The sequence below is a fragment of the Caloramator sp. ALD01 genome (assembly GCF_000472625.1).
In the GTDB taxonomy this organism is placed as follows: Bacteria; Bacillota; Clostridia; order Clostridiales; family Caloramatoraceae; genus Thermobrachium; species Thermobrachium proteoclasticum.
The window spans coordinates 1-98802 of the sequence record NZ_AXAA01000008.1; the positions used below are offsets into that span (position 1 = coordinate 1).

At 31.1% G+C, this 98802-nt stretch carries 93 protein-coding genes, 1 tRNA gene, 1 riboswitch and 2 other annotated features; of the genes, 26 read left to right on the forward strand and 68 right to left on the reverse strand.

Annotated elements, in window-relative coordinates; translation table 11 throughout:
* Positions 1 to 471: 471 nt before the first annotated feature.
* From A3M9_RS0105410 to A3M9_RS0105450, 9 genes are all read right to left on the reverse strand, one after another.
* Complete coding sequence (locus A3M9_RS0105410) at positions 472 to 693, reverse strand: hypothetical protein (RefSeq protein ID WP_027308320.1); 222 nt, start codon at positions 691 to 693, stop codon at positions 472 to 474.
* A 4-nt stretch (positions 694 to 697) separates the two neighbouring features.
* Complete coding sequence (locus A3M9_RS14400) at positions 698 to 874, reverse strand: YjfB family protein (protein ID WP_084424645.1); 177 nt, start codon at positions 872 to 874, stop codon at positions 698 to 700.
* A 330-nt stretch (positions 875 to 1204) separates the two neighbouring features.
* Complete coding sequence (locus A3M9_RS0105420) at positions 1205 to 2671, reverse strand: hypothetical protein (RefSeq protein ID WP_027308321.1); 1467 nt, start codon at positions 2669 to 2671, stop codon at positions 1205 to 1207.
* 23 nt (positions 2672 to 2694) lie between these two features.
* Entirely contained in the window at positions 2695 to 4047 is a 1353-nt protein-coding gene (locus A3M9_RS0105425) for a Gfo/Idh/MocA family oxidoreductase (protein WP_027308322.1), read from the reverse strand.
* A complete protein-coding gene (locus A3M9_RS0105430; RefSeq protein ID WP_035165924.1) occupies positions 4044 to 4892 on the reverse strand; it encodes a phosphorylcholine transferase LicD in 849 nt (282 codons plus the stop codon). The genes A3M9_RS0105425 and A3M9_RS0105430 overlap by 4 nt, the downstream gene beginning before the upstream one ends.
* 146 nt (positions 4893 to 5038) lie before the next feature.
* A complete protein-coding gene (locus A3M9_RS0105435) occupies positions 5039 to 5530 on the reverse strand; it encodes a tetratricopeptide repeat protein (protein WP_156897872.1) in 492 nt (163 codons plus the stop codon).
* Between the two features lie 10 nt (positions 5531 to 5540).
* A complete protein-coding gene (locus A3M9_RS0105440) occupies positions 5541 to 6596 on the reverse strand; it encodes a glycosyltransferase (RefSeq protein ID WP_027308325.1) in 1056 nt (351 codons plus the stop codon).
* Positions 6597 to 6608: 12 nt separating this feature from the next.
* The gene (locus tag A3M9_RS13240; RefSeq protein WP_051350610.1) at positions 6609 to 7745 is read right to left on the reverse strand and encodes a glycosyltransferase; all 1137 of its coding nucleotides are present in this window, start codon (positions 7743 to 7745) and stop codon (positions 6609 to 6611) included.
* A 74-nt stretch (positions 7746 to 7819) separates the two neighbouring features.
* Positions 7820 to 8641 (reverse strand): flagellin, encoded by an 822-nt coding sequence (locus A3M9_RS0105450; RefSeq protein WP_027308326.1) that lies wholly within the window; start codon positions 8639 to 8641, stop codon positions 7820 to 7822.
* Between the two features lie 467 nt (positions 8642 to 9108).
* Between A3M9_RS0105450 and A3M9_RS0105455 the strand changes: the two genes are divergently transcribed.
* Positions 9109 to 10278, forward strand: a complete 1170-nt coding sequence (locus A3M9_RS0105455; protein ID WP_027308327.1) for a dicarboxylate/amino acid:cation symporter — start codon at positions 9109 to 9111, stop codon at positions 10276 to 10278.
* 324 nt (positions 10279 to 10602) lie between these two features.
* On the opposite strand, the gene A3M9_RS0105460 is transcribed toward A3M9_RS0105455, so the two are convergent.
* The 3 genes from A3M9_RS0105460 to A3M9_RS0105470 form a co-directional block, all read right to left on the reverse strand.
* Entirely contained in the window at positions 10603 to 10827 is a 225-nt protein-coding gene (locus tag A3M9_RS0105460; protein WP_027308328.1) for a MoaD/ThiS family protein, read from the reverse strand.
* A gap of 12 nt (positions 10828 to 10839) precedes the next feature.
* A complete protein-coding gene (locus tag A3M9_RS0105465) occupies positions 10840 to 12636 on the reverse strand; it encodes an aldehyde ferredoxin oxidoreductase family protein (RefSeq protein ID WP_027308329.1) in 1797 nt (598 codons plus the stop codon).
* A gap of 234 nt (positions 12637 to 12870) precedes the next feature.
* On the reverse strand, positions 12871 to 14733 hold the full coding sequence (locus A3M9_RS0105470; protein ID WP_027308330.1) for a sigma-54-dependent Fis family transcriptional regulator: 1863 nt from the start codon (positions 14731 to 14733) through the stop codon (positions 12871 to 12873).
* A 98-nt stretch (positions 14734 to 14831) separates the two neighbouring features.
* Between A3M9_RS0105470 and A3M9_RS0105475 the strand changes: the two genes are divergently transcribed.
* Positions 14832 to 15275, forward strand: coding sequence for a YaiI/YqxD family protein (locus A3M9_RS0105475; RefSeq protein WP_027308331.1), 444 nt, complete (start codon positions 14832 to 14834; stop codon positions 15273 to 15275).
* Between the two features lie 5 nt (positions 15276 to 15280).
* On the opposite strand, the gene A3M9_RS0105480 is transcribed toward A3M9_RS0105475, so the two are convergent.
* From A3M9_RS0105480 to brnQ, 4 genes are all read right to left on the reverse strand, one after another.
* Positions 15281 to 16525: a competence/damage-inducible protein A gene (locus tag A3M9_RS0105480; RefSeq protein ID WP_027308332.1), complete on the reverse strand. Its 1245-nt coding sequence runs from the start codon at positions 16523 to 16525 to the stop codon at positions 15281 to 15283.
* A gap of 13 nt (positions 16526 to 16538) precedes the next feature.
* On the reverse strand, positions 16539 to 18881 hold the full coding sequence (locus tag A3M9_RS0105485; protein WP_027308333.1) for a hypothetical protein: 2343 nt from the start codon (positions 18879 to 18881) through the stop codon (positions 16539 to 16541).
* 356 nt (positions 18882 to 19237) lie between these two features.
* The gene (locus A3M9_RS0105490; RefSeq protein WP_027308334.1) at positions 19238 to 19477 is read right to left on the reverse strand and encodes a hypothetical protein; all 240 of its coding nucleotides are present in this window, start codon (positions 19475 to 19477) and stop codon (positions 19238 to 19240) included.
* Between the two features lie 23 nt (positions 19478 to 19500).
* Complete coding sequence (gene brnQ / locus A3M9_RS0105495) at positions 19501 to 20784, reverse strand: branched-chain amino acid transport system II carrier protein (RefSeq protein WP_027308335.1); 1284 nt, start codon at positions 20782 to 20784, stop codon at positions 19501 to 19503.
* 213 nt (positions 20785 to 20997) lie between these two features.
* On the opposite strand from brnQ, the gene A3M9_RS14970 reads away from it, so the two are divergent.
* A complete protein-coding gene (locus A3M9_RS14970; RefSeq protein WP_256379675.1) occupies positions 20998 to 21120 on the forward strand; it encodes a hypothetical protein in 123 nt (40 codons plus the stop codon).
* Positions 21121 to 21144: 24 nt separating this feature from the next.
* On the opposite strand, the gene A3M9_RS0105505 is transcribed toward A3M9_RS14970, so the two are convergent.
* Positions 21145 to 21441, reverse strand: coding sequence for a hypothetical protein (locus A3M9_RS0105505; RefSeq protein ID WP_027308336.1), 297 nt, complete (start codon positions 21439 to 21441; stop codon positions 21145 to 21147).
* Between the two features lie 133 nt (positions 21442 to 21574).
* Between A3M9_RS0105505 and A3M9_RS0105510 the strand changes: the two genes are divergently transcribed.
* Positions 21575 to 23500, forward strand: coding sequence for a BMP family ABC transporter substrate-binding protein (locus tag A3M9_RS0105510; protein WP_027308337.1), 1926 nt, complete (start codon positions 21575 to 21577; stop codon positions 23498 to 23500).
* A gap of 204 nt (positions 23501 to 23704) precedes the next feature.
* Here A3M9_RS0105510 and A3M9_RS0105515 read toward each other — a convergent pair whose 3' ends face one another.
* Positions 23705 to 24292, reverse strand: a complete 588-nt coding sequence (locus tag A3M9_RS0105515) for a metallophosphoesterase (RefSeq protein ID WP_027308338.1) — start codon at positions 24290 to 24292, stop codon at positions 23705 to 23707.
* 172 nt (positions 24293 to 24464) lie between these two features.
* Positions 24465 to 24696 (forward strand) — a binding site (T-box leader).
* A gap of 45 nt (positions 24697 to 24741) precedes the next feature.
* On the opposite strand from A3M9_RS0105515, the gene trpS reads away from it, so the two are divergent.
* The 6 genes from trpS (at position 24742) to A3M9_RS0105545 (ending at position 30527) form a co-directional block, all read left to right on the forward strand.
* Complete coding sequence (gene trpS, locus A3M9_RS0105520; RefSeq protein ID WP_027308339.1) at positions 24742 to 25740, forward strand: tryptophan--tRNA ligase; 999 nt, start codon at positions 24742 to 24744, stop codon at positions 25738 to 25740.
* A gap of 539 nt (positions 25741 to 26279) precedes the next feature.
* Complete coding sequence (locus tag A3M9_RS0105525) at positions 26280 to 26819, forward strand: helix-turn-helix domain-containing protein (RefSeq protein WP_027308340.1); 540 nt, start codon at positions 26280 to 26282, stop codon at positions 26817 to 26819.
* A gap of 17 nt (positions 26820 to 26836) precedes the next feature.
* Entirely contained in the window at positions 26837 to 27877 is a 1041-nt protein-coding gene (gene potA / locus A3M9_RS0105530; protein WP_027308341.1) for a spermidine/putrescine ABC transporter ATP-binding protein, read from the forward strand.
* A gap of 1 nt (position 27878) precedes the next feature.
* Positions 27879 to 28703: an ABC transporter permease gene (locus tag A3M9_RS0105535; protein WP_027308342.1), complete on the forward strand. Its 825-nt coding sequence runs from the start codon at positions 27879 to 27881 to the stop codon at positions 28701 to 28703.
* Positions 28697 to 29497 (forward strand): ABC transporter permease, encoded by an 801-nt coding sequence (locus tag A3M9_RS0105540; protein ID WP_027308343.1) that lies wholly within the window; start codon positions 28697 to 28699, stop codon positions 29495 to 29497. The genes A3M9_RS0105535 and A3M9_RS0105540 overlap by 7 nt, the downstream gene beginning before the upstream one ends.
* A complete protein-coding gene (locus A3M9_RS0105545) occupies positions 29481 to 30527 on the forward strand; it encodes a PotD/PotF family extracellular solute-binding protein (protein ID WP_027308344.1) in 1047 nt (348 codons plus the stop codon). The genes A3M9_RS0105540 and A3M9_RS0105545 overlap by 17 nt, the downstream gene beginning before the upstream one ends.
* 28 nt (positions 30528 to 30555) lie before the next feature.
* Here A3M9_RS0105545 and A3M9_RS0105550 read toward each other — a convergent pair whose 3' ends face one another.
* From A3M9_RS0105550 to A3M9_RS0105565, 4 genes are all read right to left on the reverse strand, one after another.
* Positions 30556 to 31356: a YgcG family protein gene (locus tag A3M9_RS0105550; RefSeq protein WP_027308345.1), complete on the reverse strand. Its 801-nt coding sequence runs from the start codon at positions 31354 to 31356 to the stop codon at positions 30556 to 30558.
* A gap of 11 nt (positions 31357 to 31367) precedes the next feature.
* Complete coding sequence (locus tag A3M9_RS0105555) at positions 31368 to 31928, reverse strand: LemA family protein (protein WP_027308346.1); 561 nt, start codon at positions 31926 to 31928, stop codon at positions 31368 to 31370.
* 119 nt (positions 31929 to 32047) lie between these two features.
* Positions 32048 to 32749: a TIGR03943 family protein gene (locus tag A3M9_RS0105560; RefSeq protein WP_027308347.1), complete on the reverse strand. Its 702-nt coding sequence runs from the start codon at positions 32747 to 32749 to the stop codon at positions 32048 to 32050.
* 4 nt (positions 32750 to 32753) lie between these two features.
* Positions 32754 to 33758 (reverse strand): permease, encoded by a 1005-nt coding sequence (locus tag A3M9_RS0105565; protein ID WP_027308348.1) that lies wholly within the window; start codon positions 33756 to 33758, stop codon positions 32754 to 32756.
* A 223-nt stretch (positions 33759 to 33981) separates the two neighbouring features.
* Here A3M9_RS0105565 and A3M9_RS0105570 point away from each other — a divergent pair, with 223 nt between their 5' ends.
* Complete coding sequence (locus tag A3M9_RS0105570) at positions 33982 to 34716, forward strand: polysaccharide deacetylase family protein (RefSeq protein ID WP_027308349.1); 735 nt, start codon at positions 33982 to 33984, stop codon at positions 34714 to 34716.
* Between the two features lie 338 nt (positions 34717 to 35054).
* On the opposite strand, the gene A3M9_RS0105575 is transcribed toward A3M9_RS0105570, so the two are convergent.
* The 16 genes from A3M9_RS0105575 to A3M9_RS14150 form a co-directional block, all read right to left on the reverse strand.
* Positions 35055 to 36413 (reverse strand): RsmF rRNA methyltransferase first C-terminal domain-containing protein, encoded by a 1359-nt coding sequence (locus A3M9_RS0105575; protein WP_027308350.1) that lies wholly within the window; start codon positions 36411 to 36413, stop codon positions 35055 to 35057.
* Positions 36414 to 36683: 270 nt separating this feature from the next.
* On the reverse strand, positions 36684 to 38954 hold the full coding sequence (locus A3M9_RS0105585; protein ID WP_027308351.1) for a vWA domain-containing protein: 2271 nt from the start codon (positions 38952 to 38954) through the stop codon (positions 36684 to 36686).
* Between the two features lie 27 nt (positions 38955 to 38981).
* Entirely contained in the window at positions 38982 to 41345 is a 2364-nt protein-coding gene (locus A3M9_RS0105590) for a pilus assembly PilX N-terminal domain-containing protein (RefSeq protein WP_027308352.1), read from the reverse strand.
* Positions 41346 to 41356: 11 nt separating this feature from the next.
* Positions 41357 to 42226 carry a type II secretion system protein J gene (locus A3M9_RS0105595; protein ID WP_027308353.1) on the reverse strand — a complete coding sequence of 290 codons (870 nt, stop codon included), beginning with the start codon at positions 42224 to 42226 and terminating at the stop codon, positions 41357 to 41359.
* Between the two features lie 4 nt (positions 42227 to 42230).
* Positions 42231 to 43316 carry a hypothetical protein gene (locus tag A3M9_RS0105600; protein WP_156897874.1) on the reverse strand — a complete coding sequence of 362 codons (1086 nt, stop codon included), beginning with the start codon at positions 43314 to 43316 and terminating at the stop codon, positions 42231 to 42233.
* A 5-nt stretch (positions 43317 to 43321) separates the two neighbouring features.
* Positions 43322 to 43873 carry a PilN domain-containing protein gene (locus tag A3M9_RS0105605; protein ID WP_027308355.1) on the reverse strand — a complete coding sequence of 184 codons (552 nt, stop codon included), beginning with the start codon at positions 43871 to 43873 and terminating at the stop codon, positions 43322 to 43324.
* Positions 43874 to 43888: 15 nt separating this feature from the next.
* On the reverse strand, positions 43889 to 44809 hold the full coding sequence (pilM, locus tag A3M9_RS0105610; RefSeq protein ID WP_027308356.1) for a type IV pilus biogenesis protein PilM: 921 nt from the start codon (positions 44807 to 44809) through the stop codon (positions 43889 to 43891).
* Between the two features lie 11 nt (positions 44810 to 44820).
* Positions 44821 to 45387: a type II secretion system protein gene (locus tag A3M9_RS14145; protein WP_027308357.1), complete on the reverse strand. Its 567-nt coding sequence runs from the start codon at positions 45385 to 45387 to the stop codon at positions 44821 to 44823.
* Between the two features lie 9 nt (positions 45388 to 45396).
* Complete coding sequence (locus tag A3M9_RS13250) at positions 45397 to 45915, reverse strand: Tfp pilus assembly protein FimT/FimU (RefSeq protein ID WP_035165929.1); 519 nt, start codon at positions 45913 to 45915, stop codon at positions 45397 to 45399.
* Positions 45916 to 45973: 58 nt separating this feature from the next.
* Positions 45974 to 46360, reverse strand: coding sequence for a type II secretion system protein (locus A3M9_RS13255; RefSeq protein ID WP_035165931.1), 387 nt, complete (start codon positions 46358 to 46360; stop codon positions 45974 to 45976).
* A gap of 19 nt (positions 46361 to 46379) precedes the next feature.
* On the reverse strand, positions 46380 to 47591 hold the full coding sequence (locus tag A3M9_RS0105630; RefSeq protein ID WP_027308358.1) for a type II secretion system F family protein: 1212 nt from the start codon (positions 47589 to 47591) through the stop codon (positions 46380 to 46382).
* 12 nt (positions 47592 to 47603) lie between these two features.
* On the reverse strand, positions 47604 to 49289 hold the full coding sequence (locus tag A3M9_RS0105635; RefSeq protein ID WP_035165932.1) for a GspE/PulE family protein: 1686 nt from the start codon (positions 49287 to 49289) through the stop codon (positions 47604 to 47606).
* 202 nt (positions 49290 to 49491) lie between these two features.
* Positions 49492 to 50892, reverse strand: a complete 1401-nt coding sequence (locus tag A3M9_RS0105640) for a hypothetical protein (protein WP_027308360.1) — start codon at positions 50890 to 50892, stop codon at positions 49492 to 49494.
* Positions 50889 to 52298 carry a HAMP domain-containing sensor histidine kinase gene (locus A3M9_RS0105645; protein WP_242826183.1) on the reverse strand — a complete coding sequence of 470 codons (1410 nt, stop codon included), beginning with the start codon at positions 52296 to 52298 and terminating at the stop codon, positions 50889 to 50891. Before A3M9_RS0105645 ends, A3M9_RS0105640 begins: the two co-directional genes overlap by 4 nt.
* The gene (locus A3M9_RS0105650; protein WP_027308362.1) at positions 52280 to 52972 is read right to left on the reverse strand and encodes a response regulator transcription factor; all 693 of its coding nucleotides are present in this window, start codon (positions 52970 to 52972) and stop codon (positions 52280 to 52282) included. The genes A3M9_RS0105645 and A3M9_RS0105650 overlap by 19 nt, the downstream gene beginning before the upstream one ends.
* 8 nt (positions 52973 to 52980) lie before the next feature.
* Positions 52981 to 53922 (reverse strand): polysaccharide deacetylase family protein, encoded by a 942-nt coding sequence (locus A3M9_RS14150; RefSeq protein WP_051350611.1) that lies wholly within the window; start codon positions 53920 to 53922, stop codon positions 52981 to 52983.
* A 542-nt stretch (positions 53923 to 54464) separates the two neighbouring features.
* On the opposite strand from A3M9_RS14150, the gene A3M9_RS0105660 reads away from it, so the two are divergent.
* Both A3M9_RS0105660 and A3M9_RS0105665 read left to right on the forward strand, forming a co-directional pair.
* Positions 54465 to 56192 (forward strand): DUF4153 domain-containing protein, encoded by a 1728-nt coding sequence (locus tag A3M9_RS0105660; RefSeq protein ID WP_027308363.1) that lies wholly within the window; start codon positions 54465 to 54467, stop codon positions 56190 to 56192.
* Between the two features lie 458 nt (positions 56193 to 56650).
* On the forward strand, positions 56651 to 58378 hold the full coding sequence (locus A3M9_RS0105665) for an O-antigen ligase (protein ID WP_027308364.1): 1728 nt from the start codon (positions 56651 to 56653) through the stop codon (positions 58376 to 58378).
* A 38-nt stretch (positions 58379 to 58416) separates the two neighbouring features.
* Here A3M9_RS0105665 and A3M9_RS0105670 read toward each other — a convergent pair whose 3' ends face one another.
* The 4 genes from A3M9_RS0105670 to A3M9_RS14600 form a co-directional block, all read right to left on the reverse strand.
* Positions 58417 to 59223: a MetQ/NlpA family ABC transporter substrate-binding protein gene (locus tag A3M9_RS0105670; RefSeq protein ID WP_027308365.1), complete on the reverse strand. Its 807-nt coding sequence runs from the start codon at positions 59221 to 59223 to the stop codon at positions 58417 to 58419.
* Between the two features lie 5 nt (positions 59224 to 59228).
* Positions 59229 to 59879 carry a methionine ABC transporter permease gene (locus tag A3M9_RS0105675; protein ID WP_027308366.1) on the reverse strand — a complete coding sequence of 217 codons (651 nt, stop codon included), beginning with the start codon at positions 59877 to 59879 and terminating at the stop codon, positions 59229 to 59231.
* 12 nt (positions 59880 to 59891) lie between these two features.
* Complete coding sequence (locus A3M9_RS13265; protein ID WP_051350612.1) at positions 59892 to 60668, reverse strand: methionine ABC transporter ATP-binding protein; 777 nt, start codon at positions 60666 to 60668, stop codon at positions 59892 to 59894.
* A 110-nt stretch (positions 60669 to 60778) separates the two neighbouring features.
* A riboswitch (SAM riboswitch) is annotated at positions 60779 to 60875 on the reverse strand.
* Positions 60876 to 61035: 160 nt separating this feature from the next.
* The gene (locus tag A3M9_RS14600) at positions 61036 to 62088 is read right to left on the reverse strand and encodes a DUF5667 domain-containing protein (protein WP_027308367.1); all 1053 of its coding nucleotides are present in this window, start codon (positions 62086 to 62088) and stop codon (positions 61036 to 61038) included.
* 135 nt (positions 62089 to 62223) lie between these two features.
* Here A3M9_RS14600 and sigI point away from each other — a divergent pair, with 135 nt between their 5' ends.
* Complete coding sequence (sigI, locus tag A3M9_RS0105690; protein ID WP_027308368.1) at positions 62224 to 62883, forward strand: RNA polymerase sigma-I factor; 660 nt, start codon at positions 62224 to 62226, stop codon at positions 62881 to 62883.
* A complete protein-coding gene (locus A3M9_RS0105695; RefSeq protein WP_027308369.1) occupies positions 62876 to 63754 on the forward strand; it encodes an anti-sigma factor domain-containing protein in 879 nt (292 codons plus the stop codon). The genes sigI and A3M9_RS0105695 overlap by 8 nt, the downstream gene beginning before the upstream one ends.
* Before the next feature lie 216 nt (positions 63755 to 63970).
* Here A3M9_RS0105695 and A3M9_RS0105700 read toward each other — a convergent pair whose 3' ends face one another.
* Positions 63971 to 64723, reverse strand: coding sequence for a patatin-like phospholipase family protein (locus tag A3M9_RS0105700; protein WP_027308370.1), 753 nt, complete (start codon positions 64721 to 64723; stop codon positions 63971 to 63973).
* 203 nt (positions 64724 to 64926) lie between these two features.
* On the opposite strand from A3M9_RS0105700, the gene A3M9_RS0105705 reads away from it, so the two are divergent.
* Positions 64927 to 65181, forward strand: a complete 255-nt coding sequence (locus A3M9_RS0105705; RefSeq protein WP_027308371.1) for a hypothetical protein — start codon at positions 64927 to 64929, stop codon at positions 65179 to 65181.
* Positions 65182 to 65478: 297 nt separating this feature from the next.
* On the opposite strand, the gene A3M9_RS0105710 is transcribed toward A3M9_RS0105705, so the two are convergent.
* Genes A3M9_RS0105710 through A3M9_RS13270 form a run of 3 tightly spaced genes read right to left on the reverse strand, consistent with a single transcriptional unit; the run spans position 65479 to position 69107 of the window.
* A complete protein-coding gene (locus tag A3M9_RS0105710; protein WP_027308372.1) occupies positions 65479 to 66573 on the reverse strand; it encodes a Ger(x)C family spore germination protein in 1095 nt (364 codons plus the stop codon).
* Positions 66563 to 67642 carry a GerAB/ArcD/ProY family transporter gene (locus A3M9_RS0105715; protein ID WP_027308373.1) on the reverse strand — a complete coding sequence of 360 codons (1080 nt, stop codon included), beginning with the start codon at positions 67640 to 67642 and terminating at the stop codon, positions 66563 to 66565. Before A3M9_RS0105715 ends, A3M9_RS0105710 begins: the two co-directional genes overlap by 11 nt.
* Positions 67635 to 69107 carry a spore germination protein gene (locus A3M9_RS13270; RefSeq protein WP_051350613.1) on the reverse strand — a complete coding sequence of 491 codons (1473 nt, stop codon included), beginning with the start codon at positions 69105 to 69107 and terminating at the stop codon, positions 67635 to 67637. The genes A3M9_RS0105715 and A3M9_RS13270 overlap by 8 nt, the downstream gene beginning before the upstream one ends.
* Positions 69108 to 69215: 108 nt before the next feature.
* On the opposite strand from A3M9_RS13270, the gene A3M9_RS0105725 reads away from it, so the two are divergent.
* Entirely contained in the window at positions 69216 to 69860 is a 645-nt protein-coding gene (locus A3M9_RS0105725; protein WP_027308374.1) for a BON domain-containing protein, read from the forward strand.
* Between the two features lie 20 nt (positions 69861 to 69880).
* On the opposite strand, the gene A3M9_RS0105730 is transcribed toward A3M9_RS0105725, so the two are convergent.
* The 9 genes from A3M9_RS0105730 to nth form a co-directional block, all read right to left on the reverse strand.
* Positions 69881 to 71515, reverse strand: coding sequence for a GGDEF domain-containing protein (locus tag A3M9_RS0105730; protein WP_027308375.1), 1635 nt, complete (start codon positions 71513 to 71515; stop codon positions 69881 to 69883).
* 269 nt (positions 71516 to 71784) lie between these two features.
* Complete coding sequence (gene hprK, locus A3M9_RS0105735; RefSeq protein WP_027308376.1) at positions 71785 to 72702, reverse strand: HPr(Ser) kinase/phosphatase; 918 nt, start codon at positions 72700 to 72702, stop codon at positions 71785 to 71787.
* A 10-nt stretch (positions 72703 to 72712) separates the two neighbouring features.
* Positions 72713 to 73366, reverse strand: a complete 654-nt coding sequence (gene trmB, locus A3M9_RS0105740) for a tRNA (guanosine(46)-N7)-methyltransferase TrmB (RefSeq protein ID WP_027308377.1) — start codon at positions 73364 to 73366, stop codon at positions 72713 to 72715.
* A gap of 430 nt (positions 73367 to 73796) precedes the next feature.
* Positions 73797 to 73881: transfer RNA gene (locus A3M9_RS0105745), tRNA-Leu, on the reverse strand.
* Positions 73882 to 73907: 26 nt separating this feature from the next.
* Positions 73908 to 76124 (reverse strand): transglutaminase family protein, encoded by a 2217-nt coding sequence (locus A3M9_RS0105750; RefSeq protein WP_027308378.1) that lies wholly within the window; start codon positions 76122 to 76124, stop codon positions 73908 to 73910.
* Positions 76114 to 77244 carry a DUF58 domain-containing protein gene (locus A3M9_RS14155; RefSeq protein ID WP_027308379.1) on the reverse strand — a complete coding sequence of 377 codons (1131 nt, stop codon included), beginning with the start codon at positions 77242 to 77244 and terminating at the stop codon, positions 76114 to 76116. The genes A3M9_RS0105750 and A3M9_RS14155 overlap by 11 nt, the downstream gene beginning before the upstream one ends.
* Positions 77237 to 78184 carry a MoxR family ATPase gene (locus A3M9_RS0105760; RefSeq protein WP_027308380.1) on the reverse strand — a complete coding sequence of 316 codons (948 nt, stop codon included), beginning with the start codon at positions 78182 to 78184 and terminating at the stop codon, positions 77237 to 77239. Before A3M9_RS0105760 ends, A3M9_RS14155 begins: the two co-directional genes overlap by 8 nt.
* 97 nt (positions 78185 to 78281) lie before the next feature.
* The gene (locus A3M9_RS13280) at positions 78282 to 79712 is read right to left on the reverse strand and encodes a VanW family protein (RefSeq protein WP_051350614.1); all 1431 of its coding nucleotides are present in this window, start codon (positions 79710 to 79712) and stop codon (positions 78282 to 78284) included.
* Positions 79713 to 80369 (reverse strand): endonuclease III, encoded by a 657-nt coding sequence (gene nth / locus A3M9_RS0105770; protein WP_027308381.1) that lies wholly within the window; start codon positions 80367 to 80369, stop codon positions 79713 to 79715.
* 105 nt (positions 80370 to 80474) lie between these two features.
* On the opposite strand from nth, the gene queG reads away from it, so the two are divergent.
* From queG to A3M9_RS0105785, 3 genes are read left to right on the forward strand one after another with little or no spacing between them, the layout of a single operon-like run.
* Positions 80475 to 81476: a tRNA epoxyqueuosine(34) reductase QueG gene (gene queG / locus A3M9_RS0105775; RefSeq protein ID WP_027308382.1), complete on the forward strand. Its 1002-nt coding sequence runs from the start codon at positions 80475 to 80477 to the stop codon at positions 81474 to 81476.
* Positions 81473 to 81817, forward strand: a complete 345-nt coding sequence (locus tag A3M9_RS0105780; protein WP_027308383.1) for a phage holin family protein — start codon at positions 81473 to 81475, stop codon at positions 81815 to 81817. The genes queG and A3M9_RS0105780 overlap by 4 nt, the downstream gene beginning before the upstream one ends.
* A 12-nt stretch (positions 81818 to 81829) precedes the next feature.
* Complete coding sequence (locus A3M9_RS0105785; RefSeq protein WP_027308384.1) at positions 81830 to 82111, forward strand: DUF503 domain-containing protein; 282 nt, start codon at positions 81830 to 81832, stop codon at positions 82109 to 82111.
* A 332-nt stretch (positions 82112 to 82443) separates the two neighbouring features.
* On the opposite strand, the gene epsC is transcribed toward A3M9_RS0105785, so the two are convergent.
* The 4 genes from epsC to A3M9_RS0105805 form a co-directional block, all read right to left on the reverse strand.
* Positions 82444 to 82995: a serine O-acetyltransferase EpsC gene (gene epsC, locus A3M9_RS0105790; protein WP_027308385.1), complete on the reverse strand. Its 552-nt coding sequence runs from the start codon at positions 82993 to 82995 to the stop codon at positions 82444 to 82446.
* A gap of 5 nt (positions 82996 to 83000) precedes the next feature.
* Positions 83001 to 83918 carry a cysteine synthase A gene (gene cysK / locus A3M9_RS0105795; RefSeq protein ID WP_027308386.1) on the reverse strand — a complete coding sequence of 306 codons (918 nt, stop codon included), beginning with the start codon at positions 83916 to 83918 and terminating at the stop codon, positions 83001 to 83003.
* A 90-nt stretch (positions 83919 to 84008) separates the two neighbouring features.
* Positions 84009 to 84248, reverse strand: a binding site (T-box leader).
* Between the two features lie 90 nt (positions 84249 to 84338).
* Positions 84339 to 84974 carry a spore cortex-lytic enzyme gene (gene sleB / locus A3M9_RS0105800; RefSeq protein WP_051350617.1) on the reverse strand — a complete coding sequence of 212 codons (636 nt, stop codon included), beginning with the start codon at positions 84972 to 84974 and terminating at the stop codon, positions 84339 to 84341.
* Between the two features lie 164 nt (positions 84975 to 85138).
* The gene (locus tag A3M9_RS0105805) at positions 85139 to 86176 is read right to left on the reverse strand and encodes a hypothetical protein (RefSeq protein WP_027308388.1); all 1038 of its coding nucleotides are present in this window, start codon (positions 86174 to 86176) and stop codon (positions 85139 to 85141) included.
* Between the two features lie 120 nt (positions 86177 to 86296).
* On the opposite strand from A3M9_RS0105805, the gene A3M9_RS13285 reads away from it, so the two are divergent.
* Positions 86297 to 88111 carry a YgiQ family radical SAM protein gene (locus A3M9_RS13285; protein ID WP_035165936.1) on the forward strand — a complete coding sequence of 605 codons (1815 nt, stop codon included), beginning with the start codon at positions 86297 to 86299 and terminating at the stop codon, positions 88109 to 88111.
* 3 nt (positions 88112 to 88114) lie between these two features.
* Positions 88115 to 88744: a DedA family protein gene (locus tag A3M9_RS0105815; RefSeq protein WP_027308389.1), complete on the forward strand. Its 630-nt coding sequence runs from the start codon at positions 88115 to 88117 to the stop codon at positions 88742 to 88744.
* Between the two features lie 445 nt (positions 88745 to 89189).
* Here A3M9_RS0105815 and A3M9_RS0105820 read toward each other — a convergent pair whose 3' ends face one another.
* The 4 genes from A3M9_RS0105820 to A3M9_RS0105840 all read right to left on the reverse strand — a co-directional run bounded on the left by A3M9_RS0105820 (position 89190) and on the right by A3M9_RS0105840 (position 91942).
* Complete coding sequence (locus A3M9_RS0105820) at positions 89190 to 89822, reverse strand: hypothetical protein (protein WP_027308390.1); 633 nt, start codon at positions 89820 to 89822, stop codon at positions 89190 to 89192.
* Between the two features lie 62 nt (positions 89823 to 89884).
* Positions 89885 to 90757: a YegS/Rv2252/BmrU family lipid kinase gene (locus tag A3M9_RS0105825; protein ID WP_027308391.1), complete on the reverse strand. Its 873-nt coding sequence runs from the start codon at positions 90755 to 90757 to the stop codon at positions 89885 to 89887.
* A gap of 58 nt (positions 90758 to 90815) precedes the next feature.
* Positions 90816 to 91244 (reverse strand): CBS domain-containing protein, encoded by a 429-nt coding sequence (locus A3M9_RS0105830; protein ID WP_027308392.1) that lies wholly within the window; start codon positions 91242 to 91244, stop codon positions 90816 to 90818.
* 215 nt (positions 91245 to 91459) lie between these two features.
* Positions 91460 to 91942, reverse strand: coding sequence for a TVP38/TMEM64 family protein (locus A3M9_RS0105840; protein ID WP_027308393.1), 483 nt, complete (start codon positions 91940 to 91942; stop codon positions 91460 to 91462).
* Between the two features lie 168 nt (positions 91943 to 92110).
* Between A3M9_RS0105840 and pssA the strand changes: the two genes are divergently transcribed.
* The 3 genes from pssA to A3M9_RS0105855 all read left to right on the forward strand — a co-directional run bounded on the left by pssA (position 92111) and on the right by A3M9_RS0105855 (position 93440).
* Positions 92111 to 92617 (forward strand): CDP-diacylglycerol--serine O-phosphatidyltransferase, encoded by a 507-nt coding sequence (pssA, locus tag A3M9_RS0105845; protein ID WP_027308394.1) that lies wholly within the window; start codon positions 92111 to 92113, stop codon positions 92615 to 92617.
* Positions 92618 to 92706: 89 nt separating this feature from the next.
* Positions 92707 to 93246 (forward strand): rubrerythrin, encoded by a 540-nt coding sequence (gene rbr / locus A3M9_RS0105850; protein ID WP_027308395.1) that lies wholly within the window; start codon positions 92707 to 92709, stop codon positions 93244 to 93246.
* A gap of 11 nt (positions 93247 to 93257) precedes the next feature.
* Positions 93258 to 93440, forward strand: a complete 183-nt coding sequence (locus A3M9_RS0105855; RefSeq protein ID WP_027308396.1) for a hypothetical protein — start codon at positions 93258 to 93260, stop codon at positions 93438 to 93440.
* A 30-nt stretch (positions 93441 to 93470) separates the two neighbouring features.
* On the opposite strand, the gene A3M9_RS15050 is transcribed toward A3M9_RS0105855, so the two are convergent.
* The 3 genes from A3M9_RS15050 to sdaAB all read right to left on the reverse strand — a co-directional run bounded on the left by A3M9_RS15050 (position 93471) and on the right by sdaAB (position 95251).
* Entirely contained in the window at positions 93471 to 93581 is a 111-nt protein-coding gene (locus tag A3M9_RS15050; RefSeq protein ID WP_341465373.1) for an RCKP-type rubredoxin-like domain-containing protein, read from the reverse strand.
* A 111-nt stretch (positions 93582 to 93692) separates the two neighbouring features.
* Positions 93693 to 94565 carry an L-serine ammonia-lyase, iron-sulfur-dependent, subunit alpha gene (sdaAA, locus tag A3M9_RS0105865; protein WP_027308397.1) on the reverse strand — a complete coding sequence of 291 codons (873 nt, stop codon included), beginning with the start codon at positions 94563 to 94565 and terminating at the stop codon, positions 93693 to 93695.
* Between the two features lie 14 nt (positions 94566 to 94579).
* Positions 94580 to 95251, reverse strand: a complete 672-nt coding sequence (gene sdaAB / locus A3M9_RS0105870; RefSeq protein WP_027308398.1) for an L-serine ammonia-lyase, iron-sulfur-dependent subunit beta — start codon at positions 95249 to 95251, stop codon at positions 94580 to 94582.
* Positions 95252 to 95444: 193 nt separating this feature from the next.
* Here sdaAB and A3M9_RS0105875 point away from each other — a divergent pair, with 193 nt between their 5' ends.
* On the forward strand, positions 95445 to 95708 hold the full coding sequence (locus A3M9_RS0105875) for a hypothetical protein (RefSeq protein ID WP_027308399.1): 264 nt from the start codon (positions 95445 to 95447) through the stop codon (positions 95706 to 95708).
* Between the two features lie 42 nt (positions 95709 to 95750).
* On the opposite strand, the gene A3M9_RS0105880 is transcribed toward A3M9_RS0105875, so the two are convergent.
* Together A3M9_RS0105880 and A3M9_RS0105885 are read right to left on the reverse strand one after the other, a co-directional pair.
* Entirely contained in the window at positions 95751 to 97097 is a 1347-nt protein-coding gene (locus A3M9_RS0105880; RefSeq protein ID WP_027308400.1) for a TldD/PmbA family protein, read from the reverse strand.
* An 11-nt stretch (positions 97098 to 97108) separates the two neighbouring features.
* Positions 97109 to 98491 (reverse strand): TldD/PmbA family protein, encoded by a 1383-nt coding sequence (locus A3M9_RS0105885; protein ID WP_027308401.1) that lies wholly within the window; start codon positions 98489 to 98491, stop codon positions 97109 to 97111.
* Between the last annotated feature and the right edge of the window lie 311 nt (positions 98492 to 98802).

Genomic DNA, 98802 nt, shown 5'->3' on the forward strand with positions numbered 1-98802 from the left:
TCGTAATTTGTATTAATTATATTAGTATTATTTACATCCATTGCTTTATTTTTATCTTTATTTACTTTAGTTTTAGGCATAGTATCTACCTCCAATTCCTTATTATTATTTTAGCAGGATTTTATATTTTATGCTACTATTTATATAGCTTTAGCATTTTGGCTTAAATGTTAAAAGGGAAGGCTTTTGCTTTTTAGCATTACCTTCCCCTTGTTATTCTGCAGGTTTAACATCTATTTGAAATTTTATTTTTCAGCTTCTTTTTAATCATCTCTTTAACTAGTTGCTTAATTTGAATTATTCAACGAGTTTTGATTGGTGTAATTGTTGATGAAGTATTGGAAATGATGGAATTTTGATTTGTAGTTCATTCTGTCAATTGTTTTTCAGCAAGATTTTTATAAATTTTTCAGAGAGTTGATTTTATATTTTTAATTCACTTTCTAAAGAAAAAAGACCCTTTTAGGTCTTCTACTGCTCATTGGTATTTTCCATTTCAAGTAGCATTATCTCCTGCTGAAGCTTTTGAATCTGCCTTCCTATTTCTTCTCTTTCAGATTTACTTAAGTCATTTTCAAAAGCTTCAACAGCTAATTGCCTCATCATTATTAGTCGTTCCTCTATCATATCAAGAATTTGTATTCTATATTTTACCCATTGAAGCTCTTTTATTAATTCTTCTTTATCATCCATAATTTCAAACACTTACATCTATTATTCTTCCTAAATTTGGATCAACACTCTTTTCTATCATCTTAACAGTTTCATTTGCTGTTTGTTTGCCTGTTTCCATTGCAAGTTTCATCACTACAAGGCTTGTTTCTTGGGCTACTTTTGCCTGGTTTAGGTTAATTGATAGGGCAGCTATGTCCATGGTATCAAATTCCTCCTATTACTAACTATGTATTTTCTTTTAATTTTATCTTAAATATATATTTCAACCTTATCTTTTGAATCCCATATTATTTTTTATTCATCTTCAATCTGTTCTCTCTAATGATATACAGTAATATTTATTAGATCTTATTATATTTTTTTCTCCTCTCTTCATATTAAATTGTAAAATATCTATTTTTAATATTCTATAATATTTTTCTAAAATTAACCATAACAGCAAAAAACATAAATCAAAAACAGATACAACCAACAATTGACAAAGATGCTTAAAAAGTCAACTATCAAATTAAATTTTTTTATCATACCATCATAAGTTAAATATGCAATTTTTAATATAATAATATACTTTTTCTCCACAAGTACCATCAATATTTACATAAAATTTTTCAGCTGCCATTGATCTTTTTTCACTTAAAGGATCATAATTCTGAGATAATTTTTTTACAATTTCACTCCAATGATTATTTTCATCAAAAAAGTAATAAAATATATCATCAGAATTGAAATCATTACTTATTTTAAAGTGTTCTTTAGAAAGAAAAATTATCTTCTTTTTTGTAGCTAAAAATGAACGCAATAAAGAACCATCATATGATATTAAAACATCCGCTACTTTTAATGCTGGTAAATAATCATCTTCATTGTCAATTATAATATTCTTGAAAATTCCGTTGTTTTTAATATACTTATTAACCAGTGTGTCATAATATTCTAATAACTCTGGTCTATATCTCTGGATAGCTACCCTTGTTAAAGGATGTGGTCTCCAGATTATAACACTATTTTCAACTATGTTCGGAATATTAAAAATATTTATTAATAAAGTGATTTTATCAAAAGGATTATCTGAAAAAAACATACAACCTGTATTTAATACAAATACAAATTTACCATTTATTTTATCAGCCCAACTAACCTTTAACTCTTCATTAGTTTTCATAAACTTAATTAATTTATCAAACTTAGGAGAGCCTAAAACAAGTAACTTATCTTCTGATATTCCATCTCTTATAGCTGCATTTTTAACGTGTTGACCTGCAAGTATAATCTTATCTACATACTTTATAGTTGGAATTTTATAAGCCAAATATTGGGTATTTTGTTTGTTAATAAAAGTTGATATATGATATGGTACAAAAACCAACATATCTGTATATTTCTTTAAGTTGCTTGTAAAATATTGCTCATATACTTGTGTAAGAGTATTATAATTATCATAAATATTATGTACAAATATTATATCCGGTTCTTCTTCTAAATTATAATTATCATAATGGATTATAGGAACTTTATCTAAAAATTTATCTCCCTCATACTTAGGTATTTTTTTATCATTGATTAATTCATAATAAGGTATTGGGACTACTTTTGCAATACAATCTTCATCTTTTAATGCAGCTTCATAAATTGATTCTAAACTGTCCCACATACTAATTTTGTAAGGCAAAAACAAAACATTTATTTTAGCTTTTAATTCATGCTTTATTTTTGTTTTTGTTTTTTCTATTGTCTCTATTATTTCATATTTAATATTGCTTTCAAAAAAACTTTTTCCACAAAAAACATTTAACAATGATAAACGTAAAAATTCAAGTAAATTTAAAATATCATTATATTTTGTCTCTTCTTTTAATAATTCTTCTTTTATTAATGATATAATAACCATGCAATCAAAAATTCTTTCTTTTAATTTAATACTAGTCTTATTATCTGTTAGAATTTTATTCATCAAGCTTAATAAATCTAAAATTCGTCTTTTTTTTCTTAAAAACATTAAACATACACCTCTTAATTTAGTTAATATTTTATTTCTATAGTATTTTCTTTCTTTAAAAACATTTCAATAATCTTTATTATTGATATAGATTCATAATCATATAATTTATATTCTAATTTTTTATTACCACTTATCATAGAAATAAACTCACTAAGTTCATATCTTAACCCTTCGCCATCGAATTTGTAAAAGAATTTTTCATTATCATCTTGATTTTCATACCTAATTTCGAAATTTTTAGTTTTCCACCAAGGTGCTTCTACGTAAATATAGCCATTAGTCCCTGAAATAAGTAAATGTCCTTCAGATTTTACACCTAAACCAACCTTTGCTGTAGCTAATGCATCCTCATACTTTAAATGTATTTTAGTATATAAATCAATATTATTTTTGTTGATTAACGATTCAAATTTTACATCTTTATAGTTAACACCAAGTAACTTTATTATTGCTAACAATGGATAACTTGCAAGTTCTGTTACACTTCCACCATTTTCATTTGGATCTAATTCCCTTGTTTGGCCTGAAACTAATTTTGTAAAAGTTGCTTCAACATCTTTTATTTTACCTATCTTACCACTTTTTGCAATTGATAATAGTTTTTTAAAACCTGGACAATATGCTGTCTTTATTGCCTCTATTAAAACTAAACTATTATTTTTAGCTAATGTATAAACGTCTTCAGCTTCAATAGCGTTAAGAACAAGAGGTTTCTCACATAATACATGTTTATTATTAACTAATGCCTTCTTAATATATTCATAATGTGTTTTATGTGGTGATGCAATATATACAGCATCTATATTATTAAAAAAATATTCTAAATTATCCGTGTAAAATTTTAACTCGAATTCATCTGCAAACTTTTTGGCACTATCCAAATTAGGATTATATACACCTTCTAGATTTGTACCACTTACGTACTTAACTTCTTGTACAAATCTTTTAGCTATCCTACCAGTACCTATAATACCTAATCGAATAATACCACATTTTTTTTGTCTTAATATTGTACTTGAAATACCTCTTGTTCTTTCTAAATAAATAACCTCACAGTATGGTTTTAAATAATCAAATTTTCCTTTCCAGTCTGAACCTACAACAAAAATATCTATTCCGTATTTTATTATATCTTCTAATTTCTGCCCCACATGGTCTTCAATTATGATTTCATCTGCTAATCCAGTTTTTCTAACATTTTCTATTCTTTGCATTAATGAATCTACAACATTTAATTTTCCTCTATATTCATCATATTGTTCAGTTGTTACCCCGACTATTAAATAATCTCCTAATTGTTTAGCTCTCTTTAATAAATTGAGATGACCTTCATGAAATAAATCAAATGTTCCATACGTAATTACCTTTTTCAAATTTCTTCACTCCTAATATCTATTAATTTATACGAAGAAAATTCATGTCCATGCCTTTTCTCTTCTGGTGGTAAATTCCAATAGTCCCCAAATTTGAATTTTAAATATTCATCATAATCTTTAGGTGCTGGAAAATAATACCCTTCAAATTCTATATCTTGAAGTTCTTCATACCATTTCTTATAATACCCATATTGTCCATTTTTAGGGGTAGGAAATGTTAGTGTCCTTACCATTTTGGTATTTTTTTTGTTACTTATCAATACTAAAAAATCATAAAAAATAAAAATAAATTTTTTAGGTATTAATGATAAAATTGTATATAAAATACGCATAAAAATATTTTTATCCACTCGAGCTCCTACTTTTGACCATTGCATTTTTCTAATAAGTGTGCATAATATATTATGAAATTTTCTCAAATAAATATTATCAGGCACATTATCTAATGGAAATACATCTAAAAAAATTCCAGACGGGTATTTCAAATGTTCCTGACCTTTTCTAATAAATTCAGTTCCAACTCTTCTAATTTTTGCATATCCCCATCTGTATTCTTTAGTATTTTTATGATTTTGAAAATAAAACCTACTTTTATCTAATTCAAACTCACATACTTTACAAAATTTCTCGTATTCTGTTCTTAACATAGCTACATCTGCATCGTCATCCCAAGGTATAAATCCTCTATGTCTTACCGCCCCTAAAAGTGTCCCTGCAATAATGCAATACTTTATATTATGTTTTTTACAGATTCTGTCAACTTCCAGCAACATTTCTAATTGTATCATCTGTAATTTTCTTAAATCTTCTTTTGGAATTTTTTTATTAGAATTATTTATCATTAAAATTCTACCTTCCTATCTAAAATAATTAATTCTCATTTTGCTGAACAATTTATCAAATTTATACTAATACTAAATTTATATTACAAAATTTTGATGTAAAGTATAAGATATCAAGGCTTACAGAAAACAATTATTAAATAAAGCTAATTTGTTACATTATATTTTAAAGATAATTTTTGTTCTAATTGTTTTAAAGTAAGTTCTTCATTATTTATATTGTTATTTAGAATTTTTTGGAATTTGCAATTCATTTCTATTTCTTTTATTAATTCTTTGTTGTCTGTTATTTTCAAAACTAATAATAATTCATTTAAAAAACGTGTTGCCAATTCATTTTCACCTAAAGTTAATAAGAAAAATGAAAAATTATATAACGTATCTATATCATGCGGATCTAATTCATATGATGCTTGTAAAAAAGGAATCACTATATCATAAATTTTATTATCAAAAGCTATTACTGCCAAATTATTTAATATAGTATTTTTATGTTTAAAGTCTTTATTTAAAATAATATTTATTACTTCATCTTCACATTTATTTTCATTAACAATATTTATAATTTGTTGCAAATTATAAATATTGTTAATATCTAAATCATAATCTTCAATTAACCCCATTATTAAATCCATCAATTATATCACCTCATACTTTTGTCATTAATTTATCTAATCTACTTTTAGATAAATGATAATCTCCACTTTTATTGTAATATTCAATTGCTTTATTAATATCACCTAAACATTCGTAAATAACACCCAAATTATAAAAAGTCAGATAAGAATTAACACCTTCTACTTTATATTTTTCTTTATTAGAAGCTATTTCAAACGATTTTATCGATTCATAAATATATCCATTATTCATACATATTAGTCCTTTCAAAAAATAAAAATCAGCAGAATCACATAAATATGATTCATAATCTATTATTTTTAATGCCTTCTCATATTTACCTAAACTTAGCAATGTGTAACCATATGTTTCAATCAAATCTTCAATATACTCATATCTATAATCCGTAACATATTTTATAGCTATCTCAAATTGTTTTTCAGCCATATCATAAAACTCACCCATATAATAGCTTTTACCTAATTGATAGTATAAATAAGGGTCAGTATCATTATTTTCAATTTCAACTAATAATAATTCAATATTTCTATTTAATTTATATCTGAGATTATTTATTTTTTTATCATAGCCAACATGTTCTACTTCAATATCAATATCCTCCATACACAAATAGTCTGAATCTTTTTTTTCTAATTGTTCATGAATTTTTCCTTTATATCTAAAATAATTTTTATTAAACAATCTTGCTACTCTTTGTTTGCTCTTTTTTACTCCATTTTTATCTGATATTAAATTAATAATATCAATTCTACCCAAAACATCTTTTTTAAACTTAATAAAATTATCTATTTCTTGTCTATTGAATTTTGTTATTATTTCATCTGCATCCAATATTAAAATCCATTCATAATTTGCTTTTTCAATACTAAAATTTCTTGCTTTTGAAAAGTCATTTTCCCATTTAAAATCATAAATTTTGTCTGTATACTTTTTAGCTATATATTTTGTATTATCTTTTGATCCTGTATCAACAATTATGATTTCATTAACAAAATTATTCACACTAGATAAACATCGGTCTAAATTTTTTTCTTCATCACGTACAATAACACATAAACTTATCATTTTACCACCTTGTTAACTCTTATAAATTTTCTCAAATTCATCCAATATATTTAATAAATTGTATCTTTTCAAAAATTCTTTTGTTTCAATGACACCTTTTCCTAATATATTATTTTTATCAAAAACACCTTCAATATACATCATAGCTGCATCCAATATTCTATCTTGTTTTTCATAAATTTGTGCTAACCTAAATTTAGGATAAAAACTTCCAACCCCTTTAACACTAATATAATTTCTATTTTCACCTATATCAATGCATTTTTTATAACTCAATTCAGCATTTTTAAAATCATTTTTTGCCTCATAAGTTTCTCCTAAAATATAATATAGATCTGGTAATTCACAAACAGTTTCAAGAATATATTTAATAAAATTAATGCATTCATCATATTCTTGTATTCTATACAAACAACTTGCAATTTTAATATACATATCTATTTCATATCTTGTTGTATCATTTTTATAAATATTATTCATTCTCTTAGTAGCTTCAAAAAAATATTTTAAAGCTACTTTAAAATCATTTTTTGCATAATACGTAACCCCAATGTTATACATAGTAAAAGGATCATCAGGATTTTCCCTTAATTCTTCCAATAAAATATCTAAATTTCTATTAATCTTACCTTTTTCTACAAAAACTTCTTTCATATAACCAAAATGATATATTTTAGCAACAGTTTCTGGTATTTCAACTAACTTATTATTACTTATGTTTAATTGTTCATGTATAGCTCCTTCATATCTATACATTTTTCTAAATATTTTAATATAGACATTACTAAAAACTAAATCCCCCTCACCTACTACATGATAAAAAGGAACTATTATACCGTCAAATTCACAAGATTCAATGTATTTTTTCAACTCACCAGTAGCAATTATTTTTTCATCAGCATCTAATGTAAATATCCAATCTCCACTGGCATTTTCGATAGCTAAGTTTCTTGCTTTAGAAAAGTCGTTTTCCCATTTTGTTTTAATTAATTTTACTTTATCTCCATAACTTTTAATAATTTCAATAGTTTTATCAGTAGAACCTGTGTCAACTATTACTGCCTCATCCACAAGTGGTAAAGCATTATCCAAACACATCTTTAAATATTTTTCTTCATTGTAAACAATCATGCATAAACTTAATTTCATTTTTTCACCTCACTATAAGATTAGAGTCAGTTTCCTGACTCCAATCTTAATTATATAGTATTGCATAATGTTTATTATCTTAATAATTGTAGAACACCTTGTGGTTGTTGGTTAGCTTGTGCAAGCATTGCTTGAGCGGCTTGTGCAAGGATATTATTCTTTGAGAATGCCATCATTTCTTTTGCCATGTCTACGTCTCTAATTCTTGATTCTGCTGCTGTTAGGTTTTCACTTGATGTATCAAGATTTGTAATTGTATGCTCTAATCTATTTTGTAGAGAACCTATATAAGCTCTTGCAGTAGATACTGCATTTATTGCTTTATCTAAAGCTTTTATTGTTGAAATAGCCGCTGAAACTGAACTTACTGATAAATTATCCACTGATAATGCTGCTGAACCAGCTTTTATTGAACCTAACTTAAGTGCCATTTGATCATATGTTTCTGAACTTGCTCCTATTTGGAAAGTTAAACTTCCAGTTGCTGATAATAGATTTCTTCCATTAAAGTTTGTTGATTTTGCAATATGATCTATTTCTTCTTTTAATGAATCTAATTCTGTCTTTATAGCTGCTCTATCTAATGACACATTAGTATCATTAGCAGCTTGAACTGCAAGTTCTCTCATTCTTTGAAGTATAGCGTGAGTTTCGTTTAATCCACCTTCTGCTGTTTGAATCATTGAAATAGAATCTTGTGCATTTCTTGATGCTTGATTTAAACCTCTAATCTGCGCTCTCATCTTTTCTGAAATAGCAAGACCTGCTGCGTCATCACCAGCTCTGTTGATTCTTAGACCTGATGACAACTTTTCCATTGACTTTCCAGCGTTTACAGTGTTCATGCCCAACTGACGATGTGCGTTCATCGCATTAAGATTGTGATTGATTATCATTTTACATACCTCCCTGATTTTTGTTTTTTGGCATCCTTGCCCTTTGTGTTTTTAAAACACTAATCTTTCGGCCGAAAGTTTTGTGTTTTATTTTCTACTTAATATTTCGTTTAGGTTTTTATAAACTTTAGGGGTTTTTTAAAAAATTTTTTTATTTTTTTGTTGTTTGTTTTTTCTATTTATTTTTTCGTATAGCAATTAAAAAACTTTAGTGCAAAATTGAAATTATTTTTTTATAAAATTAAGTTTGTTTCATTAATAAATTTGTTAGAAATTTGATGTTTTTATTGTATCATCTTTCATTTATTTGCATTATAAGTACCATATAATGGTTTTATTTTCTCTAAACTGCATTTTTTCGCCAATAAAACTACATATTTATATATTTTTCTTATTTTTTAAATTGACTTAATTTTAAATTTTCAGTAAAATGTATGTATAAAAGTTAACATTTTAGGAGGGATAAAATGAAAAAACTTGGACTTGTACCACGACTTATTATCGCAATCATACTTGGTATTTTAATCGGTAAGTTTACCTTCGCACCAGTAGTAAGGCTACTTGCTACCTTCAATGCTATCTTTGGTAGCTTCCTTGGCTTCTGTATACCTCTAATAATATTAGGTTTCGTTGTTGCAGGTATTGCAGACCTTGGACAAGGTGCTGGAAAGCTACTTGGACTTACAACAGCAATTGCATATATTTCAACACTAATTGCTGGTTTCTTTGCATATTTTGTTGCAAAGTCCTTCTTCCCACTATTTATACACACTGCTGAGGTTTTAAGCGATGCTGGAAACCCAGAGGACAAGCTTCTTGCACCATTCTTTAAGATTGATATGCCTCCTGTTATGGGAGTTATGACAGCACTTATACTCGCCTTCTTACTTGGACTTGGAATTGCAGCAATAAAGGAAAAGACACTATATAATATAGCAAGCGAATTCCAAAAGATAATGGAAAAGACAATTAGAAACGTAATAGTACCACTTTTACCAGTTCACATTATGGGTATATTCGCAAATATGACATATGCAGGTGAAGTTGGAAGAATACTTGGAGTGTTCTGGAAGGTATTCTTAATAATAATCGCAGCACATCTAATAATAATACTTTTCCAATATACAGTAGCTTGTTCAGTAGGAAAAAGAAATATATTTACAACACTAAAGAAGCAAATCCCAGGATACCTAACAGCAATAGGTACACAATCATCAGCTGCTACAATCCCAGTTAACCTACAATGTTCAGAAAATATGGGAGTATCAAAGGGAATAAGAGAATTCGTTGTTCCACTATGTGCAACAATACACCTATCAGGAAGTACAATAACATTAACATCCTGTGCAATTGCTGTTATGATGCTAAACAATATGCCTGTTGAATTTTCTAAGATGGTTGGATTTATAGCAATGCTTGGTGTAACTATGGTTGCGGCACCTGGTGTTCCAGGCGGTGCGGTTATGGCGGCACTTGGAATACTACAATCAATGCTTGGTTTCTCAGAAGCTCAACTTGCACTTATGATAGCACTTTATATAACACAAGACAGCTTTGGTACAGCTTGTAACGTATCAGGGGATAATGCAATTGCTATTCTTGTGGACAGCTTATATAAGGGTGAAAAGAAGGAGTAGGATTTCCTACTCCTTTTTTATATCTTTATATTCTTAAGTAGATTCTCCTTTATAAAAGCCCCATTAATGGATTTTTCAGGCTATTTCATAAGCTTTAGCAGTTATTGCTTTTCGACTTTGAAAAAGTCCGCAACTCGGCACAGGACGTGCCGAGCTGAAGCGGCCATCAGGACGATGGCATCGCGAGGGTAGGACTTTTTCAAACAAAGAAAAGCTTAGAACTGCTTAGCGAAATGAACGAAAGCCTTAAAATCCATAATGGGGCTTCAATAATAAAAAAATTAGATTATATAAATAGAAGGAGTAGGTTTCCCTACTCCTTCTTCATCCCCCACCAACAGGTGGAAATATTGACAGTATATCCCCATCCTTAAGCTGCACATCAAAATCTCCATCCTGTCCGTTTATGAGAAGAATTTTAACATTGTCTAATTTAATGTTCAGCATATTAATTACGTCTATTGCCCTTGTTCCATCCCTAAGCTCATACACTCTATCCTTATCGCGTCCATCTCTTAAGGTGGCGAATAGTTTTACTCTAACCCTCATCAAAATCATCCTTTATAGACCAAGTTTTTGTAGTTTCTCCTTTGTTGGAATTCCCTTTTCATCCCATCCACGAACCTCGTAGTATTTTGGTAGTAACTCCTGTAATCTATGAACGTGTCCCTTTGATGGGCCATCTGGAATAGGCTCAGTTAATAGTCTCTTTGGAAGTGTATCTTCACTTGGGTCTATTCCAGCATCAAGGTTAAACATCCTCTCAAGGTTGTATATCCTATCCCCTGCCTCAAGAATGCTGTCTTTGTCATAGCCAAATCCGCAGGCTTCATCTAAAAGTTTTGCATAGTCTTCTGCACCAAGTGCAAAGGAGGTAAATAGACAAAGTCCGAGGGAATCTATAACCGCTGTTAAGTCTTGGAATACCTTAACCCATTCAGCCTTATTTTGGAGGGAGTGTCTATCAAGTTTTTCTGGAAGACCTAAGATTTCAGGTGAAATCATATATCCTCTAACGTGGCATCCACCTCTATTGGATGTTGCATATTCAAGTCCGTGTCCCTGTATTGCCCTTGGATCGTAGGCTGGTAGTTCCTGCTTCTTTACAGACATTGAAAGTTCAGGTACACCATACATTTCGCATAGCCTGTAGGAACCCTCTGCAAGTTTATCTCCAAACCCCTCACGGAGTCCCATCTTCTTTGTCCATTCAATTATTGCATCCTTGTTACCAAACTTAAGTGGTGTTCCATCTACCTCATCATCCTTTATTAGTCCCTTTTCATAAAGTTCCATAGCAGCTGCTATTGTTGCACCAGTTGATATGGTATCAAGTCCATATTCATTGCATAGGTGGTTTGCTACAAATATAGCCTGAATATCATCAATTCCACAGTCTGCACCAAAGGCCCATAGGGTTTCATATTCGGGACCGCCTGCCTCCATATTTAATGCTTCAATCTTTACCCATCTTCCACAGGCAATTGGGCATCGATAGCAGGGGTTCTTTCTTACAAGATATTTATCAGTCATAGTCTCTCCACTTATGTTGTCTGCCTTTTCAAAGTAGGCCTCTTTAAAGTTATTAGTTGGGAAAACACCATTTTCATTTATTATATTTACCAAAACTGCAGTTCCATAGGTTGGAAGTCCCTGTCCTGTAACGCCATTATCCCTTAATTTCTTTATACAATCCTGAACAGTCTGCTTTAATTCATCTTCAGATTTAAGTTCAACTTTTCCTGTTCCCTTTGCAACTATGGCCTTTAAATTCTTTGAGCCCATTACAGCACCAACGCCAGAACGTCCTGCTGCTCTATCATAGTCATTTATTACAGCTGCAATTTTTGAAAGTTTTTCACCAGCAGGGCCAATACATAGAACCCTCGCCTTTTCCTTTGAAACTTTTTTAAGTTCGTCTGTAGTCTCAGATACAACCTTACCCCATAGATGTGATGCATCCCTAATTTCAACAACATCATCCTCTATCCATAAATACACAGGAGTTTGTGCCCTTCCTTCTATAATAATCATATCATAACCTGCATTTTTAAGCTCTGCACCAAAGAACCCACCAGAATTTGAACAAGCAATTGTCCCTGTTAAGGGGGACTTTGTTACAACCATATACCTTCCACCTGTTGGGGCTATTGTTCCTGTTAGAGGGCCTGTTGCGATTATTATCTTATTCTTCTCATCAAAGGGGTCTACCTTTGCTCCAACTTCATCATAATAGAGTTTTGTGGCAAGTCCCCTTCCTCCTATAAATTTCTCAGCAAGGTTTTTGTCTAATTCTTCCTTTTTAATTTCACCTGTTGTTAAGTTCACTCTAAGTATTGTTCCCCTGTAGCCAAACATATAAAAACCTCCCTTCATATTAAGTTTCAAACTATTTGAAACTTAATCTATAAAGAGCAAGATTTATGCCAAAAAGCCCTTCTGTATAGTAGAGGCTTTAAAATGTCTATTGAATAAGAAAGGGCAGGACATAATAAAATGCCTGCCACAATCGCTAACAAACATATTTAATTATACTGTTCTATTATAGCTCATTTTTGTTATATAACAGGTGTTCTGTATTGGAACTTTGTTCTATTTTGGAACAGACAGGTCTATATTATACTCCTTTATCTTTCTATAAAGGGTGTTTCTGCCTATACCAAGTGCCTTTGCTGCCTTTGTTACGCTGTATTCAAAATGCCTTAGTGTATTTTCTATGTGTCTCTTTTCAACTTCACTTAATGTTCTTGGGGTAAACCTATTTACATCCTTTTCACTTACCTCCTTTAGTGTCTGTGGTATATGGCCTATGTTTATTACATACTCAACATAGTTTTCAAGCTCCCTGATATTTCCTGGCCAGTCATAGGAAATTAATCTCTCCATTTCATTATCATCTATAATTACAGGCTTTTTATTTAGCCTTTTTGATAACTTATCCATAAAATATTTGATTAAATAGGGTATGTCATCCCTTCTATCTCTAAGGGGCATAATATATAGAGGAAGTACATTAAGTCTATAGTATAGGTCGCTTCTAAACCTTCCCTCCCCAACAAGCCTTTTTAAGTCCCTGTTGGTTGCTGCTATTATCCTTACATCTACATACTTTGGGGTATTGCCTCCTATTTTTACTATAACCCCCTCCTCTATAACCCTAAGAAGCTTAACCTGCATATCAAGGGGCATATCTCCAATTTCATCTAAGAATATTGTTCCTCCATTTGCCTGCTGAAACTTACCCTCATATCCTCCCTTTTTTGCACCTGTAAAGGCACCCTCTTCATAACCAAATAGTTCAGATTCTATTAGGTTTGAAGGGATTGCTGCACAGTTTACAGCAACAAAGGGCTTATCACATCTACTGCTGTAGTTGTGGATGGACTGGGCAAAGACCTCTTTACCTGTTCCACTCTCTCCAAGTATTAGTATAGTTGATTTGCTGTCTGAGATTTTTTTTGCATATTCAACGGTCTCCTTAAAATTTTCATTCTGACCTATTATTTTATCGAAGGTGTATATTGCCTTTGAGGAGGATATTTTATCTATCAACCTTCTTTCCCTTTTAATCTCTTTAAATACGCATACATACTCCTTTTCACCTGAGGTATAGCTTGAATATATACTTAAGGTCAAAGAGAGCTTATTTATATCTGCCTTAACATAAACCTCTAAATCCTTTACCTCCCCATCCTTTAAAAGTTTCTTTTTTATTTCATCATAATCATATATTAAGTCGCACATAGATACGCCATCTTTTTTTATATTAAATAGGTTCTTGAATCTACTATTATAATATCCGATACTTCCATCTTCACTGCAGGCACAAATTCCAGCCTCAATCGAATTAAATATCCTTTCTATATACCTTTTTGATTTATTTATTTCATCAAGATAAACTTCATTTTCAATAACCCTCTCTATCGCAAAGGCTGCTGCAACAACCATTCCTAAGGTATGGGGATGGACATTTTCGCTATAGCCTGTAATGTCAAGGCATCCTATTATATCACCATCTTTGTTTCTAATTGGTGCTGCAGAACACGTCCACTTATGGTAGGCATATATAAAGTGTTCATCCTTTGAGACCTGAACAGGCCTTTTTTCCTTTAAGGCTGTTCCCATAGCATTTGTTCCTATTGCCTCCTCAGACATAAAGGCACCTGGCACCATCTTAAGCTCAAAGGCCTCTGTTAGTATGTTTTGGTCTCCTAAGATATTTAAAATACAACCCTCTTTATCTGTTAGAATAAGAAAAAAATCATATCCCTTTACAAAATCATAGAGCATATTCATAAAGGGAATGGCAGATAAAATAAGCTTTCTATTTTTTATTAGCCTCTCATTTAGTTCATTTTGGGTAAGTATAATTCTACTATATTTTAAATCCTTATCAATATTATATAGGTGGCATCTGTCGTGGGACCTCTTTATGTAGTCTTTATCCCTATTCATAAAAATCCCCCTATTTAAATTTTTTTATACCTTTACATAAAATTATTTGATACAATTAAACATATAATTTTATTAAACAGAAATTGTTGGAGGTAGTTATGCGGATTTTGGTTGATGCTGATGCGTGTCCTGTGAAGGATATAATTGTGAAGGTTGCTAAGGAGTATAAACTGGATGTTTTAATGTTTATGGATACATCCCATATTATAGATGATGGATATTCTAAAACAATTATCGTAGGAAAGGGACGTGATTCTGTTGACTTTGCCCTTGTAAACGAAGCAAAACAGGGCGATATTGTTGTAACGCAGGATTATGGTGTTGCTGCAATGGTTCTATCTAAGGGAACCTTTGCAATAAATCAAAATGGTCTTATATTTACAAATCAAAATATCGATTCTCTTCTTATGCAAAGATATGTAAATTACAAGGTTAGGGAAAGTGGTGGAAGAACATCAAATCCTAAAAAAAGAACCCATACAAATAACCTTAATTTTGAAAAGAGTTTAAGAAGAATAATTGAACAGAATTTTGTGAGATGATTGGGCTACTTCCCAATCATCTCTGTATTTAGCTCCATTCTTAAAAAGTTTAAAAGTTCCTTTGCTGCCCTCTCTCTTATCTTTTGTCTATCTCCTGTAAGTCTTAGCTCCTTAAAGGTTTTATATCCCTTTATATATACCCCAAGATAAACAAGTCCAACAGGCTTTTTACTTGTTCCTCCAGATGGGCCTGCAATTCCAGTTGTAGATATTCCAACATCTGCCTTTGCTGTCTTTGCAACGCCCTCTGCCATCTCTATTGCAGTCTGATAGCTAACAGCCCCGTGTAGTTTTAATGTTTCTTCGCTAACATTTAACCTGCTCTTTTTTGCATCGTTACTATAGGTTACAACACCCTCTAAAAGAACCTTTGATATTCCTGGGTAGTTTATAAGCTGTGCTGTAACAAGTCCTCCTGTACAGGATTCAGCAACGGCAATTTTAAGATTTTTTTCAAGAAGAAGCTTTGCTACAACCTCCTCTAAAGTCTCATCATCCTCTGCATATATGTTTATTCCAAAAATCTCCTTTAATTTATTATATACAGGCTCTATTAAACCTCTTGCCTCCTCTTCTGTCTTTGCCTTTGCAGTTATTCTAAAGTGTACCTCTCCATTTTTTGCATAGGGTGCAATAGTTGGGTTTTTGCTGTTTATCAAATGGAGAATCATCTCCTCTGCTTGGGCTTCTCCGATTCCCATAATCTTAATTGTTTTTGATAGGATTACATTTCCGCTCTTTTCCTTAAGATATGGAAGTACATACTTTTCAAACATAGGCTCAAGCTCCATTGGAGGACCTGGGAGAAGTATATAGGTTTTGTTTTCAGCTTCACATATAAGCCCTGGTGCTGTTCCCCACTCATTCATCAAAACCTTTGCGCCCTCTATTACATAGGCCTGTTTTTTGCTATTCTCCGTTAATTGCCTTTTTATTTTTCTAAAATATTCTTCTATATGCTTATATACATTTTCGTTATATATTAGCTTTTTATTTAAATGTTCTGCAACCGTTTCTCTTGTTAAATCATCCTGTGTTGGGCCAAGCCCTCCGCAAAGAATAATAATATCTGCCCTTTGTTTTGTAATTTCAAGTTGAGATAGTAACCTCTCCCTATTATCACCTACAACCGCCTCATATATATGGTCAATCCCGAGTGCTGCTAAGTTTCTTGCGATAAAGGCTGCATTGGTGTTTATAATGTCTCCAAGTAATAGTTCTGTACCAACACATATAAGTTCTGCCTTCATAACCTCACCTCATTTACCCTTTAAAAAGGTTCAAGATTTTATATTTTAAAGTCATCCTTTGTTTTGTATTATTTAATATTATACTCCATTTTACAGGAATACTTAAATGTAAATTTTGAAAGGTTTCTTTAATTTTTTCATCAAAATAGTCTAAATCCTTGCTTTTAAAGGTTGTAAGTTCATTTATTATTGCATCTTCTATTTCAGTATTTTTATCCTCTCTATTTAAAAGCCTATACTTTGGTTCTATGTAGTATAAGTAATAGACAATAAAGCTTGAGAGTATGTCTTTATAGCTCTCTTCCCTTCTATTTATTTTTATAAATTCAAAGTAGGTAAGTATGTCCTCCTCTTCATAGAAAAGGTCAAATAGTGCCTTATGGTATTCAAAATTTGTCAGGTATTTACCTACTTTATATAGTATTATGTTTCTGTGCCTTATGCTGGTTTCTATATCATACTCTTTTATTACATATTTTATTTCATCAATAAGTTCACCAAAGTCTTCACCACTAAAATCATCTATTAGGTATATTACATCTAAAAAAGACATATCAATTCTTGTTTTAATCTCTTTCCTTGCCTTTATAGCTCTTACCTGTTCAATAAGTTCCTTATTTTCAAGGTAGTTTTCAAGGGTAATTCCAAGCTCAAAATTTTGTACTATACTGCATTCTGCCTCTTTGTTTATTGTGTAGGATGTGTTTATTATATATTCAAATAGGAGCTTCTTTGCCTCCTGAAATCTATCCTGCCTGTTTAAACTTTTAAAGTACTCGTTTATTATTTTTCCTAAATATTCCTTTGAATATTCCATAAAATAGTCTAAAATTTCTCTTCTATATTCTTCAAAATATTTTACTGCATCCTCACTCTCTTCAAGACCTCTTTTGAAGATTTCAAAGGATAGCTCCTTTTTGTCTGCTTCAATTAACCTTTTGTATATACTTCTTTTTACTTCGCTGCTTTCCCTTTTATATATTTCATATAGCTTATTTCTTATTATATGGGCTTCTAATATTCCTTCAACATCTATTATAAATCCTATAGCAAAATCTAAATCCCCCTCTATTTTATCTAATATATATTTTATTATCCTATCACTTATACCTTGTGTTAAGGTTTTATTAAAGCCCTCTATGTTTTTTAGCTGAATATAGGAAAGTCCTGAACTTACTGCACAGGACACTGCAATATAGAGGGAAATTTCATTTGCTACATCAAGGTCAACAAAATCCTCAACAAATTTAAAGAAGGTTTTATCAAGTACATAGGTTTTAAAATAGGGCTTTTCCTTGTTTAACTCTAACATCCTTTCAAACAGTTCAACTGCACTATCAAAACCAACTATTTCCTTTAGTATGTTAAAATAGCTCCTATAAAATATAGAGACTATTCTATCATATATTCCCTTTTTGTGTTCAATATCCTTAAACATAAAAAGATAGAATTCCTCTGCAATATCACTATTTACTTTATCCCAAAGCAAATCAAGGGAGTTTATGTAGTTTTCTATAAAGGCTTGTCTCTCTTCAGGTTTTATGTATTTTAAAAGAAATTTAAGAGCCTCCTTTATCGCCACACCATCATTTATAAGATTAGGAACGTTTAAAAGTAGAAATAGATTATAACTATTATTTAGCTCTTCATCAAGTAAAGTGTAGTTGAAATATTCCATAAAGTTCATATAGGTTCGGTATATTTTCTTTGAGGCATATACACCTGAATCTATAAATTTAACATAGGGTGTATTTATCATAAGCTTTGGGCCTATTCCTCTTTTAAAGTCAAATGTATAGGATGATTTTTGTATATTTTCGTCAAATATATATAACCTTACATCTCCTTTAAAGTAGGGGTTTGTTGTGAAGGTTATATTTTTTGAAGAGGCTTCATTGAAACAATAGTATATTGCCTCTAACCATTTATTATGGTTTTCCACTTTATCTACTATTGTTACTTTTTCACCCTTTAAAAGAAGATAGGCTATGTCTTTTATACTTCTATCCTGTCTGTTTTTTAAAAACTCCTCTGCATCATCATAATTAAAGTTTTCTTCCACTTCTCTTTTAAGATTTTCTACATCCTCAAGGGTATTTATAAAAATGTTCTCTTTAATCAAATTGAGTGGATTAATTTCATCAAATAAAACTATGTGAAGTGCATTTTTATCATCTATCAAAAAGGATTTAATGATTACAGAATCCGAAGAATCCAGTTTAAAATATGTATAGGTATCCCCTACATTTTTTTCTTCTAAATTAAACATTTCTACAATCCTATTTAAATCATCTTTATTTATTTCATCTTTATATACATATCCTTTTTCCTCAACATATACGGCGTGTCTTATCATATCTATTCCCCCAAATTTATACATACTTAATTATAATATACTATAAATATAGGGTGTTAGAAAAGATATTTCTAACACCCTTATGTACCTACATAATATAAATAGTTCAATCAATTTTAAAAAAGCCATATGAAGGTGTATTGGCTCTTTTATGAGCTTTAGCAAATCTTGCTTTTCGACTTTGAAAAACTCCGTAATTCGGCACAGGACGTGCCGAGCCGAGCGGCCATCAGGACGATGGCATCGCGAGGGTAGGACTTTTTCAAACAAAGAAAAGCTTAGATTTGATTAGCGAAATAAACGAATGCCTAAAAGCCTTCATATGGCTTATAATGATATATCTTTTTCTAACACCCTTATGAATTTACCAATGCAATTATTCCTCCAACTATTATTAGAAAAAAACACACTATCAAAAACACTGTCTCATAACTTCCATTTTTATATGCCCTATATGAAAACCTTAAACATACTACTGTAACTAAACCTATTAATAAAATATAGTATCCCCATAGTCCTATAAGCCTTATTATTATCCCTGCAATAAACCTAAATACCATAAACTTAGGCATTACAGGTGGTAATGGTATCTGCAAGACCCCCCACCCCTCAATTTATTTTAGTTATTTGTTTGTTTCTTTTTTGAAAATATAAGTGGTATTATAAATCCTACTAAAGCTGGTACAATCCAAGCAAAGCTTGCACTTGCAAATGGAAGTTTTGCTATCATTGCTTGTACACCCTTTAAGTTTACCCCTATTGCTGCAAGTCCGTCAACTATACTTACTATTAGTGTTAAATATACTGCACCTGCATAGCAGTTTTTGTTCTTTATAAATTCATCAAATATATTTAGTATTATTAGAACTATAACAACTGGATATACAGTAACAAGTAATGGCACTGCAAGTTTTACTATCTTTTCAACTCCAAAGTTTGATACAACTGCACTAAAGATAGTAACAACTGTTACAACAAGCTTGTAGCTTAATTTGTTGTTAGTTAAACCTGAGAAGAACTCCCCTGCTGTTGCAGTAAGTCCAACTGAAGTTGTAAGGCAGGCAAATCCAACCGCAATACCTAAGGCTACCTTACCAAATGTTCCAAGTAATTTTTCTGTAATCATTATTGTAAGTTGAGTCTTTGATATATCAGCATTTACGGTTCCTGATGCTGTTGCACCAAGATACATAAGTCCTCCATATACAAGAAGAAGTCCTGCTGCTGCAATCAAACCTGCAAGTAGTGTAAGCTTTACTTGATCCTTTGTATCCTTATATCCCTTTGCTACTACACTTGCAATTACTATTCCTGCAAATACTGTTGAGGCAAGGGCATCCATTGTTTGGTATCCTTCTGCAAAGGATTTTGAGAATGGATTTTCTATTCCTGTTGAAACTGGTGTACCTATTGGTGTAGTTATTCCTTTAAATATTATTATTGCCAGCATTGTCAAAAGAACGGGTGTTAGTATTTTTCCTATCTTATCTACAACAGATGATGGATTTATAACAAGATATAGATTTATTGCAAAATATATTGTTGTAACAACTATTGGGCTTACGCCTGGGAAAATTGGCTTTATAGCCATTTCATAGGTTGTAGCACCCGTTCTTGGTATTGCAAGAAGTGGTCCTATAGCAAGCATTATTATTCCAAGTCCTTTACTAAAGTTTGTCCCAACTTTTCCTGCAAAATTTTCAAACTTACCATCATTTTTAGACATAACTATAATTCCTATTAAAGGCAGACCTATTCCTGTTAGAAGAAAACCTATTAGTGATATAAACCACTTGTCTCCCGATAAAAGTCCAATGTATGGTGGGAATATTAGGTTACCTGCTCCAAAGAACATTGCAAATAGTGCAAGTCCAATTACAAGTACATCATTGAATTTTTTCATCTTCGTAACCTCCTTGGTATAATTGTAAAAATATTATAAATATTTTAATAATATTTTTATATTTTTAATTATAATGTGATAATTACATAATTGCAAGAAAAATAATATAGTATTTTTATTCAATGGTGTATTAAATTTACTGTTTGTTAATCTATTAACATAACACATTAAAAATATCCACTTTGCACATAATAAAGATGAGGTGATGCTATTATGGGATTCTATAAGGATGATGAAAGATATTATGATGAAGAAACCTATAAGAATTATCTTGAGAAAAAGGAACAATTTTTTGAAAAAACAAAGGAAGCCTTAAAAAATCTTTTTAGAAGATAAATTTAAGCAGGAGATATCTCCTGCTTATCTATTATTAAGATAAACATTGAGGTTTCTTTTTGCTTCTTCTAAAAATTCATCTGCAACTTCTATATTATACTGATTTCCTATGATTTGTGAAGATATATTTTTAAAACCTCTGCTCTTTAAAAATCCCTCAATGTCTTTAATATCCTCTCCTTGGCTAAATATTGTCTTGTTTCCTATATAGTCGCCATTTACATAAACCCTGTAGGTGTCGTGTTCCTGTTTAATATCATATAGATTTGTAAAGGGTACAAATGGGAACACATACATTCCCTGCCTCCATCTTTCGTCCATCCTATCACCTCTTTTTATTTTATTTTTCCACAAAAGATATTTTTTAAAAGTAAATTAATATTTTCTTTGCTATTTTTTTTAAATATTGTAGAATATAATATAAACTATAGTTTGACTTTTAAGGGTGATGTAGATGAAAAATAATGTTTTGAATGAAGCAAGAGAGCATTATTCTGCGGCAAGACGTTTAGCTATAAAGGAATACAATAAATACGCCTCAAAGGGTGAGTCTGGGTATCTTCCATCCCTTGAGGGTGTTATTAAAAATACAGATATTGTTTCAGAAGTTAATCTTGGAATTGTTGAAATACCCCTTAAGAAGGTTGTTGGAACTTATTCACACCTTAGGAGTTTGTCCTTTGCACGAAACTTTATGCCCCTTTTAAACGAAAACACAGAAATGCAGACAAAATGGGTAAACCTATGTGCTGCCCATCTTGAGGAGGGAATAAGGGATCCTATCAAGGTTTACGAGTATCTAAACTGGTTTTATGTGGTTGAGGGCAACAAAAGGGTTAGCGTTTTAAAGTATTTTGATGCCTATTCGATACCTGCAGATGTAACAAGAATTATTCCAAAATACGATGAAAACAACCACGATATAAAGATATACTATGAGTTTTTGAATTTTAATAAAATAACAGGATTAAATTCAATTTATTTTAGCAAAAAAAATAGATTTAACAGGCTTTTAAAGGCCATAGATAGTCTCAATATCGAATCAGAGGCATTTAAGGAAAATAGATATAAGTATTTCGAAAGATATATTTATATACCCTTTAGGGAAATATATATATCCTTAGGTGGTAAAAACATCCCTATAACCACTGGAGATGCACTATTTGAATACTTTAAGCTATATGGACTACCCTTTATTGATACTTCTAAGGAAGAGGTAACTCAAAGAATAAGGCTTTTAATTCCTGAACTTAAATCCTTATCAAATGTTGACTATGCAAACATACAAACCTCTCCACTTGAGGTTAAGGAAAATTTAATCCAAACATTAAGTACATTTGTTATACCTAAAAAGAAGCTTAAGGTTCTATTTGCCTATGCTGGAACCATTGAATCATCGGGATGGACTTATGCCCACGAGCTTGGAAGACAACATATAGAGGAGGTACTAAAGGAACAGGTTTCTACTGAATATGTTGAAAATGTACCCTTTGGAGAAGGTGCATATAACGTATTTAAGGATCTTGCCGAGGTTGGATATGATGTAATATTTACAACAAGTCCTATATACCATAAGGAAACATTAAAATGTGCCCTCGAATACCCTGATATAAAGTTCTTTAACTGTTCGGAGTTTTCGCCCTATACACAGGTTAATAACTATTTTGGAAGAACCTATGAGCCAAGGTTTTTAACTGGTCTTATTGCAGGTGCACTGACTAAAAATAACAAAATAGGATATGTTGCAACATCGCCAAGCCACGAGGTAATAAGTTCTATAAATGCCTTTTCACTTGGTGCAAAGCTTGTAAACCCTTATGCTTCAGTTTATGTTTCCTGGACTGGAGATTGGAATAAGGGAGATAAGTCTATAGATGCAGATAAAAAATTAATCGAACTTGGTGTTGATATAATCTCTAATATGACTATAGATGTAAATCATCCTGTAACAAAGATGTTTGGCGTTTATTCTATGCTAACATCAATAAATAGTGAAACTCAAAAACCTGAAAAGTACTACGCTGCTCCTATTTGGAGATGGGGAATATTCTATGAAAAGATATTAAAGAGCGTTTTGAATGAACAGGTAAAAAATATCACAGATATATTTACAGGAACAAACAAGTCCTATAACTTCTGGTGGGGAATTGATGCAGGAGTTTTGGATATTTACTACTCTAAAAACGATGTTCCTGAAGAGACACAAAAACTTGTTGAATTTATGAAACGAATGATTGCAGATGGGCTGTATAATCCCTTTACAGGTCCTATATACGATAATACAGGAATGCTTAGAATCGAAAAGGGAGACACTGCAACATATGAACAGATACTTTCAATGAAGTGGTATGTTGATAATGTAGTTCTATTAGAAACTTAATAAAAAATTAATTTTAGATTTGCCACCAAGAGTTCTGAAAAAATGATATCTTAAAAATCGCCACCACAACATAAGTATATAAATATAGTACAAGATACAATAAATGGTATGTTTTAAAAAACGATTTGATTTTTTCGAAGGTCTCCCACCCAGGTGAAATGTTACATAATATGGTAATGTCACATTTCACCTGGGTGGCACTTTTTAGTAGTCGAATATATGGTATCTGTATCCATTTATTATAGTTGTTTCGTTGTAGTTTATTATTCTTGTTCCATTTGCATAGTTTAGGTGCTGGTGTCCGTGAAGAAAGTACTTAGGCTTATACTTATCAAGCAGTTTTCTAAACACTCTAAACCCCGTATGTACAACATCAGGTGCATCGCCAAGTCCAAAGGCAGGTGTGTGGGTTACTAAAATATCAAAGCCTCCATACCACCAAATTTTAGGTATAAGCCTCTGCACCCTCTTTTCCATCTGCTTTTCTGTATATTGAAATTCCTTTCCATTGTATAGAGGGCTTCCACCGATACCTAATATTCTTATACCATTGAATACTACTATTTTATCATCTATACAGGTACATCCCTCAGGAGGATTGTTTATATAGCTTCTATCGTGATTTCCGTGGACATAAAATAAAGGTGCATTTATCATAGTTACTAAAAAAGACAGATATTCTGCCTTTAAATCACCACAGGAAATTATAAGGTCTATCCCTTCAAACCTTTTTTTATCAAAATGGTCCCATATATAGCTTGATTCTCTATCTGAAACAACAAGTATCTTCACCTTTTGTCCCTCTTTTCATAAGTAGTCTAAAATATTATACCACAATATTTACAAAAGTTAATATATGTGAAATTTTTGTAATATTTTATTAATTTTTATGCATAGAAAATTTTATAAAATACTTGTAAGCTGTGTATTTTTTGCATATAATAAGATAATAAAAATAAAATGTAAAAATCCGATGAAGGGAAGCAAGTAAGCATATGGGATGTTTAAAGAGAGCTGCTGGGGGTGGAAATGCAGTAACTTACCATAGGCCGAATGGGTCCTTGAGGATTTGGGTGAACTTTAAGTAGCCTAAAACGGAGGCTCACCGTTAAAGGAGCAGGATATGTTTGTATCCTTCAGAGGAGAAGCCTTTGCTTCTTGAAATAGGTGGTACCGCGTAATTTTACGCCCTATGCTTTGCATAGGGCTTTTATTTTTATACATTTGAAAGGAGGATTATTATGGAAGAACAAAAAAAGGTATTGTTTAGTGGAATTAAACCCTCTGGTGAATTAACCTTAGGTAACTATTTAGGTGCTATAAAAAATTGGGTAAAACTTCAGGAGGAATATGATTCATATTTCTGTGTTGTTGACCTTCACGCAATCACAGTAAAACAGGAACCAAAGGATTTAAGGGCTCGTACACTTCAAATACTTGCAACCTACATAGCATCAGGTATAGACCCTGATAAATGTACTCTATTTATTCAATCCCACGTTCCTGCCCACAGTGAGGCACAATGGCTTTTAAACTGCTTTACCTATATGGGAGAGCTTAGCAGAATGACACAATATAAGGATAAATCTCAAAAGCTTGGTGAGAGCATTAGTGCAGGACTTTTCAACTATCCTGTACTTATGGCAGCCGACATACTTTTATATAACACAGACCTTGTGCCTGTTGGAAGGGACCAAAAGCAGCATCTTGAACTTGCAAGGGACATAGCAATTAGGTTTAATAATTTATATAGCCCAACCTTTAAGGTCCCAGAGGCATATATACCTGAGGCTGGAGCAAAAATAATGGACCTACAAAACCCCGAAAAGAAAATGTCAAAATCAGAGGATAATCCAAATGGATATATATTAATAAACGATTCACCAGATGTAATTAGAAAGAAGATTTCAAGAGCTGTAACAGATACTGTTGGAGTTATTAACTATACAGACGAACAGCCTGGAATAAAGAACTTAATTAACATTATATCTGCAATCACAGGAAAAAAGCCTGAAAATATAGTAGCAGACTATGAAGGTCAGGGATATGCAAAGCTAAAGCAGGATGTTGCAGAAATTATAATTGAAGAGCTAAAGCCAATTCAAGATGAGGTAAACAAACTTCTATCGGACAAAGCATACCTTGAATCAATATACAGAAAAGGTGCCGAAAAGGCAAACTATGTGGCAAATAAAACTCTAAGAAAAATGCAAAGAAAAATAGGATTTATACAGCTATAAAAGTGCCACCAAGAGCTCCGAAAAAATGATACCTTAAAAAATGTCACCACTATATATAGTGTATAAGAGATAATTTGTGCTGCTATATATAGTATACTTTTGAAAATGATTTGATTTTTTCGGAGGTTTCCCACCCAGGTGAAATGTGACATTATCCATATATTACCTTAAAATATATCAAAAGGAGCTAATAAGTGATTTATTAGCTCCTTTCTTAGTTAATTACATACACCTATAAAGGTGGCAGCTTCATTGTCAATACTACAATTAGAGCAAACTACCCACCCTCTCAAAGGACTGTTTCCTCCCAAACGATACCACTATGTTTTTGAGTTTAGCTTGGGTTTTTGCTATGTATTTATTTTTATTTTTCAAGTCAAGTAACATTCATAACCCACTTATAGAAATGGATGTTTCACTTATTAATAAAATACACTTCTATTAATTTAATATATTGACTTTTTTTACCTATGTTATATAATTATATATGTTTAGTAATAGTAAACAAAAAGTTTAATATAATAGTAAAGGGTGTAAAAATGAGGATAGGTGAAAAAATCAAGGAATTAAGAATTAAAAATGGCCTAACACAGGAGGAACTTGCCGATAGGTGCGAACTATCAAAGGGCTTTATATCTCAACTTGAAAGGGATTTAACATCCCCTTCTATTGCAACTTTGATGGACATACTAGAATGCCTTGGAACAAACATCAAGGATTTTTTTAATGATGACAGTGATGAAAAGGTTGTCTTTAAAAAGGAGGACGCCTTCGAAAAGGAAAACGAAGAGCTAAAAAACATTATAAGCTGGATAGTTCCAAATGCTCAAAAAAATATTATGGAGCCTATAATTATTACCCTTGATGAAGGAGGTTCATCAGAGGTTGATACACCCCACGATGGTGAAGAATTTGGATATGTTTTAAGCGGTTCTATTATCCTTTTTATAGGAAACAAAAAATATAAGCTCAAAAAAGGAGAATGTTTTTATTTTAAACCAAATTCAAATCATTATATTAAAAATAATTGTAAAACAAAATCGCAGGTATTATGGATTTCGAGTCCACCTACTTTTTAATGAAGGGAGGATATAAATTGTCAGAAAAAATACTTGAACTTAACAACATAACTAAAATTTACGATGATAATACTGTTATTAAAAATTTGAATCTTTATGTAAGAAAAAATGAATTCATAACTCTATTAGGACCAAGTGGGTGTGGTAAAACAACAACCTTAAGATTAATTGGAGGGTTTGAAACCCCAACCAGTGGGAAAATATACTTTGAGGGAAAAGATATAACTAATCTTCCACCCTATCAAAGAAAGGTAAATACCGTATTCCAAAAGTATGCACTCTTTCCACACCTAAATGTTTTTGAGAATATTGCCTTTGGGCTTAAAATAAAAAAGGTAAGTGAGGGCGAAATACAAAGGAGAGTTAAAAATATGCTTTCCCTTGTAAACCTTGATGGATTTGAAAAAAGAGAGATATCCTCCCTAAGTGGTGGACAACAACAAAGAGTTGCAATTGCAAGGGCCCTTGTAAATGAACCTGATGTACTTTTATTAGATGAACCCTTAGGTGCCCTTGATTTAAAACTTAGAAAAGAAATGCAGACGGAGCTTAAAAAAATGCAGCGGTCCCTTGGAATAACATTTATATTTGTAACCCACGACCAAGAGGAAGCCTTAACAATGTCAGATACAGTCGTTGTTATGAATGAGGGAGTTATCCAGCAGATAGGCCGTCCCGAAGATATTTATAACGAACCTAAAAACGCCTTTGTTGCAGACTTTATAGGTGAGAGCAATATAATAGATGGAATTATGCTTGAGGACTTCCTTGTTGAAATATTTGGAGTTAAATTTAAATGTGTTGATAAGGGATTTGATAATAACGAACCTGTTGATGTAGTTATTAGACCTGAGGATATCACACTTTCCCGAGAAAACAACGGTAAAATAGAAGGCTATATAGAAAACGTAATATTTAAGGGAGTACACTATGAAATGACAGTAAACACTAAAAATTATACCTTTAAGATACACAGCACCAAGATGGAACCTAAGGGAACAAGGGTTTACCTTGATGTTGAGCCCGACAACATACATATTATGAAAAAGGTGAGGTAGGATGAAGAGGAAAAATTATGCTTACCCCTACCTCTTTTGGATGACAATTTTTGCTGTACTCCCACTATTTCTTGTTTTACTATATAGCCTTACCTTTAAAAATGGATTAAATTCTGGAATAACTTTTTCAAATTTTATTAGATTTTTCGAACCAATATATCTTGAGGTTTTACTTCGTTCAATAAACCTTGCACTAATAAGTACTATTATATGCCTACTTTTAGGCTATCCTATTGCTTATATAATATCAAAAGCAAATATAAAACACAGAAATACTCTAATTCTTTTGTTTTTAATTCCTATGTGGATGAATTTTCTTTTAAGAACCTATGCTTGGATGACGCTGCTTGAAAAGAACGGTATATTAAATAAATTCTTAACGTCTATTGGTTTAGGCCCTTTAAATATAATGTATACAAACAGTGCAGTAGTATTAGGTATGGTATATAACTTTTTACCCTTTATGGTTCTACCAATCTATACAGTTCTAATTAAAATAGATAGAAGCCTAATTGAGGCTGCAAATGACCTTGGAGCAAATAAAATCATAACTTTTATAAAGGTCACACTTCCACTTAGTCTACCAGGTGTAATATCTGGTATAACAATGGTTTTTATGCCTTCTGTTACAACCTTTGCAATTTCAAGACTACTTGGTGGAGGCCAATTCACATTAATTGGAAATTTAATTGAACAACAGTTTATAAATGTTGGTGACTGGAATTTTGGTTCTGCAATATCTATCGTTATGATGGTTATTATATTAATATCAATGGGAATTATGAACCGATTTGATAAGGATAAGGAGGGGGTAAATCTATGGTAAATAAAGTTTTAAAGAGAGTATACACTGCTCTTATATATTTTTTCCTTTATGCCCCCATCATAATACTTATTGTATTTTCCTTTAATGAATCAAAATCGAGGGGAAGCTTTACAGGCTTTACATTTAAATGGTACTCTATGCTCTTTAAGGATAGACAAATTATGCGAGCTATGTACTATACTCTGCTTGTTGCAGTTATTGCATCTGCAGTTTCAACGTTTTTAGGCACACTTGCTGCAATAGGAATACACAATATGCATAGAAGACAAAAGAAGATACTTTTAAATATAACCTATCTTCCTGTTTTAAATCCTGATATAGTTACTGCAATCTCTTTAATGGTTTTGTTTATTGCACTAAATTTAAAATTAGGGCTCTTTACAATGATTATATCCCACATAACCTTTTGTCTTCCCTATGTTGTTTTATCTGTACTACCTAAATTAAAGCAGCTAAACCCAAATATATATGAAGCTGCCCTTGATCTTGGTGCAACACCCTCCTATGCATTAAGGAAGGTAATAATACCAGAGATTATGCCTGGAATTATTAGTGGTGCACTGCTTGCTTTTACCCTGTCAGTTGATGATTTTGTAATTAGCTTTTTTACAACAGGAAGCGGTGTATCAAACCTATCTATAACTATTTATTCGATGGCAAGGCGTGGTATAAAACCTGAAATAAATGCTCTATCTACTCTGCTCTTTTTAACTGTTTTAATACTTCTGCTTCTTATAAATAAAATAACAAATAAGGAAGAAAGGGAGATGAGTTTAATTGAAAAAAATAAATAAATTTTTAGCTGTTTTTCTGATGGTACTTATTATGCTCCCATTTACATCTTGTTCTAAGGAAGAAAAAGTAACACTTAATATATATAACTGGGGAGATTATATTGATGAATCTGTTATATCTGAATTTGAAAATAAATATGGAATAAAGGTTAACTATGAAACCTTCGCTACAAATGAGGATATGTACGTTAAAATAAAATCTGGAGGCACAGCCTATGATGTGGCTATTCCATCTGATTATATGATTTCAAAGATGATAAAGGAAAATATGCTACAAAAGATTGACTTTTCAAATGTTCCAAACTATAAGTATATAGATGAAAAATTTAAGGGACTTGAATTTGACCCAAACAACGAATACTCCGTTCCATATATGTGGGGTGTTGTTGGAATAGTGTATAACAAAAAGATGGTATCTGACCCTGTTGACAGCTGGAATATACTTTGGAATGAAAAATATAAAAAACAAATACTTATGCTTGACAGCCAAAGGGAGTCTATTGGTGTTGCACTTCAAAAGCTTGGATATTCATTAAACACAACTGATAAGGACAAATTGGAACAGGCAAAACAAGAACTTATTAAACAAAAACCTCTTGTACTTGCATATGTTGGGGATGAAATAAAGGATAAGATGATATCTGGTGAGGCTGCACTTGCTGTAGCTTGGGCTGGAGATGCTGTATTTATGAAACAACAAAATCCTGATTTAGAGTTTGCAGTTCCAAAGGAAGGAAGTAACCTTTTTGTAGACTGTATGGTAATTCCAAAGACCTCAAAGCACAAGAAGGAAGCTGAAATGTTTATTAACTTTATGTGCGAAACAGAAATTGCAAAGAAAAACACAGAATATATAGGCTACTCTACACCACATAAGGAGGCATATAAGCTTCTTGATGAAGAAACCAAGTATGATAAAACGGCATATCCTGATGAAGAAGTTTTAAAGAGATGTGAAGTATATAAGGATTTATCGGATATGCTAAAGGAATACGATAAAATCTGGACAGAGGTCAAGGCAGCCCACTAAAAAAGTCCCCCAGAATTGGGGGACTTTTTTACCAGCTACCTGAGGAGCCGCCACCACCCGAGGAGCCTCCCCCAAAGCCTCCAAAGCCGCCACCAGATGAGCCTCCACCTCCGAAAAAGCCTCCTTCTCCGTAGCCGCCTCTTGGCCCTCCTCTATTATTTGAGCTAAATAGTATATAAAGTAAAGTTCTTAAAAGTGTTCCTCTAAAAAATACACCATCTAATCCTAATAGAACTATTATAAATATTATAATGAAAATGATATTTGTATCAGTTTTAGATGTACTACCACTTCGGATAGGAGGTATATTTTTATCTAAAGACTCAAGCTGAACACCATATTCCCTTGCAACTTCACTGCAGAGTGCTTGATATCCAAGAAGTATCCCCTTTGAGTAGTCTTCCTGCTTAAAATAAGGAAGTATATACTCATCCCTAATTCGTCCTGTTTTGCCATCTGGAAGTGCTCCCTCAAGTCCATATCCGACTTCAATTCTCATCCTTCTATCTTTAACTGCAACTAAAAGAAGCACTCCATTATCCTTTCCCTTCTGTCCTATGCCCCAGCTTCTAAAAAGTACAATTGCATATTCCTCTATACCCAAACCCTCAGTTGAGTCTATTGTTACAACTGTTACTTCAGCACCTGTCTTTGAATAAAGCTCACTTCCAATTTGAAGTATTTTGTCCCTCGAACTTGCGTCTATTATATTTGCAAAGTCATTGAAATATTTATAATCTGTTGGTTTTAAAAATATAGGTTCAGCAAGGGCTGTTATGCTAAAGAACAGCAGTATTACTAAACTTAAGGGGAGGATTTTTTTCTTCATAAAGTTCCCCCCTAAAACTTAACTTCTGGCGGATTTTGTGCATTTGGATTTGCCTCAAAATATTGTTTTTCATTGAAACCAAACAATCTTGCCATAATCACTGTAGGGAACCTTTTTATTTTTACATTATACTCCTTAACAGCAGCATTATAGTCGCGTCTTGCAACTGCTATCCTGTTTTCAGTTCCAGCAAGTTCATCCATAAGCTGTCTAAAGTTTGCATCTGACTTTAGATTTGGATAATTTTCAACAACAACTAATAACCTTGAAAGTGCACTATTTAATTCATTATTTGCAGCAGCCTGTTCCTGTGGAGTCCTTGCCCCTGCAAGCTTTGCTCTTGCATCTGTTACAGACTGAATAACTTCCCTTTCCTGCTTTGCATATCCCTTTACTGTTTCAACTAAGTTTGGTATTAAGTCTGCTCTTCTTTGTAGCTGATTTTGTATCTGGCTGTAGGATTCCTTTGTTTTTTGATCTAAAGCTACAAGCCCATTATAGCTTCCTACACCCCAAAGTACTACTAAAACTACTAATGCTATTGCAATAATCTTGCCATTTATCTTGCCCATTTAATTTCCTCCCTTAAAAAAGTATTTGTTATAGTATTACATATTTTTTTGATTATTTCAAACTTTATTTTTGTTAATTTATTAATTAAATATTCCTTTTAAACCCTTTATATCAAAATTTATGGATAAATATATTCCTCCTTCGGTTTTTCAATCAATTTCACGCCCTTACATTTGATGACAGGTATTATTTCTCCATTATATACTCCCTTTTTTATAACACCTTCAACTCTAACCCATTCATTTTCTTTTAAATTATTTTCTCCCTCAACCATTAATCCAATTATCTGTGCATCCGCTGCACAGCAAGTTATGAGCATTCTTGCCACAACAAATTGATTTTCATTAAAGCTCTTATCCTTAAACACAAATCCATCAATTACAATTTCTCTTCCCTCATATCTATCTAAATTTTTATGAAGCTCATCCATTACGTCTAAATAATTACTGTTCTTAACCTCTGTTAAACCGTCCCCTAAAACTCTGCCTGCTGTTTTTATTGGAAATGTAAAATTTGCTTCTTTGTTTTGTGCTATATTTTGTGAAGCATTTTCAAACTCATAGGTTCCTGCCACGAAAATAAAAATTAAAAATATAAAATATGGTAATATCCTTATTTTATGGTAGTGATGGTGTTTTTCCTTAAATAGCTTGTAAACCTCAAATAAAAATAAAATAAAAAGCATAACCGATGCAAAGATACTATATATAAAAAGCCTTGGATGAAGAAAATAAAATATTTTACCTGTAATATTTAAGATAGACAATATTAAAAAAAGCAAAAACAAAATTCCCGCCCATAATATATTCTCAAATCTCATATACTCACCTCAATAGCAATGATATATTTATAAATGTTCCAAATAAAATACAAAGTAAAAATATTAAAAGTATAAGCTCAACTGCAAACCTCTTTTTAAAGGATGAAAACAGTATTAAGGTATTTTTAATGTCTATCATTGGGCCAAGAATTAAAAAGGTAGCAATAGAACCCAGCGTAAACTGTTGTACAAAGGTCCTTGCTATAAAGGCATCTGCCTCAGAGCATAGAGATATAACATATGCGAAAATACCCATAGCCATAACAGATAAAAAGCTATCTGAGGAATAGTTTGCTATTACAGAGCGTACATTTGATGTCTGCATTATAGAAGAAATAAATGCACCAAATATCAAAAACTTTCCTATATCTAAAAATTCGTGGCTTGTGTGATCTAAAATTTCATAGAGCCTTGAACTATAATGGTGGGAATGGCCACAGGAACAGTGGTTATGTTCGAAGGTATTGTTTAATACGTTTTTATCCCCTTCAAGATACCAAAGCAGAAGACCTATCAAAACAGAAATTAAAATACCAAAACCTACACGAAGTGCCACCATATATTTCATATCATAGAAGGCATTGTATGTAGATAAAATTACAACTGGATTGATTATTGGACAAGAAAGCATAAATGTTATTGCAACATAACTTGGAACTCCCTTTTTTATAAGTCTTCTAACAACAGGTATTATTCCGCATTCACAGATAGGAATAAAAAGTCCAAGTAGGGATGCTGTAAAAATTGCAACTACTCTATTTTTAGGTATCAATCTCTTTATTGTTGCATCGGATACAAAAACCTGAATCACTGCTGAAATAAAGGAGCCTAAAAGTATAAAGGGTATTGCCTCAAGTATTATGCTTATAAATACAGCTGAAAAGGAGTTTAAATAGTCTACATCTAATTTAAATACCCTAACTCCTAAAAGATTTAAGGATACAAAAATAATTAGCAAAAACAATATAAGCCTTAATAGACTATACCTTGATTCATTCAAATGTTCCATATTTCTCCCCCTTATAATTTCTAAAACAAAAACAGCTATATTGCCATTTATTCACATACTAAATTATATTAAATCCAGATATTTAATTATACATTAAAAGAATTAATGAAACTGGTTTAAATCTAATAATATTTCTAAACCCTCTACAAAAGAGAGATTCTCATTGTATTGTTATTATTGAAATCGTCCATAATAAATTTAAGATATAATAGGAGTTGATATTGTGAAAAATAAATTTTTATCTATTTTATGCTTTCTTCTCACAGGATTTATTCTTTTTACTTTGTCTAATATAGAACTAACCTATAGAGCAGCTGTAGATGATTCCTCTACAGTAAAGACTATTTATCTTACCTTTGACGATGGCCCAAGTTATAAAATTACCAATCAAATATTAGATATTTTAAAGGAAAAGGAGGTTAAAGCCACCTTCTTTTTAATAGGAAATAAGGTTGAAGATAGAGCTGAAATAGTTAAGCGAATGTATAATGAAGGGCACTCAATAGGACTTCATTCCTATACACATAAAATGAAGCAAATATATAAAAGTGAGGATACCTTTATTGAAGAGATGAAAAAAACAGAGGATGCCGTATACAATGTAATTGGAGTTAGACCCAAAATAATAAGATTCCCGGGTGGAAGCATAGGACATCTTGATGAAGATTTTCACGAAAAACTACACGATTTGGGATATAAGGTATATGATTGGAATGCAAGGATTTCAGATGGATATGTACCAAGTAAATCACCAGATGTTTTATATAAAGAGGCCATTAAGACAAGCAAAAAATGGAATACTGTTTTTCTTCTTATGCACTGTAGTGAGACAGATAAAAACACAGTAGTGGCACTGCCAAAAATTATAGACTATTTTAAAGAGAAGGGTTATGTATTTGAAACAATTGATGAAAAGACACCTGAATATTATTTTAGATATAAAAAAGGTAAGCCTTAAGCTTACCTGAGATTGTTGATAAACCTATTTGTTAGCTAAATTTTGAAAAAGCCCCATGAATGGATTTCAATGGGCTCTTTCATGAGCTATAGCAATTCTTGCTTTTCGACTTTGGAAAAGTCCGTAATTCGGCACAGGACGTGCCGAGCCGAGCGGCCATCAGGACGATGGCATCGCGAGGGTAGGACTTTTTCAAACAAAGAAAAGCTTNCTTTTTCAAACAAAGAAAAGCTTAGAATTGCTTAGCGAAATGAATCGATGCCCAAGAAATCCTTCATGGGGCTAATCAATATATAACTTTTTCAACAGCCTAAGCTAAGCCTTTATGCTTACCTTCTCTATTGCCATCTTAGGGCTTTTGGGAAATAATTCTTTAGCACTCCCTTTGCAACTTTTCCAAAGCTTAAGGAGTAGCCATCAACATTTATAAGGTACCATCCATCCTCTAAATCTATGTTTAAGGTATAACCTTCTATATATTTCCTTATTTCCTCTGAATCCCTTGTAAAATTTATATTTCTATAAACTTCATCCATCTTTAAAGTTGCAGATAGGGCATAATCTGGTTCAAACCTATTTTTCTTAAACTCTCCAAGAAGTATTCCAGGACGAAGTACATTTAAATCCTTTAAGTCAAAGCAATCATCAGGAACATAGTAGAGCCTATCTCCTCTTAAGATAAGTCTCTCATCATCAAACTCAAACTTCAAGGTATCCTTAACAAATCTTCTAAAATCATCTATATCCCTTTTGCCTATGTTACTCTTTAGCATTTTAGGTTCTTCAACGTCTCCATCAAGCTTTTTCAGTAGAGCAAGGAAGTGGCCTTCTCCCTTAAGTCTATGGGGCATAAGCCTTGCAACCTTTTTAAGCTCTGGATTATTAAAGACTTCGTAAAATCCTTCCCTAAAACCATATTTCTTTTCTATGTTAACAATTTCAAAGTTTTTATTTTCCCTTAAAAATTCATCTATCACATACTCATTTTCCTCAATTGAAAATGTACAGGTTGAATATACCATAAGTCCACCAGGCTTTAGCATATTTGCAGCTGACCTTAAGATAGGCCTTTGCATTGCCTGATAGTTTAGGACATTTTCCACACTCCAATAATTCAAGGCATCCTTGTCCTTTTTAAACATACCCTCTCCAGAACAGGGTGCATCTACTATAACCTTATCAAAATATCCTATAAATACCCTCTCTAACTCCTCTGGTGAGTTGTTGGTAACAACAGCATTTTTAATTCCCATTCTTTCTATATTTTGAACAAGTATTTGGGCTCTTTTTAGCTTTATTTCATTCGAAACAAGAAGTCCTTCTCCTTGCAAATATGATGCCGCCTGTGTGGATTTACCACCTGGGGATGCACAAAGGTCTAATACTTTTTCTCCTTTTTTAATTTGTACCTGTGGTGCAACAGACATTGCACTTGGTTCCTGCACATAAAAAAGCCCTGCTGCGTGATAGGGGTCCTTTCCTGGCTTTTCCTCCTCTATATAAAAACCCCTCTCCTCCCAAGGCACTCTGTCTAATATTTTATAGGGAGATAGCTCTAAAAAATCCTCAACGCTAATCTTTAGAGTATTTACTCTAATTCCCTGATATCTATCTCCTTCATAGCTCTTTAAAAAATCATCAAACTCATCCTTTAAAAGCTCCTTCATTCTATCTAAAAACTTCTCTGGTAGCCTCATAGTATTCCTCCAACATCAAAGTTTTGTAGATATATATTTTAACATTTATGAGGCTATATTACAAGAAATACTAAAACCCAATATATATCTTAGGTGACATCAAAAGAAGAAGTGAAAAAAGTAATATTATGAGGACAATATATATTTTTCTTCTCATAATCCCAACCCCTAATTCTTTATGTTTTCTTAATTTAATTTTATAACAACCTACTTTTAAAATAGTAAATAATTGGTTACGAAAACAAAAAGAAAAAGTGGCAATTTGCCACTTTATCTCAATGTAAACTTTTTAACCATTACAGGAATTGAAGGGGTTTCATTACCAAAATACTTATAAATATCTTGAGTTATATTATACTCTACGCCTTTATAAGTTACCTTTATAGCAGTAACTCTTAAAGTAACTTCTTTATCCTTTACATTGTCATCTGTTATCCTAAATTTAAATCTATCACTTCTACTTTCTGCTGAAGCGTTAAATAAGAAATTATTCTGCTGTCCATCCTTAGTAGTTTCAACATCACCATCGGTAATAGGAGTTAAAATCAACTCAACTCTTGCATTTGAATCCATATTGAACAATTGTCTATTTGTTATATCTACTTTTACTGTAACATAAGTGTTGTTTGGTATTAAGTTTCTATTAATCTCAATTTTATTGAAATTTACATAGTTATAAAAATCTCTTGACCTTATTTCAATGCTTCCTATTTGACAGCTATTTGTATAGTCATAACTTAAGCCCTCTACTAATTTTTGGCCACTAATTATTGCCTCATTTAAATTTATAACACCTGTATCATTGGATTTGTATTTTACATTAATAGTTACTGGTGATGGGGTACCTTTTTTGTTTTCAAATACAATGCTATCTAAATTGATGTTTAATTTTCCATTTTCAATACTATATTGTGTATTGTCTAACTTTATTCCATTAACATATACTTCTTCAACCTGAAGCTTGGAAGGTAGGTTTTGTTCTAATTTTATATTTGTATATACAGTAGACTTAGTTATAGATTTATAAATTTCATTAAACAAGCTCTGTAAATTATCTGCATTATCTATTATTTCAGAAATTCCAGCTTCTATTTGTTTAATTTGATTAAAGAAATTAACATCTATATCTCCTACTTCAGTATTTAAAGCAACAAAATGCACTTTATACTTTGATTTTAACTCACTTACCTTATTTTTGGTTATGCTTTTTGTTATTTCATCTGGTTTATTCCCAGGGCCTAAATAATCTCCAAAAACTTTAATATTCTCACCATATTTAGTTTTATAATCATTTATCGTATTACCATTAACATAAAATGTCGGCATTCCATCTGTTAAAACAATTATATGTTTTTCAACATCTCTACTATCAGCATCTAAATGTTTTTCTGCTATTAAAAGTCCTTCATAAATATTGGTTCCGCCGTTTCCAAACATTCTATCAACTCTATTAAGTAAAATCTGCTTGTTTTCTTCAGAATTAATGCTTAACAGAGAATCATTAGGATTATTGACTCTCGTATCAAAATCAACAATTGCAACCTTGTCATCTTTACCTTTACTCTCATCAGACATTTTGTTTATTAAATTCTTGGCAGCCAATATAGTTTTATACATTTTTGTATTAATATATTGTTGATTATCATAAGACTTATAATATAAATTACTATTTTCTACTCTATTATAATAATATTCCTTTATTGCCTTAGAATCTGTATAGTAAGTATATTTTTCCCATATTCCATAATATCTATAATACTTCTCAACAATGTATTTATATATATGATTAGTATTTTTGCGTTTTACATAACCATCAAAATCAATTTCATAAATATCTCTATAAGTATTTGTCATCTGCATCGACCCAGATGTATCCACTACTAAAACAATATCTACTGGATTTCTGTCAACATTTATTTCACCCTGAGGAGTTAATTTGTATTCAACTTCTAAGGGTTCGTCTAAATAGATATAACCATTTCCATTTTCATCGGTTCTTCTATTCTTTATGTTTGCCTCTATGTTTATGTTTGTTGGATCTATGATTAATGAACTTAGTGGAGCATTGCTTACTCTATTAAATAGTTTTACTTGGTCAGTTAAGGTCTCTGAAGTCACATCTTTCGTCTTATCATTTCCTTTATTATAATTATACGTCAATGTAGCAATCCCAAAATTTTCTAATTTACCTATGGATTTTGACTTCAACTTTACGCTAAATGAAATACTTCCATTTGGATTAAAATTTAAATCATTGCCCTTTAGTGTATTGCCAACTATATTCCATCTATCTGGTAAAGTTGATACTTCAAAGTTAGCAGGTATAGGATAAGTTATACATATATTGGATATATTATTGCCCTGTCCATTTATTTTATAGTTAAACTGCAATTCAACTTCTTGTCCTATCCTTATTAGTTCGCTTTGAGTTAAAATTTTTGCACTAAAATCCTGCACACCTGAAGCTTTTGTCATTCTACTCCATCCGATGCCTAAAACAATAGCTAAAACCAAAACTAAAGCAAGTATTCTTTTTTTCAAGGTTTTCACCTCCTAAACCCCTTAGGGCTATTTTATAACTATTTGCCTTTTAGATTTAATTAAAATATTAGTTTTTGCCTTTTCTTCAAGCCCTGCATAAATGTCTTGTTGATAATAATCATCAGCTGTAATACCCTTTGCAATAAATCTATAGAATTTCTGACAATCTTCCTTTTTATTACTTAAGTAGAAGTTTATTAACTCTTTTGAATTTTCTTTATTTGCTTCTATTGTAATATTTTTCCCTTTAATAATCAAGTCTCCATTGGAAATAATAGTACCATATATTTTTGTACTTTCACTGCTATTTAGGGAAATATTTCCATTACTATATAGGAAAACACTACATCCATCATAATTTTTTAAGTCTTGTATCTCAATATCTCCATCTTGAATTAATACATATGTTTTATCACCTATAATTTCAATCTTTTTTCCTGGTAAATTATTTAAATAATCTAAATCTATATAGTCAAAAAATGAATTAGAAACTAATCCTTTATCTTTAAAATGTACTTTCTCTAACATTTCAGCCTTCTTTTTTCTTGATTCATCCCTCGCTGAACTTTCACTTAAACCATCCTTTAATTCAAGCTCAGCAACCCTTGATTTTATAGTATCAATATTATTGATAGAATCTATATTTTCACTACCTAATTTATATATTTTGTTATTGGCTATTAAAAAATAAGGAAAGTAGCTCTGTGATATTTTTGTTTCATTAATTTCTATGCTGTTTCCAAAATCATATTGGTAATCAAAATTGATATTGTCTACTTTTGAAAAATAAAGATAATCCAAAATAAAACCAATTGATTTACCAATAGTGGCATTTATTATCGGTTCAAAAAGATTTAATTTAAAATTATGATCACTTTTCAAGGAATAATCATTAAAATGACTATTATATTTTTCTTTATCACCCATATAGTTATAAATTATAAAGTTTGGATTTATTGCAGTAGTCTCTAAAGTTTTAAATGGATTACCACCTCTAACCAATTCATCAACAAAGGCAACTCCAAATAAAATTACTCTACCGCCTATTCTAAGTTTAGATAAGGTGTCGTTTATAATAACAGAAGACGAACTGTTATAATTAGTATTGCTGTTTGCTTCCTCGTATGATACAAGGTCATTGTCAATATTGATTTCACTATTTTTTGCATATAAAGATACGTTATCTGCGATATATGCATTCTTAACTTTTATATTTGAATCTTTAGCCTTTTCATCTGTTACAATTGAATGGCACCAAACATCTCCACCCTGTCCATTTTGGTTCTCCTTAACCTCTATTTTAGAACCTTCTGTTACTGTTCTAACAAAGCCACTTATTAAGTTTTCATTTGAATCTACATATCCAGTATATATATTACCTTCAACTACCAAATTTCCATAGGTGCTACCCATACTTTCTATAGTTGTTGTATTTACACTTGCATTACCTGACTTTAAGTTTTCTATAGCTTCAGAATCAATTCCTACTAAAACTCCTCCATAGTTTTCATAGGGTTTATTTTCTTCTATACTATTTCCTGTACCCTTTGCATATATGTCACCCTTCACTGTTAGCGTACTATTTCCATTTGCAACAATTATATTTCTTCCTGAAATTAATGCATAATCTAATAATCCATTATATCCTCTATTTATTTTTTTATTTTCATCTGCAAAGGCCTTTTCCCTAAAGGGATTAAATTCAAATGTTGTTACCATATATCTTTGAACATCACTGTTTTTGAGTCTTATTTTTACTAACAATGTTTCAATTGGATATCTACTTCTTGTATATGAAGTCAAATTGTTTTTAGGTATATCTTTAAATATGCTTTTATATTCAGAACTTTTTCCATCCATATCCCTTAGAATATTAAATTCAACATCATAATCATTATTTACTAATATTTCATCTATTTTTTGTTTCCACACTTCCCACGTACCGTTTATAGAAATATTATTGCTACCTATCCTAACCTGTTTGTTTATAGCATATCCATCAGTATTCTTCAAAAATTCGTCTATAAATTCAACGTATTTTTCTGTAAAAATTTTTCTCATTTCATTTTCATACGTTTCTTTACTTTTATTATTTAAATAGTTTTCATATATTGTTTTAATCTCAGAATTACTTAAATTAGGAGAACCTGAAGGAGTATAACAGTAACTATTTGCATAGTTTCTTGCTTCATCGGCTATGATATCTAAAAAATATAGTATTTTGTCGGTACTTGAATCTGCATAATAGTATGCCTGATTTTTTTGATGAAAGCTACTGCTCTGTTTTAATGATGCCAATGTCATCTGCATTGCCGCAATACTTACAGTAAACAATATTGCTAACATTAAAATAACATAAATCAGTGCAGAACCCTTTTTTCTTTTAACCATACACATCACTCTCATTTTTGTATTTTAGAAAACTCGTATATTTTTTCATCTAAGGGGTTATTCAAATCACTATTTTTAAAAATTGATATTTTTACATATTCTACCCTTTGATTTTTATCTAAAGAATTAGTAGCTGTCTTTTCTATAAACTCTACATTAGGGTAAACTGATGCTAAATTTACATTACTTGGTTTATTTCTATAATCTACTGTTAAAATTCTATCTATTAAATCATTACCACTATATACACCATCAATTAAAAAATTTATATTATAATCTGTATTATTAACATCAATTAGTAGTTTTCCAGAGGGATTTGAAATAGTCTTATCAAATACCTCTTCAGGCAAATTCGAAAAGGTTTCATCGTCATTTTCCCTTATTTTATTTATTTTTATTTCATATTTAAAAGCACTATTTTCTAATGTTACCTTTATAAATACTCTATTTTTAACTTTTTCTCTGTTTTGAATCTTTTTCTCTTTTTCCAATTGACTTACTTGTGCTTTTGTATCCCCTTCCAACAACTGCAGTTCGTTTCCATCAACCTTCAACACTAAGTCATAACTGTTATAATCTATACCCTTCATCTGGTATTCTGCCTGTTTAACCCTTTCAAATCTTATTTTATGTTTTTTATCACTATAATCTATTTCTATAAAATTAATATTATTATCTGGATTATCTGGAAATTTAACATCTCCATTTAAATAACTTTCATAGGCATAGTTAAATATATTCACTAACTCTAATTTTTCTTTAGAGGATTTATTACCTCTTATTGCTGAATTTATCATACCTGAAACCGGAATAATTAAAATTGCAAAAATAGCAAATGCTACTAAAAGTTCAACTAATGTATATCCCTTACGCCTCTTCATAGCATCATCTCTTTTCAACAAATATATTGTTGCCTGTTGCTGTTATGTTAAGCCTTGGTTTATTTTTATCATCATAAAATACATAAACCATTACCTTTTTGTTGGTTTCGTTTTTTACATTTAAAAGAACAACATTTTTATCATCTTGATATTTTCTTTCTGTTGAGTAAACGTATATTATTATATTCTCTGAATTATTTTTAAATTCCTTAAACCCTCCATCCTTTGGATGAGAATCCCCTTCGGTTGACATTCTATAAAGAAGCTTATCTCCGTTTTGCTTTAGTTCAATAAATGCTTTTTCAATCTGTTTATTCTTACCATAAATTTTAAAATCTTCGCCTGTTTTAATTATTTGCAAAGCAGTCTCTGGAGAATTAAGTGTTGATAGCATTACTAAAAAATCCTTATTCTGCTCTATATATTCCTTTGACGTAGTATCTGCTATTGTTGTTTTTAAGGGACTACTTGAAAAAATCTTATCTTTGCCTGTTTCTAAATTAAAATCCTGCCACTGCCTCATTGGTGCATCCTTATCATTAAATCCAAAAAACTTTAAATCAAAGGAGGCTGAAACAATATCACCATTATTTAAAGGAACAAGTGACAAACTATCTACTGAATATAGAGTATTAAAGTCCTTTGTCTCTGTGAAAAGTCTCTTAAGGTTTTCATAGGTAAGTTGTGTCGTTATTTTTATGCTATGAAAAAATGCTCCATCTATATTCTTGCTGCCACTGTATTGAAACTGCTGTTTTTGTGATATAGGTAAATCATTAATAACAGCATCATACTTTCTAAGAAGGTTTAATGAGTCAACAACACAAAACTTTTCATCCAAGTTATTAGGCATTTTTAAGGAAATGTCGTAGTAATTTAATTTTGTCTCCTCTATTTTATCTTTATTTTTGTTGTATACCTCAACTGCTCTATCAAGTTCTGCCTTTCTGTCTAAGAGCTTTGTGTTTTCTTCTTTTAAGCTACTAATTTTAGAGGACATAGCTTGATACGCATAATAAAAACCAAAACCTAAAAGGAAAATTAAAAGGATTAAAAGCATCTTTTTGTCTCTCTCGGTTAACTTAAACATATCCATCACTTCCTCACAATCTCTGCAGTAATTGATGTTCTCTTTTCAGTTCCTTGATTTGAAATTCCATTGAAAACTATATTTTTAAATACATCAGAATTTTGCATATTGTAAACAAACTGTGCTATATTCTCCTCCCTTGAGGATTTTATTACAAAGGAAACCTTATCCTTACTTAAGGTCATATTTTCAATTGCCATCTCTGATGGCATAATCTCCTCAAGGTTTGTTATGACAGTATTAAATGTTTCATTATCCTTTGCCACTAAATCTAAAATTGTCTTTTTATTTTCATACATCATTTTAACCTTAGTATATTCTTTAACTTGATTTTCAATAGGAATTAGACTATTTATTGCCTGTGTTAATTTGGCATTTTGTGTTTTATAATAGGTTATTTTAACTAAAGAAATAATTGTTATTACCAAAAATATAGACAATTCAGCCAAAATAAATATATATATTTTTTTATTATCCTCTGTCTTATTTTTATACTGCCTATTGTAGGCCTCAAGCAGGTTTATATCCTTACCTTTATTAAACTGTAGGTTTAACATAATATCCCCCTTATACTATATAAATGTTGAAATTGGAATTATAAATTTGTTTTTATCACAATCCGTATCTATAAAGTCAAGATTAATTATATAATTTACATTTACTGTAACTTTTTTAGGCAATACCTCATCAAGCCTAATATTCTTTGAAAGTTCACCTGTTACAAACACATTGTTTAGTTCTTGTCTTTCCCTTATTTTATAAAATTCTATTAGCTTTGTTATGTTGTCGTAAACTTCATTTACACTGTACTCATTTGATATTAGTTCACCCTCATCATCTATATTTAGGTCGTGGGGGTAAGTCTTTGTCAACTGAACAATTCCATCCTTTACAATAACCACTGTTAAAAAGTTTCTTTCTACATTTAAAAGCATTGCACTTTGCTCTTTTCCAATTTCTAACCTTTTTGACAGCCTTGTTAAAACATTTGGTTCTATATCAATTCTGTTAATCTTTAAATTCAACTTATTTACAATTGACATCACTTGGTCAATTATATTTTTCGGAACTGCAAAAACAAGGAGCCTTAGTTTTTTGTTCTTTCCGTCCTTTAAAACCTCAAGCACCTTGTAGTCTAATATATATTTATCTATATTTACCGGGAAATATTGTGATGATTCATATTTTAGCATCGTATATATTTTATCGCTCTGAATGTATGGTATAGTAACCTCTCTAACAAGAAGGTTTGTAAGTCCAGATAAAACTATGTTTACACTCTTCTTTGATACCTTGTTTTCAAAGAAAAATCTATTTAACGCCTCTACAATCGCATTTTCATCTAATACATCTATTACTCCACTATTTAAATTTTTTAATTTTATATCCTGTGCCTTTAAAATCTTTGCCTTTTTGCCTTTTCTCCCCTCAACAACCTTTATATAGTTGCTGTTTAATTCTATGCATAGACTGTTAAACAAGCTATCTAACATACTACTACCCCTCATCTTCTAATATTGTATTTGATTGAATAATCCCTTTTTATATCACGAATTTTATAGTCAACAGTAAATTTAATCTCTATATATTTTAAAACATCCTTCTCCTCAAAGGTACCATCAGGCTTTTGGATATTAATTCTCTCAGTTTGGGTTTCAATTCTAAAATCCTCAATATTATCATCTAATATTTTTTTATTTAAAGATACACCATTTGTTTTCGTAATGTATATTTCATCCTCCAAGCTGTATATCTCTATCTTATATGCATTGCTTTTATCCTGTGCTAAATTTATTTCACTATTTTCCTTTGGAAGGTATATAACAAGTTCGTCCTTATCTGTATGGATGTCGTGTTTTTTTACAACTATATCCTCCTGATATGCCATCTGAAGTGACTGCATAACATAATCCATAAAGCTTTTAACCTGTGATTCTATATATGCCTTCTTTTTTTCCTCCTGAAGCACTCTGTAGTTGTTTATAAAAAAACTATATCCTGCCTCAAGAAGAATCAAAAGTATTGCTGAAACTACTAAAAGCTCAATTAGCGTAAAACCCTTTTTTCTCATACAAAACCCCTACTCAACTCTTATATTTCCTGCTGGTATTTTATCTATATAAACCCTTTTGGAATTGTTTTCAGATTTATTGCTAATTTGAATTAGATTTATCTCTTGTCCATCTTCGTTTAAACTATATTTTACTTTAAGCCCACCTTCTGATGTAAAAAATATAAAATTTACATCCCTAAATTCAATCTTTGACTTGTTATTTTCATTCTCCTCTATATAAAAATTAATGTTAATATCTTTATATTCAGCACTTCTTATAACCCTTTCATTTCCTTCTTTTTTTATAAGTTCTATTCTATAGGTTCCCTCATTTTTACTTATTTTTACATAATGGGTATTATAATCCATTGATTTGTTTCCATTTTCATATACATCCCTAAGCATAGATGCTATTTCACTTGTTGCAGAATCAAGCCTTGAATTTATAATGGATTTTGTAAAGTTCATATATGCAATTGAAAGGAGTATTCCAAGTATTGCAACTACAATAGTCATTTCAATTAATGTAAAACCCTTTTTTCTCATAAATATCACCTATAAAGTTAGGATAGGGGGGGCACAAGGCCCCTGGAAATTTTTTATATTACTTATATGTGTTATTATTAGAAGAATCTAAAGGATACACTTTATCGTAGTCTTTATCATCATTTATATATATTATTAGTTCATCCTGACCGTTAAATGTGTAATAAAATTCACAACCTTGTTTAAACTTTACTTGTGGAACATCTACATCTAGTACATCTTTAACAGGTGCAGGAGTAGTCGCTTCTTTTAAATTACCCTCAGCAATTTTTTGTTGAAGCATACTAGCTATTGTTTTTGCATTTGCAATATCTGCTTGTTTCTTTGAATTTCCTATTGTCTTTGTTATTTGTGGAACACCAATCGCAACTAAAATAGCAATAATAGCAACTACAACAATCATTTCAATAAGTGTAAAACCTTTTTTCTTATTTCTCTTGTTCATAATTAAGCCTCCCCATCTTTTATAGATTCATATTTCCGTAGAGTTTAAACATAGGTAGAATAATTGATGCCAGCATAAAGCCTACAATTAAGGCCAAGAAGACTATCATTATAGGCTCAAATACTGCTGTAAGCCTTGTAACCATATTTTCGACCTCATTTTCATAGAGGTCTGCAAGTTTTGAGAGCATTTCCTCAAGGGTACCGCTCTCTTCACCTGTTTTAATCATAACTGGCACAAGCTCTGGAAAAATATTAAGAGCTTCAATTGGTCTACTTAGGCCTTCACCCCCCCTAACCTGTTCAACGACTCCTTCAAACTTTTCTTCAATATATGCATTGCTTAGAAGATTCTTTGTAGTCTCAATAGCAGTAACAAGTGGAACACCTGAACTTACAAGGGTTGATAGTGTCCTTGTAAACCTTGCTATTGAGGAAAAAAGAGATATTTTACCAATTATAGGCATCTTAAGCCTTAAGCTTGAAAAATATATGCTACCTGAAGGAGTCTTTTTATAATAATTTATTAAAATTATTAACAGCACAATTAGTGCTATTAAAATTAACCAATTATTCTTCATAAAGGTACTTGCGTTTAATATAAACCTTGTAGTTGGCGGCAATTCAACTCCTAAGTCATTAAACATCCCAACAAAGGTAGGTATAACAAAAATTAAAAGCAGATTTAAAACGGCAAGTGCAACAAATATAACTATAGCTGGATACATAAGTGCGTTTGTGATCTTCTGCTTCAGCTTCATTTCCTTTTCAAACTGAACTGCCATCTTCTCAAAGGAGTTGTCAAGAGAACCCCCAACTTCCCCAGCCTCTATCATATTTATTAAAATCTCTGGAAAAACATCTGGAAATCTTCTCATCGATGCTGATATGGCTGTTCCCTTCTCTACGTCCTCCGAAAGACTTATTACTGCATTTTTAAGTTTTTTATTTGTAATTTGATTTTTAATTACATTAAGACAGGTTAATATGTTCAGTCCTGCCTGCAGCAGTGTTGCAACCTGCTTACAAAATACGGCTAAATCCTTGGCTTTTACCTTGTTTAAAAATTTTATATTTATTTCTTTATTTAACACATTGTCTTCATTAATATCCACAATATAAAGGTTCTTATCCTTTAGCTGTCTTTGTGCGTCCTGCCTGTCCTCTGCTACAATCTTTCCTTTAATCTTCTTTCCATTCACATCTATAGCTTCGTATACATAATTTGCCATAAACACCCCTCATCAATCCATAGAATATGTTACTCTTAAATATTCTTCAACCGTTGTTTCACCATTTAAAACCTTCTCTATACAGCTATTTTTTAGTGTAACCATTCCTTTATTAATTGCCATATCTTTAAGTTCATCACTACTTAAGCCCTTTGTAATTGCTGTTCTTAGTTCCTTATCTATTGCTAGTATTTCATATATACCTGTTCTTCCTATATATCCCTTTTGTCCACAGTATAGACATCCTCTTCCTCTATATAATTTATATTCTTTATCTTCATCGAGACCGAGGGCCTTTATTTCATCAAGACTTGCTATATACTCCTCTTTGCAGTGGGGACATATTCTTCTTACTAATCTTTGGGCTATAACACCTATTAAAGATGAACTTATCATAAAACTCTCAATTCCCATATCAATAAGTCTTGTAACAGAACTTGGTGCATCATTTGTATGGATTGTAGATAGAACCAAGTGCCCTGTTATTGCCGCCCTTACTGCAATTTCTGCCGTTTCTTTATCTCTAATCTCACCTATCATTATTATGTCTGGGTCCTGTCTTAATATTGACCTTAGAGCTGCTGCAAAGGTTAACCCTGCCTTTGGGTTCACCTCCACTTGGTTTACACCATAAATGGTACTTTCAACAGGATCCTCAACGGTGATTATGTTTCTATCTCCAGTGTTTAGTTCTCTTAGTGCTGTGTATAATGTTGTAGATTTACCGCTTCCTGTTGGTCCTGATACCAATATGATTCCGTGGGGTGAAGAAATTAGCTTTTCATATAGTTCTAAATCGTGATCTAAAAAACCTAAATTCTTCTTATCCTTTAAAAACTCCCTCTTATCTGCTATTCTAATAACAATCTTCTCCCCAAAAACGGTTGGAAGCGAGGATATTCTCATATCATATTCCCTATCATAAATTTCGAAGGTTGTCCTACCATCCTGTGGAACTCTTTTTTCAGCAATATCCATATTCCCTATAACTTTAATTCTTGCAACAAGTGGTGCGTGCAGTTCATACTCAACCTTCATTATTTCGTATAGTATTCCATCTATTCTAAACTTTATTTTAACTTCTTCTTCAAAGGGTTCTATGTGTATATCGCTTGCCCTTTGGTTTATCGCCTGTTCAAAAATTGAATTTACAAGTTTTACAATTGGTCCCTGAACATCATCATCAACAGCTCTTTGATTTTTTGTTTTTTCAAATTTTAAACCTTTGTTTTCCCTTTTAAACTCTTCAGCAGCCTTTAAGGCCTCCTGTTTTCCATAGTATTTGTTTATAAACCTTTTTATCTCCTCTTCCTTTGCAAGAACTGGCTGTACGTCTTTGCCTGTATAAATTTGGACATCCTCAAGGGCAAATATATTTAGAGGGTCTGCCATTGCAACTATAAGCTTGTCCCTTTCAAATTTAATAGGCAAAAGTGTATGCCTCTTTGCTAAGGTTTCAGAAACAAGTTTTACACATTCCTGGTCAATTGGGTATCTATCAAGCTTAACGTGCGGTATCCCAAGCTGGTACTCTAATACTTCTATTATTTGGTCCTCTGTTACAAATCCATTTTCAACAAGTACTTCACCAAGCTTTTTATTTGTATTCTTTTGTATATTTAAAGCCTTTTGAAGCTGCTCCGGTGTTAAAAGTCCTGCATCAATTAAAAATTCTCCTAATCTCTTTCTTTGTTGCATATGGATACCCCTTTATATAATGCTTTTTAATATAAATTTTAAAATAATTAATTATTGTATTTAAAAATATATGTCAATATTAGAATTTTATTTCTTTAGTTTTTTTGTTTTTTTACTTTTATATTACATTTATTTACTATAAAACTCTTGTATATTATACCACTTTTAAACAAATTTGTACACATCAAAGGATGCCAAAAACTTAATTTTTGTTTATATTTATAACCTCTACAGAATTGTTTTTTATAAAATTGTCCCTCCAAACCTCAGAATAGTTTCCTACTGCCCACTCAAGCATTATTATTTTATCTTCTTTTGCAATTTTAATCTCTCCAATCTTTTCAGAGAGTTTTTGATTTTTTATTCTATAAAACTCAATGGATTTTGGAAGAACAATAACTGCTATATCCTTATTGGGTGAAGTATAGGCATCTATTGCTTGAGGAATTTTATCCTTTATATCCTTCATAGGAATACAAAGGGTATCATACATTACCATATTACTTGGGGGGAAAAATCCTGTATCAAAGTCCAGATAGGAGAAAAAATCACCCGATTTATAGTTTATTCTGCCCTTCAATGAATAAAAACCATTTCTTCTTAAAACTCCAATATTTTCGTATTTTAAATCCTTGTTTACTTCCTCACCTTTTAATTCCTTCAATATACTATCCCTCTGTTCATCAAACCTTTTTCTAAAACTTTCTCCCAGCAAATCAGTTATACTTATTCCCGTCTGCTGCATAGGATTATCTACAGGAACAATCTTTAGTCTACCTATTATTCCATCTCCCTCTTCAATAGCAATATAGTCATTGCCAACAAAGTCAATATATGAATTAAATTTTGAGGTACTTTTTAAAGAAAAAGCAGCCTCTTTTCTATTAACTACCTTCTCCTGTCCCTTTGAAATGTTATTTACTTTAATTTGTGAATCTTCAATATCTATTTTCCAAAAGCCATTTTTTCTTGGAAGGAATATGTTGTCAGCTAAATACATCTCTTTAATCTCACCATTTGAAACTCCTATATAATAGGTTTTATAAGAGTATTTACCTTCATTTTTACTTCTAAGGCCAATAAAAATTGCTGCATCCTTATTGGATGAATTCTTTTTGAAACTAAAAATATTTATATTCCTTCTCCAGGAGGACATATCATACTCATCGTTTGTTTTCTTTAATCTATACACCTTTTTATTATACACAAGCATTATTAACTCTTCGTTAATTTTAATAAAATCATAAAGGAAGTTTCCATTGCTAATTACAGATACTACTTGAACCTCTTTACCTTTATCTATGTTTTTTATTTTATATCCATTTAATAAATACTCCGACATATCAACTATTTTTATCTTATAATTAATACCTATAAACCTATCTACACCATCCCAAAATTCATCCTCTTTAAAAACAAAACTTCTCCCTACAAACCCATCATCTTTGTAATCATCTGCATATTCTACTTTATATGCACCTTTTATTGGAATGGTTTTATTTTTAGGTGCCCTTACCTTTTGGGAACTTGAAAAATTACTACATCCTGTTAAGTTTGCTAAAATTAAAAAAAACGCTATAAATACAAATATATTTCTTTTCATCTAATCACTCCACCTTTAGGGAAAGTAACATAGACTCTTGTACCCTTATTTTCTTCACTCTCAATTTTTATACTGCCCTTCATTTTCTCTACTATATCCTTACATATCGAGAGCCCTATACCATTTTTTGACCTACTTCCCCTTCCTTTATAGAACTTTTCAAAAACGTGAGGTAAGTCCTCCTTTGATATACCAAGCCCTGTATCCTCAACCACAATAACTATATCCTCATCATTTTCCTTTACTTTTATAACTATACTATCCCCTGCGTTTGTGAAATTAAAGGCATTATCTAATAAATTTATAAATACCTGCTTTAATCTATTTTCATCAGCCTCTATGATTATACTTAAATTCTCCTTTAATATACTAAAAATCTTATTTTCCCTATAGGCTCTTGGTTCAATCTGTTTTCTTATACCATCCAAAAATGTATTTATATCTACGTTCTTAAATTTAAATTCAATTTTCCCAGAAGAGAGCTTTGAAAAATCTAAAAGCTCCTCAACCATAGACGTGAGCCTATCACATTCCTTTTCTATAATATCAAGTCCATCCTTTAAAAGTTCTTTATCCCCCTCTAAGTCCTTTAGGGTAATTGCCCATCCCTTTATAGAAGTTAGAGGAGTTCTAAGTTCGTGGGAGACAGAGGATATGAATTCATCCTTAAGTTTTTCCCTCTTTATTATTTCATCCGCCATATAATTTAGGGTTGTTGATAAATTTTTTATTTCATCAAATTTTGCATCCCTGCACCTTTTGTTATAGTCTCCCTCTGCCATCCTCTTTGCAACCTCTGTTATGTTTACTATAGGAACAACTATTTGATTTGAAAAAAGAATACTTACAAATGCAAAGATTAAAGTTACAATCAATCCCAGTAAAGTTAAAATCATAAATATACTTCTTAAATCCTTATTTACTTCCCTTAATGTGGTTATAAATCTAATACCACCAATTATTTCTCCACCACTATATAGAGGATGAGATACTGCCATAACCTTTTCGTCATCGTAACTTACATTACCTATCCATCTTCCTATGTTCCCTGAAAGAGCCTCCTTTATATCCATAAATTCATTTTCCTCAATTACTCCTATAGAGTCAAATATTATCCTTCCTGTATTATCGAATACCTGTACCTCAATATCACTTCTATTTAAAAAAACATCTACACCATTCAATACATTTTCATATAGGCTATTTTTTGAAAAATATTTAGTGTAAATATCAGAGGAAATCTTTATTTGTCCTATAAGTAGATTGGCAATGTTTGAATAATATATATTCCTAAAAGAAAAAAATATTATGGTATTTAAGGTTGCCACAGTTAAAACTACAATAATGACGAAGTTACATAGTAGTCTACGTCTTATACTACTCATACCTACTTCTCCCTTCGCCATCTATAGCCATATCCCCAAACCGTCTCAATATATTTAGGATTTGAAGAATCATCCTCTATTTTTTCCCTTAGCCTTCTTACGTGAACATCTACGGTTTTTACTTCACCAAAGTAATTTTTACCCCATACATAATCTAAAATATCGTTCCTACTTAAAACCCTTCCTTCATTTTTTATAAAGAATAATAAAATCTCAAGCTCCTTAGGAGTTAAATTTATTTCTTTATCGTCCTTAAATACCTTCATCGATTCTAAATCTACTTTTATGTTATGGCTTTTTAATTCTTGTTTTTGCACATTATCCTTATTTATCCTTCTAAAGATTGTGTTTATTCTTGCAATTAGCTCTAAAGGGTTGAAGGGCTTTACCATATAGTCATCTGCACCAATCTCAAGCCCCATTATTTTATCCATATCCTGTGATTTTGCAGTTAACATAATAACAATTACATTGTTGTCTACTTCTCTTATTCTTCTTAAAACTTCAAAGCCATCAATCTTAGGTAGCATTACATCAAGAACCACTACATCAGGTTTTACTAAAGAAAATAGCTCGAGGGCCTGTTCTCCACTTTCTGCTTCAAATACAGTAAATCTGTTTCTTTCAAGATTAATTCTTACAAACTTTCTTATACTTGCCTCATCCTCAACAATTAACACCTTTATTCCTTCCATAACATCACCTACTTTATAACTTCAAATTGATATCCCCTATTTTTAAGATGTTCTATAACTTTTTTTAACACATCTGGAGTAGTGTGCTTTCCTCTTCCGTCGTGCATTAGTATTACAAGGGAATTTTTGTTTTTTGATGTTTGTAAAAATCTCTCATACTGTCCTTCAGCCGACATCATTTTACCCTCTGCATCACCGGTTAGGCAGTTCCAGTCGATATATGTATATCCGTTTTTAACAATAGCCTCTTTTATTTCTACAGGTCTTCCACCACTCCCACCAGGAAATCTAAAAAATCTATTGTCATATTCATCTCCTAATATAGATTTGATTATCGATTCTGTATCCTTTATCTCCTTTATCATAGCTTCTTCAGAAGAATATATTTTTTTATAGGAATGTGAATAGGAGTGATTTGCTATAGCGTGTCCATCTTCATATATTTTTTTTAATAGTTCTGGATTTGCTTTAGCCATACTTCCTAAAACAAAGAAAGTTGCCTTTATATCATTTTCCTTTAAAATATCTAAAACCTTTGGAGTTACATCCTTGCTTGGACCATCATCAAAGGTTAGATATGCCACCTTTTTACCTTTGCTCTTATAAAATCCTATTGTTCTTTGTTTATTAATTATTTCTGCCTCTGATGTTTTTTGACTATCTACAGCTTTAGTTTGTTCCTTTTTTTGTGTCACTTTATCCTTTTCCTCACTTTTGGGTATTTCATTTTCTTTTTTAATAGAATCATTTTCTTGTTTGTTTTTATCAATTAAATCAACATTTTTATTAGGAATTTCCTGCATTTTATTGTCCCTTTTATTTACATCATTAATTTGTTCTGCCATTGCATTGTTGAATCTATTTCTTGCATATAGCTTACCAATAGATAATCCAATCCCCAATGCCAACACATAAATTGTAATTAAAGTTATTAGCATACTTTTTTTCATTTATCTTTCCTCCATACTGTCAAATCGCTTATAATTTATATTTCTACATAAATAAACAAACTCCTTTAGAAAAACTTTCTATATAACATAATTTTATATCCTAAATATGTTTTAAAAATTAAAATTTGATAAAAAATAAATTCTGAAAAACTATACAGATTGTTGTTAAACCCATTTTTGTCAAAAGTATGAAAAAGCCCCATCATAGGATTTCAATGGGCTCTTTCATTTCAATGGGCTCTTTCATGAGCTTTAGCAAATCTTGCTTTTCGGATTTGAAAAAGTCCGTAATTCGGCACAGGACGTGCCGAGCCGAGCGGCCATCAGGACGATGGCATCGCGAGGGTAGGACTTTTTCAAACAAAGAAAAGCTTAGATTTGATTAGCGAAATGAACGAATGCCTTAAAATCCTTCATGGGGCTAATCAATATATAAATTTTTCAACAGCCTGAATAAATTCTAAAAATTTATACCATTTTTTAATTTTTTTATAAATTAATGTAGTATAATATTAATAATAAGTAATGAAGGGAGAATTTTTATGAGAATTTCAAATTTGACAACAAGGCTTACAAAGGCACTTGAAAGCAGTATAAGGCGTTTTCCATTAACAGTTCTATCAGCCTTTGCAACCTGCATTACAATAATAATTATGATTGAACAAAAAAGGGATCCATCTTTAACTCTGCAGAGACTCACTATGATTTTCGCATTATCAATACCAATTACTTTAAGTTTTAAGCTTATGTGGGAAAAAACAGGCAGGGACTTGAAACAACTACTTATATACTATTTAACCTCTATTATTTTAATTATCGGATATTACTTTATTTTTCTTAATAAAATAGACTATATAAGTACCTCAAGATTTATTGGTACTAATTTAATTTTTTATTTAGTGTTTCTATTCATTCCATACTTCTTAAATAGGGAAAACTTCGAAATGTATTCTATTAAGATTTTTACTGGATTTTTCATTACTGCAATATACACAGCAGTTCTTTTCTTTGGTTTAAGTGCTATATTATTTACAATTGACAGTTTGCTTGGAATTAAAGTTGAATCTGAAACGTATATAGAAACTTGGTTTGTGTGCCTTTTTATATTTGCAGTAAACTACTTTTTATCATTGGTACCAAAAAAGGAGAATACTTTTACAAAGTTTGATTTTCCAAGAGCCTTTAATATTCTTTTAAACTATATTGTAATCCCTCTATTAAGTGCCTACACAATCATTTTATACATCTACTTTTTTAAGATTATTATCACACAAAACTGGCCAAAGGGACTTGTTTCCCACCTTGTACTTTGGTATTCCTTTATAACTATTTTAGTAGTATTCTTTATTCATCCAATTAAAGAAGATGTAAAGATTGCCTACTATTTTACAAAAACAATAACTAAAATTATAATACCTTTAATAATAATGATGTTTTTCTCTATGGGAATAAGAATAAATGCCTATGGTGTAACTGAACCAAGATATTATGTCATAATTGCAGGAATTTGGATTTTATTTGTATTTATCTATTGGAACATAACAAAACAGCCTAAAAATACACTAATTCCTTCAACCCTTGCATTGACTATATTTATTTCTCTATTCACTCCACTGTCAAGCTTTAGTATATCAAGGTATAGTCAAAACAAGCGTTTTGAGAATCTATTGATTAAAAACAATATGCTCAAGGATGGTAAAATACAAAAAAATCCAAACACAAATAAGGATGACCAAAGAAAAATAAGCAGTATAATTTCCTATTTTGAAACAAGGCAGGGTATAGATAAACTAAAATATGTACCTAAGGATTTTAATTCATCTAAAATGAACGAAGTTTTTGGCTTTAACTATGAAGCACCTTATTTCCCAAAAGAACAGTACTTCTATTATAGAATAGCTCCCAACAGCCTAATAGATATAAAAGGATACGAATATTTTATACAACTTAATTCCTATAGCCAGGAAGTACAAAATTCAAAGGAATTTAGTTTCAAGTATTATAATTCCAATTCAGAAATAGCCATATTTAAAGACAACAAAGAAGTTTATAGAAAAAATATTAAAGATATTATACAAAGTGCATATAAAAAATATGGAACATTTAGACCAGATATAGAACTTAAAATTGAAGAATTGTCATTAGTTGACGAAAACGAGACTTTAAAGGTTAAAATAATATTAAACAATGTATCTGGAAGAGTTGATGATAATGAGGATATTAGAGTTGATGGATGTGATTTTTTAATTATGTATAGTATTAAAAAGTAGAAATATTTTTTAAGTGACCCCATAATGCATATTCAAATATTATGGGGTTTTATAATTGCCTATTACCTTTTTAAAGCAAAAATTTAGTAATATTTTTCAGGCTATTGAAAAAGTTATATTTTGATTAGCCCCATCAAGGATTTCTTGGGCATTCGTTCATTTCGCTAATCAATTCTAAGCTTTTCTTTGTTTGAAAAGTCCTACCCTCGCGATGCCATCGTCCTGATGGCCGCTCGGCTCGGCACGTCCTGTGCCGAATTACGGACTTTTTCAAAGTCGAAAAGCTAAGAATTGCTAAAGCTCACGAAAGAGCCCATTGAAATCCTATGATGGGGCTTTTTCAGATTTTTTCTAACAATTAGGTTTGTCAAAAATCCGAAAAATATAATAATATTTTTTAGATTAATAGACTTATAACTAATTTTTTGTTATAATTTACAAATAAAGGAGGGGTTATGTTGAAAAAATTATATTTGCTACCATTGTGTCTTATTTTTTTTGTGCCATTAATAGTTTGTGAAAAAATTTTAATACTTCCAGATCATCTCAAAAACTTTTGGATTGCAGGAGTGAACTTTGATTATTTTTCATATTATAAAAGCAAAGTATTGTTGATATTGGTTTTGTTTTCCTTAATTTCTCTACTCTATAGCTTAAGAAAAGATGAAATTAGTATTAAAAGTTCTAAATTATATATTCCATTATTTGTATATTTATTTTTCATAATAATGTCAACAATATTTTCTAAGTACAAAGACATTTCTCTATGGGGATTCCCTGACAGATATGAAGGAGCAATGGTTCTTTTTTCATACATAATTATATTTTTTGTTTTTGCTCTTGTACCTAAAATTAAAGATACGCAGATAATATTAAATTCCTTTTTAATTTCCTCATTTTTAATAGGAGTTATATCTATGCTTCAATTTTTTAATTTAGATTTTATAAAGTCATACATTGTAGGCAAACTTCATATATTCCAGTTGCAATATTTAGGAAAGGTGTATATAAAATTCAATCCTGGTCCAAGGTATGTTTATGCAACATTATATAACTCCAATTACGTAGGAAGCTTTATGGCAATATCATTTATAGTTACATTTATTTTGTATGTACTAAATAACGAAAAGAAAAGAATAATATATGGTATACTTTCAGTTATTATGTTTTTTAGCCTTATAGCCTGTCATTCAAGGGCTGGAATTTTAGGAGTTATGGTTGCAGTCATATTTTTTGCAGTGTATAAATACAAAGAAATTTTAAAGAATTTTAAATTTGTTGCACCTATTTTAATCATATATTTACTTGTTTACGTTTTTATAAACACTTTATCAAGCAGCTATATTGGAAATAAAATAGAGAGTCTTTTTGTTGATATAAATAAGACTATAACTAATTCAACAAATAACAATTTAAGGGATGTAAAAATTTATAATAATGCAGTTTGCTTAAATTTTGATAAAGCCACATTAAATTTTGTATTTGATAATGAAAAAATTTTTGCCACTGATGAAAATAACAAAAGAGTATCCTTTAAGTTTGATTCAAATAAAAATGAATTTTTATTTGAAAACCCAACCTATTCTCAATTAAAATATTTTATTAATAATTACAATAATATGCCTGTGTTAATTTTAAACAATGGATATGATAATTTAAATCTAATTAAAACCAAAGAAGGATTTAAAATATTAAGCTTTAGTGGAAAAATCAATAATATTAATCCTGTAGACAAAATAGATGTAAAGGGCAAAGAAAAGCTTGGCTCTGGAAGAGTCTATATTTGGTCAAGGTCTATTCCTTTAATAAAAAATACTCTGTTTTTAGGGTATGGCCCAGACACCTATGCATTGTATTTTCCTCAATACGATTATATAGGTAAATTCTTGTTCTTAGGTACCCCAAGTATATTAGTAGACAAGCCCCACAATATGTACTTGCAAAATGCAATTAATATTGGTGTTATAGGAACTTTGGCATTTTTAATATTTATCCTTTGCTATTTAATTTTTAGTTTTAAAGCAATTAACACTCTAAAAGATTCTTCTTTAAGTACAATATCTATCTCTATATTTTTTGCTCTAATTGCATATTTAGTTGCTGGAGTTTTCAATGATAGCGTTGTTTATGTGGCTCCTTTATTTTGGGCTTTAGGTGGTTTAAATTTTAAAATACTAAACAATTAAGTTTAAGAAAAGAGGTGTAGCTTTGCTACACCTTTAAATTAGAAGGCTGGAACAACTGCACCTTGGTATTTTTCTTCTAAAAACTTTTTAACATCCTCTGATTGAAGTACATTGATAAGTTCCTTAATTAACTCATTGTCCTTGTTATCCTGTCTTGTAACTAAAACATTTGCATATGGTGAATCCTTATCTTCAATAAATAGGCTGTCCTTTACAGGATTTAATTTTGCTTCAAGTGCGTAGTTTGTGTTTATTACTGCAAAATCAACATCCTTTAAAACCCTTGGAAGTTGTGCTGCCTCTAATTCCTTAAACTGAAGATTCTTTGGATTTTCAACTATATCCTTTGGAGTTTGAGTTAAACTATTATCCTTTAGCTTAATTAATCCTTGTTTTTGTAAAAGCAGAAGTGCTCTTCCTTCATTTGTTGCATCATTTGGTATTGCAACTACTGCTCCATCCTTAATCTCATCCTTGCTTTTTATTTTTTCTGAATAGGCCCCCATTGGCTCAACGTGTACCTTTGCAACTGAAACAAGATTTAGTCCCTTTTCTTTATTAAACTCATCAAGATATGGAACGTGTTGGAAGAAGTTTGCATCTATTTGTTTATCATTTAATGCAGTATTAGGTGTAACATAATCTGTAAATTCCTTAACTTCAAGTTCAATTCCCTTTTCCTTAAGCTTTGGTTTTATGTAATTTAATATCTCTGCGTGTGGAACTGGAGTTGCTCCAACTACAATTTTTTTCGTATTTGAGGCTTCTTTTTTTGAACAACCTGTAACTCCTGTCAATAGTAGTGATACACATAGTATTGTTGCTGTAAATTTTCTTAATTTCATATTCATTACCTCCTGTCAATTTTTTTTGCAAAATAATTTCCTGTTCTTTGAGTTATTTCAACCAGCAGTATCAAAATTATAACAGTAACTATAAGTATATCTGTTCTAAACCTTTGATACCCATATCTTACTGCTAAATCTCCTATTCCACCTCCTCCTATAACACCTGCCATTGCAGAATATCCTATTATATTTACAATTGTTAATGTAATACCTAATATTAAACCTGGAAGTGCCTCCTTTATTAAAACCTTAAAAACTATTTGAGGTGTTGAAGCCCCCAGGGAAACTGCTGCCTCAATTACACCTTTATTAACATCTTTTAGAGCAGATTCCACTACCCTTGCAACGAAGGGGGCAGCTGCAATGGATAGTGGAACTACTGCAGCTTCTTTTCCTATCGTTGTACCAACAATGACTCTTGATAGGGGAAAAAGAAGAATAATCAATATAATAAACGGTATTGACCTTGTTATATTAATTATTGAACCTATTATAGAATTAAGCTTTGGCATTTTAAGTAAACCTTCTTTGTCTGACAAAACTAAAAATATACCAAGTGGAGCACCTAATAATATGGAAAACAAAGTTGAAAAAACAACCATATACAGTGTATCTAAAAATGAAGGCAAAACTAATTTTAATATTTCACTCATACTCTAACCTCCTTATATTGCTCTTTCTTTAAAGTCCAAGTATATAACCTCACCCTTTTGGCTCTGAAGAAATTGTCTTAAAGTTTTAGATTTAGGACTTTTAAACACCTCGTCCTTTATTCCCTCTTCAACTATCTCTCCCTTTTCCATAACTGCAACATTACTACAAATTCTATCTACTACATCCATCTCGTGGGTAATTAAAACTATTGTTAATCCTAAGGTTTTATTTAGTTCTAACAATAGATCTAAAATTTGTTTTGTTGTAAGTGGGTCAAGGGCTGATGTTGCCTCATCACATAGAAGTATTTTAGGGTTATTGGCAAGTGCCCTTGCTATTGCAACTCTCTGCTTTTGGCCTCCTGATAGATTTGATGGATATTCCTTTTCCTTATCCTCTAGCCCAACTATCTTTAAAAGTTCTCTAACCCTTTTATCTATATAATCCCTTTTATGTCCTGCTATCTCAAGTGGAAAGGCAACATTCTTATATACATTTGAATTTGAAAGCAGATTAAAATGCTGGAATATCATACTAACATTTCTTCTATACTCCCTAAGTTCCCTTTTATTAAACTTAGTTATATCTCTTCCTTCTACTATAATTTCACCCTCATCTGGTGTTTCAAGCAAGTTTAAACACCTCAAAAGAGTCGACTTTCCTGCACCACTTTTCCCTATTATTCCAAACACCTGTCCTTTTTCTATTTTTAAATTGATTCCCTTAAGTGCCTCGGTTTTATTGCCATTAATTAAATAACTCTTTTTTAAATCCTTAATTTCAATCACATTAACACCCCTTTTAAAATTTTCTCAAAATTTTGTTATTTTATTGAATAAATTAAATTATTTCCCTTATAGATTAATAAAAAAACCTCTTTGATGAAAGAGGCACTCCTCTCTCATCTCCCAGCTTTCGCTGCAGGATTTGGCACCTTGCTATTCGCAGGTTGCCGGGCTTCATCGGGCCAGTCCCTCCACCTCTCTTGATAAGAGCTTCTTATTTAATTCTTGATTAAGATTATATAAACAATTGCAAGTGTTGTCAATACTATTTTTCAATTTTTATAGATTTTTTATTTTTAAAACTTCCTGCTATATAGGAAAAATAAAATTTAGGTGCCTAAAGCTATATTGCCTTGGCACCCTTTCTTTATTAATTTTCTTTACCCGCATCATTATTAGTAGCATTATCTTGTTCTACATTTACATTTTCTTCAGTCTTATTACCTTCTTTTTTTTCTTTTCTCTCTTTTATTTTTTCCTTAATCTCTTCTCTTTTTTCCTTTATTTTTTCCTTAATTTCTTCTTTTTTAACTTCTCTAATTTCCTTTTTAATTTCTTGCCTTACTTCCCTTACATCCCTTTTATTTATGAAGTTTCTATTTAACTCTTTTTCCACCTGTTTTGCCTCATCCTTTGTTATTGTTCCATTCTTTACCTCTTCCTTTAGAACTTCCCTTGTTTCTTTTCTTAACTCATTTCTTGTCTTTACAACTTCCCTTGCCTGTTCTCTTATCTGTTTCATTTCCTGCTTTTTAGCCTCAAGTGATGTTTGTGCCTCCTTTAATGCCTCTTCTGCCTTTTTGATTTCCTCTTCATTGTTTGTTTCCTTTGCCTTTTCTAATGCCTTTCTTGCTTCTACAACCTGCTTTCTTACATTAAACATTTCCTGCTTTTTATTTATTAAACTTAACACTGTCTCCTTCTTTTGTGTTTGTAGTTCAATTACATTTTGAATTGTTGGTTTTGCATTTTCTGATACCTTTTCTTGTATTTTTGTTAAAACCTCTATTGAATTCTTATATCTTATTTCTATTCTGTTTTTTAGTTCATTTACTTTATTTACAACCGAATCACTTACTACATCATCCTTTTGTTCTTCAGATACTATCTTTTCTACTATTTCCTGTGTACTTTCCATCTTTTGCTGAAATTCCTCTACAGCAGGCTTTACAAGTTCCTCTTTACCCTCCTCTGCCATAACCTGTGCCTCTGCAAGCCTCTCCTCTGCAACGTCTGCTGTAACCTCTGCCTTTTTTTCCTCATCAAATGTGAGTGAAATTTTTACTTCATCAATAAGTTTATCTACTGGATAAAGGATACTATCTGGCGTTATTCCAGCATCTGTCCCTTGAACATCTGCCTTTGCTATTGTAACATTAAACATAAGTAATAGTGCTGTTGATAATGCTAAATACTTTTTCATTTTTATATCCCTCCCTAATTTTGTTTTCAACTATTAATACGTCCTTTTTTATTTTTTTAGGGGGCAAATAAAAAATTTTTTTACCCTATAAAAATCAATTAATTTTTCGTATTAACATATGAAAGGGGGAAGAAGATGATAGATGACAGAGAGAAATTTATCGAGGAAAATAGAGACTTTGTATATAAAATTGCATCAAGTATATGTAAAAGAAGACTCTCTTGGCAAAATGATGATGAACTAAGTATTGCACTAATTGCATTTAATAAAGCAATTGAAACATATGATAAAAAAAAGGGCAATTTCTTCTCCTACTCAAGGATGATAATAAAAAATTCACTCATAGATTATTTTAGAAAAAGTACTAAAAACGTAAACATTTATCTTGGAGATGAAGAACTTATTACCTTTGAACTAAAAAGTTCAATCGAAAAGTATGAAATAGAAGAGGAGAACAAAATAAGGGCACAGGAAATAGCCTTATTTAACCATAAACTTAAGGAATATGGTATAAGCTTTTCTGACTTAGTTATAAGTTCGCCAAAACATAAGGATACAAGAGAAGAACTTATAAATGTTGCCTTTTTGGTGTCAAGAGAACAACAGATACTTGAAAGGTTAAATAAAACAAAGCAACTACCCATAAAGCAGATTTGTTTATTAACTTCAAAAAGCGAAAAATTCATTGAGAAATGGAGAAGGTATTTAATAGCACTTATATTAATTTTATCAGATAGCGACTTAATGTATATTAAATCATACCTCAATATAAAGGTAGGTGATAAAAATGGTTAAAAAGGGAATAATAGTTGAAGTCAATGGCAGAGAAGCTGTTCTATTTACACAAACCGGAGAGTTTTTAAAATTTAAGTCGAATGAAAGTCTCCAAATAGGCCAAGAATACACATATAAATACACAAATTTTAGGCCATTTTTAATAGCTGCTTCTTTACTTTTATGTATATTCCTTGGTTCCTTTGTTACAATATATAATCAAGTTTATGCATCTATGACTGTTACCATAAATCCTCAATTTAGGATAGATGTAAATAGATTTAATAGGATTATAAAGGTTGTCCCTCTTAACAAAGACGCCGAAGATGTCCTTAGCTCTATTAAGTTAAAAAACAAAAACATTAATGATGGACTTATATTAATTGTTAAAAAGGCAAAGGAAAAAAAGTATATAACCGATGAATACTATAACAACAAAACTAAAAAGATTAATATAGAGATAGATAAAGGTGATGTTAAATTAAACAAGTTTACATCTGAAATGAAAAATCAAAAGTTAAATTTTGAAAAGGTATATGCTAAACTGCAAAAAATTCAAGATAGGGCAAATAAACGTGAGTTAATTAAAGAAAAATTGAAGGAAAAGGATAAGCAGATAGAAAATCAAAATCCAAAGGATGAGAAGAATAAAATTGATAATAAAGAGGATTTAAAGGAGAATAATAAGGAAAATAAAGTAAGGGAAGAAATTAAAAATAGAATTAAGGAAAATATAAAGAATAAAATAAATCAAAAGGATGAAAGTGTTCCAAAATCTAAAGAAAATCTACAAGAAAAAATTGAGGATAAAAAAGAAAACCCTCCACCAAAATTAGAGGAAAAGATTAATACTTTTAAAGAAAAAGTAAAAAGACAAAAGGGGCTAAATTAGCCCATCTGATTGTTGTCAAACCTACTTGTTAGCTGAATTTTGAAAAAGCCCCATGAAAGGATTTCAAAAGGCTCTTTCATAAGCTTTAGCAATTCTTAGCTTTTCGACTTTTTCAAACAAAGAAAAGCTTAGAATTGCTTAGCGAAATGAATCGATGCCCAAGAAATCCTTCATGGGGCTAATCAATATATAACTTTTTCAAAAACCTGCAATGGGCTAAATTAGCCCCTTTACATATTGATATCCTAAATTAAATAACCTTGTACAGAACTCATTTGTAAAGTTTACAGTATCCTCTGGTCTTACTTCAAAATTAGGCTCTAAAACAACTATATCATCCTTCTTATAGTACTCATAAATATATTCTGGAACTTGGAAATCATTTGATAGTGCTATTATATAAATCTTATCTACTCTATCTGTAATAAATGGCTGAATTAGGCAGTTATTAAGTATTCCCCCATCAAGTTTATACCCATCATATTTGCCCTCCTGAAGGTCACTTTTAAACTGCTCAAAAAGAATCTTTGCACTAACACTATTAGGATCACCATTGTAGTTGTATGGTAAAAGAGAACTTGCCTTTACAGCTAAGAGGGCTTCTTCTTTGGGCATATTTTTGATATCCACAATAACTTCATTTATATTACAACCTTTTACTTCAACATAATTTACATAAAATGAGTCTATATTTCTATCTATACCATCAAGTCTTCTTAGCTCTTCTATAACCAGCCTGTTTTCAACAACCATATTTAGCGAATCAAAATATTTATTTAGCTGCATATTCAACCAAAAATTATACATATCGTCATAGGAATTTCTTAACATAAAATACCCATTAACCGCACCTATTGAGGTTCCTGTTATTACAGAAAATGCTATACCCTTCTCTTTAAAAAACTTTAATATCCCAGCTTCATAGGCACCCTTTGCCCCTCCACCTGTTAAACATAAACCATATCTCATTTTATATCACCCCCACCATTTTAATTTTATTATATCAATTTTAATAATATTTGTAATGGTGAGTATAATTTTTTAACTATTTGTTCACAAAAAAATGTCGAAATTTGTGTCAAAAACACAATGTACGAATAATATGTAGTAGGAAAAAGTAGTAAAGTAAAAATTATTTATAGAACATAGCTAAAAGAAAGGTGGTGAACAGTATGAACAACTGCTGTGATTTCAATTACAATCCTTGCTGCTCTATTAAAAATATACTTGAGATGTTAAGGGGACAGACTTGTATAATCGTATTAAAGAGTGGAAGAGCTGAATGTGTAAGAGTTTTAACCGTTTGTGATAATATATTAGCTTGTGAAATCGCAGGATGTGGTTGCCCAGTTAAGTTTGTAGACATCCACTGTATATGTGAGGTAATCACTGACTGTAGAAAGGTTTTAGGTGCTTTCCTTAAATAACATTAAAGAACCTATAAATTATTGATTGACCCCATGAAGGATTTTATGGCATTCGTTCATTTCGCTAATCAAATCTAAGCTTTTCTTTGTTTGAAAAAGTCCTACCCTCGCGATGCCATCGTCCTGATGGCCGCTCGGCTCGGCACGTCCTGTGCCGAATTACGGACTTTTCAAAGTCGAAAAGCTAAGATTTGCTAAAGCTCATGAAAATGCCAAACAAAATCCCTTCATGGGGCTTTTAAAAATCAAACTATTCTGTATGTTTATTTTTAAACTAAGTTCTAATTATGCCGCTTTTTACTTGTATCTTCCTGTTGATCTAATCTTTGCATCCACCACAACCTCAATTTCACTATCCTTAAAGGACTCCCTTATTCTCTCTTCATTTTCACGACCATATTTTGCTACTGCATATCTTTGGATATCGAAAACGTCTATTTCATAGTCATTTTTTGCCCTTTCAACTATTTTATTTAAATTTTCGTTTAGATTATCTACTAATTGTGTTTTAACATCATCTATGATTTTTTGTTCATCATTTTCTTCTTCAAAATTGTATGTATTTAGTTTGATTTCTCCTTGAACATTTAATTTAATTATATATTTCAATTTTCCATCTTCCCTATCAACACATACCTTCCTTTTTGTAATACATTCAACATCTACTGCCTTTTCATAGCCATCCATTACTAATGCTATGTTTCCCTTAACATCATTATTTCTTAGCATATTTACATAAATGGCCTCTTCTATAGGGATTAGCTTTTTAAGTTTATCCCTATCAAAGACTGCTAATCCTGCTATCTTTATAGTTGAATCCTTTTTCTCTATAGCAGGCATTACTATATTTCTTCCCTCTTGATAATACATATTAACAATATCTTTAACTCCAGCGTTATTTGTGAAAAAATTTGCACTATATGATGCCTCAATAAGTTCCTTCACTTCGTCTGCCATTGTACTTTCTTCCTTTGGTATCTGTTCAAATATATCCTTACTATTTCCCTTTGAAACTACCATTATTGTATTTAAATTTCTCTCTTGATCTCTAACACAAGTATCTATTATATCTTTAATTCCAAGCTTTGCCCTCTCTTCACCAATAACATAGGCCCTAATTGTACCTAATAAATAATTCTTCTTTAAGTTTAGTTGCCTATTGCTATTTGCCTCATTTATAGTTTTCCCTATCTCTAAGCTAACTCCTCTATCAATTTCCCTTTGTCCTCTAAAGACTAAATACTCTGCAACATTTTCTATCTCCTTATTATCTTTACCAACATCAAATCCTATTCCTACTATAACAGAGAGTTTTTCAACTGATACTCTATTATAACAACCCGTGAAAAGCAAACTAAATATCAATAATAAAAACAATCTACTACTTTTCATTTCTCTTCACCTTCTTATATAGGCTCAAAATATATGCAGCTATAAGCCAAATAAATATATATAATACTAAGTAAGGCATTACTTTATCTGTTAAACTACTTCTTTTATACTCTGGTACCATCAATAATGCAACTAAAGCAACAATTAAAGAGGATATAAAACAGGATTTTTTATAGGGTATTTTTGTCGCTTCTGAAAAAAAGTATGTTGCTCCAAAGTGCATACAGGCAGCCGTTTGAAATATTTTATTTCCCCATATAAATATAAAGAGTGGTTCAAAATTTGAAATAACTGCAATTTCGGTTGTTGCAACAAGATATAAAAAAGGATACTGAAGCTGTGATGTGAGCCTCCAACCCATATAAAGTATGGTTACAAATGTTATAAATGTATACAGTACAGTTGTAAAAATACAGGCTGCAATTCCTGCACCCTTTGCTCCCATTTTATTAGTTATTAGAGGAATAATAGCAATAGATAATTCTACACCTGAATATGCAAAAAATGTCGTAGGGACTGCAGTTATTAATGAACTATAATTATTAACTAAAGGAAGTATATTTGTAACATCACCCTTATTTATAAAATATATAGGAATTAGAAATATAAAAATGGTTAAATAAAATACCAGCTCACTCAATCTTGCAATTATTTTAAGTCCATCAACAGAATTATAGTAGATTAAAAGTGTAGTCAAAAATATTAAAACATAAGGAGATAAAAATTTAACTGTTGAAAATGTAAGCTCATTTGCAAGCCCTGATATTACTGCCCCTTCAAGAAATAAAAAGTTTATTGAAAATAAAAGCGTAAATATTTTGGTTAAAAATTTTCCAAATAGCTCTTCACTTGCTTGAGTATATTCTACAAAATTTAAGTTTTTATATATTTCATAGCTTAAAACAACGCAGAGTATAGGATATATACCTGCAATTATTATGGCAATCCATCCCGATTGCTGTGCTTTTTTTGTAACACCAGCGGCCAAACTAATTACACCTATTCCTATCATTGCACTTTGAATAACAAAAAAATACTGATTTCTTGTTATTGTATTATTTTTATTCATCTTTATTCCTCCTAGATAAACTAGGTTTTAAACTAACAGGCTCATTAAATATTTTTCTTATATTATCCCTCACAAATACATCTCCAAAGTCCTTGAACCTTGATGGTGCCATAGGTGAAAAATATGGAATTCCAAAGGAATCAAGCTTAACAAGTGCTACAAGTAGTATATAAAACCCAACAAGTATTCCATAAAAACCGAACATCTGAGCAAGTACAAGCATAGGAAACCTTAAAAATCTAATGCTTAACGCCATTTGGTAATTTGGAATTAAAAATGTTGAAACTACTGTTATGGCAACTACAAATAGTGTTGCGTGGCTAACAATATTTGCCTTTGTTGCTGCATCACCTATAACAATACCACCAACAATTGCAAGAGTTGTTCCAACTGGGTTTGGAAGCCTAACTCCTCCTTCTCTTAATATTTCAATACAAAGCTCCATAGCAAGTATCTCTAAAAAAGGTGGAAGTGGTATTCCCTTTCTTGAATCTATTATTACCATCATAAGTTGATAAGGAAAAAGCTCTGCATTATACAAAAGAAGGGTTAAATATATAGGTCCTAAAATTAAAACAGTAATTACAGCTATAAACCTTGTTATTCTTGAAAAATTAGCTATTATAAGCCTCTCTGAATAATCCTCAAAACCTTGAAAAAACTCTATAAAAGACGCAGGTACAATTAAAGCTGAAGGTGATTCTGCCACAAATATAGCTGCCTTACCCTCTAAAAGGTCAAATACAACCTTATCTGGTCTCTCTGTATTTTTTGCCTGTGGGAAGAGATTGAAGGGTCTTCTTTCTATAAACTGTTCAAATACACCTGTTGTAAGCATTGACGGTGCCTTTAGTGTTAAAACTCTTGATTTTATTGTATTTAAAAGCTCCTTATCTATTACATCCTCTAAATACACAAGGGCACATTCTGTCCTTGTCTTTTCACCCACAACAAACCTTTCTATCTTAAGATTTGGGCTTTTTATTTTTCTCTGAATTAATGTTATATTTAAATCAATGTTTTCTGTAAAACTTTCCCTTGAACCTAAAATAGATTTTTCCGATGTAGATTCTTGTATATCCCTGTATTTTGGGTTTATTGTATCTATAATCATTGCACTTTTTATTCCATCTACAATAACAGCTGTTTTTCCACTGAGTATTTCAGTGCCAATATCCTTTGCATTATTGTTTAACCTAAAGCTACTTATAAATAGATATTTTTTAGATGCTTCATACAAATCTTCTTCTTTTGTTATATCTATATCTACTTTGTATAAAAAGGGTTTTATTATTGCTTCTTCAATATAGTTTTTATCAGCAAGACCATCTATAAAAAGAACATAGGCATTTATTTTACCATTTATAAGAATCTCCTTTTTTATAAAATTACTGTTTTGTGCAACAAAATTAGATATTAAGGTTAAATTTTTATTAAAATCCTCCACCAAAACCTGCTCAATCATAACATCACCTCTCTATTTATTTTTCCAAATATTTTCATAAAAATACCATAAAAAGAAGCACGAATTAAAATTTTATGAATGCTAAAAATATTATAAAGGGGTGATAATATGTACAATGATGAAGAAATAGTTGAAAGAATACGAAATCTATTAGAGGATGAGCTGCAGGAACTATCCTACGATATAAAGGTAAGATGTGTTGATGGTCACGTCACTATATCTGGTATTGTAGATACTCTATCAGAAAAGACTAAAATCGAAGAGCTTGTGAGAAGAATAGACGGTATTAAAAAGCTTGAAAACTCACTTACCATATCTACCGACGGAACATTTACAGACAAAGAAGCTGAATTTGAGGTAATTAATAAACTAAGGGATAATCCAGATCTTAATTCAGTTGGCGTAAAAGTAGAAGGCGGAACAGCTATACTTATGGGAACAGTTGATACTGCAAAGGTAAAAAGAAAGGCTATGGAAACTGCAAAGGAAGCCTTTGGTGTTAAAGATGTAGTTTCAAATATGAAGGTTAAGGATGAGGGCAAAATTGATGATATAACATTAACAAATAAGATTGTGGAACAACTTAGAAATCACGGCATAAGCAATAACGACCTAAATATTTCTGTAGAAGATGGATATGTTAGACTCTCTGGATTTGTAAATGGAAGAAATGAAATGGAAATGGCAGTAGAGATAATAGAGGATATTGAAGGAGTTAAAAAGGTAAGAAACCTTTTAAAGACAAGGATATGAATTAGGGGCAAAAATAGCCCCTAATTTATCCACTCTACTCTATTTTTTCCGTTACTTTTTGCCCTATACAAAGCAGAATCTGCAAGATTAAGAACATTTACAAATTCATCTTTAAAGTCAAACTCAACTGCACCTATACTCACAGTAACCTTAATATCCCTATCTCCAATTTCCTTTGTCCAATTATATCTTTCTATCTCACGCCTTATGTTTTCTGCTAAATTTATAGAAAAGGCTTTTGATTTTTCACAAAATACTATAAACTCTTCTCCTCCATATCTTGCTGCAATGCAATTTTCAGGAAGTCTATTGTTTATAATGTTTGCTGCATTTTTTAATACTATGTCCCCAACAATATGCCCATATTTATCATTTATCTTTTTAAAATTATCTAAGTCAATTATAAAAAGAGTATAAAAGCCTTTTTTGTTATAGGCATTAGATATATAGCTGTCTAAGAAACGCCTATTATACAATCCAGTAAGAGGGTCCTTTATAGAATTTATATAAATATTATTTTGTTCTGATGAAAGTTCATAGGCCATATAAAACAGTATTAGCATAATAGCATAACTATTGTAATGAAAAGCATTGTATTTTTTTATTATTGATAAATCAATAAGTATATCGTGTACTATCATCAATATAGAAATTGAATATACAGTTAAATATATAAATTTATTTCTTATGTATTTTCTATATGCATAAATAGAAATGTAAATTATATAACCTATTGCAAGTAAAACAATAAATTCAAGCTTTTTTCTATAAATTGTTAGTTTATAAATATCATTACAGAATATTATCATTACAATTATTAAAAATAAGTATATAATGCTTAAATATTTAATAAATTCATTTTGCTCTATACCATAATTCTTTCTTAAAAAGAAAACAAACGATAGAACCGATATATAGAGAGCTGAAAATATTATTTTTTGAAATCCTAAATATCCAAATATACTACTTGATATAAAATAATTTGAATAATATATAGCAGTACAAATTAAAGTTAAAGAGAAATATAAATATTTTTTATTAAACTTATTTAACCTATACATATTTACAAAATATGCAGCGACTATAAAATTTATTAGGGCCAATGAAAAATATATGGACATAAAGTAGCTGTTCATAAATTTATCCTTCTTTATTAAGTCATTTGCTTTTCCTATAAAAATTTCTTGGCTCGATCCATATTCATAGGAAGATTTCATATAGATATCTATCTTATTTTCTCCGTTTAAATTAATAAACTCCATTGGTATAAAATAGGTATATCGTGCATTCCAATCGTTATAAATAAAATCATCAAAGGGAGACTCTCCTATTAAATGGCCATTAATATAAACCTTATGTCCTAATGGTATGCCTCCTATTGATAACGCTAAATTTTCATTTTTTAGGCTATCTGTTAAATAAAAACTCCTGCTAAACTTAACAATTTTATCTTGTTTCTCCTTTTCCCCTAAAACACTTCTTATGTGTATATCCTGAATAATATAATTTATACCGTCAAATGTGACCTGCCAATTTTCCTTTAAGTCTATATATGTACTTTTTCTCTCTACAACCTTATGTCCATACCTAAAAAAGGTAATTAATATACTAAATAAAATAATGCCTGCAAGTAGACTTTCAAATAGCCTCTTCAATTTAGCCGTCCCCCTTAAAGCTAAATGGTTTTATTTAATATATTCTATAATTCAATAAAAACTCCTTCTAAAATTAATAAAATATAAAAATGAATATATTACCCTCATCAGATTGTTGACAAACCTACTTATTAGCTAAAGTATGCAAAAGCCCCATGAAAGGATTTCAATAGGCTCTTTCATAAGCTTTAGCGAAATGAGCCGATGCCTAAGAAATCCTTCATGGGGCTAATCAACATATAACTTTTTCAATAGCTTGCTCAATTTTACTATTCTATCTTACCCTTCATAACATCATCTATTCTTCTATTTATAGTGTCAATAGGTGCCTCCAGCATCATTCTTCCATATCTAAAATTAGCTGCTGCTGCCTCTATTATTACTGCTAAATTTCTTCCTGGTTTTACAGGCATTCTGAGCCTTCTTACTGGTATATTTAAAATATTTATATATTCTGGAGTACCAATTCTATCAAAATCGTCCTCATCTCTCCACTTCTCTAAGTGGATTACTAAGTCAACAGTCTTTTCTTCTAATACCGAACTTAAACCATATAAAGACTGTATGTTTATTATTCCAAGCCCTCTAACCTCAAGCATACCTGAAGTTATGTAGGGACTTTTACCATATAAAACCCCATCTACTAATTTAATTTCAACAGCATCGTCACTTATAAGCATATGTCCCCTTTTAATTAGTTCAAGTGCTGCCTCACTTTTTCCTATGCCACTTTCTCCTGTAATCAAAATTCCTATTCCATAAACATCCACTAAAACTCCATGCATTGTAGTTGTTTTAGCAAGTGCTCTATCTAAATAGTTTATTACCTTATTAACAAGCCTTGTTGTTAATCTTGTACTTCTTAAAACCCATATTTTCTTTTCCTTTGCAAGTTCCATAAACTCCCTATGTGGTTGTAGATTTCTTGCAAATATTACACAGGGTAAATCATATTGAAAATATTTTTCTAACCTCTCTCTCCTCACAGAAGGTTCAAGATTATTTAGATAATGCCATTCAGCATTTCCTACTATTTGTATTCTTGTATTTACGAAATAATCATAATACCCAACAAACTGTAGCCCTGGTCTTATTATATCATTGCAGTTTATCTCTCTATCCTCATTTCCCTCAACTAATACCTCTAAATTTAAGTCCTCAATAAACTTCTTTATTGTAATTGACATAGTAATCCTCCTACTTCAATCTTGCAATTAAAAACATTATTTTCATTCCCATTTTCGAAAATTTGGTTTCGTATTCTGTCATAATGTTTTCTTTAAAATCGCTATTATGTAAATCATAGGTTAAATATTCAATATCAAATCCTACCTCTTTAAAGTATTCAATTGAATCATTAAAAAAGCCCTCTTGATCCGTCTTAAACCATATCTCGCTCCCCTTCTTTAAAAACTTTTTATACCTTTCAAGAAAGGTTACATAGGTTAATCTTCTTTTATTATGTCTTTTTTTAGGCCAAGGTGTTGAAAAATTTAAATATATCCTTGAAACCTCATCTTTATCAAACACGTTTTCAATAAAGGCAATTTCCATTGGAATCAGTGCAACATTATCTATTTCTTTATTATTCTCATTAAAAACTTCCTCTACTTTTCTTTTGGCATATACAAGCACCTCATCCTTTATGTCTATCCCAACAAAATTTTTGTCCTTTGTCTTTACTGCATTTTCTGCGATGAATTTTCCACGCCCACAACCTAACTCTAAATATATTTCATTATCATTTTTAAAAAATTCCTTCCATTTACCTTTATATTGATATGGATTTGTTACTACAAATCTGCAGGCCTCAAGTTCAGGTCTTGCCCACGGCTTCTTTCTTAATCTCATATAGTCCTCCTATGTTTTTGTAGTTAAATATGCATTTTTATTATACCAAAAAATTATTTTTTAGTGTATTGAAACAAAAATTTATTTTTATTTCAAATTCTTTATAAGCATATTTGTATTTCCCGTTTTAAAAAAGCCCCATGAAAAGATTTTAGTAGGCTCTTTCATAAGCTTTAGCAAATCTTAGCTTTTCGACTTTGAAAAAAGTCCGTAATTCGGCACAGGACGTGCCGAGCCGAGCGGCCATCAGGACGATGGCATCGCGAGGGTAGGACTTTTTCAAACAAAGAAAAGCTTAGATTTGATTAGCGAAATGAATGAATGCCTTAAAATCTTTCATGGGGCTAATCTTTTTTCAAAAAACTAAAACAAAAATTTATACATAAAAAATACTATGAAAAGTTTTCTTTTCATAGCATAAATACTTTTTTGGTGCGGGTGACAGGACTCGAACCTGCACGTTATTAAACGCTGGAACCTGAATCCAGTGCGTCTGCCAGTTTCGCCACACCCGCCTTTAAGTTATATAATTCTAAAATTATTATATTACATTTTTTCTAATATATGCAAATATATAGTAAAATGGTTGTGATAAAATGTATATGGTTTTTCTGAAATAATATTTAATTTTACCCCTTTCCCTTATCTTTTTTGAAATTAGCTTTTGTTTCCTCTTTAAAAGATTAAAATCGTGTTCACTCAGTTTCCTACCTCCATAGTAATAGGCATCAAGAATATCCTTTATCTTGTTTAAATCAATTTGAAGCTGTCCTTCTATTTTTTCGATATATTCCCTCAATGTCATATCCCTTGAATATTTTATGCCATTTAGCTTACCATAAAATACAATAGTATTTAATATTTTACTTAGCCTATCTATTTTAAAGAATACAAATAAATAGATACATAAATACAGTAAAATTAAAATAGCTATAACATATACATAAATTGGATTATTTATTTTCTCTTTTGCTGCTTCTTTCTTATCCCATTGTTCTTTATCTTTAACATCTTCCTTCTCTTTTGATTTATCCTTTTGCTCTATAGGTTTAATTTCTTTATCCTCTTTTTCTTTACCATTCTTATCTTCCTCTAAAAAGAGAGATTGTGGTAGAAAATCTGAAATACTCACGTGTCCTGGAGTTGCATCAAAGGTAACCCAACCCAATTCCTCTGTATAAACCTCAACCCAGGCGTGTGCATTTTTGTTATAGACAATATTTTCTCCCTTAGTTACATTGACTGTAAAGCCCTCTACGTATCTTGTAGGTATATTTGCAATTCTACACATTACTGCCATAGCACTTGCATAGTAGGTACAGTATCCCCTTTTTTCATCAAATAAAAAGTAGTCCACAAAATCTCTATCATCGGGTACAACACTAACATTTTTATCATACTGAAAATTAGATTTTAAATATCTTTCTATTAATGCTGCCTTTACAAGATTACTTTTATCTTTATGTTGTCTAACGATTTCTTCAGTTAAGCTATACACTCTTTGAGGAACTGAATTTGGAACATTTAAGTAGATAGAAAACTGTCTTATATCATATTTTTTATTCAAACTATTCTTCAATAAATATTCTATATTATTATAATCATAATAAATAGAAATTAAATTATAGGTATCCTTTGAAAACAAATTTTTATCTGCTAAAACTTCCCATTCTCCATCAATAGAAAGCTGTCTATTGGAGCTTATATTAATGCTTTGTAGATAAAGTGGAGTAAATATTGTCTTTGTGTTTATATATTTGGGGATTATTTCAAGATTTATGTTTTTTAGCTTATCTCCTTCAAATATATTTACTTCCTTTAAACCATTAACATCAGGAACTGCATTTTTTATCTCTAATTTATTATTATCTATTTTAGTCCACATACTTCCATTATAGGTTGTCTTTACTGTACCTCTTAAGTGAACTTCTCCTAAGGTGGATTGTGACTTTACAATAAAGGCCTTTGAATTATCATCCTCTATAGGTCCTCCTAATTTTTTATCATCCCTTTGATAACCTGTCATTGATAGAGAAAAACTCTTCTGTTCAAAATTTAAAACTCTATTTACTATTGAACCCGATTCAAAATCCAATTCATCTATATATATGTAGGGTTCATTTTTAAAGGGAAGCAATTTGATAAACAGGTTTGTTGCCATAATAAATATAATTATAAGCGTTAACCACCTAACAAAATAACCTCTTTGAAATTTAAAATTATTGTCTATTGTTTTGGTATTTTTACTGAAATTATTATATCCATATAGCATTAAAAGAGCTGTAAAATATATAACTGCCCTGTTGATATTAACTAAATCATAATAATATAAGCCATAAAAGACAAATAATCCTACAACAAATAAAAATATTGAACTTTTTTTGTTTTTTATAAGATAGTAAACGACTATATAGCTTGGAATAAATAATATTGTTACAAGGCCTATAAAATATCCATTATAAGTTTCTATAAGCCCACCATTTTCTATCAAACTTTGAACAAAAGGAACAAAACCCTTATATAATTCAATAACTCCATTTTTAATTGCAGGATGTATAAAAAGTAATATTATAGCTAAATTAAATATCCTATATCTAATTGAGATAAACAGACAGACAAGAATAAAAACATATATAAAAATCAATAAATTAGAAAAAATCTTCACCTTAAATAAATCTTGAAGGTTCAATATTATTATTATAAAAAGAATTGATTGTATAAAATTGTACCATATAAACTCAAGGGGTTTATTTTTCATACATAAATCCCCCCTTTATATCAATAGAATTTACTATATAAACTATATCGCTATGTTTTTCCTCTGTATCATCACAGCTTACTATATAGAAATTATTTATATATTCCTTTATTTTATTTAATCTATTCAGCTTTTCACTTGAAATACTACCAGTTATATATAAAATTGTGCTGTGTTTGTTTAATTTTATTCTGTCTTTTACTACATCAATAACATCTATACTACCCTCTGCTCTAACAGTTGCAATTAAATTACTTAACTTTTTGAAATCATTTATATTTTTTCCATCTGAAGAATAAAGTTTGTTAGAAACTACATAAAGTGTTGTCTCTACCCTATTCCTTAATAGATACTCTACAATAGAAATACATACCTCCGCTGCAGTTTCCTCTAAATCAAAACTTTTATAAACCTCTGTCATATCAAGTATAATATTTACAGAATTTGTTCCTGATATATCGTATTCCTTTATCTGAAGTTCTCCACGCTTTGCGGATAGTTTCCAATGTACTCTTTTTAAATTATCTCCTACAACATATCCTCTTATATTCCTTATACTTGTGTAATCCTCATTAGTTGAACTTTTAGCCTTATGGGTTCCAAGTGGTCTAAAATTGGGTAGGTTTAAATTATCAATATAATGAATTTTAGGGTAAACATATATACTTTTCCCTATATCAACGCTTTTTTCAAAACAGATTATTCCAAATACATCCCATAACTTAATCTCTATAGGGCCTAAGCTATATATACCTCTGTATTTAAAATTTATTTTATTGTCCATAATAACCTTTTCAAAAGGCATCAAGGAAAAATATTCTTTTTTAAAATCATTTTCTAAAATAAATATTTTATCAACCTCAACAAAGGGTATTGGTAAAACAGATTTGTTTTCTACAACTGTCTGTAAATTGATTTCTTCATCTGTAGTACAGTAGATTCTATCCACCTCTTGATTTGTAGTAATATTCCTCTTGCTTAAAATACACCAAATTATTGAAAAAAACAAACTAAAAAATATTAAATAAAATATTCTATAAAAAACTTCACTCCCTATGGTAGCGACTAACCAGACAGAAATAACTAAAATTACTATTGAGGATTTATTTATTTTAAACATATAGCTTTGCTCCAGGTACTTTCACTTCACTTAGTATTTCTTCAAGTATTTTTACCTCTGAATAACCTCTCAGTTTAATTTCTGGTTTTATCGCTATCCTGTGGGATATGACCTCTATAAAAACTTGTTTTACATCATCTGGTGTAACATAATCTCTATCATTTATGTATGCCTTTGCTTGTGATGCCTTCAATAAATGAATAGATGCTCTTGGACTTGCCCCTATAATTATTTCTTCCCTATTTCTTGTCCTTGATACTAAAGATACTATGTATCTTTCAATTTTATCGTCTATATAAACCTCTTTAACTTCCCTCTGCATTTTCAAAATTTCTTCCCTTTTAACAACTTCTTTTAATTCAAATAGAGGATTTTTATTTTTAAATCTTCTTAATATCATTATTTCTTCATCTTCATTAGGATAACCAATACTAATCTTCATCATAAATCTGTCAAGCTGTGCCTCTAAAAGTGGAAAGGTACCTTCATATTCTATTGGATTTTGAGTTGCAAGAACTATAAATGGTTCCTGTAGTTTATAGGTTTTATTATCAACTGTAACCTGCTTCTCCTCCATTGCCTCAAGTAGGCTCGATTGGGTTTTAGGAGACGTTCTATTTATTTCATCCGCCAATATTATGTTACTCATTATAGGCCCAAATTTAAATTCAAACTCTCCTGTTTTAGGATTTAGTATGTTAACTCCAGTAATATCCGATGGAAGAAGGTCCGGTGTAAACTGTATTCTACTAAAATCGCATCCTAATGACTTAGCTAACGCCTTTATCAGCATAGTTTTACCTACCCCTGGAACATCCTCCAATAGAGCATTTCCTTCAGATAGTAGGCATATTAAAACCTTTTCAACAACCTCCTCCTTACCCACAATAACCTCTCCAACATTTTGTATAATATCATTTATTTTTGCCCTATAACCCATTGTAACCCTCCTATACAAATTTACATTAAATGAAATATTTTACTTATAATATTTCAAATTAAATCCATTTTGATGCAGTGCACCAAAATGGATTTTTTTAGTTAGAATTGTCTGCTCCCTCTGAATTTACTGTCTGTTCATTTACTGTATCATTTTGTGTTTGTGTATTCCGTATTACCTTTTTAGTTCCAACCCTAATTTTACCGTTTAATACTTTATAGGTATCGTCACCAAGCTTTTCGGTCTTTATTAACTTTCCATTTTGATATATCTTTCTATAGGTTCTCACCTTCATACCAGCGATAGGTTTAATTTCAACTACCTTTTGCCCCTCTGGTAGGTTTGGATCATTTATATACTCAACCTTAGGTTCTGTTCTTTCATAAACTTCAGACACTATCTCTACAGATTGGCCTATTCTTTCATTAGCACCATATATATTAATTGTTATTGTTGAAGTTTCAACAACTGCCTCTATGTATATAGGGTTGTTGTAATTATTCTTAAATTGAAAATCTATAGAATCTCCTGCTATGGTAGCATCTCTACCTGGTGCCACATAGGCAACAGCAAGTCCGTGGGGCCTTCTCTTTACTATTTCAAAATTTCCAAGCAGTGCCGCATTATACATAGTTGTTGAAACTTGGCATATTCCACCTGCAAGTCCTGGTTCTAATTTTCCATTTATAATAACTGGTGCCTCCTTGTATCCTTGGTTTTCGTTTCTTGGGCCTAATACCTTTATCATTGAAAATACATCCCCTGGCATAATAACAGTTCCTGTTAAATACTTTGCAGCTATTTTTATATTTCCTGTTCTATTTACGTCTGAAGGCTTAAAGGATGTTGTAAAGGATGAAATCTTTGTTGTTATATTAGACAATGCCTCTGCCTTTATTTTGGCTTCAACTACTTTTGTTGGAACTTCTATTTTTTCTATTTCACCCTCTGGCTTTATTTCATTTTTTATAAATTCTATTAGCTTGGGCTCGTCTACAGCAATTCCTGATTTTTCAGGAGTTATAATAAATTTACCTGAAATTCTACTAATTTTTGCATCTATTGGTTCTTTATTTATGTCCTTTGCGATTTTTTTAACTTCTCCTTCTAATATTGTAGTATCTGCAACAAAACCTAGTGATATGTTATAAGGATTTCTTTTTAGATTATACCTCTGTATTGTTTTTTCTATAATATTTCCTGTTTTACCATATGAATAGGCCTCTTCAACAGCTTTTTCAATATCATAATGTGCCTTTAACCTTTTAAAATCTATTGAATACTTCTTATCACCATAAAACATATCAATTTTTCTATTTTGTATTTTACTATTGAACTTTTCGTTGAGTAATTTATTTGCCTCCTCCTTAGTCATACCACCTACATATTCATTGTTTATATAGATTCCTTCAAATATTTTATTTGATGCTTTACTTGTGCTGTTTAACAGAAATATTACTGACGACACAATAAAAAGAATTGTTAAAGAAAAAAATATTATAAGTCCATTTCTTAATCCCTTTTTCACCTAATTTTCCCCCTTTATACTTAGCTGATAATTTTTATTATAAAAATCGCAAAGTTCATTTATAGGGCAATCCATACACTTTGGATTTCTTGCAGTACAAATATTTCTACCGTGCCAAATAAGAAGATGATGTGCACTTGACCACATTTCCTTTGGTATATTTTTCATAAGATGTTCTTCGGTTTCAAGTACATCCTCTGATTTAGCAAGCCCTATTCTATTTGAAACCCTAAAGACGTGGGTATCCACTGCAATTGCATCCTTACCAAAGGCATTGGATAATACGACATTTGCAGTTTTTCTACCAACACCTGGAAGTTTAGTGAGTTCCTCCAATGAGTCAGGTACTTCTCCATTATATATTTCAATTATCATTTTGCTTGCAGCTATTATATTCTTTGCTTTATTTTTATAAAATCCACAGGTTCTTATGTATTCCTCAAGTTCACTCTGCGATATATTAGCAAAATCCTGAGGTTTATTATACTTTTTAAAAAGAACTTCAGTTGCCTTATTTACAGTGACATCTGTTGTTTGGGCAGATAGCATTGTTGCCACAAGCAGTTCAAAGGGAGTTGTAAAATTTAGTGCACAACCTAAATGTCCATATAAATTCTCTAAAATTTTTAGTATCTTAATTACTCTTGTTTTTTCCATAATAATCACCTAAAATAATTTTATGTTAAAAATAATTTTATGTTAAAAATATTTTAACATAACAGCTATTTTTTTCAACAAACACTTTTAAGGATGGTGTATAATTTGTCTATAAAAAATCAAATAATCGAATTTTCTAAGTCTATTGGAGTTGAATATATTGGATTTTGTAGGGCTGAATATACAGATGATTTTATAAAAAGATTAAACTACAGCTATCATAAAAATTATAACTGTGAATTTCAAACAACTGAAGTTCAAAAAAGAATTAACATAAAAGAATGTATGGAGGATGCTAAAACTTTTATTTCTATACCACTCCCCTATAAAACTATAGAAATTAATAAATCTAAGCCCTATTTTTCAAAATCTTCCTTAGGAAAAGATTATCACATTGTAGTAAAAAATAAATTAAAACTTATTGAAGACTTTTTACAAAATAATTACAACGCTAAAACTATTTCCTTTGTTGATACAAGTCCTATGCACGATAGAGAAATTGCATATATGTGTGGTATAGGATTCTATGGTAAAAACTCAACCTTGATAACTGAAAAATACGGCTCCTACGTTTTTTTAGGAGAAATTTTAACCAATATATATATTGAACCTTCAACTCCAATGTCTTCTCTATGCGGTAGCTGTGATAAGTGTCTAAAAGCCTGTCCTGTTGGTGCAATTAAGAAAGATTATTTTATTGATGCAAATAAATGTTTATCATACATCACTCAAAAGAAGGATGACTTGTCAGAACAGGAACAAACAAAATTAGGACTTAGAATTTATGGTTGCGATACCTGCCAGGATGTTTGTCCCTTTAATCAAAAAGCACAAATTTCAAATATTGAAGACTTTTTACCTGAGGATTGGAATATTAATATTAATGAAGATGATTTTTTAAATATATCTAATAGCCAGTTTAACAAAACCTTTAAAACTACCTCTGCTGGATGGAGAGGAAAAAAAATACTTCAAAGAAACTTAATTATAGCAATGGGGAACTCAGGAAAAAAGGAATATTTAGATATATTAAAAAGGTTAAATAAAAATGAATATCTTGAAAAATACATAAAAAATGCAATTAAAAAATTGGAGGTGAAGAAATGAAAAAGGGAATTTTAACTAAAATAATCCTAAATGCTGCATCTATATATATTACAGCTTCAATTGTAAAGGGAGTAGAGATTAGAGGTTTTTTAGCTGCTATTGTTGCTGCAGCAATACTTGGTCTTGTAAATGCACTAATTAGACCTATTTTTCTACTTTTCTCACTGCCTATTAATTTGATGACTCTTGGGCTTTTTACATTTGTGATAAACGGATTGATGCTTTCTATTGCCGCATCAGTTACACAGGGCTTTTATATATCTAATTTTGGTTCTGCAATAGTTGCATCTATTATAATATCAATCGTTAGTGCTATACTTAATTTTCTATTAGTTGAATAAAGGAGAACTATTATGATTATAGGATATGCATCAATAACTTTAATGCTCTACTCTCCAACTTCACTTAAGGAAAAGAGGCAGATAATAAAAAGCCTAATAACTAAAATTAGAACAACACTTAATGTATCCTGTGCAGAGGTTGACTTAAACGATAAATGGCAGCTTGCTCAGATTGGTATTGCTACTGTGTCTAATGATAGGAGGATAGTTGATACTCAAATTAATTCAGTAATAAGTTTAATTGAGAAGGATGGTAGAGCAGAAATTGTGGATGTAGTGGTGAATACAATATAAAAGTCCCCCTGCGGGGACTTTTATATTTAGGCTGTTGAAAAAAAGTTATGTATTGATTAGCCCCATGAAGGATTTCTTAGCATTCGTTCATTTCGCTAAGCAATTCTAAGTTTTTCTTTGTTTGAAAAAGTCCTACCCTCGCGATGCCATCGTCCTGATGGCCGCTCGGCTCGGCACGTCCTGTGCCGAATTACGGACTTTTTCAAAGTCGAAAACCTAAGAATTGCTAAAGCTCATGAAAGAGCCTATTGAAATCCTTTCATAGGGCTTTTTCATATTTTAGCTAATAATTAGGTTTGTCAACAATCTGTGAAGTCCCCTTGCGGGGACTTTTATATAACATAGTCCTCTAAATATACTATATTTTCTTCTTTACTTCTTACTATCCTTGCAGGGATTCCAACTACTGTAACATTTGGTGGAACGTTCTTTAAAACAACTGCATTAGCTCCAATCTTTACATTATCCCCAACAGTAATTGGGCCTAATACCTTAGCTCCTGCTCCTATAACTACATTGTTACCTATTGTTGGATGTCTCTTACCCTTATCCTTTCCTGTACCTCCAAGGGTAACGCCGTGGTATATGGTTACATTATCTCCAACCTCTGCTGTCTCTCCAATAACTACTCCCATACCGTGGTCAATAAAAAGTCCCTTTCCTATTTTAGCCCCTGGATGTATTTCTATGCCTGTAAGATTTCTTGCTATTTGTGATATGACTCTTGCAAGTACAAACATCCTTCTTTTATAAAGTTTATGGGACAATCTATAGAAAAGAACTGCATAAAGGCCTGGATAGCAAAGTATTACCTCCAGCATATTCTTTGCTGCTGGGTCCTTCTCCATTATATTCTTGGCCTCTCTATATAATGTTCTAAACATAATAATCACTCCTCATTAAAAAGTTCTGTTGATAGATATCTCTCCCCTGTATCAGGAAGAAGAACAACTACTTTTTTGCCTCTTCCAAGTTCCCTTGCCTTAAGAAGTGCTGCATATAATGCTGCACCTGATGATATTCCAACTAATATACCCTCTTTTTTGGCAATTTCCCTTGCATATTTCATAGCATCCTCATTTGATACGGTAACTATTTCATCTATAATTTCTCTTTTTAAAACCTTTGGAACAAATCCTGCTCCAATACCTTGTATTTTATGTGGTCCTGGGTTACCTCCAGATAATACTGGAGAATCCTTTGGCTCTACTGCTATAATCTTTACATTTTCTACCCTTTCCTTTAAAACCTCTCCAACTCCAGTGATAGTTCCTCCTGTGCCTACCCCTGCCACAAACATATCAATTTTTCCCTTCATATCCTCTATAATTTCTAAAGCAGTTGTCTTCATATGTGCTATTGGATTATATATGTTTTCAAACTGCATAGGCATAAAGTATCCTTTTTCATTAGCAAGCTCATTTGCCTTTTCTACTGCTCCCTTCATTCCCTTTGAACCTTCGGTTAGTATAATATCTGCACCATATGCCTTTAGTATCCTTCTTCTTTCTATACTCATTGTTTCAGGCATAACTAAAATTAATTTATATCCCTTTGCTGCTGCAACCATTGCAAGGCCTATACCTGTATTTCCACTTGTAGGTTCTATTATCGTGTCACCCTTCTTTATTAGACCTTGTTTTTCAGCCTCTTCAATCATAGATAGAGCTATTCTGTCCTTTACGCTACCACCTGGGTTGAAAAACTCTACCTTTACATAAACCTCAGCACTATTTTCATCAACCATATTGTTTAGCTTAACTAATGGTGTTCTTCCTATTGTTTCAAAGATATTATTATAAATCATCTTAACCCCTCCTAAAAAACTAAAATTTTTGATGCATAACACCTCTTAATTAATTTTTTTACAAATTAAAAAACCTTCTACCTCTGTATATACAGAGGCAGAAGGTTTACTTCCGCGGTTCCACTCTGCTTAGGCTAAAAAAGCCTATCTCCTCTTCAGGCACTAACATACCCTATCTCTATAACGGGAGCTCCCGTAACAGCCTACTTCTATTTTCGGCCTAACACTCCAAGGGGCACTTCAATTATACTCTGCTTAGAACTCTCTCAGCCAAGGAGTTCCTCTCTGTAAAGCTTTATATAATTTACTTTCCCTCTTCACCGTGTTTAATTCCTATTAATTTACTCGGATTTCTTATTTATATTATATGCAACAGCATCAAAAAAATCAATAAATATTTTTAAATTTTTTTATGTATTTTTATTTACAAAATATATGCTTTCCAATAACTTTTATAACAGGTCTTGATAATATCCACTTATTTGTTGTCTTTTCGGGGTTGTAATAGTATATAGCTCCACCTGATGGATCCCATCCATTTAATGCATCAATTGCTGCCTTTTTAGAACTATCAACAACTCCAGCGTTTATTTGGCCATCTACAACTGCTGTAAAGGCACCGGGCTGATAAACTACTCCTGGTATTGTGGAAGGGAATCTTGGATCCCTAACTCTATTTAAAACAACTCCTCCAACTGCAACTTGACCTATATAGGGCTCTCCTCTTGCCTCACCATTTATAACCCTTGTAAGAAGGTCTAAATTTTGAGAACCTACCCCCGATGTACTTTGAGTTTTGTTTTGCGAAACATTTATTCCAAGTGCTGCTAATGTTTTAGGCCCTGCTACACCATCAGGATTTAGTCCATTTTTTCTTTGAAAGTTTTTAACCGCTGTATAGGTTTGGTATCCATATATTCCGTCTATTGCTCCATTATAATAGCCCCACCTTTTTAGTCTGGTTTGTATTTCTTTAACTACATCTCCTCTTGAACCATAGGAATAGGTTTGGGCATTAATAACGCTTGTTGTAATAAAATATGCAAAATACATCATAAATGCTACCCATACAGCTAAAAATGCCTTCTTCAACTTACATCCCCTCCTTCATTATCTTATTATTTCCAAGAAACGATATAAATTATTACAAAAACTCCTTAATTTTAAAAAATAAAAAACTATGATATATTGGTTTTGCCAAATATCATAGTTTTAAACTTCTATCTTTTATTATCACATATCTGTTTTAGCTGTCCATTAGAATATTTGAAAAGTTTATAGGCACTAATATTATTTACAACATTAAGCTCTGTAAAATATAGTTCTCCATTTACCAATCTAATATCTTCAATTAGATTGTTGCTTTTATATATGTTGCTATATACATTATTTTTTACATCAACTTGAAATATTTTAAATGTATCTCCCGTTCTACAAACTATATATATATAATTATCATCTACTACCACCGAATATATATCTGAAAGTTCTATTTTAAACCTACCTTTATAATCAATATAATAATAATCCTTAGTGTTTAAATCATTATAAACAAGCTTTAATTTTTTTATATCCAAATAATTTATGTATAAATCATTGTATTTATAGTTTGTAATTATAGATACAGCATTATCTTTTAAATTTAAGGTATTTAGTGCTAACTCTAAATTTTTAAATTCTGTTAAATTGTAAACATTATAGTCCTTTTCAATATTTATTAAATAAAGTCTATCCCTATTATTTTCTGTAACCTTTACTACAGCACTATACTCATCTATATAATTAACATCTATCTTCTGTGCATCTTCTAAATTAAATATAGTATTATACTCACCTGTATTTTTATCTACTGCAATAAGATATAATATTGAGTTTGATATTGTTTTAGTTATTATAATATTTCCTGAAATATTATATATTGGATCATATACTTTTCCCTGTATCTTGTCTTTAGTAAGCTTTAAATTTTTAGGTACTTCATCTACCTTAAATTCTGAAAAAATCCATTTTCCATTCAACAATATCCAATTATAATTTTTATATCTTATACCTCTCTCTTCTACTATATACTGTAGATTCCCATTCAAATCAACTATTTTATATTCATTTTCATACTTAAGAGCAACTTTTTGGTTATCGGGACACCACTTTATATTTTCTATTATATTATAGCTTTCTTCCTTAATATCTACATCATAAATATAATATACAAACATAAATACTAAAAATATAGACAATATAATCGTTATTTTCTTCAAAATACCACCCCTTTTAACTTCTCTTAACATTTTATCACATTTTTATTTAAATACCTATTTTCTTTTTATATTATTATTTTTGTGTTATAATACTAAAACAATACAAAAAGAGGTGATTATATGGCAGATTTTCTACCCATAAGCAGAGAAGATATGAAAAAACGAAATATTGAACAACTTGATTTCATATATATTTCAGGCGATGCATACGTTGATCATCCTTCCTTTGGCCACGCTATTATTACAAGGCTTATAGAACACTATGGTTTTACAGTTGGTATAATACCTCAACCAAATTGGAAGAGTAAAGATGATTTTATGAGGCTTGGAAAACCCAAAATTGCTTTTCTTGTATCATCAGGAAACATAGATTCAATGGTAAACCACTATACAGCCCATAAAAAAAGAAGAAATGACGATGCATATTCACCCGGTGGAAAAGCAGGATATAGACCTGATAGAGCAGTAATTGTTTACTGTAATAGATTGAGGGAAGCCTATAAGGATGTTCCAATAATAATAGGTGGAATTGAAGCAAGTCTTAGACGATTTGCCCACTACGACTATTGGGATGATAAGGTTAGAAATTCAATACTAATAGACAGTAGTGCCGACCTACTTATATATGGTATGGGAGAAAAACCTCTTATGGAAATACTTAACCTGATTCAATTTGGCAAAAATATTAAGGACATTAAAGATATACGAGGAACCTGTTATTTGACATCTGATATAAGCCATTTAAAAGAATATATTGAACTTCCAAGCTTTGAGGCAGTATCTACTAATAAAAAAGAATATGCAAAGGCCTTTAAAATACAGTATGAGGAACAGGATGCCATAAGGGGAAGAACATTGGTTCAAAGGCACGACAACAAATATGTTGTCCAAAATCCACCTTCCCTTCCACTCTCTAAGGATGAGATGGATTTTGTATATTCTCTTCCATACAATAGAACCTACCATCCAATATATAAGCAACAAGGGGGTATTCCTGCATTAAAGGAGGTTGAATTTAGTATAACCTCCCATAGGGGATGTTTTGGTGGATGTTCCTTCTGCGCATTAAATTTTCATCAGGGAAGGGTAATACAACCAAGGAGCGAAGAGTCAATACTAAAAGAGGCAGAAGCATTAACAAAGCTTCCTAATTTTAAAGGCTATATCCACGATGTAGGAGGACCTACTGCTAACTTTAGAAAACCCTCCTGTAAAAAACAAATTGAACAGGGCGTATGTAAAAATAGGCAGTGCCTTTTTCCAACTCCCTGTAAAAATTTAGAGGTTGACCACTCTGAGTATTTAAGTATGCTAAGAAAAATCAGAAAAATTAAGGGTGTAAAAAAGGTATTCATACGTTCTGGAATAAGATATGATTATCTTATGCTGGATAAAAACGAAGCATTTTTTGATGAGCTAATAAAACACCATATAAGTGGGCAACTTAAGGTTGCACCTGAACATATTTGTAATGAAGTATTAAGCCTTATGGGAAAACCAAATAGAAAAGTATATGATGCATTTGTTAAAAAATATTTTGAGAAAAATAAAAAATTTAAACTAAACCAGTTTTTAGTACCTTATCTTATGTCAAGCCATCCAGGAAGTACATTAAAAAGTGCAGTAGAGCTTGCTGAATATATTAGAGATATGGGATACAATCCTGAGCAGGTACAGGATTTTTACCCAACACCGGGTAGTCTATCAACAGCTATGTATTATACCGAGATGAATCCCCTAACTGGAGAAAAGGTATATGTACCTAAATCTAAAGAAGAAAAGGAAATGCAAAGGGCTCTATTACAATTTAGGGATCCTAAAAATTATGATTTAGTATATAAAGCTTTAATTAAGGCAGGAAGAGAGGATTTAATTGGATATGGTAAAAAATGTTTGATACCACCTAAAAAATCTAAGGTGAAAAAGGGTAGATGATAAATGGAAAGACAGGTTCTTATTATAGTTAAATCAATCGTCGATAAAAGCTTAATTGGAACGTATTTTTTCTTCTTTTTAAATTCCTGTTTACAAATACTCTTTCCTCCATATCCAGGAGACACCATAACTATTTTTCAGGGGTATTTGACCTATAGGATGGGATTTAACAAATACTTAATGCTTCTTTCTACTATATCTGGTTCCTTCTTAAGCAGTATGTTTCTTTATTACCTAAGCTATATAAAATCAGACATTGTACTAAACAATAGGTTTATAATTAAATTTTTTAATCTTGATAAAATACACAAATTAGAGGATCTATTTAAAAAATATGGTGTATTTTTTATTCTAATAAACAAGTTTATTCCAGGACTTGGTTCTCTTACATTTATTGCAGCAGGTATTTTCAAACTTCCATTGATACCTGCTACTATATCTATTTTATTGGCCAATATTTTGCATAATACAATGCTGTTTTCTGCTGGTGCCCTAACAGGAGATAATATTGAAATAATTAAGGCTTCTATAAAGGAATATTATAGGCTAATCGTTGGAATAACTGTTATAATATCATTACTTTATTTATTGGTAAGAAACAGAATAAAGCTATATAGAAGGTCAGTTAAATAAGCAAAAATATTTATCCCTAATAATGATTACATTAACATTAATTTTTTTACCAAATAAATTAAACTCTTATTAGGGCTCAAGCTGTTGCCAAAACTAATTGTTAGCTAAAGTATGAAAAAGCCCCATGAAAGGATTTCAATAGGCTCTTTCATAAGCTTTAGCAATTCTTAGCTTTAGACGTAGAAAAAGTCGTAATTCGGCACAGGACGTGCCGAGCCGAGCGGCCATCAGGACGATGGCATCGCGAGGGTAGGACTTTTTCAAATAAAGAAAAGCTTAGAATTGCTTAGCGAAATGAACGAATGCCTAAGAAATCCTTCATGGGGCTAATCAACATATAACTTTTTAACAGCCTGAGCCCTTGTTAGGGCTTTTTTCATAATTCAATTATGATATATACAAAAAAATGTTACCCACTTACAGTAGTGAGCAACATCCTTTTTAATCAAGTTGAACTTATATCTAAAAATGCTGCAATTAATAAAATAACCTCTGGAATTAATGTCATTGTCTTAAGTTCCATTCCCACATAAATAGAAATAGCCTGAATTAAAAAGATTAAATAACCAATAATATAGAGAAGGTTTAAAGCTTTAAAATAGGCTGAAGTAATTATTCTAAAATAGTTTGAAGCAATAAAAATAAATAATAATGCAAAAAATGCTACTAAAAGAATCAAATAATTCCTATATTCATTACTGCATATGAACTTAAATCCACCATAATATTTTATAAAATTATTTGGTACAATGTAGATTATATATACTTCTAATATTAGAAATACTACCATAAGCAACTTATCTATTAGTCCGATTTCTGATTTCCTATTCAAAATATATATGCAATATAGGCCTATAGTAAAAAGCACAACTGGTATTAAAATAAATTTGCCAAGATTAAATAGATAGTTTAACTTTTTAACGCTGAGAAACAGATAAATTAATATATACCTAAAGGAAGATATAAAAAATAATAGGGCTAAAACAACACTATACTTTTGTTTTTTCTTTAGTAGAATATAAAAATTAAATAAGCATAAAACACAGCATATAAAAATTAATGAAAATAAAGTTTTCACCTTTTACCTCTTTTATATTGCTACTATTTAATTAATATTATTGAACTGTTTTATTTATAACCTTAAGGCGTAAATATTTTTATCTTTTTAGAAGATATTCTTACATTAAGTGGAAATTGGGGTCCCACCTCTCCATCTATATCTGTCTCTATGTTTTCATCGCATTCTATTTTAAATTCACTGCTTTTTAAGTATATTACATTGCTACTCTCAAGATGTTCTCCCTTTAACATCTTTAAGAATAAATTAAATAGTTCTACAAGATTACACTGCTTTATTGCAATTAAATTAAGTTTTTCATCATTTGCAGTTGAATCTGGTGCAAGTTTAAAACCTCCTGCACTGGAACCATTTAATATAACAAATAAATATATATTTTCCTCTATTGTTTTTCCATCGCAGGTTATTTTAATTGGAATAGCTCTAAAGTTTGGAAGCTGTTCTATTCCCTTTAGATAATAGGCTACTTTTCCAAGGGTATTCTTCATATTTATGTCAATTTTTTGTGAAACATCGGTTAAAAGGCCTCCTGCTGCAACGTTTATAAAATACCTATCATTAATCTTTCCTAAATCAAATTCACTAAGTTTACCCTTTGCAATTACATCACAGGCTTCTGTTATTTTTCTTGGTATCCCTAAGTGCGATGCAAAATCATTTGCTGTTCCATAGGGGAATATTCCAAGAGGAACATTAATTTCATTTAAAATCATTGCATTTATTACGTGATTAATTGTTCCATCTCCACCTGAAACAAGTATCACATCATAATCCTTTGCCCTCTTCATACTTGTGTATATATCTTCTATTGACATTGTTCTATATGGAGTTACTTCATATCCTGCTAATTGAAGTCTATCTATTACAGCATCTAACCTATTTCTAAAGGATCTATCACCAGAATATGGATTATAAATAAGTCTTGCCTTTTTCATATTATCGCCCCCCAGATTATATACTACTCAAAATATCTAATCCCTGCAACTGCAGGGATTAGAACATTATGTCATTTGGTTTAGAAATGTCGCTTAATGCTTCACCTGCATCATCGTGAAGCCTGTTTGTTACAGCAATATCTCCAAGTGCCAACATTCCAACAAGTCTTCCATCTTCAACAACAGGAAGCCTTCTTATTTGCTTTTCTGCCATAAGCCTTGCAGCATCGTGAATATCCTTATCTGAATTTATTGTTGTAAGACCAACTGTCATAACATCCATTGCTAATACTTCACTCGGATTTTTGCCATAGGCAACATCCCTTAAAACTATGTCCCTATCTGTAATTATTCCTACCACTCTATTACCTTCACAGACTGGAACTGAACCTATGTTGTAATTTTTCATTAAATTTGCAACTTCTTTTACAGGTGTGTTAGGAGTTACTGTAACAACTTCCCTTGTCATTATATCCTTTACCTTCATTCAAAACACCTCCATATTTAGTATTTCCAGAAGGTGTTTTTTTACTCTAACTCCTTCATATCCTTTATTATATAAGAAACCACCAAAAGTATTATTATTATAGTTACAGGAATAAGGAGACTCCTATAATGCCTTGTATTAAAGGAATTCCCAAAATAATTATATGCAAACATCTCTGGCATAACACCAAGTACACTTGCTAATATAAAATCTCTTTATCTTATGGAAGTAAGTCCACAGGCTAAACTTAAAGCATCATATGGGAAAATTACAGGTAGCCTCATTAAAAATAGAATCTTAAAACCATCCTTCTTTAATACTTTATCAAATTTATTCAATTTACCCTTTGTAATTTTATGGACAAAATCCTTACCTAAAAATCCCGCTACATAGTAGCCTACAGTTGCAGAGATAAAACATCCAATTAGTGAAACTATATACCCTAAAAACCATCCATATAATATCCCTGAAACAACGCCAAGAACCCAAGTTGGGAATAACATAATAAAGGGTTTTACTGCATAAATAATCAAAATAACAAATATTGAATATTTACCATAGCTCTCTATAAAACTCTTTAGACTTTTTATACTAACTCTATTAAAACAAAAATGTAATTTACTAACTTTAAATAAGTATATTATGGCTATAAATGATATAAATATAGCTATATATTTATATAATCTTTTTTTTGTCAAATATACCACCCCAAAATTGCTTCATATTATTGTAAAAAAGTTTGTTTTTGTTTATAATATATACTTAGTAAATTAAATAAAAATCCTAAAAGCAGTTACATTAAATATTGTATAACATTTTATGTTTTACTTCAATGTAACTTAAATATTTTATTTGGGGTGATTGTTTTGAAAAAAGATTTTATTCCTAATTTATTTACCTTTGCTAACCTATCCCTTGGAATGGTATCTATTATGGCTACCTTCAACAACAATCTAAAGTTAGCAGCAATTTTGATTATGTCAGCAGCTCTACTTGATAGATATGATGGTAGGATAGCAAGAAGAATAGGGGTTTCAAGTGAACTTGGAAAGGAACTTGATTCATTGGCAGACCTTGTTTCCTTTGGTGCTGCACCAGCAATATTAAGTTGGCAATTATATTTAATTAATTTTGGACTTATAGGTTATATCATAACGCTTTTATTTCCAATAGCCGGTGCCTTCAGACTTGCAAGGTTTAATGTAACAAAATTCAATAATGTATTTACTGGTGTACCTATAACTGTTGCAGGTGCAGTAGTTGCACTTGATAATCTAATTGGATTATATAAGCCTCATAACTATATATCAACAGTTATATTTATTGTTTTTGCTTACTTAATGGTTAGTAAACTGCAAATTAAGAAGTTTTAATAGGGTTTTTTTACCCTATTTTTTTGTAAAATTTTTTAAACATAATACATATTATATAACTGTGAGTAAATTGATTTAGGAGGATTCTAATGAATCTTAAGGGAAGTAAAACTGAAAAAAACCTATTAAAAACATTTGCAGGAGAATCAAGAGCAAGAAATAAGTACACATTCTATGCAGAAAAAGCAAGAAAAGAAGGTTTTGAGTTTATAGCAAAGATATTTGAAATAACATCAGACAACGAAAAGGCACACGCCAGAAGAGTATATGATGATTTCTTAAAGGAAAATAAAACTACTGCTGAAAATCTTTTAGATTGTGCTATGAATGAAGCCTTTGAAGCAGAAAAACTTTATAAAGAGTTTGAGAAGGTTGCTCGTGAAGAAGGATTTGTTGAAATAGCAGACTTTTATAAAGAACTTGCAGAAACAGAAGAATATCATAAGATTAGATTTTTAAAGATACTTGAAAATCTAAAATCAGGTAAGATGTTCAAGAGGGATATTCCTGTTAAATGGCAGTGTTTGAATTGTGGATATGTTCACGAAGGAACTGAAGCACCTGAAGTTTGTCCACTATGTGCCTTTAAGAGGGCCTTCTTTGAAATCTACTGTGAGAACTATAAATAGAGGTGAATGTAATGTGTCCTTGTATGATTGTTTGGGTGCCAATTAGCTATTTTGAAGATGAAGAGGATATATTTGAAAACAATAGATTTTTTAGAGCTGATGGCAGTGAAGATGATTATGAAAATAAATTAAAATTATTTGAGATGATTGATGAGGAATTTAGTGAAGAATATTTAAAGCAATCAAATAGATAAACAAAAGGTGCTGGGCACCTTTTGTTTATTTTATTGCTGCTTTTCAAATTTTTCCTTTGTTGCACCGCATTTTGGGCACTTTTGAGGCCTACATCTTCCTTCCTTTGTTTCTCCACATACTGTACATTTCCAAACAGCCATAACACAACCCACCTTTTGTATAATATAATAAGAGTGGAAATTCCACTCTTATTATCATTCTAATTACATTTTTTGTATTTGTCAATAATAATTATCTTTTAAATATAATTATTATTCTCCCAATACCTGTTTTCTTAATTTAATTCCAGTTGGGGTTGCTGCAATTCCTCCAAGTGCAGTCTCCCTTAATGCCTCCGGAAGTGCCTTCCCTACCCTATACATTGCCTCCACAACTTCATCAAATGGAATAATGCTTTTTATTCCTGCAAGTGCAAGCTCTGATGAAATTAATGCATTTACAACTCCAGATGCATTTCTTTTAGCACAGGGTGCCTCAACAAGACCTGCTATTGGGTCACATACAAGTCCCATTATATTTTTTAATGCTATTGAAGCTGCGTTAAGGCACATCTCTGGTGTACCTCCAGCCATTTCTACAATAGCTGCTGCTGCCATAGCAGCTGCTGCACCGCATTCTGCTTGACAGCCTCCTTCTGCCCCAGATACGGTTGCATTCTTTGCAATAATCTGACCTATACCTGATGCCGTAAATAGAGCATTTACAATCTCATCTTCAGTTTTGTTTAACTTTTCTCCCGCTGTAATTAATGCAGCAGGTAAAATTCCACAGGATCCAGCCGTTGGTGCTGCAACTATTCTTCCCATAGCTGCATTTACCTCAGAACAAGAAAGAGCTCTTGCCATTGCCTTAACTACTGTATCGCCACACAATGTATTTCCATTTTTTCTATAATCCTCAAGTCTTTTTGCATCTCCACCAATGAGTCCACTTACTGATTTTATTTCCTTATCAAGTGCCTCCTGTGCAGATGATTTCATCACATCAAGGGCCTTTTTCATCTTTAATATTATCTCTTCTCTACTTAAGCCCTGAAGCTCTACTTCATTTTCAATTACAATCTCATATATCTTACACTTTTTAGAATTTGCCAACTCCATCAATTCTAAACCTGTATTGTACATACCTTAACCTCCAATTACTTTACAGGATTTATAGCCTTTGCTGAAATAATATTTTCTACCTTTTCAATGACCTTTAATACATATTCGCTTATTTCAGCATCTGTTTCAATTATCATAAGAGCCTCTTTACCCTTTGCTCTTCTTGTAACCCTCATAGTTGCTATATTTATATTTTGACTTGCTAAAATAGCAGTAACCGAACTTATCATACCCTTAACGTCCTTTTGTTTAACAATAAGTGTTGGATAGTCTCCTGTAAACTCTACCTTGTCTCCATTTATTTCTGTTATTATTATATTTCCTCCACCAATAGATGAACCTACAACCTCAAATTTAGTTCCATCCTCTTTATAAAAAACAATTTTTACAGTATTAGGATGAACATCACCTAAATCTGACTCAACAAATTCTATTTCTATTCCCTTCTCTTTAGCTATATCTAAAGAATACTTAAGTCTATCATCATAGGTTTCCATTCCAAGTACACCTGCAACAAGTGCCCTATCTGTTCCGTGTCCACGATACGTCTTTGCAAAGGATCCGTGAAGATAAAATATTACCTTTTTGAAATTACCTCCTGCAATAGACATTGCAACCTTTCCAAGTCTTGCAGCTCCTGCTGTGTGCGAACTTGATGGCCCAACCATTATAGGTCCAATGATATCGAAGGAACTTAAACTACTCATACTATCTTCCTCTCTCTTAAAATTCGACATTATTTTCACTTTAATTTTATCATTTTATTAATTTTTAAACAATAGAAATTTAAAATTCTTTTTAATTTTTATAAGAAAAGACAGTTGCAAATAAATTTGTTTAACAAAATTTAAATTATATTAATATTATATAATGTAAGTCAAATTAGGAGGTATTATTTTAATGAACCCTTTTGATATGATTCCAACAATGATTATGCCAAATATGGTACCTATTATTGTAGATATCGAAGATGACGAAGATGATAGACAAAAAGGTGATTTTGAAGAAAAAGGGCAATTTAATGAGGTCGATAGAATACTAAACAAAATTGAAAAAAACAATCCTGAAATATTTGTGCTGCTAAAAATGTACAATATGCCTTATCCTGTTGCAAGAAGACTTGTGAGAAGAATAATAAGGCTTACATTAAATTATCAAAAATAAATTTGAATAAGTGCCAAGAGACTTGTCTTGGCACTTGTAATTTTATTTTCCTGACACATTAAGTTCTTTAATTATAATACTTGGGCTTCCATAACTTCCAAGTCCTATTGGAAGTGCAAGTTCAAAGTCAGAAAGTACCTCCTCTATTTCATTTAAAACATTGTAAAAGTTACCTGCAACTGTTATCTGTTCAACTGGTTTTGTTATTTTTCCATTTTCCACAAGGTATCCCTCTGCTGCAAGTGAAAAATCACCTGAAACAGGATTTGCTCCAGAGTGAAGCCCTTGGAGGCTTGTTATAATAAGGGCCTTTTCTTGCATTTTTATTGCTTCTTCATACCCTAAAGTACCCTTTACAATATACATATTAGTAGGTGCAACTACTACCGGTGATTTATAGGTGGATTTAAATCCATTACCAGTTGATTTTACTCCATCTTTTTTGGCTGTCTTTATGTCATAAAGAAAAGTTTTTAAAACACCATCCTTAATAACCTCCTTTGTATATGTTTCTACACCCTCATCGTCAAAGGAGCAACTTAAGGGGGCATCCTTTAAAAATGGATCGTCTAATATGGTTATTTTATCGGATGCAATCTTTGTATTTAATTTTCCCTTTAAAAGCGAAAATCCCTTCTGCACTGAATCTGCTGAAAAAATTGATGAAAATGTTGCAAGTAGTGTTGCAGCTGCATCACGTCTTAGTATTACCTTATATTTTCCTGATGGTATACTTTCTGCACCGAGGGAATTAATAGCCTCGTCACAGGCCTCTTTTACTAATTTTTCGAAGTCTATTTTATTGTAGTTAGTTGTTACCTTAAAGCTGCTTCCACTTTTTACATCATCCTTATCCTTTGCAACAACTGCAATGTATGCTACACCTACACCACCCTCTTCTTCTAAGTTAAGTCCCTTTGTATTTACTATTTTTCTTCTTCCTTTAGTAGTTTCTACAAGACAGTAGTTTACAGAATCAATCCTTGAATCATATTCCTTTGCTCTTTTTTCCATAAACATAGCATCATCAATTTTCTTTTTTGCATCAATATCAACATTAACATCCTGTTCAATTTCTTTGTATTTACCTCCTTGATAAAATTCAGGAAGTACATCTGTTTGTGTTTCCTTTGCATTGTTTTTGGCGTTTTTAATCAGAAATTCTATATCCTCCTCCTCAAACTTTTCTGAATATGCATACCCAAGCCTTCCATCATAAATAGCTCTAAGGGAAATTCCTTTATTTTTATTTACATTATACTTATCTACCTCTTGATTGTATATATTCACCTCAAAGCTATCAGAATCTATGTAATATACCTCCATATCACTAAAACCTTCTTCTCTGCCCCTTCTAAAAAGCTCTTCAATAAACTTATTAAGCTCCATATTATCACCTCCTACCTTCTTCCACCAACAGTCATCTTCTTAACTCTAATCATAGGCTGACCTACATTGGCAGGAACGCTTCCACTTACAGAACCACACATTCCCTGTCCTAACTCTAAATTGTTTCCAACCATATCAATATCAAGTAAAACCTCAGAACCCTTTCCTATAAGTGTAGCCCCTCTTACTGGTCTATCTATTTTTCCATCCTTTATTAGATACGCCTCATTTACAGCAAAATTGAAATCACCTGTTACAGGATTTACCGAACCACCACCCATATATTTTGCATATAGTCCATACTCTGTTGACTTTATTATCTCCTCAGGTGTTTTATCTCCTTTTGCAATAAATGTATTTGTCATTCTTGAGGTTGGTGCATACTTGTAGCTCTCACGCCTGCTATTTCCTGTTGGTTTCATATTCATTCTTCTTCCATTTAACATATCTATCATATATCCCTTTAATATTCCATTTTCAATTAAAACATTTCTTTGTGTTGGATGTCCTTCATCATCAATATTTGATGAACCCCAAGCATTCTGAATAGTTCCATCATCTATTGCAGTTACTACCTCTGAAGCAATCCTTTGACCAAGCTTTCCTGAAAATACTGAATGTCCCTTTGCAACTGATGTAGCCTCAAGGGAGTGTCCACACGCTTCGTGGAATATAACACCTCCAAAACCATTATCTATAACAACAGGCATAACACCAGAAGGGCAAAGGTCTGCGTGAAGCATTGTTACTGCAATCCTTGCTGCCTCCTTCGCGTGCCACTCTATATCAACATTATCAAAGAATTCAAACCCCATAAGCCTTCCTGGGCCAAAAAATCCTGTTTGATTTTCATTTCCGTCAGAAGCAACAGCCTCAATAGCCATCCTTGTTCTTATTCTCCTATCCTCTGCAAATAATCCCTCTGAATTTGCAATTAAAACCTTTTTATCGTTATCTACATATCTAACTGAAACCTGCACTATTTCACTGCTGTAGTTTTTTGCTATAGTATATGCCTCTTTAACCTTTGAAACCTTTTTCGAAATATCAACTGCACTTGGAACTATAGATATAGGATGAGCATTTGTGTAATCAAGCTTGATAAAGTCTCTACTTTCTACATTTTTAACACCAGTTAATGCATAGGATGCATCCCTTGCTATCTTTAAAAGTCCTTCCCTTGATAAATCATTCGTATATGCATAAATGCATTTAAAACCTGATAAAATTCTAACCCCAGCACCATAATCCTTTCCAGACAGTACACTTTCAACCTTACCATCTGTCATATATGCAGTATTTAAATCATTCTGTTCTATGTAAATTTCTGCAAAATCTCCACCTGTCTTTAATGCTTCATTTAAAACTTCCTGTAGTATTGATTTTTCTATCATTCTTACACCTCCCATTATTATATTATCCTAAATTTTACAGGTAATACCTATATATTAACATTTATATTATTTAAATTCAATTATAATGGCAAAAATTAAAAGAGCAAAGGAACTTAAGATTATTGACAATCTCATTTATTAGCTAAAGTATAAAAAGCCCCATAAAAGGATTTTATTTGGCTCTTTTATGAGCTTTAGCAATTCTTGCTTTTCGATTTTGAAAAAGTCCGTAATTCGGCACAGGACGTGCCGAGCCGAGCGGCCATCAGGACGATGGCATCGCGAGGGTAGGACTTTTTCAAACAAAGAAA

What these genes read in the sequence shown, in the direction of transcription:
- A3M9_RS0105750 (WP_027308378.1), bottom strand. Translation starts at nt 76,124, where the DNA reads ATGAAAAATAAACCCCTTGAGTTTATATGGTACAATTTTATACAATCA.
- sdaAA (WP_027308397.1), bottom strand. Translation starts at nt 94,565, where the DNA reads ATGTACAATACAGGTTTAGAATTGATGGAGTTGGCAAATTCTAAAAAG.
- A3M9_RS0105540 (WP_027308343.1), top strand. Translation starts at nt 28,697, where the DNA reads ATGGTAAATAAAGTTTTAAAGAGAGTATACACTGCTCTTATATATTTT.
- A3M9_RS0105780 (WP_027308383.1), top strand. Translation starts at nt 81,473, where the DNA reads ATGAAAAAGGGAATTTTAACTAAAATAATCCTAAATGCTGCATCTATA.
- A3M9_RS0105815 (WP_027308389.1), top strand. Translation starts at nt 88,115, where the DNA reads ATGGAAAGACAGGTTCTTATTATAGTTAAATCAATCGTCGATAAAAGC.
- A3M9_RS0105605 (WP_027308355.1), bottom strand. Translation starts at nt 43,873, where the DNA reads ATGTTAAACCTACAGTTTAATAAAGGTAAGGATATAAACCTGCTTGAG.
- A3M9_RS15050 (WP_341465373.1), bottom strand. Translation starts at nt 93,581, where the DNA reads ATGGCTGTTTGGAAATGTACAGTATGTGGAGAAACAAAGGAAGGAAGA.
- A3M9_RS0105600 (WP_156897874.1), bottom strand. Translation starts at nt 43,316, where the DNA reads ATGTTTAAGTTAACCGAGAGAGACAAAAAGATGCTTTTAATCCTTTTA.
- A3M9_RS0105710 (WP_027308372.1), bottom strand. Translation starts at nt 66,573, where the DNA reads ATGAAAAGTAGTAGATTGTTTTTATTATTGATATTTAGTTTGCTTTTC.
- A3M9_RS0105575 (WP_027308350.1), bottom strand. Translation starts at nt 36,413, where the DNA reads ATGAGGCTACCAGAGAAGTTTTTAGATAGAATGAAGGAGCTTTTAAAG.
- A3M9_RS14970 (WP_256379675.1), top strand. Translation starts at nt 20,998, where the DNA reads ATGGGATTCTATAAGGATGATGAAAGATATTATGATGAAGAAACCTAT.
- A3M9_RS0105855 (WP_027308396.1), top strand. Translation starts at nt 93,258, where the DNA reads ATGTGTCCTTGTATGATTGTTTGGGTGCCAATTAGCTATTTTGAAGAT.
- A3M9_RS0105885 (WP_027308401.1), bottom strand. Translation starts at nt 98,491, where the DNA reads ATGATAGAAAAATCAATACTACAGGAAGTTTTAAATGAAGCATTAAAG.
- sdaAB (WP_027308398.1), bottom strand. Translation starts at nt 95,251, where the DNA reads ATGAGTAGTTTAAGTTCCTTCGATATCATTGGACCTATAATGGTTGGG.
- A3M9_RS0105505 (WP_027308336.1), bottom strand. Translation starts at nt 21,441, where the DNA reads ATGGACGAAAGATGGAGGCAGGGAATGTATGTGTTCCCATTTGTACCC.
- A3M9_RS13240 (WP_051350610.1), bottom strand. Translation starts at nt 7,745, where the DNA reads ATGAAATTAAGTTTATGCATGATTGTTTACAATGAAGAAAAATATTTA.
- trpS (WP_027308339.1), top strand. Translation starts at nt 24,742, where the DNA reads ATGGAAGAACAAAAAAAGGTATTGTTTAGTGGAATTAAACCCTCTGGT.
- A3M9_RS13250 (WP_035165929.1), bottom strand. Translation starts at nt 45,915, where the DNA reads ATGAGAAAAAAGGGTTTTACATTAATTGAAATGACTATTGTAGTTGCA.
- A3M9_RS14600 (WP_027308367.1), bottom strand. Translation starts at nt 62,088, where the DNA reads ATGAAAAAGTATTTAGCATTATCAACAGCACTATTACTTATGTTTAAT.
- A3M9_RS13285 (WP_035165936.1), top strand. Translation starts at nt 86,297, where the DNA reads ATGGCAGATTTTCTACCCATAAGCAGAGAAGATATGAAAAAACGAAAT.
- trmB (WP_027308377.1), bottom strand. Translation starts at nt 73,366, where the DNA reads ATGAGATTAAGAAAGAAGCCGTGGGCAAGACCTGAACTTGAGGCCTGC.
- A3M9_RS0105825 (WP_027308391.1), bottom strand. Translation starts at nt 90,757, where the DNA reads ATGAAAAAGGCAAGACTTATTTATAATCCATATTCTGGTGATAGATCC.
- A3M9_RS0105460 (WP_027308328.1), bottom strand. Translation starts at nt 10,827, where the DNA reads ATGAGGGTTAGAGTAAAACTATTCGCCACCTTAAGAGATGGACGCGAT.
- cysK (WP_027308386.1), bottom strand. Translation starts at nt 83,918, where the DNA reads ATGATTTATAATAATATCTTTGAAACAATAGGAAGAACACCATTAGTT.
- A3M9_RS0105555 (WP_027308346.1), bottom strand. Translation starts at nt 31,928, where the DNA reads ATGGGCAAGATAAATGGCAAGATTATTGCAATAGCATTAGTAGTTTTA.
- hprK (WP_027308376.1), bottom strand. Translation starts at nt 72,702, where the DNA reads ATGTCAATTACAATAAAGAAGTTTATTGAGGACTTAAATTTAGAGGTA.
- A3M9_RS0105510 (WP_027308337.1), top strand. Translation starts at nt 21,575, where the DNA reads ATGAAAAATAATGTTTTGAATGAAGCAAGAGAGCATTATTCTGCGGCA.
- A3M9_RS0105640 (WP_027308360.1), bottom strand. Translation starts at nt 50,892, where the DNA reads ATGAAAAGAAATATATTTGTATTTATAGCGTTTTTTTTAATTTTAGCA.
- A3M9_RS0105830 (WP_027308392.1), bottom strand. Translation starts at nt 91,244, where the DNA reads ATGAAGGTAAAGGATATAATGACAAGGGAAGTTGTTACAGTAACTCCT.
- A3M9_RS14150 (WP_051350611.1), bottom strand. Translation starts at nt 53,922, where the DNA reads ATGAAAAAAAGTATGCTAATAACTTTAATTACAATTTATGTGTTGGCA.
- A3M9_RS0105550 (WP_027308345.1), bottom strand. Translation starts at nt 31,356, where the DNA reads ATGAAGAAAAAAATCCTCCCCTTAAGTTTAGTAATACTGCTGTTCTTT.
- A3M9_RS0105635 (WP_035165932.1), bottom strand. Translation starts at nt 49,289, where the DNA reads ATGCAACAAAGAAAGAGATTAGGAGAATTTTTAATTGATGCAGGACTT.
- A3M9_RS0105650 (WP_027308362.1), bottom strand. Translation starts at nt 52,972, where the DNA reads ATGGAAGGAATAAAGGTGTTAATTGTTGAGGATGAGGCAAGTATAAGA.
- A3M9_RS0105725 (WP_027308374.1), top strand. Translation starts at nt 69,216, where the DNA reads ATGTACAATGATGAAGAAATAGTTGAAAGAATACGAAATCTATTAGAG.
- rbr (WP_027308395.1), top strand. Translation starts at nt 92,707, where the DNA reads ATGAATCTTAAGGGAAGTAAAACTGAAAAAAACCTATTAAAAACATTT.
- A3M9_RS13270 (WP_051350613.1), bottom strand. Translation starts at nt 69,107, where the DNA reads ATGATTGAGCAGGTTTTGGTGGAGGATTTTAATAAAAATTTAACCTTA.
- A3M9_RS0105450 (WP_027308326.1), bottom strand. Translation starts at nt 8,641, where the DNA reads ATGATAATCAATCACAATCTTAATGCGATGAACGCACATCGTCAGTTG.
- nth (WP_027308381.1), bottom strand. Translation starts at nt 80,369, where the DNA reads ATGGAAAAAACAAGAGTAATTAAGATACTAAAAATTTTAGAGAATTTA.
- A3M9_RS0105440 (WP_027308325.1), bottom strand. Translation starts at nt 6,596, where the DNA reads ATGATAAGTTTATGTGTTATTGTACGTGATGAAGAAAAAAATTTAGAC.
- A3M9_RS14145 (WP_027308357.1), bottom strand. Translation starts at nt 45,387, where the DNA reads ATGAGAAAAAAGGGTTTTACGCTAATTGAGCTTTTAGTAGTTTCAGCA.
- A3M9_RS0105715 (WP_027308373.1), bottom strand. Translation starts at nt 67,642, where the DNA reads ATGAATAAAAATAATACAATAACAAGAAATCAGTATTTTTTTGTTATT.
- epsC (WP_027308385.1), bottom strand. Translation starts at nt 82,995, where the DNA reads ATGTTTAGAACATTATATAGAGAGGCCAAGAATATAATGGAGAAGGAC.
- A3M9_RS0105675 (WP_027308366.1), bottom strand. Translation starts at nt 59,879, where the DNA reads ATGAGTGAAATATTAAAATTAGTTTTGCCTTCATTTTTAGATACACTG.
- pilM (WP_027308356.1), bottom strand. Translation starts at nt 44,809, where the DNA reads ATGTTAGATAGCTTGTTTAACAGTCTATGCATAGAATTAAACAGCAAC.
- A3M9_RS0105455 (WP_027308327.1), top strand. Translation starts at nt 9,109, where the DNA reads ATGAAAAAACTTGGACTTGTACCACGACTTATTATCGCAATCATACTT.
- A3M9_RS0105660 (WP_027308363.1), top strand. Translation starts at nt 54,465, where the DNA reads ATGAGAATTTCAAATTTGACAACAAGGCTTACAAAGGCACTTGAAAGC.
- sigI (WP_027308368.1), top strand. Translation starts at nt 62,224, where the DNA reads ATGATAGATGACAGAGAGAAATTTATCGAGGAAAATAGAGACTTTGTA.
- A3M9_RS13255 (WP_035165931.1), bottom strand. Translation starts at nt 46,360, where the DNA reads ATGAACAAGAGAAATAAGAAAAAAGGTTTTACACTTATTGAAATGATT.
- A3M9_RS14400 (WP_084424645.1), bottom strand. Translation starts at nt 874, where the DNA reads ATGGACATAGCTGCCCTATCAATTAACCTAAACCAGGCAAAAGTAGCC.
- A3M9_RS0105670 (WP_027308365.1), bottom strand. Translation starts at nt 59,223, where the DNA reads ATGAAATTAAGAAAATTTACAGCAACAATACTATGTGTATCACTACTA.
- brnQ (WP_027308335.1), bottom strand. Translation starts at nt 20,784, where the DNA reads ATGAAAAAATTCAATGATGTACTTGTAATTGGACTTGCACTATTTGCA.
- A3M9_RS0105760 (WP_027308380.1), bottom strand. Translation starts at nt 78,184, where the DNA reads ATGGGTTATAGGGCAAAAATAAATGATATTATACAAAATGTTGGAGAG.
- A3M9_RS0105470 (WP_027308330.1), bottom strand. Translation starts at nt 14,733, where the DNA reads ATGAATAGGGATAAAGACTACATAAAGAGGTCCCACGACAGATGCCAC.
- A3M9_RS0105465 (WP_027308329.1), bottom strand. Translation starts at nt 12,636, where the DNA reads ATGTTTGGCTACAGGGGAACAATACTTAGAGTGAACTTAACAACAGGT.
- A3M9_RS0105485 (WP_027308333.1), bottom strand. Translation starts at nt 18,881, where the DNA reads ATGATAAGACACGCCGTATATGTTGAGGAAAAAGGATATGTATATAAA.
- A3M9_RS0105695 (WP_027308369.1), top strand. Translation starts at nt 62,876, where the DNA reads ATGGTTAAAAAGGGAATAATAGTTGAAGTCAATGGCAGAGAAGCTGTT.
- A3M9_RS14155 (WP_027308379.1), bottom strand. Translation starts at nt 77,244, where the DNA reads ATGTTTAAAATAAATAAATCCTCAATAGTAATTTTAGTTATTTCTGTC.
- A3M9_RS0105565 (WP_027308348.1), bottom strand. Translation starts at nt 33,758, where the DNA reads ATGGAACATTTGAATGAATCAAGGTATAGTCTATTAAGGCTTATATTG.
- A3M9_RS0105785 (WP_027308384.1), top strand. Translation starts at nt 81,830, where the DNA reads ATGATTATAGGATATGCATCAATAACTTTAATGCTCTACTCTCCAACT.
- A3M9_RS0105590 (WP_027308352.1), bottom strand. Translation starts at nt 41,345, where the DNA reads ATGGTTAAAAGAAAAAAGGGTTCTGCACTGATTTATGTTATTTTAATG.
- A3M9_RS0105410 (WP_027308320.1), bottom strand. Translation starts at nt 693, where the DNA reads ATGGATGATAAAGAAGAATTAATAAAAGAGCTTCAATGGGTAAAATAT.
- A3M9_RS0105420 (WP_027308321.1), bottom strand. Translation starts at nt 2,671, where the DNA reads ATGTTTTTAAGAAAAAAAAGACGAATTTTAGATTTATTAAGCTTGATG.
- A3M9_RS0105525 (WP_027308340.1), top strand. Translation starts at nt 26,280, where the DNA reads ATGAGGATAGGTGAAAAAATCAAGGAATTAAGAATTAAAAATGGCCTA.
- A3M9_RS0105430 (WP_035165924.1), bottom strand. Translation starts at nt 4,892, where the DNA reads ATGATAAATAATTCTAATAAAAAAATTCCAAAAGAAGATTTAAGAAAA.
- sleB (WP_051350617.1), bottom strand. Translation starts at nt 84,974, where the DNA reads ATGATGTATTTTGCATATTTTATTACAACAAGCGTTATTAATGCCCAA.
- A3M9_RS0105645 (WP_242826183.1), bottom strand. Translation starts at nt 52,298, where the DNA reads ATGGCGAAGGGAGAAGTAGGTATGAGTAGTATAAGACGTAGACTACTA.
- A3M9_RS0105595 (WP_027308353.1), bottom strand. Translation starts at nt 42,226, where the DNA reads ATGAAGAGGCGTAAGGGATATACATTAGTTGAACTTTTAGTAGCATTT.
- A3M9_RS0105535 (WP_027308342.1), top strand. Translation starts at nt 27,879, where the DNA reads ATGAAGAGGAAAAATTATGCTTACCCCTACCTCTTTTGGATGACAATT.
- A3M9_RS0105880 (WP_027308400.1), bottom strand. Translation starts at nt 97,097, where the DNA reads ATGGAGCTTAATAAGTTTATTGAAGAGCTTTTTAGAAGGGGCAGAGAA.
- A3M9_RS0105630 (WP_027308358.1), bottom strand. Translation starts at nt 47,591, where the DNA reads ATGGCAAATTATGTATACGAAGCTATAGATGTGAATGGAAAGAAGATT.
- A3M9_RS0105475 (WP_027308331.1), top strand. Translation starts at nt 14,832, where the DNA reads ATGCGGATTTTGGTTGATGCTGATGCGTGTCCTGTGAAGGATATAATT.
- A3M9_RS0105480 (WP_027308332.1), bottom strand. Translation starts at nt 16,525, where the DNA reads ATGAAGGCAGAACTTATATGTGTTGGTACAGAACTATTACTTGGAGAC.
- A3M9_RS0105560 (WP_027308347.1), bottom strand. Translation starts at nt 32,749, where the DNA reads ATGAGATTTGAGAATATATTATGGGCGGGAATTTTGTTTTTGCTTTTT.
- A3M9_RS0105705 (WP_027308371.1), top strand. Translation starts at nt 64,927, where the DNA reads ATGAACAACTGCTGTGATTTCAATTACAATCCTTGCTGCTCTATTAAA.
- A3M9_RS0105875 (WP_027308399.1), top strand. Translation starts at nt 95,445, where the DNA reads ATGAACCCTTTTGATATGATTCCAACAATGATTATGCCAAATATGGTA.
- A3M9_RS0105700 (WP_027308370.1), bottom strand. Translation starts at nt 64,723, where the DNA reads ATGAGATATGGTTTATGTTTAACAGGTGGAGGGGCAAAGGGTGCCTAT.